Annotated in this window: 91 protein-coding genes, 2 pseudogenes and 1 riboswitch; of the genes and pseudogenes, 43 read left to right on the top strand and 50 right to left on the bottom strand. The window is 40.8% G+C overall.

Annotated features, from left to right (window positions below; genetic code table 11):
- Positions 1-251 precede the first annotated feature (251 nt).
- Positions 252-974, bottom strand: a complete 723-nt coding sequence (locus L2735_RS04270) for a Rossmann-fold NAD(P)-binding domain-containing protein (protein WP_248983521.1) — start codon at positions 972-974, stop codon at positions 252-254.
- A gap of 138 nt (positions 975-1112) precedes the next feature.
- Between L2735_RS04270 and L2735_RS04265 the strand changes: the two genes are divergently transcribed.
- The 4 genes from L2735_RS04265 (at position 1113) to L2735_RS04250 (ending at position 2879) form a co-directional block, all read left to right on the top strand.
- Positions 1113-1487, top strand: a complete 375-nt coding sequence (locus L2735_RS04265) for a PH domain-containing protein (RefSeq protein ID WP_248983520.1) — start codon at positions 1113-1115, stop codon at positions 1485-1487.
- 67 nt (positions 1488-1554) lie between these two features.
- Positions 1555-1725 (top strand): YbaM family protein, encoded by a 171-nt coding sequence (locus tag L2735_RS04260; protein WP_248983519.1) that lies wholly within the window; start codon positions 1555-1557, stop codon positions 1723-1725.
- Between the two features lie 51 nt (positions 1726-1776).
- Positions 1777-2448 (top strand): nitroreductase family protein, encoded by a 672-nt coding sequence (locus L2735_RS04255; RefSeq protein WP_248983518.1) that lies wholly within the window; start codon positions 1777-1779, stop codon positions 2446-2448.
- Positions 2449-2576: 128 nt separating this feature from the next.
- Positions 2577-2879: a DUF1330 domain-containing protein gene (locus L2735_RS04250; RefSeq protein ID WP_248983517.1), complete on the top strand. Its 303-nt coding sequence runs from the start codon at positions 2577-2579 to the stop codon at positions 2877-2879.
- Positions 2880-3070: 191 nt separating this feature from the next.
- Here the strand turns inward: L2735_RS04250 and L2735_RS04245 are convergent, their stop codons facing one another.
- The 4 genes from L2735_RS04245 to L2735_RS04230 form a co-directional block, all read right to left on the bottom strand.
- Positions 3071-3286, bottom strand: coding sequence for a TIGR02450 family Trp-rich protein (locus L2735_RS04245; RefSeq protein ID WP_248983516.1), 216 nt, complete (start codon positions 3284-3286; stop codon positions 3071-3073).
- A gap of 147 nt (positions 3287-3433) precedes the next feature.
- The gene (locus L2735_RS04240) at positions 3434-4036 is read right to left on the bottom strand and encodes an HAD family hydrolase (protein ID WP_248983515.1); all 603 of its coding nucleotides are present in this window, start codon (positions 4034-4036) and stop codon (positions 3434-3436) included.
- Between the two features lie 88 nt (positions 4037-4124).
- The gene (locus L2735_RS04235) at positions 4125-4748 is read right to left on the bottom strand and encodes a CIA30 family protein (RefSeq protein WP_248983514.1); all 624 of its coding nucleotides are present in this window, start codon (positions 4746-4748) and stop codon (positions 4125-4127) included.
- Positions 4749-4942: 194 nt separating this feature from the next.
- Positions 4943-6322, bottom strand: coding sequence for a DUF4397 domain-containing protein (locus L2735_RS04230; RefSeq protein WP_248983513.1), 1380 nt, complete (start codon positions 6320-6322; stop codon positions 4943-4945).
- A 239-nt stretch (positions 6323-6561) separates the two neighbouring features.
- Here L2735_RS04230 and L2735_RS04225 point away from each other — a divergent pair, with 239 nt between their 5' ends.
- Positions 6562-7734, top strand: coding sequence for an endonuclease/exonuclease/phosphatase family protein (locus tag L2735_RS04225; RefSeq protein ID WP_248983512.1), 1173 nt, complete (start codon positions 6562-6564; stop codon positions 7732-7734).
- A gap of 168 nt (positions 7735-7902) precedes the next feature.
- Here L2735_RS04225 and pepN read toward each other — a convergent pair whose 3' ends face one another.
- The 6 genes from pepN to L2735_RS04195 form a co-directional block, all read right to left on the bottom strand.
- The gene (gene pepN, locus L2735_RS04220; protein ID WP_248983511.1) at positions 7903-10539 is read right to left on the bottom strand and encodes an aminopeptidase N; all 2637 of its coding nucleotides are present in this window, start codon (positions 10537-10539) and stop codon (positions 7903-7905) included.
- A gap of 113 nt (positions 10540-10652) precedes the next feature.
- Positions 10653-11246 carry a penicillin-binding protein activator LpoB gene (gene lpoB / locus L2735_RS04215; RefSeq protein WP_198589569.1) on the bottom strand — a complete coding sequence of 198 codons (594 nt, stop codon included), beginning with the start codon at positions 11244-11246 and terminating at the stop codon, positions 10653-10655.
- A gap of 56 nt (positions 11247-11302) precedes the next feature.
- A complete protein-coding gene (locus tag L2735_RS04210; protein ID WP_248983510.1) occupies positions 11303-12670 on the bottom strand; it encodes a COG3014 family protein in 1368 nt (455 codons plus the stop codon).
- Positions 12663-13232 (bottom strand): peptide deformylase, encoded by a 570-nt coding sequence (gene def, locus L2735_RS04205; RefSeq protein WP_248983509.1) that lies wholly within the window; start codon positions 13230-13232, stop codon positions 12663-12665. Before def ends, L2735_RS04210 begins: the two co-directional genes overlap by 8 nt.
- Before the next feature lie 85 nt (positions 13233-13317).
- Positions 13318-13530, bottom strand: a complete 213-nt coding sequence (locus L2735_RS04200) for a SlyX family protein (protein WP_153915038.1) — start codon at positions 13528-13530, stop codon at positions 13318-13320.
- A 36-nt stretch (positions 13531-13566) separates the two neighbouring features.
- A complete protein-coding gene (locus L2735_RS04195) occupies positions 13567-14532 on the bottom strand; it encodes a WD40 repeat domain-containing protein (RefSeq protein WP_248983508.1) in 966 nt (321 codons plus the stop codon).
- A gap of 203 nt (positions 14533-14735) precedes the next feature.
- Between L2735_RS04195 and fkpA the strand changes: the two genes are divergently transcribed.
- Positions 14736-15494 carry an FKBP-type peptidyl-prolyl cis-trans isomerase gene (gene fkpA / locus L2735_RS04190; protein ID WP_248983507.1) on the top strand — a complete coding sequence of 253 codons (759 nt, stop codon included), beginning with the start codon at positions 14736-14738 and terminating at the stop codon, positions 15492-15494.
- 125 nt (positions 15495-15619) lie between these two features.
- Here the strand turns inward: fkpA and L2735_RS04185 are convergent, their stop codons facing one another.
- The gene (locus L2735_RS04185) at positions 15620-16588 is read right to left on the bottom strand and encodes a zinc transporter ZntB (protein ID WP_248983506.1); all 969 of its coding nucleotides are present in this window, start codon (positions 16586-16588) and stop codon (positions 15620-15622) included.
- A gap of 462 nt (positions 16589-17050) precedes the next feature.
- Between L2735_RS04185 and L2735_RS04180 the strand changes: the two genes are divergently transcribed.
- Positions 17051-17422 carry a YacL family protein gene (locus L2735_RS04180; RefSeq protein WP_248983505.1) on the top strand — a complete coding sequence of 124 codons (372 nt, stop codon included), beginning with the start codon at positions 17051-17053 and terminating at the stop codon, positions 17420-17422.
- 173 nt (positions 17423-17595) lie between these two features.
- Here L2735_RS04180 and L2735_RS04175 read toward each other — a convergent pair whose 3' ends face one another.
- Both L2735_RS04175 and narQ read right to left on the bottom strand, forming a co-directional pair.
- Positions 17596-18225 (bottom strand): response regulator, encoded by a 630-nt coding sequence (locus L2735_RS04175; protein ID WP_248983504.1) that lies wholly within the window; start codon positions 18223-18225, stop codon positions 17596-17598.
- Entirely contained in the window at positions 18218-19954 is a 1737-nt protein-coding gene (narQ, locus tag L2735_RS04170; protein ID WP_248983503.1) for a nitrate/nitrite two-component system sensor histidine kinase NarQ, read from the bottom strand. The genes L2735_RS04175 and narQ overlap by 8 nt, the downstream gene beginning before the upstream one ends.
- Positions 19955-20197: 243 nt before the next feature.
- Here narQ and nrfA point away from each other — a divergent pair, with 243 nt between their 5' ends.
- Positions 20198-21598 carry an ammonia-forming nitrite reductase cytochrome c552 subunit gene (gene nrfA / locus L2735_RS04165; RefSeq protein WP_428848289.1) on the top strand — a complete coding sequence of 467 codons (1401 nt, stop codon included), beginning with the start codon at positions 20198-20200 and terminating at the stop codon, positions 21596-21598.
- A 143-nt stretch (positions 21599-21741) separates the two neighbouring features.
- Positions 21742-22179: a GFA family protein gene (locus tag L2735_RS04160; RefSeq protein ID WP_248983501.1), complete on the top strand. Its 438-nt coding sequence runs from the start codon at positions 21742-21744 to the stop codon at positions 22177-22179.
- A 99-nt stretch (positions 22180-22278) separates the two neighbouring features.
- Here L2735_RS04160 and L2735_RS04155 read toward each other — a convergent pair whose 3' ends face one another.
- The 4 genes from L2735_RS04155 to L2735_RS04140 all read right to left on the bottom strand — a co-directional run bounded on the left by L2735_RS04155 (position 22279) and on the right by L2735_RS04140 (position 27758).
- Positions 22279-23829 (bottom strand): M16 family metallopeptidase, encoded by a 1551-nt coding sequence (locus tag L2735_RS04155; protein ID WP_248983500.1) that lies wholly within the window; start codon positions 23827-23829, stop codon positions 22279-22281.
- Positions 23830-23891: 62 nt separating this feature from the next.
- The gene (locus L2735_RS04150) at positions 23892-25367 is read right to left on the bottom strand and encodes a M16 family metallopeptidase (RefSeq protein WP_248983499.1); all 1476 of its coding nucleotides are present in this window, start codon (positions 25365-25367) and stop codon (positions 23892-23894) included.
- Between the two features lie 179 nt (positions 25368-25546).
- On the bottom strand, positions 25547-26512 hold the full coding sequence (locus L2735_RS04145; protein WP_248983498.1) for a L,D-transpeptidase family protein: 966 nt from the start codon (positions 26510-26512) through the stop codon (positions 25547-25549).
- Positions 26513-26831: 319 nt separating this feature from the next.
- Positions 26832-27758 carry an LpxL/LpxP family Kdo(2)-lipid IV(A) lauroyl/palmitoleoyl acyltransferase gene (locus L2735_RS04140; protein ID WP_248983497.1) on the bottom strand — a complete coding sequence of 309 codons (927 nt, stop codon included), beginning with the start codon at positions 27756-27758 and terminating at the stop codon, positions 26832-26834.
- Between the two features lie 104 nt (positions 27759-27862).
- Here L2735_RS04140 and hldE point away from each other — a divergent pair, with 104 nt between their 5' ends.
- Both hldE and L2735_RS04130 read left to right on the top strand, forming a co-directional pair.
- Positions 27863-29293: a bifunctional D-glycero-beta-D-manno-heptose-7-phosphate kinase/D-glycero-beta-D-manno-heptose 1-phosphate adenylyltransferase HldE gene (gene hldE / locus L2735_RS04135; RefSeq protein WP_248983496.1), complete on the top strand. Its 1431-nt coding sequence runs from the start codon at positions 27863-27865 to the stop codon at positions 29291-29293.
- A complete protein-coding gene (locus L2735_RS04130; protein ID WP_248983495.1) occupies positions 29293-30384 on the top strand; it encodes a hypothetical protein in 1092 nt (363 codons plus the stop codon). The genes hldE and L2735_RS04130 overlap by 1 nt, the downstream gene beginning before the upstream one ends.
- 94 nt (positions 30385-30478) lie before the next feature.
- Here the strand turns inward: L2735_RS04130 and L2735_RS04125 are convergent, their stop codons facing one another.
- From L2735_RS04125 to arcA, 3 genes are all read right to left on the bottom strand, one after another.
- Positions 30479-31837, bottom strand: a complete 1359-nt coding sequence (locus L2735_RS04125) for a MipA/OmpV family protein (protein WP_248983494.1) — start codon at positions 31835-31837, stop codon at positions 30479-30481.
- 340 nt (positions 31838-32177) lie between these two features.
- Positions 32178-33191, bottom strand: coding sequence for a sensor domain-containing diguanylate cyclase (locus L2735_RS04120; RefSeq protein ID WP_248983493.1), 1014 nt, complete (start codon positions 33189-33191; stop codon positions 32178-32180).
- A 258-nt stretch (positions 33192-33449) separates the two neighbouring features.
- Entirely contained in the window at positions 33450-34166 is a 717-nt protein-coding gene (arcA, locus tag L2735_RS04115; protein ID WP_248983492.1) for a two-component system response regulator ArcA, read from the bottom strand.
- A gap of 681 nt (positions 34167-34847) precedes the next feature.
- On the opposite strand from arcA, the gene L2735_RS04110 reads away from it, so the two are divergent.
- The 3 genes from L2735_RS04110 (at position 34848) to L2735_RS04100 (ending at position 38722) form a co-directional block, all read left to right on the top strand.
- Entirely contained in the window at positions 34848-35282 is a 435-nt protein-coding gene (locus L2735_RS04110; protein ID WP_248983491.1) for a DUF3293 domain-containing protein, read from the top strand.
- A 527-nt stretch (positions 35283-35809) separates the two neighbouring features.
- Positions 35810-35986: riboswitch (Lysine riboswitch) on the top strand.
- Positions 35987-36126: 140 nt separating this feature from the next.
- Positions 36127-37476, top strand: a complete 1350-nt coding sequence (gene lysC / locus L2735_RS04105) for a lysine-sensitive aspartokinase 3 (protein ID WP_248983490.1) — start codon at positions 36127-36129, stop codon at positions 37474-37476.
- 37 nt (positions 37477-37513) lie between these two features.
- Positions 37514-38722 (top strand): succinylglutamate desuccinylase/aspartoacylase family protein, encoded by a 1209-nt coding sequence (locus tag L2735_RS04100; RefSeq protein WP_248983489.1) that lies wholly within the window; start codon positions 37514-37516, stop codon positions 38720-38722.
- Positions 38723-38792: 70 nt separating this feature from the next.
- On the opposite strand, the gene L2735_RS04095 is transcribed toward L2735_RS04100, so the two are convergent.
- The 11 genes from L2735_RS04095 to L2735_RS04040 form a co-directional block, all read right to left on the bottom strand.
- Positions 38793-39923, bottom strand: coding sequence for a site-2 protease family protein (locus L2735_RS04095; RefSeq protein WP_248983488.1), 1131 nt, complete (start codon positions 39921-39923; stop codon positions 38793-38795).
- A gap of 102 nt (positions 39924-40025) precedes the next feature.
- A complete protein-coding gene (locus L2735_RS04090) occupies positions 40026-40499 on the bottom strand; it encodes a DUF4144 family protein (RefSeq protein ID WP_248983487.1) in 474 nt (157 codons plus the stop codon).
- A gap of 356 nt (positions 40500-40855) precedes the next feature.
- Positions 40856-42523 carry a flagellar assembly protein A gene (locus tag L2735_RS04080; protein WP_248983486.1) on the bottom strand — a complete coding sequence of 556 codons (1668 nt, stop codon included), beginning with the start codon at positions 42521-42523 and terminating at the stop codon, positions 40856-40858.
- A gap of 174 nt (positions 42524-42697) precedes the next feature.
- Positions 42698-43732 carry a methyltransferase gene (locus tag L2735_RS04075; RefSeq protein ID WP_248983629.1) on the bottom strand — a complete coding sequence of 345 codons (1035 nt, stop codon included), beginning with the start codon at positions 43730-43732 and terminating at the stop codon, positions 42698-42700.
- Positions 43733-43924: 192 nt separating this feature from the next.
- Positions 43925-45427, bottom strand: a complete 1503-nt coding sequence (locus L2735_RS04070) for an alkaline phosphatase (protein WP_248983485.1) — start codon at positions 45425-45427, stop codon at positions 43925-43927.
- Positions 45428-45502: 75 nt separating this feature from the next.
- Positions 45503-46456 (bottom strand): glutathione synthase, encoded by a 954-nt coding sequence (gene gshB, locus L2735_RS04065; protein WP_248983484.1) that lies wholly within the window; start codon positions 46454-46456, stop codon positions 45503-45505.
- Between the two features lie 37 nt (positions 46457-46493).
- Positions 46494-47228, bottom strand: coding sequence for a 16S rRNA (uracil(1498)-N(3))-methyltransferase (gene rsmE, locus L2735_RS04060; RefSeq protein WP_248983483.1), 735 nt, complete (start codon positions 47226-47228; stop codon positions 46494-46496).
- 9 nt (positions 47229-47237) lie between these two features.
- Entirely contained in the window at positions 47238-47951 is a 714-nt protein-coding gene (locus tag L2735_RS04055) for an endonuclease (RefSeq protein WP_346348122.1), read from the bottom strand.
- A gap of 165 nt (positions 47952-48116) precedes the next feature.
- A complete protein-coding gene (locus L2735_RS04050) occupies positions 48117-48713 on the bottom strand; it encodes a SprT family zinc-dependent metalloprotease (RefSeq protein WP_428848288.1) in 597 nt (198 codons plus the stop codon).
- 130 nt (positions 48714-48843) lie between these two features.
- Positions 48844-50016, bottom strand: a complete 1173-nt coding sequence (locus L2735_RS04045) for a pyroglutamyl-peptidase I family protein (RefSeq protein WP_248983482.1) — start codon at positions 50014-50016, stop codon at positions 48844-48846.
- Between the two features lie 54 nt (positions 50017-50070).
- Entirely contained in the window at positions 50071-50982 is a 912-nt protein-coding gene (locus L2735_RS04040; RefSeq protein ID WP_248983481.1) for a LysR family transcriptional regulator, read from the bottom strand.
- 125 nt (positions 50983-51107) lie between these two features.
- Between L2735_RS04040 and L2735_RS04035 the strand changes: the two genes are divergently transcribed.
- Entirely contained in the window at positions 51108-55664 is a 4557-nt protein-coding gene (locus L2735_RS04035; protein ID WP_248983480.1) for an ATP-binding protein, read from the top strand.
- A gap of 453 nt (positions 55665-56117) precedes the next feature.
- On the top strand, positions 56118-58202 hold the full coding sequence (gene fusA / locus L2735_RS04030) for an elongation factor G (protein WP_248983479.1): 2085 nt from the start codon (positions 56118-56120) through the stop codon (positions 58200-58202).
- 227 nt (positions 58203-58429) lie between these two features.
- Here the strand turns inward: fusA and katG are convergent, their stop codons facing one another.
- Positions 58430-60589, bottom strand: a complete 2160-nt coding sequence (katG, locus tag L2735_RS04025; protein ID WP_248983478.1) for a catalase/peroxidase HPI — start codon at positions 60587-60589, stop codon at positions 58430-58432.
- A 640-nt stretch (positions 60590-61229) separates the two neighbouring features.
- On the opposite strand from katG, the gene L2735_RS04020 reads away from it, so the two are divergent.
- Positions 61230-61697, top strand: coding sequence for a GNAT family N-acetyltransferase (locus L2735_RS04020; RefSeq protein ID WP_248983477.1), 468 nt, complete (start codon positions 61230-61232; stop codon positions 61695-61697).
- 76 nt (positions 61698-61773) lie between these two features.
- Here the strand turns inward: L2735_RS04020 and L2735_RS04015 are convergent, their stop codons facing one another.
- The 5 genes from L2735_RS04015 to L2735_RS03995 all read right to left on the bottom strand — a co-directional run bounded on the left by L2735_RS04015 (position 61774) and on the right by L2735_RS03995 (position 69730).
- The gene (locus L2735_RS04015) at positions 61774-62199 is read right to left on the bottom strand and encodes a nitrate reductase cytochrome c-type subunit (RefSeq protein WP_248983476.1); all 426 of its coding nucleotides are present in this window, start codon (positions 62197-62199) and stop codon (positions 61774-61776) included.
- 106 nt (positions 62200-62305) lie between these two features.
- Positions 62306-64789, bottom strand: a complete 2484-nt coding sequence (napA, locus tag L2735_RS04010; protein WP_248983475.1) for a nitrate reductase catalytic subunit NapA — start codon at positions 64787-64789, stop codon at positions 62306-62308.
- 429 nt (positions 64790-65218) lie between these two features.
- Positions 65219-66367 carry a lipocalin-like domain-containing protein gene (locus tag L2735_RS04005; protein ID WP_248983626.1) on the bottom strand — a complete coding sequence of 383 codons (1149 nt, stop codon included), beginning with the start codon at positions 66365-66367 and terminating at the stop codon, positions 65219-65221.
- A 56-nt stretch (positions 66368-66423) separates the two neighbouring features.
- Positions 66424-69057 (bottom strand): ABC transporter permease, encoded by a 2634-nt coding sequence (locus tag L2735_RS04000; protein WP_248983474.1) that lies wholly within the window; start codon positions 69055-69057, stop codon positions 66424-66426.
- Positions 69050-69730, bottom strand: coding sequence for an ABC transporter ATP-binding protein (locus L2735_RS03995; protein WP_248983473.1), 681 nt, complete (start codon positions 69728-69730; stop codon positions 69050-69052). The genes L2735_RS04000 and L2735_RS03995 overlap by 8 nt, the downstream gene beginning before the upstream one ends.
- Positions 69731-70140: 410 nt before the next feature.
- Here L2735_RS03995 and L2735_RS03990 point away from each other — a divergent pair, with 410 nt between their 5' ends.
- From L2735_RS03990 to L2735_RS03980, 3 genes and pseudogenes are all read left to right on the top strand, one after another.
- Positions 70141-75432 carry a PAS domain S-box protein gene (locus L2735_RS03990; protein WP_248983472.1) on the top strand — a complete coding sequence of 1764 codons (5292 nt, stop codon included), beginning with the start codon at positions 70141-70143 and terminating at the stop codon, positions 75430-75432.
- 26 nt (positions 75433-75458) lie between these two features.
- The gene (locus tag L2735_RS03985; protein WP_248983471.1) at positions 75459-76478 is read left to right on the top strand and encodes a response regulator; all 1020 of its coding nucleotides are present in this window, start codon (positions 75459-75461) and stop codon (positions 76476-76478) included.
- Between the two features lie 94 nt (positions 76479-76572).
- A pseudogene (locus L2735_RS03980) lies at positions 76573-76773 on the top strand (hypothetical protein).
- Positions 76774-76876: 103 nt separating this feature from the next.
- On the opposite strand, the gene ygfZ reads toward L2735_RS03980, so the two are convergent.
- Both ygfZ and serA read right to left on the bottom strand, forming a co-directional pair.
- Positions 76877-77836: a tRNA-modifying protein YgfZ gene (gene ygfZ, locus L2735_RS03975; RefSeq protein ID WP_248983470.1), complete on the bottom strand. Its 960-nt coding sequence runs from the start codon at positions 77834-77836 to the stop codon at positions 76877-76879.
- A 151-nt stretch (positions 77837-77987) separates the two neighbouring features.
- On the bottom strand, positions 77988-79217 hold the full coding sequence (gene serA / locus L2735_RS03970; protein ID WP_248983469.1) for a phosphoglycerate dehydrogenase: 1230 nt from the start codon (positions 79215-79217) through the stop codon (positions 77988-77990).
- A gap of 176 nt (positions 79218-79393) precedes the next feature.
- On the opposite strand from serA, the gene L2735_RS20235 reads away from it, so the two are divergent.
- The 3 genes and pseudogenes from L2735_RS20235 to L2735_RS03955 all read left to right on the top strand — a co-directional run bounded on the left by L2735_RS20235 (position 79394) and on the right by L2735_RS03955 (position 81132).
- Positions 79394-79618: a DUF2238 domain-containing protein gene (locus L2735_RS20235; RefSeq protein ID WP_487250617.1), complete on the top strand. Its 225-nt coding sequence runs from the start codon at positions 79394-79396 to the stop codon at positions 79616-79618.
- Between the two features lie 186 nt (positions 79619-79804).
- Positions 79805-80239, top strand: a pseudogene (locus L2735_RS03960) (DUF2238 domain-containing protein); the annotation flags it as partial.
- Between the two features lie 227 nt (positions 80240-80466).
- Positions 80467-81132 carry a helix-turn-helix transcriptional regulator gene (locus tag L2735_RS03955; protein WP_153912682.1) on the top strand — a complete coding sequence of 222 codons (666 nt, stop codon included), beginning with the start codon at positions 80467-80469 and terminating at the stop codon, positions 81130-81132.
- 75 nt (positions 81133-81207) lie between these two features.
- Here the strand turns inward: L2735_RS03955 and L2735_RS03950 are convergent, their stop codons facing one another.
- Entirely contained in the window at positions 81208-82746 is a 1539-nt protein-coding gene (locus tag L2735_RS03950; protein WP_248983468.1) for a curlin, read from the bottom strand.
- A gap of 659 nt (positions 82747-83405) precedes the next feature.
- On the opposite strand from L2735_RS03950, the gene L2735_RS03945 reads away from it, so the two are divergent.
- The 4 genes from L2735_RS03945 to katB all read left to right on the top strand — a co-directional run bounded on the left by L2735_RS03945 (position 83406) and on the right by katB (position 88866).
- Entirely contained in the window at positions 83406-85907 is a 2502-nt protein-coding gene (locus tag L2735_RS03945; protein WP_248983467.1) for a S8 family serine peptidase, read from the top strand.
- Positions 85908-86038: 131 nt separating this feature from the next.
- Complete coding sequence (locus tag L2735_RS03940; RefSeq protein WP_248983466.1) at positions 86039-86488, top strand: PaaI family thioesterase; 450 nt, start codon at positions 86039-86041, stop codon at positions 86486-86488.
- Between the two features lie 149 nt (positions 86489-86637).
- Positions 86638-86880 (top strand): YgjV family protein, encoded by a 243-nt coding sequence (locus L2735_RS03935; RefSeq protein ID WP_248983465.1) that lies wholly within the window; start codon positions 86638-86640, stop codon positions 86878-86880.
- 522 nt (positions 86881-87402) lie between these two features.
- Positions 87403-88866, top strand: a complete 1464-nt coding sequence (gene katB, locus L2735_RS03930) for a catalase KatB (protein WP_248983464.1) — start codon at positions 87403-87405, stop codon at positions 88864-88866.
- A gap of 161 nt (positions 88867-89027) precedes the next feature.
- Here katB and L2735_RS03925 read toward each other — a convergent pair whose 3' ends face one another.
- The 5 genes from L2735_RS03925 to yjjX all read right to left on the bottom strand — a co-directional run bounded on the left by L2735_RS03925 (position 89028) and on the right by yjjX (position 93908).
- Positions 89028-90218 (bottom strand): membrane dipeptidase, encoded by a 1191-nt coding sequence (locus tag L2735_RS03925; protein WP_248983463.1) that lies wholly within the window; start codon positions 90216-90218, stop codon positions 89028-89030.
- A 41-nt stretch (positions 90219-90259) separates the two neighbouring features.
- On the bottom strand, positions 90260-90727 hold the full coding sequence (locus tag L2735_RS03920; protein WP_428848291.1) for a SufE family protein: 468 nt from the start codon (positions 90725-90727) through the stop codon (positions 90260-90262).
- Positions 90728-90830: 103 nt separating this feature from the next.
- The gene (locus tag L2735_RS03915) at positions 90831-92054 is read right to left on the bottom strand and encodes a cysteine desulfurase (RefSeq protein ID WP_248983461.1); all 1224 of its coding nucleotides are present in this window, start codon (positions 92052-92054) and stop codon (positions 90831-90833) included.
- A 190-nt stretch (positions 92055-92244) separates the two neighbouring features.
- A complete protein-coding gene (locus tag L2735_RS03910; protein ID WP_248983460.1) occupies positions 92245-93285 on the bottom strand; it encodes an NADP(H)-dependent aldo-keto reductase in 1041 nt (346 codons plus the stop codon).
- A gap of 80 nt (positions 93286-93365) precedes the next feature.
- Positions 93366-93908 carry an inosine/xanthosine triphosphatase gene (gene yjjX, locus L2735_RS03905; RefSeq protein WP_428848290.1) on the bottom strand — a complete coding sequence of 181 codons (543 nt, stop codon included), beginning with the start codon at positions 93906-93908 and terminating at the stop codon, positions 93366-93368.
- Positions 93909-94027: 119 nt separating this feature from the next.
- Here yjjX and L2735_RS03900 point away from each other — a divergent pair, with 119 nt between their 5' ends.
- The 3 genes from L2735_RS03900 to L2735_RS03890 all read left to right on the top strand — a co-directional run bounded on the left by L2735_RS03900 (position 94028) and on the right by L2735_RS03890 (position 97900).
- Positions 94028-94813 (top strand): ribonuclease H family protein, encoded by a 786-nt coding sequence (locus L2735_RS03900; RefSeq protein ID WP_248983458.1) that lies wholly within the window; start codon positions 94028-94030, stop codon positions 94811-94813.
- Between the two features lie 319 nt (positions 94814-95132).
- Positions 95133-96425: a serine/threonine transporter gene (locus tag L2735_RS03895; RefSeq protein ID WP_248983457.1), complete on the top strand. Its 1293-nt coding sequence runs from the start codon at positions 95133-95135 to the stop codon at positions 96423-96425.
- 107 nt (positions 96426-96532) lie between these two features.
- Positions 96533-97900 (top strand): L-serine ammonia-lyase, encoded by a 1368-nt coding sequence (locus L2735_RS03890; RefSeq protein WP_248983456.1) that lies wholly within the window; start codon positions 96533-96535, stop codon positions 97898-97900.
- Between the two features lie 116 nt (positions 97901-98016).
- Here L2735_RS03890 and L2735_RS03885 read toward each other — a convergent pair whose 3' ends face one another.
- Complete coding sequence (locus L2735_RS03885) at positions 98017-98478, bottom strand: GNAT family N-acetyltransferase (RefSeq protein WP_248983455.1); 462 nt, start codon at positions 98476-98478, stop codon at positions 98017-98019.
- Positions 98479-98687: 209 nt separating this feature from the next.
- Here L2735_RS03885 and L2735_RS03880 point away from each other — a divergent pair, with 209 nt between their 5' ends.
- Both L2735_RS03880 and L2735_RS03875 read left to right on the top strand, forming a co-directional pair.
- Complete coding sequence (locus L2735_RS03880) at positions 98688-98951, top strand: hypothetical protein (RefSeq protein ID WP_248983625.1); 264 nt, start codon at positions 98688-98690, stop codon at positions 98949-98951.
- A gap of 169 nt (positions 98952-99120) precedes the next feature.
- Positions 99121-100461, top strand: coding sequence for a dicarboxylate/amino acid:cation symporter (locus L2735_RS03875; protein ID WP_248983454.1), 1341 nt, complete (start codon positions 99121-99123; stop codon positions 100459-100461).
- Positions 100462-100599: 138 nt separating this feature from the next.
- Here the strand turns inward: L2735_RS03875 and L2735_RS03870 are convergent, their stop codons facing one another.
- Positions 100600-101019 carry an META domain-containing protein gene (locus tag L2735_RS03870; protein WP_248983453.1) on the bottom strand — a complete coding sequence of 140 codons (420 nt, stop codon included), beginning with the start codon at positions 101017-101019 and terminating at the stop codon, positions 100600-100602.
- A gap of 448 nt (positions 101020-101467) precedes the next feature.
- Between L2735_RS03870 and L2735_RS03865 the strand changes: the two genes are divergently transcribed.
- The 3 genes from L2735_RS03865 to L2735_RS03855 all read left to right on the top strand — a co-directional run bounded on the left by L2735_RS03865 (position 101468) and on the right by L2735_RS03855 (position 102766).
- Positions 101468-101719, top strand: coding sequence for a hypothetical protein (locus L2735_RS03865; RefSeq protein ID WP_248983452.1), 252 nt, complete (start codon positions 101468-101470; stop codon positions 101717-101719).
- A complete protein-coding gene (locus tag L2735_RS03860; protein ID WP_248983451.1) occupies positions 101716-102270 on the top strand; it encodes a GNAT family N-acetyltransferase in 555 nt (184 codons plus the stop codon). Before L2735_RS03865 ends, L2735_RS03860 begins: the two co-directional genes overlap by 4 nt.
- Before the next feature lie 118 nt (positions 102271-102388).
- Complete coding sequence (locus tag L2735_RS03855; RefSeq protein WP_248983450.1) at positions 102389-102766, top strand: hypothetical protein; 378 nt, start codon at positions 102389-102391, stop codon at positions 102764-102766.
- Between the two features lie 34 nt (positions 102767-102800).
- Here the strand turns inward: L2735_RS03855 and L2735_RS03850 are convergent, their stop codons facing one another.
- A complete protein-coding gene (locus tag L2735_RS03850; protein ID WP_248983449.1) occupies positions 102801-103334 on the bottom strand; it encodes a GNAT family N-acetyltransferase in 534 nt (177 codons plus the stop codon).
- Between the two features lie 345 nt (positions 103335-103679).
- Here L2735_RS03850 and L2735_RS03845 point away from each other — a divergent pair, with 345 nt between their 5' ends.
- Positions 103680-104279 (top strand): flavin reductase family protein, encoded by a 600-nt coding sequence (locus tag L2735_RS03845; RefSeq protein ID WP_248983448.1) that lies wholly within the window; start codon positions 103680-103682, stop codon positions 104277-104279.
- Positions 104280-104394: 115 nt separating this feature from the next.
- Positions 104395-104958: an MAPEG family protein gene (locus tag L2735_RS03840; RefSeq protein WP_248983447.1), complete on the top strand. Its 564-nt coding sequence runs from the start codon at positions 104395-104397 to the stop codon at positions 104956-104958.
- Between the two features lie 76 nt (positions 104959-105034).
- On the opposite strand, the gene metK is transcribed toward L2735_RS03840, so the two are convergent.
- Positions 105035-106186 (bottom strand): methionine adenosyltransferase, encoded by a 1152-nt coding sequence (gene metK / locus L2735_RS03835; RefSeq protein ID WP_153916295.1) that lies wholly within the window; start codon positions 106184-106186, stop codon positions 105035-105037.
- Between the two features lie 576 nt (positions 106187-106762).
- Here metK and tkt point away from each other — a divergent pair.
- From tkt to L2735_RS03805, 6 genes are all read left to right on the top strand, one after another.
- Positions 106763-108757, top strand: a complete 1995-nt coding sequence (tkt, locus tag L2735_RS03830; RefSeq protein ID WP_248983446.1) for a transketolase — start codon at positions 106763-106765, stop codon at positions 108755-108757.
- Between the two features lie 131 nt (positions 108758-108888).
- Complete coding sequence (gene epd, locus L2735_RS03825) at positions 108889-109911, top strand: erythrose-4-phosphate dehydrogenase (RefSeq protein ID WP_248983445.1); 1023 nt, start codon at positions 108889-108891, stop codon at positions 109909-109911.
- Positions 109912-109998: 87 nt separating this feature from the next.
- Positions 109999-111174 carry a phosphoglycerate kinase gene (locus tag L2735_RS03820; RefSeq protein ID WP_248983444.1) on the top strand — a complete coding sequence of 392 codons (1176 nt, stop codon included), beginning with the start codon at positions 109999-110001 and terminating at the stop codon, positions 111172-111174.
- Between the two features lie 262 nt (positions 111175-111436).
- On the top strand, positions 111437-112504 hold the full coding sequence (gene fba, locus L2735_RS03815; RefSeq protein WP_248983443.1) for a class II fructose-bisphosphate aldolase: 1068 nt from the start codon (positions 111437-111439) through the stop codon (positions 112502-112504).
- Between the two features lie 270 nt (positions 112505-112774).
- Positions 112775-114118: an MATE family efflux transporter gene (locus L2735_RS03810; protein WP_248983442.1), complete on the top strand. Its 1344-nt coding sequence runs from the start codon at positions 112775-112777 to the stop codon at positions 114116-114118.
- A gap of 127 nt (positions 114119-114245) precedes the next feature.
- Positions 114246-114986, top strand: coding sequence for a DUF481 domain-containing protein (locus L2735_RS03805; protein WP_248983441.1), 741 nt, complete (start codon positions 114246-114248; stop codon positions 114984-114986).
- Positions 114987-115343: the final 357 nt, after the last annotated feature.

The raw sequence follows: 115343 nt of genomic DNA, 5'->3' as shown, positions 1-115343 counted from the left end.
TTTTTGCAGCTTGCCGAAGCGGACTCAAAATGAAGTTTAAAGCTGGATGATTCTCCGTTGGAAATTTTGCTTTTTAAATTTCGCCGGAGCTGCGGGGCGTAGCTCTTAGCAAAAAGTAAGAGGGAGTCGCAGTTCACTCCCTTTTAGTCTGGTGTGGGCGAAGCGCCACGACGTTAACTCTTTTCAAAATAGTAACGTCAAAATGGTAACTAAAACTTGAGGCAAAACTCAGCCTATTGAGCATAACGAGCTCAGTTAACCAGTCGATGCATCTGCTTATTATCAATAATCTTTACTGCTTTGGTCTCTAACGATGGATCACCTACCAACTCAGTATTTGCTTTAACAGCAACAGCCAACATATTGTCTGCCACAAGTTTCCCTGTAATGGGTTTGTATTTAGCTAAAGGCCCAATAAATATCCCTGAGGCAATACCAAAAAATTTCTGGCCTATATCTTCTAAGGTGCGCTGATGTGTACGCTGTCCTAATAACAAGCTTGGCTGAAATATGAAAAGTTTAGCCAAGGGAAGTTGGCTTAAATCCCGCTGCACTTGGCCTTTTACTCGATTGTAAAACACCGTTGATTTTTCATTGGCATCTAAGGCTGTAACCACAAATAAGTTAACTTGAGTTTGGCTTTGATGGGCAATCATCAGTTTGGCAAAGTCGATGACGGCGGTGTGGTCGACTTTGATAAAGTTTTCCTGGCTGCCCGCTTGTTTAATCGTGGTGCCAAGGCAGCAAAAAGCCTGGTCAATAGTCACAGGCAGGCTTAACTCGGTTAGCTGATTTAACTGAGTTTCGATAAAGGTAAGCTTTTCAATTCCTGCTGTTTCTGTTGTTGTTACTGTAGCAAGTTCAGGTGCTCTTCTACCTAGGGCTACCACGGTTTTATATCGAGCATCTGCCAATAAATTTAATAATAAATAATGGCCGATTAAGCCGGTGGCTCCAATGATAGCTGCGTTCATAATGCGCCTTGGTGATCTGGTTTACAGTGTCGGAAGAATACTTTAACAGCTTTTTGCTTGTTTATTATCGGCAGATACCGCAGTATTTTATTCACATTTTGACTCAAGAGTTATAAAGCCATATTTAAGGAGAAAATAATGGGACTTTTTGATGCGATTTTAGGTAATTCATCTGAAATGGATTTAGGTGAGTTACAACAAGAATTATCGCCAATTATGGCTGACAATGAGTCAGTGCAAATGGGCTATAAACTTATCCGCGATATGTTTGTGTTTACCGATAAACGCCTTATTTTGATTGATAAGCAAGGCATGACTGGAAAAAAGGTCAGCTACCATTCGATTGCCTACAAATCGATGACTCATTTTATCGTTGAAACTGCAGGCACATTTGATATGGATGCAGAGCTTAAAATCTATATCTCAGGTACTGAGCAACCTATCGTGAAAGAGTTAAAGAAAGGTACCGATGTGGTCGGTATTCAAAAAGCGATTGCAAACTTCTCGCTTTAATATCAACTATCAAAAGCTTGTATTAGATGCTTTATATTATAAAAAACATTATTGGATTACGTCGTAGATGAGCAAAGAAAACCAGCCTAAATCATTAACTGATGCACCTAAATCTGTCCAACTAGCGGTCGATTTAATCCAGCTGCTGGAAGAAAATAATATCGATACTGAAACCGCGATAGCTGCATTGCAAATCACCTTAGAAGATTTTAAGAGAAAGCAGCAAACAACGGACTAACAAAGCGCAATTGGATGACTAAAAAGCCAATGACAATAATAAGGAAAAGGCATGACTGAAGCACACTTACCATTAACTGATTTTATTGAATATCCTCAAGCTGAAATGCTTGAACGTGCCAAGCAAAATTATCAGGATGTGAAACGACGTCATTCTATCCGTAAGTTCTCAGATAGAGCGGTGCCGCAAGAAATTATCGAGCAATGTATTCTTGCAGCTGGTACGGCGCCAAACGGGGCTAATCATCAGCCTTGGCATTTCGTTGCGATAAGTGATGCTGATGTAAAAGCGCAAATACGGGAGCAAGCTGAAGCCATTGAACAAGCTTTTTATGCCGGTCGTGGTGGTGAAGAATGGCTAGATAATCTAAAACCACTGGGCACCAATGCCAGTAAACCCTATCTTGAAACTGCCCCATGGTTAATTGCTGTATTTACTAAAAAACGCAGTGAAGATAATGGCGAGCAAAAACAGAATTACTATGTGCATGAGTCGGTCGGGATTGCCACGGGATTTTTATTGCAAGCACTGCATAATGCAGGCCTTGGCACCTTAACTCATACGCCAAAACCTATGTCTTTTTTAAGTAAGGTTTGTGGCCGGGACAGTGATAATGAACGACCTTACATGTTGATTATTGCTGGTTACCCTGATGACAAAGCAACGGTTCCAGAACATGCGCTACAGAAAAAGTCATTAGCTGAAATCAGTGACTTTATCTAGCCAGATACTGATTGAGATACTGCAATAAACTGAATGTGATTTAGCAACAGACAGAAGGTGATATAGCATGAGTTTGAATGGGTTACTGAATAGAGCAGCCCGTTCATTACGATAACAAGGGAGTAATAATGGGCTTTCAACGAATAATGGCTTTGCATGTTCATGATGAAGCTGAGTATCAAGCTTATCGAGAAGCTATGCTGCCAATCTTGCATTTTTATGGTGGTGATTTTGGTTATGATTTTATGGTGTCGAAAGTATTAAAATCTAAAACTAACACGCAGATTAACCGAGTATTTACTATCGACTTTCCATCAGAAGAAGTAATGAATACCTTTTTCAATGATGAGGCATATTTATCGGTAAAGCAGTGTCATTTTACAGCTTCAGTCACCAGTGCAACAATCATTGGTTTACATGAAACCGAGTAATTTTTGCAAATTTATCGTACTGTTAAGCGGATTGGGAATACTAATTTTTGATTTTAAATAGATTTTAAATAGATTTTAAATAGATTTTAAATAGATTTTAAATAGATTTTTAAATAGATTTTAAATAGATTTTAAATAGATTTTAAATAGATTTTTAAATAGATTGTATGACTTAAAAAGAGTCTAGTGGGTTATTTCCAGCCCTGAAGCCACAATTGAGAATCCTTTAAATCTCGCCAATTAATATCAAACTCTTGTGCATTCATTTCTGCGCGAATAATGCATTCAATGACATTGCTGTCCTCATCATAAGTGACTTTTACCACCGAAAAGTGTTTCAATTTTTGGGTGATATTCACCTTAGTCCATTTACTGTGTAATAGCTTTTTTGGGTGTAATGGATTCATATCTCTCCAGTTTTTATCGCTAAATTTATACAAACCAGTACGGTGTGTTGAGCAAACTAGTTCATTAAAAGGTGGAGGAAATTTAAAGCATAGCGATGCTAGCTATATCTTATTTAAAGACTTATAGCGTTAATCAGCGTATCTGATTTATGTCTGCTGTTGGGTAGCTAATGCGATTTGTAGCTCTTTTAAGTCGCTGACAATAAAGTCAGCTTGATCTTGGTATTCAGTGTGTTGGTGATGATTAATGAACACCGACATCATACCTGCATTTTTAGCTGCTTGAATATCGTAGAGGTAATCACCCACATAGATAAGTTCAGCTGCTGGAATATTCCACTTATTTGCTATAGCCAGCAAGGCATCTGGTGCGGGTTTAGCGGGATAGCATTCTCGAGTTAACACCAGTTCCATGGCGATATTATTTTGAGATAGTTTAGTCGCAGTCGCCGCTTTGCTATTTCGAGTGACTATGGCTGTAGGTAATGAAAATTGCTGCAAGCTCGCCAATAACGCATGCATATGCGGTAACGCCTTGGCATTCATTGCATCTGATGTTTCGTGTTCAATGATGATTTGGTGGGCACGGTCTTGCTGCTCTTTTGAAGCCATATCTTCGATAAAATCGAGAACATCAGTTTCAAAAGGGCAGTTTAATTGCTGCTTTATTTCGCCGAAATTAAGCTGTGACTCAACTAATGTGCCATCTAGGTCGAATATGACGCCTTTAATATTGCTCAGCTTGTTCATTGTGTTCCCATTAGCTTTAGTGGCAGTGACGTTTATTATTATTATGTTTTAAAAGCATGACTATATTCAATCTGAATTCAATCCAAATTCAATCGATAAAAGTCATGCTGTCGAGCATTAATGAGAATTCTCCCGCTTGCTTATCAGCAATCAGTAACCCGACTCTATCGATATCTGCAAATGATAAATCAGGCGCATTGACTGAGCGTCCGCGAAACTGTGGCTTAAAATCATTGGGAGTAAATATGTGCTGGGTTTGCTGGCCTGCAATGGTTGTAAAGCTGGCGACATAAGCTTCACCAAAAGACAATTTAGGGGTTTTAAAGCGTAATTGGTATCGCTTCCCATCGCCCATGACGGTGAGCTTTACCGAGTTTGATGCAGGAATAGGCGTATTAATTCGATATTCCATTGAAGCAAAACCACCATTATTGGCTAATGACACATTACCGCTAAAAATAGGCTGGTCTTGCGCTGCATCATTTTCTATTTCACTGGATGAAATACCGCCCATGACAGTGTCATTGCTGATTTTGGCTGAGCTTAATTGCTGCTGGGAGCTGAATTGAATTTCCATAGCACTCACTGAAGTTTGAAATAATATAGTCGCTAACAAGCTGGTGGATAGAAACAGACCTTTTAATAGTACGCCGATTTCTGCTGAAGTATACCTGCGGCATAACTGTTTGATAAAAATAAGTATGTTTGTCATTTTTACCTCATTACTTGTTGGTATCTGTGCTGTATAAAAGACTTCTTCAATACATAAATGGGGTACAGCTCAAACTTAACCACACAGATGACAACAAAATAAAAAAGCGACTTATCTCGGGTGGAGGATAAGCCGCGAAAGGGTCGGACGGAGATAAATGTTAAAACTGTTTAGGTATCACTGGTGCTGGGTGGTTACTCTTCAGCGACAAAGTCATCCATTAAAATGACTGAGAACATCGATGTGTCATTTTCAGCATCGACTGCGGCTACGCTATAAATACCATTAGCGGCGAGTGATACGGCTAGTGGGCCAATGGCGACGGTTTTAGTGCCAGTAACTGTTACGCTAACGGTGTAATCACCTGGTGCGATACTTAAGCTGCCTGATGCCGCTTTAAATGGCACGTCTGTTAATGCAGGTGAAGCATCACTAATATCAGCGGTTGGAGTTAGGTACACATCAACATTGCCAGCTGAATATGAAGCATGGAATACGTTTAATCTGGCTTCAGTTGCAATGCGACGTGTGTGTTCAGCGAATGCCCAAGGTGAGATGTCACCGTCGCTCAATGAACCTACAGCAAGTATCGAGTAGCTATAACCTAGCATTAAGTCCACTTCTGCATCGGTAATGACTTCTACTGAATTGTCGGCATCTGCTGCAACAGTAATTGTGTGCATGCCTTCTGGAATATTGACGTATCCAGCGATTTCACCAAATGACAGCATATCGATGGCTGGAGTCATGCTTCCATCAAGGAAAATATCGACAGCTGGCGCGTCTGCTACTGCATGCACTGCACGAATATCGCTACCACTATTGATATCATTTAATAAAACTTGTCCATCTGGTAATGCCACCAGTAGTGCTACTGGAGAGCTGCCTGTCCATTCATTTGGAATGGCTGAGATTAAGTAATCCATACCATCTGCAAGATTAACAGTGCCAGAGTCAAAAACGACATCTTTGCTGCCTGATGCGGTAATTCTGATTTGGTAATCAGCAGTCGGAACTTCTAATTGATCGCTATTATCCATGTAATCTGCTGATAGAGTTGGTTCCATCATTGAGATGTCTGCCATAGGCTCAGTGACATAAATATCGACTAAACCAACCGCTGGAGTGGCATGTAAAACCTGTACTCGTGCATTACCGCTGGTGACTGCGCTTTCTTCGTTGGCAATCAGTTTAAGCATTAAGGTTTCATCCCTAACGTTACCTAATGCAATAGCGGTATATTCCATATATTCAGCTGTGGCGAGTTCAGCTTCAAGGACGGTGAGAGTACTGCCATCGGGCAGTATGGCATCCACATCAATATCATAAGTAGCAGTAGGGACTTCAAGTAAACCGCTAGACATAGCGTAGTCAACATCGGTGAGTAAGTTTGCGCCATTTGCAGTAACATTGACCATTGGTGCATCACTACCTGCATGTATGACACGAACGTCAGCGTAGGTTACTGCAGGTGCTTCGTCTTCTGCGATAGTGGATGTGTTGTCGTCGTCATCTGAACAAGCGGTTAAACCTATTACTGAAAAACACAGTGCAAGAGAGTAGATCCTTTTCATCGTTCTTTCCTCGAATTCATTTCGTTAAAATACGGATTTATCTATCCATTTGATATTGTGATTTCAGGCGCTGATTTCGTGAGGTAATACGGCAGTTGCTAATTTAGGATCATTTTTTGTCGCTGATTTATGACAAAAAAGATCTCTGCGATCATTTTTCAATAGAGTGTAATTAACATCGACAGCTGCTCCATTTGGATTTAATCTGTGGCTAGAATAGAGCTTTCAAGGCAGTTTCAGTGACTCAGACTAGCAGTAACAATGAGCAAAAAAAGCAACAGATTTTTAAAATCGTTTCGTTTAATTTATTTAATTTTATCGAACCGCCAGCGGCTTATTATGACTTCGAAAATATTTATTCTCGCCAGCAATGGCAAAAAAAATGTACTTGGTTAACTGAGTATCTGAATGAACACCAACCTGACATTATTGGCTTTCAAGAAGTGTTTAGCCCGGACGCATTACAAGCATTATTAGCCCCGTTGGGTTATGAGCATTTCGCCGCGTTAGATGAGCCAACACTGATCAGCGACTATGTTTATCAAAGCCCTGTGGTTGCTATCGCCTCTAAATTTCCTATCACAGAATCAGCACTCGTCACTGCTGATGAAAATTTGTTTCCACTTATGGGAATAGCAAATGATTTCAGCTTTAGCCGTCAGCCTTTACGAGTAAAAATTGCTTTGGCGGAATTTGGTGAATGCGAGTGTTATGTGGTGCATTTAAAGTCAAAACGCAGTGGCATGGGCGTGGAGACATTGGCTGATTCTGGCATGACAGGCGGCGCTGATATTATGGCAAGACAAGCCTTAGGTAGCTGGGCATCTAACATGCAGCGAGGCAGTGAAGCTGCGCTTTTGTTTAATGAAATTGCTAAACAACGAACCAAAACCCAATTGCCTGTGTTGTTAATGGGCGACTTTAACGACACTTTGCAAAGCACTGCACTAGAAGCGTTTCGTGCCAATGGTAAACGGGTTTTTAGAAACGATATTATCGACCCAAAACTTAAACTGATGAACGATAAAAGCTTAGCGGATGAATTTGCTCAGTTCAGTTTGTTTGATACTTACGAGTTGTATCAAACAGGGCAAAAGCTCAATGCGACATTGGCTCAAGATGAATATGAGTCAGGCTTGCATGATGAAGATTCTGATATTGCTGAAGATGTCCTTCCTCCTGTTGATCCACTTAAATATGCTCGTCAGTCGACTCATTATTTTGGCAATACCGGCTCGGTGTTAGATTATATTTTAGGGTCCTGCGAGTTCGATGCATCCCACCCAAGAAACTTAGCGGAAGTCAGTGATTACCAAACCCATGACAGGCACCTTGTGCGTCCTGAGTATGAGCGAGACAGTGATAGTACCGATCATGCGCCTGTAATGATGACGTTTACTTTACGCAGTTAAGCCCCAGACTACACAAAAAGTCCAAATAGAAAGCTCAAATAAAGAATCCAAATAAAAATGCCACCTATCAAGGTGGCATGGTGACTTTAGAGCTTAACTATCAACTTACTTTTCAATAAAACTGTTAGTCAATTCGCTCAGCTACCTTTACTTTGCATACCGTATTTTCTACTCATTAAGCATTTCGCTAATTTTCACGCAGCCTTGTTCTTTTTGGCGAGTCTCTAATAGTGCTCTACGTGTCATTTGCGATAAGCCGGTTTCAGTATTTAATACCTCATTGATAGCTTCAACACTGGCATTGGTACAAGCCGTGGGTATTAACCTGCGATTATAAGCGCGCATAAACACAGGACCTTTGGTGTCTGTCTCTGCAATATTGGCTAAGCGCTGTTCTGCTGTTGCGGCGTTTAGCAGCTTTTGCTCACTTGGGTATAAGTAATTCATCGCTACCCGCAGTTTTGAAAATGGCAGGTTAGTGTCGTGTTCAATAGTATGTAGCCATTGGCGTTTAAGCTGCGCTTGCGGGCGAATCACTTCAGCAGCAATCGCCGACTTTTGGCCACTGTCTGATGCATCGCGTTGTTTTTCAGTTGCGAGTAATTTAGCGCTATTAGGGTAATCATAACGGTTTAACTGAATGATGATTTTCCAGCGTAAGTCTTGATTGATGTTAAGCCCTCTAATGCTGCTAGTACCATTGAGAATATCGGCTAAATGATCCAGTGCATGTTTGCTGTTAGCCATCGTGATATAGGCATCAAACCAGCGGCGCTGAAAGTCTGCATTATCGTGATGCTGCATTGCCATACGTAAGCTCATTTGTGTGAGCGCCTTACTGACTTTACTAGCATAAGCTTGATGGTTAGGCGCCATGCTATTTAAATATTGCTGAGCTTGTTTAAGGTTCTGTATTACTTGACCTAAAATCGTATAGTCTTCTTCTAGTGGGGCATTGACTAAAGCGACATTAATATACTGTTTTAGCGAACTCTTTCCATCAGTGACACTGTCCCACATGCTTTGCCATAGCATTGAGCGCAATAACGGATCGTCGATTCTACTTAACTGCTGTTTTGCGGTTTCAAATGAGCGATCGTCTAGTTCGACTTTAACATAGCCCCAATCCTCAAAGTTTGGATAAACCAAGTTAGGGCAATGTCTTCCAACTAGCTCTGGTACTTCGGTTCTTTTGCCTTTGTAAGTGACTGCGACTTTAGGTCCAGCATGGATTGAATAGCGGGTGGCATCAAATAATGCTACCTGCACTCGTTGCTCTCTAAGCGTGGGTAAATCAGCACTTGGAGCGGTTTGTATCAGTGAAAATTCAGTGATTCTGTCATTGTCGCAACTGTACTCAGCTTTTAAGGTATTCACGCCAGCTTGATACAACCAGTCTTGCGTCCACTGGGATAAATCTCGATTGCTCGCTTGTGCGAGGCTGCCGATAAAATCATCTAGCTCAGCATTTTGATAGCTGTATTTAGTCAGGTATTGCTGCACGCCGAGTTGGAAGGTTTCTTCACCTAATAAGTGTCTGAGTTGTTTTAAGGTTGAAGCGCCTTTTGAGTAGGTAATCGCATCGATATTATCGAAGGCATTCATGCTGGTCGGCACTGGGACTTCAATTGGATGAGTGGTGACTAAGCTGTCTTGACGATAAGCGCTTTGTTTACCTGTGGCGTAAAATGTGCGCCATGCGTGGGTGAATTCAGTCGCTTCGCTGGTGGCTAAGGTTCCCATGAAAGAAGCAAAACTTTCGTTAAGCCATAAACCATTCCACCATTTCATTGTGACTAAATCACCAAACCATTGATGTGCCATTTCGTGCATGATGACGCTAGCTAAACGTTGTCTTTGAGCTGCTGTCATGGTGTCTTGGTACATAAAGCGATTTTCAGCAAAGGTCACCGCACCTGCGTTTTCCATCGCACCGTATAAAAAGTCAGGTACTAATAGCTGATCATACTTTTTAAATGGATAGTCGATTCCAAAGTACTCATCAAAAAAGGTTAACCCTTGTTTGGTAAAGGTAAACCAATCTTCAGCGGTCACTTGCTCAGCCACAGACTGGCGGGCAAATAAGCGCATAGGGTATTTGCCGCTATCGTCTTGCCACATATGGTAGGGACCAGCATGCATTGAAAAGTTATATGGGCTCAATTTAGGCGTAACGGGAAAGGTCCACACATTGGCTGTTGCTTGTTCATCAATGCTGGTTTCGCGCATGGTGCTGATAACAGTCCACTCTTTTGGCGCAGAAACCGTGATTTGATAAGTGGCTTTTAAATCGGGCTGGTCAAAAACAGCAAACATTTGCTGGGCTGCAGCGGGTTCAAAATGTGAATACAAATAGACTTTATCATCTACTGGGTCGACAAAGCGGTGCAACCCTTCGCCGTTGGTGCTGTGCTCACGACTGTATTCAATTTCGATGGTGTTTTTACCGCTGTTGAGTAACTGCGGGTTTACTGTGATGTAAGCATCGTTGTAATTGGGGTAAATGCTTTTGCCGTTAATGACAAATTGACTAATAAGAGCTTGGTTTAAATCAAGTGTTAGTGGCTCTGTGGTGCTGCTAAGATTAAATTCGACTTTAGTTGTGGCATTAAAGCGACTTTCGCCAGTGAGGTTAAAGCTGAGCTGGTAATTAACCTCTGAAACGACATTCGATCGCGCCATGGCTTGCTGCTCACTAATATTCGCACTGCCATCTCTTTGTGCGGGCGTGGAAATTGGCGTGCTGTTACAAGCAACTAAGCTTGCACAGGCGAGTACGACTAAAGACGACTTAAACAGGTTCACTATTTCTTCCCTAAAATGGTTGTAGTTATTGTTATTAAATGTTTATTTGATAGCGTTAAACCTAGCTATAAAAAAGCCGACTCGAAGTCGGCTAATTAAAGTTTATCAGAGGCTTATAGGCCTAAGAAAGACTTAGATTTAACTTTACGGATTTCTTTTTCATCAGACCATTCGATTAGGCCAGTTTCTAAATCCATAAGACGCATGGTCATTTTGTAGTATACATCTTTGGTGCTGCCATCTTGTTTTACGATGCTCGATAAGTTGCCGTAAAGCATGTACTGCGCGCCAACCTGGCGACCAAACTTGATTGCCGTTGATGGGTCAACCATACCAGCATTGTTTTGGTAATCCAGTTGTTTACGCACTGAATCGACTTTAGTCATATCGATAAAGCGGAACTTACCAGAACGTAATAATTTGTTGCTGATAGTGTCTGTGACTGACTCTGTATCAATATGCTCAGAGGTTTTGTTCTTGATTTTATCAACGAAGATAATAGGGCGATCGTTCTGTGTCATCACAATCACAGGTGGGAACGTCAACATGCTATCAACCATTTTAGCGGCAATGGCTTGTAAGTCAGTTGAACCAAAGTTTTCGTTAACGGTTTCTACTTCAGTTGCATCGCCATATTCAACCTTAGATTGACAAGCTGATAGCCCGATAACAGCGGCTAAAACAAAAATCAGTTTAAAATGTTTCATAGTAAGTTCCATGTTGGATATGACTTATAAATAGTCGAGTTTAATAAATAGTCGAGTTAAATAATTATTGAATAAAAACGGGTTTGATTTCCAGTCTCTATCACCCAAATTAATGTTGCACGGTTAGGTTTTACATCAATTTTGGCAGCAGGACTGTTGCCTAAACGGATTTGATACTCGCCCGGTTCGATATATTGGCGGGCAATTTGTGCCTGTCTTGGTAATGTCAGCCAGCTACGCCTGTCAGCTTGCTCAGTCACTACATTAAATATTTGCATTAAAATAGCTGCGGCATCAGCTTCGTTGTTTCGGCGCTTACTTCCGCTTTCTACACTGCGGGTCATTTCAGATTTAGTATAGACCCGAGCTGCTTGGCGTACCAAAGCGGCTGGCAAATCTTCTTTAAGTGCATTAATTGCTAAGGCGTCAATATTTGCAATGGGTTCCGCTTTTAATACTGTTCCTAACCCCTGAATCGTCGAAGGTTGAATAGCTTGTCTGTGGGGTTGGTAAGTCGCAAGCGATACGGTTTGCCAGTTACCATTAATAGTAAATGGGACGGTTAAACTTTGCTTTTCAGGCACAAAGCCTTTTTCAACCACCATGACCACTTGGCCTTGACCGTTTTTCGGTAATACTGCATCACCCCAGCGGCGTTTAAATTCATCGTATTGCGGCATGGATAATTGCTTGGCAAGTCTGACTAAGTCTTGCTGCAGATATTGATTGTTTGGGGTGATTTGCGCAGCTTTACGGTAATCGATGTAGGCATCATTGGGCTCGCCCAGCAGCTCATGCAATAAGCCTGTCGTGTAATAACTATAGGCATTTAAAAATGAGCTAGTGACGCTACCCGTTGCTTGATCAAGTTTATTCATTTCTGCATCAATCGTGCCGTTTGCCATGGCGCGCACTGATTTTTGAGATTTTTGATAGCGAGCTTGTTCACTTGCTTGCAGTTGATTACTGCGGCGTACTTCGACCAAAGCGCCTTGTGCGTCACCAGAAAATAGGTAATTAAATGCTTGGTATTGGTGCACCATAATGCGCTCGTAACCTGGGCCGCGATAAGGTATCGCATTGTCATTTAACACTAAGCTACTGGCGGTAGCGGTTAAATCTGATGCACTGATAGTGGCGCGATCGTCAAATGCTTTATAAGCTTTAATAGCCGCTTGGTAATAGGTTTTACTGGATTCAAAATCACCTGATACTTGAGCCACTCTGCCTGCTTCTTGGGCGTAGAGTAAACCGTCATTGGTATCAATTTCACCTGCCAGCTCTGTTAATTTGGCGCTGGGAGTCGGACTCGCGAGTTGCTGTTTAATTGGGGCAATTTGCGAGGGGTAATTGATTAACACGCTATTGTAAGCGCAGCCCGATAGGGTGAAGCAGATGAGACCAAGGCTGAGCAATTTAGTCATTGTTAGAAACCTGAGCGTCACGCTGCCAAAAACGCGGGAAATGACGTTGAGGTGCACTGGCTTTAAGCGGTACTTGATCGTCCATGTTTATCCTTTCAAGTAAGGTAATCCCTTGTAAATGATCATATTCATGCTGAAAAATTCGAGCTACAAAGTCGCTTAACTCTTTTTCAACGCTAGCACCACTGAGTGTTTGATAGCGTACGGTAATTTTTTTATGACGTAAAACCTGTACACGTTTACCTGCAATGGAAAGGCAGCCTTCTGTGGCTAATTCCATTTCGTCTGAGCGACTGACAATTTGTGGGTTGACAACAATTGTTGCTCCCATATCGGGTGCATCAGGATAGCGTTCATTCGGTCTTGAATGCATGATAAACATGGCTATGTCTCTGAACACTTGTGGAGCGGCTATTCCCACTCCATTCGCTGCAAACATGGTGGCCATCATATTATCAGCAAGCTGAACCAGAGCTTGATCAAAGTGAACTACTGCTTGTGTTCGACAAGTTAAAATAGCGTCGCCAGTTTGGGCTATTGTCAGTGTGTCACTTGTTGGCATATATGTCCTTAATGCGAATCAAGTTTCTTAGGTTGAAACTAATGGTTTTGTTATTGATTCTAGCAAACAATCATTCACCGAACATTTAATAATGTGGCGGTGGCGTTTCTTCTGATTGCGTTGCCATATTGCTTGGCTCAATCGCTTGTAGCTTATTCACTATTAATGACATTTGGTGTTGCTGAAAAGCCACTAAGTCATTTAATTTAATCACTTCTTGGTTAAGATCTTCAAGTGTACTTTCTTGAAAAGCCACTTTCATTTCTAAATCATCAATCTTTTGTTGCATGTCTTGCATTACTTCCTCTCACTGTCACGGGATGATTTATTACGTTTAAGGTAATCGGCCCCATGACTCAACTAAACCTTGATTACTGATACTCACAATCTGTTGTTGAGCATCACTTGCAATAGAGTATACAACGGCACCTCTATTTTGACTGTTTTTAGTTAACTGAATTTGTCTATTTGCCAGTTTTTTGCCTGTTTCGGTTTGCCATAAAATAATTTCTTTCGATGGTGAGCCAGTAATCAGGATTTTATCTTGTTGAATAAAGCGGGCACTACTAAATGTCATTTGACGGCGATTAATCGCTAGGGTCGATAATGTTTCACCTGTATCACTGTAATAGATGGCGCCGTTACCGGTAATGTCACTGGCAAAACTTAACTTGCCATTTTGACTTAGGTTAACTTTACTAATGCGCGACTCGAGTTGCCATTGATGCACTGGCTGGCCTGTTTGTGCTTGCCACAAAATCACTGAACCATCGTTTGAACCACTGAGCGCAAGTTGACCATCTGCCGATATCGACACACTGGAAACTCGTTCTTGATGACCGAGAAATTTGATTAAACTTTTTTTAGGTGCAAATGACATCACTGAACCATCCACTAACCCCACTAATGTTTGCGCGTTATTGGCGATAGCAACGGACTGTGCAGAAGCCGGTAGCGACCACCAACCAATTGATTTACCTGTATCGACATCCCAAATCGCCAAGGAGTCAGTGGTTAATGTTGCTGCGTATTGGGCATTTGCAGAAAGGGCGGTATCAAACACATTATTGTCAGTGGCATTTGAATCGCTGCCATGTTGCCAACGGTATTTCAGCGCTTCTTGGTTGAGATCCCATAAAAGAACCCCATTACTTGCTGTACTGACAATGGCGAGCTGGCCATCTTCAGATAAGCTCGCACTGTAGCTAGAATCATTGGTGACACTGAACACTTCTTTAGCCGCAGGCTGACAAGCTGCAAGGGAGCATAAGCACAATATCAGCATAATTATTCTTAACATGAACTTGCTCCTGTAAAAGTTGTCTGAGAGCCAGAGTTATTAAGTCCTGTTGAACATTTCGTTGAAAAAACAAGCTTGAAAGGTCAACAGGCCTTAATCAGGCCATTGCAAGCAGCACTTTAATTAGTATAAAGTGGCCAAATATATACAAATTTTTTACCTACAGGTTATTGTAACCGCTATAGGACGCTGAGGAAGCTTTAATGAAATCTATTTACAAACTATCGTTAGTTGCATTGGCTGTTGTTGGTCTATCTGCATGTAACCAAGAACAAGAAGTCGTGGCACAGAAAGTTGAAATAACAACTGACGCGCAAAAAGAAGCTTACAGTGTTGGTGGCTCTATCGGTCGTTACATGGCTGGTCATATTACTGAACAAGAAGACTTAGGTTTCGCTGTTGACCGCGCTTTAGTCATCCAAGGATTCAGCGATGGCTTAGCTGATACTTTAGAGTTAACCGAAGAAGAAATGCAAACTGTTCTTCAAGGTTTAGACGTTAAATTAAGTGAAAAACGTGCAGAGCAAGCTGAGTTATTAGCAAGCCAAGCTGTTGAAGAAGGTAAGAAATTCCTTGAAACCAACAAGGCTAAAGAAGGCGTGGTAACAACTGAGTCTGGTTTACAGTACGAAGTATTAGAAGCGGGTGAAGGTGATACTCCAGTTGCTGAAGACACTGTTGAAGTGCACTACAAAGGTACTCTAATTGACGGTACTGAGTTTGATAGCTCATACAGCCGTGGCGAGCCAGCTAAGTTCCCACTAAACCGTGTTATTCCAGGTTGGACTGAAGGTGTTCAATTAATGCCTATCGGCGCTAAGTATAAGTTCGTTATCCCGTCTGAATTAGCTTACGGCGAACGTGACACTGGTACTATCCCAGCTAATTCAACTTTAGTATTTGAAGTTGAATTACTGTCTATTGAGAAAGCACAAGTTGAAGAAGTACCTGCTGCTCAGTAATTTATAAGCTTCCCTTTTGCTAGGGAAACTGACTACAAAGGACGCAATATGCGTCCTTTTTTGTGCTCGAATGCTGAGTATTAATAAAAATTAATAAAAAATATAACCAGTGAGTTTATTGCTAACTAAAGCCATTTTAAGCGATAAAATAGCCACATTTGAATCGCCACTAATATAATTAATCCACCACTGAATATTGCAAACGCCCACGTATTATCTGTACCTGGAATACCGCCAATATTGACCCCAAGTAAACCGGTTAAAAAACCCAACGGCAAGAAAATAGCGGATATGAGTGATAAGAAATATAACCGCTTATTTAACTGCTCAGATTGCTGGGACTGAAGTTGCTCTTGGGTGACGCTAGCGCGATCTCTAACGGCATCCAAGTCCTCAATGACTCTCACTAAGGTTTCGTTTATTTCGCGGATCCGCAATTTATGTTCAGTATTAAATAATGCATGTCCATCATTGAGCAGCCGGGATAACGCATCCCGTTGTGGCGAAAAGTAGCGCCTTAACGTGACGGTTTGTTTTCTGAGTTCGGCAATATCCAAACGCAGTGAAGAACTGATTGGCGCGGTAATTTGATCGTCCAAATCATCTAACTGATCTTCTAGGTTGTGGATTAGCTCCATTTTTCTATGAGTAAGACGCTCGCATAATGACACTAAAAAGTCAGCACTTGAGTCAATGCTATTTGGCTTGGAGATGATTTGATCTGCAATGTCTTTAACCGACTGAAGTTGACGCTCGCAAGTTGAGATAATCCTATTTTGCTGAGCAAAAATACGCATGGACACCATGTCTTCTGGCGCCGAATTAGGGTTTAAGTTAATTCCACGTAATGTCATTAATACCCCGTCTTGCGAAGCTAATGTACGTGGACGAGTATGTTCAGCGAGTAAGGTATCTGTCTCCGTTTGTGGCAATTGTGCATTAATGACCCATTGTCTTGCTGCATTATCACTGTATCGCAAGTGAACCCATAACAGGCCATCTTCAGGGTGCCAATGTTCAAGCTCTGAGGGCGCAATACTTTTGCCTGCATTAGGTCCTGATAATAATAAGCAATATATAAAACCTGTATCCATATAAGTCCTGACTTGCGATTGATGTGTGATAAATACTGGTTCCAATATTCAGTATTAAATGCCAATGAATCTTATAACATTTGACTCAAACTATATTGAAACTATTTAACTTGAACTCGGGATAATAAGTTAGTTAAACTGTTGAATTAAAACATGTTTGCTTTCATTCTTATTCTAGAGAGATATTTTTTGCTCAGAACAAGGCAAATTTGTGCGTCAATAGCTGGCCTATTGCAAACAAATTTAACGCCGTTATCAGTAAAAATAACCTCTAGAAAGCAAGTTGTTATCCCGAACTCAGGTTATTTATTACCAGTTTAACGGTTATTCTCGACATAGTGTTGAAGATAAAATGACGTTTATTGTCTTCTTGTGCAACATTTTCATTATTTATACCCTGTAACTGCGCAGTTTTAGCCAACTTCGGTTAAAATAAGCTAAAGCCTAATGTTGAGTTTTATCATGGAATACGAGTTTCGCCGTAACAGCTTAGACGGCACCTTATTTGCTGAGTTCAGTATGGAACATGCTATTTTAGGTCGCTTTTTTGCTGAGCGACTGGGTAATGATATTGAGCAGTGCCATCATATTATTAAGCAAATTGAAGTCATTAGAGCTAACAAACAAAATGATTGGCTAATGCAAAGTCACGACTTGGCACTAGCGATTGATAGTGAACAAGTACGAGTATTCGCCATTGCTATCGATTTTGATGAAGATTTTGACTTAGAGGATTCGATGAATATGTACGACGCTGAGTCAGAAGCTTTTTGTGGCTTAGAGGATTTCGAAACAGCGCTTAAGAGTTGGATGGAGTTTATTACTAAGCGTTAAACTGAATCTTACTACTGATGATTTTGAGTAAACATTTTCAAATAATCCGCCCATAAAAATTAAAAAGGCGTCTCACAATGAGGCGCCTTTTTTAATGCTAGTTTGACTCGAGCTGCTTTACTTGTCAGTTGAACTTCTAGTTGTCAGTCGAACTGTTGCTCGTCGGCCGAGCTTTAATGGTTTAAGTACCTAACCGCCATTTCAGTACGAGATTTAGCGTTGGCTTTACGGAGTAAGTTTTTCACGTGAACTTTTACCGTTCCTTCACTAATATGGAGTTCTTCAGCAACAACGCGATTACTCTTACCTTCAGCTAACTCTTTTAAGATCTGCAACTCACGTGGCGTTAATGACGCAATCCAAGTTTCATCATTATCGGCATTTTTCAGCTCATAGATGTATTCTTCAACTTCATCACTGATCACCCGGTGGCCTAGCATGGCCTTTTTAAGTTGTTCTAGTAATAAATCTGGCTCAGTGTCTTTTAGCAAGTAACCATCAGCACCAGCACGTAATAAGCGAATTACGTCTTGTTTGGCATCAGATACGGTTAAAATAACGATACGAGCTGTGACACCTTCTTGGCGCATGGCATTCAAGGTGTCTAAACCAGACATTCCCTTCATGTTTAAATCAAGCAAGATAATATCTGGTTCATCTTCGCCAATGGCTGTTAGCGCATCTAAACCGGTTCCTGCTTCACCAAATAGTCTAAAATCGCCATCAGAGGTTATTAACTGACAAATACCACGACGAAGTAGCGGGTGGTCATCTACTACTAATACTGAATAAGGTTTACCCATTTAACGGCTCCTGCTGGGGTGGAAATACGAGGGAGACAGTTGTGCCTCCCTGCGGATTATTATCAAACTTGACGGTACCATTTAGTTTAGTTGCTCGCTCGTACATAATCCCGAGACCAAAATGCTGATCTCGTTCTTTTAAATGTGACACGCCAATACCATCGTCCTTGATATTGATATGTATCATATCAGAATCTGCCAAAAAACAATCTATTTCTATTCGTGAAGGTTTTGCATGTTTAATGGCATTGATGGTGGCCTCACGTGTTAACTGTAAAACATGGATATGCTGCTTAGCAGCGAGTAAGTGAGCTGAAAGTTGGTAGTTTAATTCAATGTTGATCCCTGATTGTTTACGTAGTTGCGTTAACATCACTTCAATTGCTTGGCCTAAGTTAGGGTCTTTAATGGTTAACCTAAAGGTGGAGAGTAGTTCACGTAACTGACCATAAGCGGTGCTCACGCCATCATTAATATCAATTAATTGAGTTTCTACATCTTGGGTCATGCAACTGGGTTCAATTTTCTTGCGTAATAAACTGACTTGGATTTTTAAATACGAGAGCAATTGGCCTAAAGAGTCATGCAACTCACGGGCTATTACTGCACGCTCTTCCATTAGTGCTAATTGTTGCCTTTCTTCCGTGGCGTTATGGATAACAATAGAGCGGGTCAGCATCATCGCAAAATTTACAAACAACATGTTGTTTAATGGCTTCAGTGATATGACCTCAAGATACCCCAAGTTTTTGTCTTCAAGCTGTAGGTTAAACTTAACGGGAGTCACTGCTGCTTGTTCATAGTTGGCTGCACTTGAATCGAACCAACCGTTATCGGCTTCAATACTATCTATGGTTTCATCGTCATGCTCGATGACCAAGCGAACATAATCTAAATCTTCAAATTGCTGAATTTGGGTTAATGCTGCGCTAAGGGCTTTATAGTCTAGAGTATCGGCATGTAATCGAATCAGGTTTTCATATAAAAAGCTCAACTCATTATTAGCACGAGTAAGTGCAATGGTTTTTTCATTCACTTGGCCTTCTAAATCTTGATATAACCTATCAAGCTCCGAAGCGGTTTTTTTGAAGGCTTCACCTAAAGCTTGTAGCTCAATAAATTCTGACTGTGGTACGTCAACTTTAAATTTTCCTTTTGAAATTGAGTTGGCGACATCCATTAATTGGAGAATAGGCTCAACCATTCTTTTACGGGTATAGCGGGTTGCTGCAGTTGCAACAATTAACATTAAGAACAAGCCGATGATTTGACCTATCACTAATGCTCTTAATTTTAGGGAAGCAAAACGCTCCATCTCAAGCACTAATATGTCGATGGTATCGACAAAATCTTTTAAAGAATCTGAATATGCTCGCCCCTGTTCTGTTTCTATGAAGGTTCGCATTTGTCCCCATTTTTCGATTACAAGGAGATATTGTTGAGTTAAATCTTGTGGGCTATACCAAGTTAACGAGCGCTTTAAAGCGTCAGAATGTAAGGTTGTTTCAAATTGGTTTATCTTTTCTTTAAGCAGTTGCTCATCACTATCTAAATACAGCTTTAACCGATAACTTTGCATGCGCAACGAGCCTGAAGCATTGATTGCTCTGGCATCCCCGATGCTAAATGTAAGGTTGATAATTGAATACACAGCTAAGCTGGAAGAAATGAAAATTAGGACTAACATTAGTCTAAGAATAGTGGAACTCAGGCTGCCTTTTTTAGTCATTGGGGGTCCAATTTTAGTCTGATTAAACTGATGATTTCAGCAATATTTTACATTAGTGAACCCTGTATTATGTTAACAGTTGTTCAAAAGTGTGATGTACAACATGTTAACATATTGATCTAGCGCAAGCTTATTGTGTAATACCCATAAATGGGTATTCTTAAATAAACCTTAAATGGATAAGTTTGTTCATGGAGATGTCGTGAATATTTAAAATAAAATGTAACACGGAGATGAACGGTGATGAAAATGAAAGCAAAGGTTGTTGCGCTTAGCGCGTTGATGGCAACGAGTTTTATGATGACTAGTGCGATGGCTAGTGATAAAACTGAGCCACGCAATGAAGTATATAAAGATAAGTATAAACTCCAATATGAAACTTGGCATGCGACATCAGAAAGCGACGAAATCGTTGATGTGTTAGCAGAAGATCCAAACCTAGTTGTGTTATGGGCAGGTTACGGTTTTGCTAAGGATTACAATAAAGCACGTGGTCACCACTATACAGTGACTGACTTACGTAACACTTTACGTACAGGTGCACCGACAGGTCCTGATGATGGCCCTATGCCAATGGCATGTTGGAGCTGTAAAAGCCCTGACGTACCTCGTATGATTGAAGAGCAAGGCGAAGACGGTTACTTTAAAGGTAAATGGTCTAAAGGCGGAGCTGAAATCGTGAACTCTTTAGGCTGTAGTGATTGTCATGAAAAAGGTTCACCAAAACTACGTATTTCTCGTCCATATGTTGACCGTGCTCTAGAAGCAATTGATAAGCCATTTGATAAAGCGTCTCGTAAAGACAAGCAGTCAATGGTTTGTGGTCAATGTCACGTTGAGTACTACTTCGAGAAAACTGAAGATCGTAAAGGCTACGTTAAATTCCCATGGGACAACGGTACAACTGTTGAAGAAATGGAAGTTTACTATGATGCGATTAACTTCTCAGATTGGACTCACGCAATTTCTAAAACTCCTATGCTAAAAGCACAGCACCCTGGTTATGAAACTTGGATGTTAGGTATGCACGGTAAAAACAACGTAAGTTGTACTGACTGTCATATGCCTCGCGTTGCTAAAGCAAATGGTAAAGGTAAGTTCACTGACCATAAAGTGGGTAACCCTTTCGATCGCTTCGACGAAACTTGTGCAACTTGTCATGAAGGCAAAACGAAAGAATTCATGATGGAAGTGACTCACGAGAATCAAAAGAATGTAACTGAAATCAAGCTTCGAGCTGAAACTCAACTTGTACATGCTCACTTCGAAGCTGGCGCAGCTTGGGAAGCAGGTGCAACTGAAGCTGAAATGAAGCCAATCCTATTAGATATCCGTCACAGTCAGTGGCGTTGGGATTACGCTACAGCATCTCACGGTGTTGCAGCACATGCTCCAGCTGAAGCATTACGTATCTTAGGTGGCGCAGTTGATAAAGCAGCTAATGCACGTATTCAACTTGCACAACTTCTTGCAGCTAAAGGCGTGAAAATGCCAATCGCTATCCCTGATATTTCTACTAAAGAGAAAGCACAGGAAGCATTAGGTATGGACATGGATAAGATGAATGCTGATAAGCAAAGATTCTTGAAAGAACTTGCTCCTAAATGGGATGCAGAAGCTGAAAAACGTGAAGCGACTTACTAAATAACCTTGTTAACTCAGTAAGTACACTCCATATAAAAGCCCTCAATTGAGGGTTTTTTTTTGCCTGTTTGTAGCTTCGTTTTGACATTAATTTCGACCGAGGTAATGATAGAAGAAAATAATTAGAGAATAAGGAGTCGCTGATGACAACCGATAACCATAAGGCGAGTAAACCCGCAGCTTTAATGCTTCAAGGTGGTTGCTTGTGTGGCGCAGTGAGGTATCAGGTATCTGCTAAACCATTTGATGCCGATTACTGTCATTGTAAGCAATGTCAGAAATCATCAGGTGCAGTCTTTCAAGCTTGGATGGATTTCAAAATTGAGCAAGTGACTTGGCTTAATGGTGAGGTCACTGAGTATTTCTCCTCAGAACATGTTCGTCGAGGCTTTTGCCAACAATGTGGCTGCAGTTTAAGTTTTCGTGATACCCGTTATCCTGATTATTTCACCCTTACCATCGGGTCTTTAGACGACCCCAGTACTGTAAAACCCAATTACCATATTTATACTGATAACCAAGTAAAGTGGTTAACGATTACTGACACCTGTAGCCGATATAAACAGGAAAGAACCAGCTAAAGACATTTGGGTTTTATCCCCCCCTGTTTAAACCTGTGATAGGTCAAGTCATATTCGCACTCACTACGCGACTATGATGAGACTATGACGAGACTTTGGTTAATTCGCTGAGATAGGTTTTATTTGCCAGTTAGGGAGTTTGTCTCGAATATCTTGAGTCATTTTGTCGGCATCACCGCGTAATACAATCGTAGGCTGGCTAGAAAATGTCTCGATAGAGAGTTGTAATAATTGTTCTGGTGTTAATTGACTAATCGCATTAATTTGCTCTTGTGCTTGCTTAGCTGTTTTACCGGCTAAAACATGACGAATGTAATCACTCTCATGGCCAAATGTGGTATCTAAGCTGAGTAAGCGTCGGCCAATTAAGTAGGTTGCTACCGAATCAATTTCAGCCTGACTCACTTTTTGCTCTGTAAGTAGCTTGGTATGATCTAATATCCCTTGTAAAAAAGCGCCTGAATTTTCTAACGCCGTACTGCCATAGAAAAATAAATACTGGCTTAAAGGTGCGTCAATGCAGCGGCCGTAAACCCCATAGGTCAGTCCACGAACTTCTCGTAAATCATAAAACAACCTTCCGGAGTAACCCCGACCGAGTAAGGGGGAAATTGTCTTACAGCCTATTGTGTTATTGTTTGTCACAAACCCGATACGCACTTGTGTTTGCACAGTATCGGGTGCGTCAATAATGTAGATAGTTGGTGTGGTTTCCACAGATGAGGCGGGATTGTTAGCAGCCGTTAAATCTTGATTAGGCTCACTAGAAACATTTGCTGAATCTTGTATTAACCAAAGAGGCCAGTCATTTTTATTTTCTGTAAAGCTATCATTGTTCTCCTTGGAGGTACGAGTAAACAAGTGCCATTGCAACTTGTCTCTTGTCGCTATATGAAGCTGTTGTAATCGATTGGTTTTTACGAGTTCATTGATTAGTTCTTGGTTATTGATATTCAGGTTGTAAGGGTGGTCAGCACCAAGCAATTGCTGACGAAATACCTGGTCAATTTCAGAGCCAGTAAATGCACCGATATGTTTATTGAGCTTTAGATTTCTTTGGACAGTTTCAAGATTGATATTGTTGAATGATTCATTCTGCCAAAAATCCATTATCACTTTCTGCATTTGGCTAAGGTTAGCTGAACATTGCATCGTGATAGCCATGCTATGTAAGCTGGCTCTAAATCTGATGCTGTCGTAGCAGGCTATAAGCTCAGCTGATTGCTGCTGGTTGGCAAGTTGAGCTCTTCGCTGAGAAAACGCTTCTATCAGTACGTCAGGGCTTTCAAGTGCAGAGTGTGGCGATACGCCAATAAAGTAAATGCTGTTTAGGCTTTGATCATTTGTTGTTTCTTGGTCTGTTTCCCTTTTGTTTACAGCTGATTGATTTACTGTCGATTTGTTTACTGTCGATTGATTAGTAGTCCAATGATGGCTTGTAAATCGACTACTGAGTCTAATGCTAGTGAGTTTTTGACTAGGTGTTTCGTTTACAGAGCTAGATAACGGCTGTAATACTGGCGCGTTGGCTAACTGAGTGAGTTTAGGCGTATTGGGTGGTTGGGATTCAGTAAAATTTATCGGAGAGTGTTGGCAGCCCATCAAAATTAGACTGAAAATACATATTGTACGCGTTAGATATTGTCTCATTTGTTTTCTTTTCTCATCAGACTTTAACCCCTTCATTTTCTAATCTCTAGCCTCTAGCCTTATCAGAGTGCCCATTGCTCTAATGTTTCAGCAAAGCCTTTTGGCAATACTTCTAACAGGTTTTTTCCCCAACGAATGTACCAAGGCGGTAGTAAGTCCACTCTCACCGATTTATCAATAAAGTATTGCTGGGTGACTCGCTGAATATCAGTGGAAGAAACTTGTTGGGTTCTCTGCCAAGGTTGGGTTATAGGAAAGTGTTTATCCCTAATTGAGGTGTTTGATAGGTATTTAGCCATGTTTGGGCTGCTAGCTAGCTTCTGCTGGAGATCGTTAAGCGCAACGGATTTTAAGCCGCACAAGTCATTCTCATCAATACCATTTTCGAGTATTTCGTTGAGCATTGAGTCAACCAATTGATGAAGTTCATCAAGCGAAGCATTGGCTCTTGGTACTAAAACGAGGTTAGTAACACCGTGATCTTCCATGGTTAATGGAATCGAGTAACTGAGCATTTGCGGCGGATTATCTAAAGTGTTTTCTGCGAGTACATTTTTAAGGTTTTGAAACAGGTGACTTTGTAACAAGGTAATGGCTTCGAAATCAGGGTGCTGCCTGCCAACGGTATGCCATGCCAATAGCAGTGCTGGCCATGGTCCGCGTTCATCGACAATTTCCGTTTTGACTGCTTTTGGATTAACCGTGATGGGGGCGAATTTATCATGGGGCTGATCAGGTGCTTGCCAAGCTGCAAAATAATGTTCAATCGTTTGCAGAGTATTAGTATCAAGTTTTCCCACTAAAGATAACTGCATGGCGTCGGGGCGATAGTAACGCTGATGAAACTGTATTAGCTCCTCTGCAGTCGCTCTGGTGACATCAGCTTTACTGCCTATGATGGCATGGGCGTACTGACTTCCTGCTACTTGAGAAAGTAAAAATTCCATAGCAGGGCGAAGGTAAGGTTGATTATCAATGGTGGTAGCCATTTCTTCTAACACTGCGCCTTGCTGATTTTTGACCGTGGTTGCAGATAATACGGGGCGGATAAATCTATCGGATTCAAGAAATAAACTGAGTGCTAAAGCTTGTGCAGGTAAGGTGACAAAGTAATTGGTGTAGTCAAAGTGAGTGCTGGCATTAAAGCGGGCACCAATAGCGCTCATTTGTTGAGGGTAGCTATCATCTGGTGCATTTTGACTGCCTTTAAACAGTAAGTGTTCGAATAAGTGTGCGTAGCCTGTTTGACCTGTAGGTTCGTTACGGGAGCCTACATTAAATTGGCTAGCAATAGACACAGTGGCTTGATGAGGGCGATTAACTTGCCTGACAATTAAACCGTTATCGAGTTCACTTAGACTGATTTGTTGTTCAAGGAAAGTAAGCTGTTTTACTTGCGGCGTTAGCTCACATTGAAATGCAGCCAGTTTAAATGGCAGCAGAACGAAGATTAATCCGCTGGTGATTATCAAAAATAATGTAAAAGATGATGATTTATATTTATCACTCGTTAATACGTGAGTGGGGGCTTTGTTCATAACCATTTGCAATCAATCACCACGAGTAAAGCAATAATGGTTTTAGACTACTGATTTAGCGAGCATTACTCAAGCTGGAAAGTAACAGGTATTTGAGGTGGTAATGGATAAAAAACATGCTAAGTCGAAAATTAATAGACTTAGCATGTTTGTAATCAAGCGTGTTTTTTGAAAATAAACTATTCAGATTCGGCTGGTGTCGCTTCTTCATCTAACTGCGCGTGTTGAATGCTATTGATGCGGGTTGGGATACCCGTTCGTTGCTCTAACAAACGTTTCAGCGTGAAAGAATCAGTTTCAGCGTGAGCGACAATCGAAGTGATATTTTTGTCTAAGCTCAAAGGGAGCTGCTCAGATGATTCAAACTGTTCAACTGTTTCAGATAAAGGCTGATGCACCTCTAAATAACGATTACCATCAGGTTCAACAGTGGCTTTAATTGGCTGGTTAATAAATTCAACCCTAGTACCTACAGGAACAGAATTGAATAAATGTTCGATATCTTCATCACGTAATCGAACGCAGCCTTGGCTTACTCGAAGGCCAATACCAAAAGATGCATTAGTACCATGAACGGCAAAATAATTACCTACATATAGTGCGAACAACCCCATAGGGTTATCAGGGCCTGCTGGCCATACATCAGGTAATTCAATGCCTTTAGCGGCATAAATTTTACGGGTGTTTTGTGTTGGCGTCCAAGTTGGGTTTGCACGTTTACGGTACACTTGAGTCACCCAGTTTTCCGGCGTATCTCGACCGACTTGGCCGATACCTATTGGTAACACTTCTACGGTATTTTTTCCCTTTGGATAGTAATACAGGCGCATTTCCGCGCTGTTAATCACAATACCTTTACGCGGGGTGTCAGGCAAAATGAGCTGGTGTGGAATCACTAGCGTGCTACCTGGTTTTGGTAAATATGGGTCAACACCAGGATTGGCTTCCATCATGTTGCTTAAACCTAATTGGAACTCAGCTGCGATAGCTTCTAAGGTGAGCTTCCCTTCAGGTACAACATAATATTGGTTTTCACCAATGAGTCGGCTGTCTTTAGCTGGCAAACGATATTCTACTGCTGCAGCATTTAAGCTGGCAAAAAGGGTAGAAACCGCAATCAATGTAGCGTAAAACGACTTTAACATAAGGGCGACATGTTCCTAATTATTGGCTGGCCTAGTTTACATTGTAAGCTGGGTTTAAAATAGGGTATTAGCAAAAGTGATTATATCATCGAGCTAAAACTACAGTGCTAGCATCTCTAAAATGTCAAATCTAATACTTAGTAATTAGCTTATTCACATTGAGCTTGGCATCGTTGATCATTTTTTATCTGATTTCAAGCTGAGAGATTAGTTTATTAGCGTTTTCTCAATTGAGTGTAAAAGGTCACCCTAAACAGTCACCTTTCGCTACAGCTCTCAACTATACTGAGAATGTAAAATGTTCATACTAAAATCAGTATCATTTATAAAGAGACGGAGTTTCCTTTGTGGGACGAGTTTTAAATCGTCTATGGAGCCACATATATTGGTTTCTATTCCTATCAATGATGTTTTCAATAATTTTATTACCGCGGATAGCATCTGCTAATTCATCCTCACCAGGGAAGTTATCCAGTGGTGGCATTATCTCCATATGGTAACCACTGTCTTTGCTATTACGTTCGACAAAGAAAGGTAACACTTTCGCTCGTCCTAGTTTCGCCAACGTTGTTGCGCCTGTAATCGTTGCGGCATCTGGTACGGCATACAGAGGAATAAATACCGCGCTAGAGCGACCAAAATCTTGATCTGCTGTATACCAAATAACATCCGGATTTCTAAGGCTTCTTACCATATTTCGGATATCACGTTTTGGCACTAAACCTTTATTAGAACGCAGGCGACCATTGACTTGTAGGTATTCCATGACAGGGTTATTGTGTGGACGATATACTCCTATCCCTGGTTGAAATTGGCCAAACATTCTCGCGCCCATTTCAAGTGGCAGACAGTGCACTGCAAATAAAATAACTCCATGACCACTATTTAGCGTATCAGTGACGTGTTGATCGCCTTTCATCGTCATGTGACGTTGCACTTTATCGTTTGACCACCACCAAGCGTTGATAGTATCGAATATCGCTTTGCCAGTTTCTTCAAAGTTACGCTTTAGCAGCGCTTCTCTTTCTTGAACAGGCATTTCAGGGAAGCATAACGCTAGATTTCGATTTGCTGTATGTTTTCGACTTTTAGCAAACTTAAGGACTAAACGTCCAAGCCCAGCCCCCATTATCATCTGCCAACGTAATGGTAATAATTGGGTAAGTCTCATCAAACCAACGCCTAGCCATAATGGCCAATGTTTTGGATGTAATAAATGAGAACTAAATTGCGCTTTTTCTACCACGTGTCACTCACCCTAAATTAAAAATTAGTTGCTATTCTAACTTAATTTTATAACAAAATTAGGTACAATCACGGTTTAATGTCAGCAAAAAGAAAAAGTTTACTATGAAGGTCTCTCTCCCTGCATTCGAAAAAGCTCGTGTCCTGGTTGTTGGCGATGTCATGCTTGACCGTTATTGGGTTGGCCCAACGGGTCGTATTTCGCCTGAAGCACCAGTGCCTGTAGTGAATATTAATGAAATAGAAGATCGCCCTGGTGGTGCGGCTAACGTTGCATTAAACATCGCAGCTTTAGGTGGTCAAGCCCAACTCGCAGGTATTGTAGGCGCTGATGAAACTGCACAGGCATTAACCCTAGGGGTTCAAGCCCAGAACGTTGAACCTTGTTGGTTAACCGTTAATGAAAAGCCAACGATTACTAAGTTACGGGTATTTTCCCGCAATCAGCAATTAATCCGTTTAGATTTTGAAGAGAAATACGAGAAAGTTGATAGTGAGAACCTTTTTACTATTAGTGAACCCTTATTAAATGATGTCGATGTATTGGTATTGTCTGATTATGCTAAAGGCGCTATTCATTCTCCAATTGAATTTATTACTAAAGCCCGTGCTAAAGGTGTGACGGTATTAGTTGATCCGAAAGGGACTGATTTTGCCAAGTACCGTGGTGCATCTTTATTGACGCCAAATATGAGTGAATTTGAAACAGTTGTGGGAACTGTGGCCGATGAAGCGGATCTAATCAAAAAAGCTAAGCTGCTTATTGAAGAACATGGTTTTGAAGCTATATTAGTCACTCGCTCAGAAAAGGGCATGACATTAATTAGCCGAGATGAAGAGCTACTTCATATTCCAACTATGGCTCGTGAGGTTTACGACGTAACGGGTGCAGGTGATACTGTGATTTCAGCAATTGCGACTTCAATTGCTGCGGGCAGCTCGATGGCACAAGCATGTTCAATCGCGAATATAGCAGCGGGAGTCGCAGTGGCTAAGTTAGGTACTGCAACGGTTAGCCGTATAGAATTAATTGAAGCATTAGCCTTGAATCAAGGAGAGTCTGGATTTGGCGTTGTGAGTGAAGATCAACTTGCTTACGCATTAGAGCAAGCTCGTTTACGCGGCGAGAAAGTGGTCATGACGAATGGCTGTTTCGATATTTTACATGCAGGCCATGTGAGCTATTTACAACAAGCTAAAGCCTTAGGCGACCGTTTAATTGTTGCTGTAAATGATGATGCCTCTGTAAAACGTTTGAAAGGTGAAGGTAGACCAGTAAATCAAGAAGACCGCCGTATGGCAGTTTTAGCGGGTCTAGCCTCTGTTGATTGGGTGATTCCTTTTAGCGAAGATACGCCGCAACGTGTGATTAGTCGCTTATTGCCTGACTCGCTTGTTAAAGGTGGCGATTATAAAGCTGAAGAAGTTGCAGGTGGCGCTGAAGTGATTGCTGCTGGTGGCACCGTAGAAATCCTTGGTTTCGAAGACGGTGTTTCAACCACGGCGATAATTGAAAATATTATGGCTAAAAAGTAGTGCAAATACTGGCACTGTTACTCTTTATCAGTGCCGTTAGCGTTAGCTCACTAGTCGTGGCTAACGCTGACCTTATTTCAATTGACTCTGCTAATACTAGCGATTCAGCTAACTTAAATTCTAAACGCTCAAATTCTAATCACTCAAACTCTAACAGCTTAAGTGCTAAAAACAGCCTCAATGAGGCATTAGCATCTCATTACTTACCAAGTGTAGCTTCCTCTATTGTAGACCCCTCTAGTTTAGTGCAGTCTTTAGAACCTTCAATAAGTGCATTTATTCTACAGCCAGTTGCGAGTAAAAGTGCGGTGATTTGCTCAATCAGTGACTATGAACAATGTCTATTGCACTTACCTAATGAAGTCGCAATTCAGCTCCCAAATTATGTATTAATTAATAGTGGTCTAGGTTTAAAAAGCGCAGTCGTTCTACCAGTTAAAGACGAATATATTGCGGGCATGATTATTGTGAATAATAGCTTGCCATTGACGCATCAAATCGTCGCTATTAATGGGCAAACTTATCAATTAGACCTCTCACAGCAATCAAATCTGACTTTATGGCATGAAATCGGTCATTTAGAAAACATCGCTCAACAAGGTATTGGCTTACCTAAAAATTTAAGTCCTTATGAGCATGAGTGGCTTGCTGATATCTATCTTGCTTGGCGATTAGCTCACCAACACAATGATTTAGTATTAGCTTGGCAGCAACTGCATCGGCGGAATATGGCGATAATAAATCATAATGACAATATCAGCCACTGGAGCTCGCCACAACTACTGTGGCTACTGACTCATTATCAAGTTGAGGATATGGTTGAATTTGAGCAATACAGTGACTTTGTCGTTGAAGTTTATCCGCAGATCCCATCGATATACGCTGAGGAAATGATGGAAATATCCAGCCTTATAAAGCGCACATTTAACCATAGCGCTATGCAACCTTTACCGCGTTATATGTTTTGGCGTCAGTCTCGTTTAATTGAAATATTACGGCCTACATTAACCATATTGATGGGAGAGGAGGTTGCTGAGCAATGGCTTACTCAGCAATTTTCAGAGGCGGTTACGAAGATTAATGCTGAATGACCGCTTTGTTTAGGGGGGTAATTTAAGAGCTTAAATTAGAGCGACTTAAATTATGACGGCCTATAAAATAGCTTAATAAGAGAAAGCAATATCGCTAAAAGTGCCATTGCACATAAACTGTATTGTAGTTACTGCCACCTTTAATACGTCCAAAAGCCGAACTTTTTTCAAAAATACCTGAACGATGATGAATACTGTATCCCAGCCATGCATTACTAAGTGGGGCATAATTAAATACATCGCCAATGTTCACATCAAATGAAAAGTCTAAATAGTTGAGTAACTTTGATGGGCGGTAATCTTTTTCATCTAATTCACTTCCTTCAATATAAGTGATATCGGAAACATAAGATAATCCTTCAGCGACACCAATTCGAAAACGCCAGCCAAGATCAAGTGTGTAAAAAGCTTTTACGCCAATGACGCCTTCAGCTAAATTATCCTGAACCTCAGAGTCATGGTGCCAAATACCACCGGCAGTAAAGTACAAATCAATAGGCAGTGTAAATAGGCTATCGGCTAATGGAATACCATAAAACAGTGAAGTGAGTTGATTGTTATAGCGATCCCCTTTGGCATTACCAGTTAAAATATCATTCAGATTTGAAGGGGTTGCCCAGCCATGAGCGACCCTTAAAAACTCACCACTTTCTTTCGGTATAGGGTTAGTGTTAGGACGCTTAGCATCTGGATAGAAGCCAAAACCAAAGAAAGATTCAAATTGGTATTGGTTTTCTATGGTGGGTAAATCGTAAATATCATCCTCAAGACGAGTTACGCCGAAGTTGGCTAATAGGTATAAGTTACTGGCTAGGTGGTAGCGGGTATTGAGTCCTGCAGAAAAGGCGAGCCCTGCCCCAGGATCGATTTGGTCTAACCCATAATAATGCTCATTAAAACCATCGCTTTTCCACTGAAATTCAGCAAAAGGGTTAAGTTGCCAATCGCCTGCAGTATAATGATATTGAGTTCGGGTATAACCGTAATAGCGTTTATTACCATCGCTCATAAAAGCGGCATCGGCTTCTAAACCATCTTTCTGAAATCGATATTGCACACCAAAATCAAATGCATCAGATTGAGTTTCATTTTGATATTCTTGTGGTATGTCCACAAATCGAAATCGACTGTAAATATTCACTTGGTGCTCATCATTTTTCCATAAATGAATACCACCTTCTAAACCATCTAAAAAGAAGTAATTATTTTCAAATTCAATCAATGGAATAACATCAGATACCACATCATCTTCTGTTGCATAGGGAATATCTGCACGTCGGGTGCCAATGCCGACTCCCCATTTAGTTGGGAAGTATTCAACTGTTTCGCTACTTTGTTGTTCAGCTTCTGGTTTGCTAACAGCCAAAGGTTCTACCTCGATATTTTCACTAGCGCTAACGGTTAACGGACTAAAGCACAAGAAAAAGGGAATGCAGCGTGAATATCGAGACATAGTATTAATGACCAGTAATGAATAGGGTTAATACCAATCGGGATAAATAAGTGATCAGATATTGCGTAGGAAAAATCGCTTAGAACAAGGCAGAAATTGTAGCTAGCTAGTTGCTCTACCTACAAAATTTCTAACGAAGTTATAAACGATTTTAACCAGTAAGAATGATCACATTCTTATGCTGATTGGTATAAATTAACAAATGTTTGTTAAGTTAAACCACAGAAGTTTAAGGGGGTATAATTGCTTTGAAGGGATTATAGCATGGCATTTTTTGATTGAAGTCAAAGCTGATGATTTTTAAAGCAGCTTGTTAACTTTTTATGCAAAAACAGAATACTTAACCAGTGATTTGAGAAATGGATTTAGGTTGTTGCCAGAAAGAGTAGTTATGTTTTCCTGCTTGTTTGATGGCATACATCGCATTATCTGCCTGCTCACATATTTTTAAGAAATGATCATGACGATTGAAGTTGCGGATCCCAATACTTAGTCCTATAGATACAATTTTGTCTTCGATAGTGTGTTGTTTTTTAAAGTGATCAACTAAGTTTTCTGCTAAAGCACAGATAACTTGGTTATCAGCGGAATTGGTTAATATAATAAATTCGTCCCCGCCAATTCTTGCGATGCTAACCTGTTGATTATTTAGTATGGCAGTAGAATATTTTTGTAATGTTTTGCTAATATCAATTAAAGCTAGATCACCAAAACGATGCCCATAGCGATCATTAATTAATTTAAAGTCATCAATATCGATAAATAGTAATGTGCCCGAACTGAAATCTGGGTCTTTAAGTAAATCTTCAAAAGCTAATTTGATTGCTTTTCGATTTAACAAATCGGTCAAGGGATCGCTATGAGCTAGTCGAGCTAAATCTAATTGGTAACGTTTCTCTTGGGTAATATCAATATGAGTCCCCATAATTCTTAATGGTGATCCATCTTCAGAATATTCTACAATCCTACCTCGATCAGATACCCAGCTAGTTGTGCCATCTTTATGGATCATTCTGTGTACGGCTTGATAAACTTCTTCTTTACCGTTGATGTGATCTTCAAATGCTTTAATCACCCAGTCTTTATCTTCTGGATGAAGGTTACCTTTCCAGCTTTCGATATTGGCGGCTAATTCTTCACGAGTATAGCCTAGTAGGGTTCCCCACTCTTGATTGTAAATTGTGAGATCTCCACTGGGGATATGTTGCTCCCATACACATAACCCTGTGCCATCTAAGGCTGCTGATAGTTGTTGTTGAACAAAAATATTTTTCTGTTTTAACGCTTCATTTTGTCTTTTTAGCTGCTCAACTTGGGCTGTGAGCGCTTCAATTTGTGAAGCGAAGGTATTCATGTTAGCTATTCATCCGTGGGTGAGGTGAATTAGTATTTGTACGGTTTTTAGACTAATTAGTCAATTGTCAAAACACTTAACTCTAATCGTATTAAGCTCAATATTTTATTTATTCTATAAAGCTAATGAAAACTTTCAAGTATCTTGATTATGCCGTTTGAGTTTATAAACTAACAAATTCTCAGCTTGTTATTGAATTACAAACAATAAAAAAGCCAAGTCATCGACTTGGCTTTTTTAATTTCCGCCTAGGTGAAATTAGTCTTCTAAGTTACCGCAAAAACGATAGCCTTCACCGTGAATAGTCGCGATGATTTCTGGCGTATCAGGTAAGCTTTCGAAATGCTTACGGATGCGACGAATCGTTACGTCAACAGTACGGTCATGTGGCTTAAGCTCACGACCCGTCATCTTCATTAACAAGTCTGCACGAGTTAAGATTTTACCTGGGTTTTCTACAAAGTGAAGCATTGCACGGAATTCACTACGTGGAAGCTTGTAAGACTCACCTTGTGGGCTTACTAAAGAACGGCTATTGATTTCTAAACTCCAACCGTTGAAACGGTAGAACTCTACAGAACCTTTTTCTTCAATTTCTGCACCAGTGCTGTTCACACGAGTTAACAGGTTACGAGCACGAATAGTTAATTCACGTGGATTGAATGGCTTAGTGATGTAGTCATCAGCACCAATTTCAAGGCCAAGAATTTTGTCAACTTCGTTATCACGACCAGTTAAGAAGATAAGGCCGATGTTGTTAATTTCGCGAAGCTCACGAGCTAACAGTAAACCGTTTTTACCAGGAAGATTGATATCCATAACAACAAGATTAATCTTATTATCCTGCATGGCTTTGTGCATTTCAGCGCCATCGTTTGCTTCAGTTACTACATACCCTTCTGCTTCAAAAATACTACGCAGCGTATTACGGGTTACAGCTTCATCTTCAACAATAAGAATGTGTGGGTTTTGCATGTTATTTACCTAAATTAAAAACAATTCGATTCTAGTCATGTTGCACTAGGGCTGTGGCGCTGTTTATTAATGAAACGCCGATAATTATATATTTCACGATAGGTGTTTATCTATGTCTGCCCTGAACAAAACACGCTTCATGACTAGCTACATTATATGCACTCAGCTTATTACATTACTAAATGAGATATTCGTGACATTAATGTGGTCATAAAAAATCAATCTTCTCATTGTATGTTGAGTATTAACTCATTAACAATCAGTCGAAAGATCTATTAAAACAAAGATTCATTACACTATGAGATTAAATTGCTCATAAAAGTTCCTTGGCAATTTAATATTGTTCTATATTTATATCATCTTAAATGTAGAACAAAATATTCAAGCTTGAATTATTAATGGCTCAAAATTGTACCGATTAATGTAGTAGCTTGTATCATAGCTTATAGTTATGTAGCAAAATCTAGCTAGTGTTGATTATTGTACTCGTTTTAGGCATTTGTTAACAAATGAAATGTTAACAAATTTACTTGCTAGAATTGTTACAAAATTGATTTGTGATGTAAGATGTTGATTTTGTTTGTTAATATAATTATTGTTCTTGTGACTTAAGTCACATGGGCTATTGTCGTTCCCAAGGGTTTGATAGACTTAACTGGGTTTTATAGAGAATATTAAAGAATGGATAATTTAATTGATAGCCTTTGGCACAAGTATCAAGGGACACAATTTTTACTGACGCAGCGGTTATCTAATGATATTCCTTTCGCCATTGTCACCGCACACAACCCTCTCGGGAATGTACTAACACCTTGTCAAAATCGATTGCTTGATCGAAGGTTACAGCGAAAAATCGAACAATATAACAGTCCTTATCGTTCTTTAATCGGTGCAGCTCCTGATTTATCCCATATGGAAAAAAGCTGGGCAATATTTATTGATAAGCAACAAGCACTAGAATTAGGACGTGAATTTAAACAGCATGCCATTTATTACGTCAATGAAGGTTTATTGTCTTTAGTCGCTTGTGGAGATGCGCCAGATCCTGAAGTGATGATTGGTGACTTTGTCGCGAGAACACAAGTGGTTAATGAGCTGCCAGACCTGCACGATTAACCCAAGGTTAATTCTTAGTTAGGATAAGTAAAAAGTATCGCTCAACCCTGCTGTTAGTTTACGAGTTTTAAAGAGTATTAGAGTTTTATTCTAATCTTAGACTTGCTGTTTATTCAAATACTGAATTGATATGAAACAGGCGGTAGGGAAGTGAGCTTTTATTCTGACTAGCTATCTGACTGGCATGTTATCTGATTAGACTGACTCTTGATATTGTTTGCCATTCAACCTTTCATTGAACGTTTACGTATAATGAGGTTTTCTTAAACGTAATCAGTATTACTGAGTGTTTTATATTTCTAATTTTGCATTACTCATGCACTTATTGCTTTAAAATTGTTTTTTACTCCTGCCTTTGTTACTGAAATTAATCAGTTTATTCTTAATTTTCGATTAAATATAAGCTTAAGTATCGATTACCTTTTAAGTGTCTTATTCTACACATTCTGTTATTTGGTAAATTTATTACACTTCTAAATTGACTTAGGTAGGTATTTATTGGTATTTTTCAATTTCTTCTCTAGGGAGGAAACAGAAGAGGAGCGTTAGCTAGGTAGTAAGTTTCAGGAAAACCAATTCCGTTGATGACTTATGAGGGAGATTAGCGCCGAGATATTCGAAGTGATTGGTTTTACTTCATATCGGTCGATTAGGCTGAATCCTAACGATTGTCACCTATTAATTGGTGGAGAGCTTCTGGTGAAAGATTGCTGTTTCCCTTCTTTAAGGGTGCGTTATCACTGCACCAGGCTCTTCGAACGAAGTAAGTTCGGAGTGTAATCATGTTTTTAAATCTTGTTATTCAATGTGTTTTTTCTGATCAGCCTGTCGTTGAGGTGTTGTCATGAGTTTAGTTGTAGCTAAATTTGGTGGTACATCTGTGGCTGACTTTGCGGCGATGAATCGCTGCGCAGATATCATTCTTGCTAATCCAAATACCCGTGTTGTTGTCGTGAGTGCTTCAAGTGGTGTGACTAACCTGTTAGTTGAACTGACTCAAGCTAATGTGAACGATCAACGTCGCATGGCTTTATTGACTCAAATTGCCCAAGTGCAATACGACATCGTAGATAAGCTCGAACGTCCGCAAGATGTCGCTGCCACAATCGATAAACTGTTAAGTCGCATGTCAGTATTAAGTGATGCGTTAGTTCTTGATAGAGGTAAAGCTATCATCGATGAGCTGTTATCCATGGGCGAGCAATGCTCTTCGTTATTATTCTCTGCAGTTATTCGTCAAAAAGGTACACCTTCAAGTGCATTTGATGTTAGACAAGTTCTAAGAACAGATAGCCACTTTGGTCGCGCAGAACCTCAAATTGAGCTAATTGCAACCTTGGGAGCCGAGCACTTAGCGCCATTGCTTAGTTCGCAAGTTATCGTGACTCAAGGTTTTATAGGTGCTGACAGTGAAGGCAATACTACAACCCTAGGACGTGGTGGTAGTGATTACTCTGCAGCGTTATTAGCTGAAGCATTAAAAGCGGATGCAGTTGAAATTTGGACAGATGTTGCTGGGATCTATACCACCGATCCGCGTTTAGCTCCTAACGCGAGACCTATCCCTGAAATTAGCTTTAATGAAGCGGCTGAAATGGCGACATTCGGCGCTAAAGTCTTGCACCCTGCAACCATTTTACCTGCTGTTCGTCAAAAAATTCAGGTGTTTGTTGGCTCTAGTAAAGCACCAGAGCAAGGTGGAACTTGGATCCGTCATCAAGTTGAACAAGTTCCGGTTTTTCGCGCCGTGGCACTAAGACGAGATCAAACCTTACTGAATTTACATAGTCTGCAGATGTTACATGCTCAAGGTTTTTTAGCTGAAACTTTCGCGACATTAGCTAAACACAAAATCTCAGTAGATTTAATCACCACTTCAGAAGTAAACGTATCGCTTACACTGGATAAAACGGGTTCAGACTCAAGCGGTCAGGGTTTATTAAGTGAATCACTATTACAAGAGTTATCCCAACACTGCCGTGTAAGAGTGGAAGATAAACTTGCCTTGGTTGCTATTATTGGTAATAAAATTGCCTCAACTGCAGGTATTTGTAGCCGCGTCTTTTCTGTATTGGAAAATCATAACGTACGTATGATTTGTCAGGGCGCGAGTCCACACAATTTATGTGTTTTGGTGGCAGAATCTGAAGCTGCTGATGTGGTAAATTCATTACATCAAAACCTGTTTGAATAAATTTAACCCAGTTGATTTAAAGCATTAAGGCTAATAAATGACAGCAGCAAGCCCTACTTCTAAAGCGTTAGTGTCAAGAGTAACCTTAGGTGAGTTAGCAACAGGTCAGGCATTAACTGCGCCTGTGTATACTTTTAAAGGGTGCGATGCTGATAATGGCACTGATAAAAAGGCTGGAAGTCATAGCGGGGCTAATCGTGGAGATAATTGCGGAAATAGTCGCGCAGCTGCCTCTGTTTATATTCAAGCCAATGTTCATGGAGCTGAAGTGCAGGGCAATGCTGTCATTTATCAGTTGATGACCTTATTAGAAGATTATACTGTGCTAGGTGATATTCACTGTGTTCCTTTAGCGAATCCATTAGGTATCAATCAGAAAAGTGGTGAGTTCACTTTAGGTCGATTTGATCCTATTACAGGGGTTAATTGGAACCGTGAATACTATGAACATGCTGCTATCGTGGCTGATATTCCCAAGTGGTTTGAATCTAATAAGCAGCTTTCTGATGCTGAGCTTTTTAGCGCCTTTCGACAACGGTTACTGACTAGTTGCCAAGAAAGATTGAATAATTCTTGGGGAATAAGCACTGGCCACCAGTTAGCAGTAACTCTTCAATCAATGGCTCATGAGGCTGACATTGTGTTGGACTTACACACAGGGCCAAAGTCAGCGAAACATCTTTACTGCCCAGAATATGATATTGAATCAGCTCGCTTCTTCTCAATACCATTTTCATTGATTATCCCAAATGAATTTGGCGGCGCGATGGATGAAGCAGCTTTTTATCCTTGGTGGCAACTGCAGCAATATTGTGCTGCGCAAGGTCGTGAATTCAGTGTGCCTGTTGCTGCATTTACATTGGAACTTGCTAGCCAAGAACGCATTGATATGGCGGATGCAAAAGAAGATGCGCTAGGAATTCTAGCGTATTTGAGTCACCGTGGAGTGATAAAAGAGAAAGTTCAACCTGCTGAAATGCCTCGTTGGGGCTGCTTTTTAGCCAATTACAAGAAGTTTCATGCGACCAAAGCTGGCTTAGTTGAATATTGCGCTGAAGTGGGTAAACCCTTGGCTGCAGGTGAGCCACTGGTTACGCTGTTAAGGCTTGATCAATATGGATCTAAACAAGCTTTGGAGCCGGTAAGCCTACCTTGTGACTGTGTGCCTGTTTTACACTTTGCATCAGCATCGGTACACCAGGGAACAGAGCTTTATAAAGTGATGACAGAAGTGTTTGAGCTTTAACAAATATAGAGCTTTATTTAATCAGTTAAAACTCAAAACACTAATATGGTCTTTCTTACTTAAGCATTAATTAGCTTTTAAGGATCTCTAGTGGCATGGCTAGCATGTCATCGCCAGAGCCTGCAAAGTACCAGATTATACCAATCAAAATAGCGACGGTTAAAAAGTACCAAATGGTTGAGAAAATCTGACCGTATCTATCTAAAGGTAATAGGTGGCTTTGATGACGAGTTTTCCACTCGAACACTATCTCAAGACTACCGATTAACAGTAAAAAGCCCAATAAAGCTAATCCCAAACTGTAACTGATAAATACTCCAACAGCAGCTCCTGCAATACAGGCAATAAGCCCGACCATGCTGTTCATTGAGAAAGTGATACTTTTAAGGATGTGTCCGCCATCTAAGGGGAGTATTGGGAGTAGGTTAAACAGGTTTAATAAGGCGTTAAAGCTGGCGAGACCTGCAAAAAAGATATTACCAGTTATCCAATACGCCACCATACAGCCAATGGACATAAACAATCCAAATGTTGGCCCCATGATGGAGATGACGACATTTTGCCAGCGGGTATTTATTCTTTCATCACTGACTGCTAATCCCCCCATAAAAGGTATGAGGTATATGCCTTTGGTTTTCATTCCAAAGTGTTTCATCGCTTTGATATGGCCATATTCATGAATAACCAAGCAAGCAATCAACGCCAATGCAAATTCTATAGAAAACAACCATGAATAGGCAGCAACACTGGCAGCAGCCAACATCGCTTTAATCACCTTGGCACTTTTAAGTAATTTAAAGCCCAATGAGGCTAGGCCTATCATGCTGAATTTTTGCGTTTTGACAGGGGCAACTTCAGGGACTTGTTGTTCGATATCTTTAGTATTTCGTTGCCCTTCAGCAACTGTCTCATTATCAACGAGTGCCACGTAATTGATTAAAAATGGTTGCCACTGAACATCGGCCTCTAAGCGCACTTTAATCACTTTCCTACTCGCTTCTGTTATAACCGCGTCAGTAGTTGAGGGCTCCAACGAGGCTGGTCGTGATAATTCAAATTCGTGGATATTAAAGGCTTGGTTATCCACAGAAGCAGACTTTTGTGAAACTAATTGGTTGTCCCAATATAGTTGCTGCCAACCCGCCATAGAGCCTTCTAATCGTAAACGTTTGCCAAGGCATTCTATATTCAGCAGTTCCATATATTTAGCTGTTCCATTGTTGGTTTTGGAGGATTAATTTTGCGATAGCAATCAGGTGGTAAAACATTTGGCATTTTGCCTGATAGCCAAAGGTGACTCAAGCTAATTAGACTCAAGATATTCGACTGTTTCGATCCCTTGCTTGATATTACTAAAGACTAATTTTGTACTGCAGCAATGTCCGTTCAACACGGCATGTTCTCGTACATAATGAATAAAGCTGACTAAGTCGATAGGTTGTAGACTTTCTTTAAGCTGAGGTAAGTCAGCTGTCGCTTGGTCCGATTGTGTTGAGGTTGATGGCGCTTGAGTTGACGGTACTTGTGTTGATTGAACAGAGGCTGATGGCTCAGAGGCTGATGGCTCAGAGGCTGGTTGCGATGACCGAACCGACAGGGGCTGCGGCTCGATAACAATATCAAATGTTGCCCCAGCGCTGTCTAATAATTTGTCGAGAGAGTTAGCAATGTGCGGCTGTAAGCAACAATACTCTAGCCAGTCTCTATCACTGGCTAAGTAAATCAGTTCTTCACTGTGTTGTTGCTTTATAATTACTGGCCAACAAATTGTCTGCATGGAAACCATCACTTCTAAATTTAATATACGAGTATCAAATCGCTTGAGTTAAGTCACTTGAATGTAAAACATCACCAGTTAACTTTTGCTGCTAGGGTCTGTTGATCTTTGCTGGTTAAGTTTTGTTCGAAATAAAAGCGTTTTAATTGAGGCGGATGGGTTGATGCCTAGTCATCTAAGCAAAATTCATCCAACAAAGAGTAAAATGCTTTTAGTCGAACCCTTTGGGCAGCGTTTGTTGGCCAGTTTTACTGCGTTATCGACTTTTTATGTAGAATAACTACACTACAAGGTCTCTGTCTTGTATAAATGGCCAACAATTCGCTGTAAAAACAACCTTGAAAGATCAACAGGCCCTAGTGACTACCGTAATCAAAACTGATTTCATTGTGAAGGTTTTTAATATGGCAGGGGCCATGTTCTCTTTGTGTGCGATTTTGAGCCGGGCCGATATGAATTTCAACATTGGCAAAAATATGCTTTTCAGCTTGGATAAAGTTCTTGATGTAATAACCTTCGGCTTCTTGTTGCAGTTGCTTACACTCGGACTCTGCTTTAGCGCGATTGTTAGCTACTTCTTTCTTCTCATCAAGCATCATTTTAACTTGTTCTATCATCCCTGCATCAGTTTGCCACTCTGTTTTAGGAGGCAGCTTTCTTAACCTTGCTTCGATGTCGAGACCTGCCACCACTAATTGTTTTGCTTTTGCATCACAAGTTTTCACTTCTGCTCTCAACTCTGCTTGGTGCATAGCACAATAGAGCTCAGTTTTAGTGCCTGCTGTTGCGCCAAAAGCGACAGCTTTGATGCCTTTTCTAGCCGTTGCTCGTCCTCCAACAAGATCGCCTCGTTTAGCATTGGGATCGCTGACAGTAATGACATTATCGGATTGAGAGTGACTATGGAGAAGCTGTTTGGTGACTAAAATATCACTATGGGCTGTTAGGTTTGAGTACTGTACAAACTGAGCACAAATTTGCCCTTTAGCAGTGATGTGATTACTGAGTTCATGCTCTTTTATTTGTCTGCCGATAATGCCTCTGCTGACAATGACATCACCTTCTGCTTCAAGGGTAGCTGATTCAACAAACCCCATGACGGTAATATCGCCACTGCTTTTAACTTGCATGCCTTCATGGACATCACCTGTGATTAAAATACTGCCCTCAAAATCAACATGACCATATTTAACATCAACATCTTTGATTTGTAAGACATCATCGACCTGCATGCCTTTGCTATTTTCGACTGGTTGGCCGGCAACTGTGGCGATGAGCTGATAAGGGTCGTCTGCAGAGAGTTCTGTGCCATTACCTGCCTGCATAGACAGATCTTTTCCTTCAACCTGCAAAATGGCATCGCCGTGAACATTATAACCGGCGGTACCAGAGGTTGCAGGAGTTTTAACCATCAGTACGTCGCCAGGTTTCACCATGATCATCGCGCCTAGGTTGCGCATATCTACAGAGCCATCTTCACGCTCTTGTGGTTGCAATAAGCGCTCGCGTGCAAGAGGCACTTTGCGGCTTAAGGTCGCATTAATACCGTTAATCGGCAATTTACCTATAGCGATGGGGCTTTGGCAGCTTTCACCAGGAGGTAACGTTGCTAATTGCTGAATCAAGGATTGGATTTTGGGTTTGCTTAAGCCCATTTTTACTTTATGGGATTTAAGGGCATTGAGGATCATGGGAAGTGAAGGATCTTTGCCACCCCAAGCAGATTCTAATGTCATGGAGGCTGACATTTTATCTTCACTTATTTCAACGGTGACTTTGCCGTCAGCTCGCTCAGCGATGATAAAATACAGCTCATGCTTACCATTATCTTGGCCACTGAGTGCGTTAATTTCTGCGACGGCTTTATGAATGTTGTGCTGTAAGGGGCGCAGCATTGCAAATTCGGGTTGTGTAAGCAGTTTGCTGACATCATCTTCCGATACCGGTCCATGAGTATTTGGAATAACACGAAACTCAACTTGAGTTTGATTTTCGTTAAAAACTGCTAAACCCCAATCCAACATAAAATCCCTTATTATCATGGCCATTATTTAGTTTGACCAATGCGCCTTATTGGCGATTCTTATTATTAACCAACAAAATGTAGCGGTTTTTTATGATAAAAACTAGTCAATTTTTGTTGTTTCAGATCTAATCGACTGATTGCGTGATGAAGCTCATCAAGTATTAATACTTTGTTAGTTATGGAAAAAGTATAACTTGTACTTATTGTTTTCAGCTGGAACGTTCACCTGACCAAATTCTGCGGCGATTGTGTCAGCATAAGGCAGGTTTCTATTGGCGACGATTTGCCATACCCCATTATTTGTCAGGCTGTTAGCACTAGATTTTACAAAGTCTTTGGCTATTTGAGTGGTGGTCGCTAAACCGTCATGAAATGGTGGATTTGAAATAATGCCATCAAATTTACCTGATATTTGTTTAAATCCATCAGAAGCATAAACGTTAGCTGCCATATTATTCGCGGCAAGAGTTAGCTCGCAGGCTTTTAATGCCATTGCATTTATATCAATACAATCAATATTCAAGCTTGGGTTAGCTTTAAGCATTGCTGCGCTGATAACACCCGCTCCACAACCAAAATCAAGCACTCTGCCAGTTAGCTCTGGTAGGTGGGATAGTAATAACTCAGTACCTTGATCAAGTTTCTTCTCGCTGAAAACACCGACAAGATTACAAATCGTAATATCACCTTGAGGTGTGCTTAACTGATACTGACTTACCCAGTCCTTAATGTTGAACTCAGGCGCGGTTTGAATTAATTCGGCAACAAAAAGCAAGCAATGACGGGCATTGTCACGCTTTAAAGCTGTTGAGTAATAGTTTGGTAATAATTTAGCTAATGACTTAACTCCACCTTTATTTTCACCAATAACGATTAAGGTGCCCCCAACAGATAAATGCTTTGCGGCAAGCTGAAACAGGTAAGGTGCTAGGGCTTTTGCTTTTGGGAAGTAAATTACAGCGGTGTCGAAAGCTTGCCTGTTAGCATCACTTGGCAAATCATGGCCAAAGTAGCTTTGCAGATTAGGCTTGGATTGTTTTGCTAATAACTGATGGTGATTCAAGTCTAGGGCTAATGCGGTCACAGATGATGCAGCATCTAACAGTTCAACGGCTAATGTATCTGCTTCATGGTTTAGAATCAGTACATGCTGGTTTTCGACAAATTGAATGTTACGTTGCAGAACTTGAGATGCATTGGTGAGCACAGAATCGACCTTAGAGAGTTTAGCTATTAGTATCGGCGGATTATAGCAAATAACTGCTGAGCAGTTCATCTTGTTGCTAAAACAATGGTACAGGCCAATAAAAAAGAGCAACTCAAATCAGCTTGAGTTGCTCTTTTGTTAGTATATTTTTTAAGTCTAGGTTCATACTCAGATAAACCTAATTGAGAATACTTAATTTAAAGCTTTAGGTAATAAGCTCATCATTTTAGTTGCGATTTCTGTATTGTCTTGATGACCACTGAATAAGCGTGACCCTGGACCTGCAGCAAATACTTGTACATCCGATGCCGTGTGTCCGACAGATGTCCAGCCGGTATTAGTGCGAATATCAATAATATGCAGAATAGATTTATAAAGCTGCTTTTGTCCCTGCATTCTGGCGGCATCTAAACTGGCAAGCTCTTCTGTAGTGGCTTCAAAGCCAATAAGCTGATTGAAGCGCTCTTGCCAATTATCCACAGCAACAAGCTCTTCTGAAATAGTTTGCGGTGATGCTTTGATGTTATGCAGCATCGTTGGGTTCCAGACATATTCGCCATGTGCACCAATAGATAGTCCGCCAGTGTTGTGATCGGCAGTCACTACCATCAGGGTATCGTTACGCTCGCGAACAAATTGCTCTACCACTTCAATCGCATTGGCAAACTCGTCCATTTCGCCCATCGCTGTGGCAATATCATTTGAATGGCCAGCCCAGTCAATAAGGCTACCTTCAACCATTAAAATAAAGCCTTGTTCATTTTGCGATAACAACTCAAGCGACTTTTTGGTTAGGGTACTGAGTTTATAGCCGTCTTGATCGTCTAATACCCAAGGAAGTTGAACGTCAGCAAATAAACCTAATACTTTAGGTTCGGTGATGCCGTCTAACTGCTCAAACTCGGTGATATGTTGATAGCCTTTGGCGGTAAACTCACTAAGAAGGGCATCAGAAAAGTATTTTTGTCCGCCGCCTAAAATCACGTCCGCATCAGACGCTAAATAACCTTCCGCAATTTGCACGTAATTTCTACGATGTTCATTATGTGCCAGAAATGCCGCAGGCGTTGCATGGTTAACTTGGCAACTCACAGCAACACCAGTAGCAAGACCTACTTTTTTAGCCAATTCCATAATGGTAGTTAACGGACGTTTATCTAAATCGACAGAAATAGCACCGTTATAGGACTTAAAACCTGTCGCGAGTGCAGTCGCTGACGCTGCTGAATCCGTGACATAACCACTTGCTGGAGCGGGATAAGTACTTGCCATGCCAACTAATAAACGGTCAAAAACAGTTTGTTCGATTTCTTCCGTGTCAGGGTTATCTTTAAAGTAACGATATGCGGTGGTATAAGCGGGGCCCATTCCATCACCAATCATGATAATCATGTTTTTGGGTTTGGATGGCGCAGAGGAAACCTTAACTTTCTTACTGGCAACATTCGTTATAGGCGCAACAATATTGGCTGGCAATCTTGCTGGGTCGTCCTCAATATTTGCAGACTTAGCTGCTTGGTTTGATGCTTCGATGATAGAAGTGTCTGAGACACTTGAGACATGTACTTGGATTTGTTGAGTCGTTTGATCTGCTTGTGGCGCTTCATTTCCTACCAATGCATTATTGGCAAAACTGCTATTCGAAAAGCACAGTGTTATCCCGAGTATTAGGCTCAGTGTTATTTTTATTTGCATGGTAAATCCTGAAAGTACAAAAGGGTCAAGGTTTAATCATTCAGCCTATCAAATCATGATAGGCTGAATTAAAGATTAAGCTTGTTTGTTAATTCTTACTTCAATGGCATCCATTAGCATGCCTGTAATATCCACATCGTACGCGGCTTCAATTTCTTTAATACAGGTTGGGCTAGTTACGTTAATTTCTGTGAGCTTGTCACCGATAACATCTAAACCGACAAAAATCAGTCCACGCTTTTTAAGCTCAGGGCCTAATGTACGGGCAATATGCATGTCACTTTCTGATAATGGCTGTGGAACTCCACTACCGCCAGCAGCCAAGTTACCGCGTGTTTCACCTTTCATTGGAATACGTGCCAATGAATAAGGAACGGGTTCACCATCAACTACTAAAATGCGTTTATCACCCTGTTTTATTTCAGGGATAAAGCCTTGCGCCATTGCGTAACGAGTACCGTGTTCGGTGAGAGTTTCTAAAATGACGCCAATATTTGGATCATCTTGTTTCACTCGGAAGATAGAGGCGCCGCCCATACCATCAAGTGGTTTAAGAATGATATCGCCCTTATCTGCTAAGAAAGTACGAATACGTTTAGCATCACGGGTCACAACTGCATCTGGAGTGAACTCTGGGAACCAGGCAGTAAAGAGTTTCTCGTTTGCATCACGTAAGCTTTGCGGCTTATTGACGATTAATACGCCTTCTTCTTCAGCTCGCTCAAGCATGTAAGTTGCATAAATAAATTCAGTATCAAATGGCGGATCTTTTCGCATTAATATCACATCTAAATCAGCGAGTGGGGTATCAATGCTTTCGCCTAACTCGAACCATTTACTCGCATTATCTTCAACGGTTAACGAGCGCATGTTTGCCATCGGCTTACCATTAACCATGGCAAGATCTTGCATTTCCATATAATACAGTTCATAACCGCGTGATTGAGCTGCCATTAACATTGCAAAGCTAGAGTCTTTTTTAATGTTAATGTCGCTGATTGGATCCATTACTATGCCGAGCTTGATCATACTTTTATCCTTATTTTCTCAATGCTTTTATCATTGATTAACCGATATCACCGAATCGCAATTGCAATGCCGTTATCGCGGTTAGTGAAGCTGTTTCTGTACGTAGTACTCGTGGCCCAAGTAATACGTCGGTGAAGAGATGCGTTTCTGTCATGGCTATCTCTTCTTCTGATAGACCGCCTTCGGGGCCAATTAATAACCGTACTTTGTTATTTTCTAGCGATAAGCCATTAATGCCGTGTGCAGCCCGAGGATGCAGGTTTAACTTTAACGCCTCTGTTTGCTCTGCGCACCACTGGCTTAAGTTCATTGCTGGCCTAACGGTTGGCACAAAACTTCGACCAGATTGCTCACAAGCACTGATGACAATTTTTTGCCATTGGCTAATTTTCTTTTCTAAACGTTCGCCACTGAGTTTAACGCCACAACGGTCAGAAAATAATGGAGTAATTGTTGTTACACCTAATTCGACTGACTTTTGAATGGTGAAATCCATTCTGTCACCACGTGAGATGACTTGGCCTAAATGCAAGTCTAGCGGTGATTCAGATAGCTTTTCTGTCTTTTCGATTATCTCAACCGAGACATTTTTTTTATTGGCACTGATGATTGATGCGAGATAATCAAAACCATCGCCGTTGAATAGGGTGATGTTTTCACCTTCATTCATACGTAAAACTCGGCCAATATGTGCCGCGCCGTCTTCATCTAATTTTACTTGCTGATTAACAGTAAGTTCATTGATTGGTTGGTAAATTCTTGGAACGCGCATTTTAGGTCCTTAATCAATGAGGCCGAGATTCTGACATTGTTTTAAGACAACATTATTATGGTTGCCTTGATTTTCGGAAATTAATTTATCTCTTAAACATTCATTCTTATCAACTGGATAGGTTTTATCCCATGCCTCAAATAAACGTCGTTGGCTAGAAGAAATAGATAATCCATATGTTTGCTGCATGTAAAAGTAGGTTCGAGCAATCGCCCCGCGACTTTGTTTCGGCGGCTGGGCTTTACGGCCTTTAAAGTCGACTACCATAGCACATTGACCATATTGAGTAGCCGTGCCATTCCATTCACTGAAACGATAGTTACTTCTGTCACCGTTAACTTCACCAACAGTAGGGGTGAGATTATGTAAGTCTGCTTCCATCTTTTTAAATTCTGGGCTGGTTCTGCCGCAATTTTTACGACCACCTTCTTGCCAACACTGCAATTGATGACCAAACTCCCAAGCGGGTACCACATGTTCCCACTCAATTCTGTTAGCGCGTGGGATTTGTTTGCGAACTTGATAACCGCAGCTTTCTAAATCTGGCTTCCATTGTTTACCAATGACATTGATATCACAACCGCAATAAAAGCTGCTCATGGGTAAGGAAGTACTATATATCTTTTGCGCTATCTTCTTCGCACTTCTAAAACTTGATGGATGCTGAGCTGCTTGAACACTCACAGCTGTCAATACAATCACTATTGCTAGTAAAAATAGCACAATGACATGATAACGATTGCTAACTTTTTGGCTCGACACTTTAAACCCTAACTTCATTCAATACGGCACAGACTATACGGGTTGGTATCGCCTGATATTTGTGAAGGATGGTAAGGGATTGAAACTAGGGATGCAATGGCAAGCTTACATCGAGAAAGCGATTTATTATGCTTTGACGGCTAGCACTTGAGCGCAGTTTTTACAGCGATACTGGGTTTGATTCCTCAATACCTTATTATGCCGACGAATCGATAGCATCACTGGACCACAATCACAGAAATATTCAAATTGCTTACCTGTTACTGACTGAGTATTAAGTTGATGTGTGGTATCTGCGGGCACATTGAAAACATCTTGCATAATACGTTGCCATTCAAGCCCATGTGGCTTCACTCGACCATATAATTGAAAGCTCAGTAAGTGACTAATTTCGTGCGGGACGACTTGATCAATAAATTCTGCGGCATTTTCTTCAAGCAGTATCGGGTTAAAACGAAGTTTATTCACTTGTAAGTGAGCTGTTCCCGCGCTCTTTCCTCGTAAGGTAAATTGCACAATAGGGCGAGAAAATTGACGTTTTAATAATACTTCAGCTTGTTGATAATCAGCTTCAATCTTTTGCAAAACTTGTTGTTGTGCTTCTGTTTTAGGCAAGCAGCTCGTAACAAGTTTGCCCATTTTTGATGGACGTGCAATAGAGCTCGGCTCAAAAGCAGCTTTAGCTTTTGGTTGATTTTGGCGACTGAAAAGAGATTTGAACATAGAAGGTGACTTGCACGTTTGTTAACTGACAATAATGGATGAGAACTCAAGTTTAGTAGATTGAAGTATAGCTTCGCGAATGGGGTTACCGCAATCAAGTTCAGTGATTGCGGCAAGTCTTTAAGAGGATTTATCTGTCAGCTGCTGCCAGTTTCACCATATCGACAATTTGCTCAACCATAGCCCATTCTGTATCGGCATCATAACCACTGACTCTTGGGGTATGGATATGACCCACAGGGATATCACGGTTGAATTGCTGTTTAAGCAAAATACTACGATAAGAAATCTCATTTGAGAGGTAGCCACCACCAGAACCCTCCACTGAGGTTTCATTGGCTAACTCATAAATTGATTTAGCATCAAATTGGCCTCGACTAACGGTCGTCACTTGATGGTTATCATTGACTTTCCATTGACCTTCTACTTTTTGCATAGCACTTACAGGAAGTGAGAACTCGACGAATTCTGGCCCATTTAAGGTGCCGCCATTAAATAACGGTGCTTTAGGCGCTGTTTTACTCGCGCCAGTGTAAACATTTAAGTTATCTGGTGCTGCGGCGCTTCGACCACGTGCAGGGAAACGTTCGATGTCAAAGTCATCACGGCCCATGCTGACAGTGAAAATCATATCGATGCTGTTATCTCGATACATTGGAGTGAGTAAAGATTCAATCATGCCGTCATCAAAGTCGGCAAATCGAACCGGGATCATCACAGTTTCGATTTGTGCTTGCTTGCCATTAACATCAAATGTCATTCCATCGAGTGCTAAAGCGGTTAATCCAGATGGGTTACTTTGGGTAATGTCTCTATCTAAAAAGAATGGGTCAAAACCTGTTAGCAAAATCTTGATTCGAGATTCTGGTTTGAAATGAATGTCACTTAATCCACGAGATGACTTTTCGAATGCTTTTACTAGGATGTCGCGTTGCCAAGGGACGATGTTATAGCCTGCATCAGCGGTTTTTAAGGTTTTACGCATTGCTAATCGACTCCAGTATAGAGCGCGATCATCATAGTTTCCTGCTTTTACATCGGCGACGGCTTGTTGCCAAAGCTTTGTTCCCTGAGATGCCACCATTTGAGTAATGGCGAGTTCGTCGGTTGATGCGCTCAGTTGACTGTCTAATTGACTATTGAGGTTATCGAAACGGTTAGCCACATCTGCCATGACATCCATCACTTGAGGTAAACGCAATTCTTCTACATCTAAATTATTAGATTCATTTTGCGCATAAGCAGAGCTGCTAACGAGTAATACTGCAGCAACTAAACTGCTGGTCATTAAGGGCTTGAACATGGCTATTCCTTTAGAATGTCTTTGTTATTGATTTAATTTACCACGGCTTTGATGCTAATTCATTATTGATTGCAGAGACTCTTGGCTGCTGTAGCGTTTCGCAAAGAAGTCGAGGAATGCACTGATATTATTAGCTAGCTGTTTACGGCTTGAATAGACCCCATAAACTTTAAATGACTCCATTGGCCATTCTTGTAATATTGGGACCAAACTGCCTGCGGCAAGTTCTTGTTTACAACTGTTATTAGATAACATCGCAATACCAAAATCATCTTGTGCTAGCCTTTTCACCATACTGGCGCTGTTAACCCTGACTTTACGCTTAAAGCTCGCCATGGTTTTACGACTTCCTTTACCGACTGGCCATATCGGCGCCGATAAACTGGTGCCTAATAAAATACCGCTATGGTCAGCTAATTCTTGGGGAGTAGCAGGAGTACCTGACTTTTTGAGATATCCTGGACTTGCGACTAAAATAGGTTGGCGCTCGAATAGCAGTTTGGCTACTAAGTCTGAAGATTCCAGTGGCCCATATTTAATCGCGATGTCATATCCTTCACCCACAAGGCCAACATTGCTGTCGGTAAATTGCACATCCAGTTCGATATTAGGATAAAGGCGCATGAAGCTGCTACATAAGTTAGCGATCACTTCTTGGGAGAATGAGACTGGTATGGCCACTCGTAGTGAACCTGAAATATCGCTATGGGTATTTTCAATAATGGCTTTGGCCGCATCGATTTCTTGACTGATAGAGTCACAATGCTGAAAGAATAACGAGCCAACTTGAGTCAGGCTTAAATTACGGGTGTCACGTTGCAGTAATCGCACGCCTAGCTGTTCTTCTAGCTGAGCAACCTTACGACTAATGGTTGATTTTGGTTGTCCGATGTCTCGGGCTGCTTGGGAAAAACCTTTTGCTCTAACTACTGCTGCAAACAGCATCATACCGTTTAAATCAGGCACCTTAGCCTCACTGTCTCAAAAATGGAACAAAGCGTCTCCGATAGTTTAATGGCAATTTGACAGGGAACAAAGTTATATTTACCGTCTAAAAAATTTTAGAGGCTATATAAGCAGAGGATCTTTTGATGACTAGCAAAAAGCAGCCCGTAAACAAGACAACAGCTCAAGCGGCTGATCCGCTATTTTTACAAGCGGAACATTTAGCTAAAGATTTTTCATTATTTCCTGCTCATAGCAAGCAATCTTTAGCTGAAGAAATTAAGGGATTGTTATCTGAAGATGCAATCCAATCAAACTTAAAAGAGTTAGCGACACTCGATGTCGATACCTACGTAAGCCAAGTCATTCAACCGACTCAAGACAAAAACCGCCCAAGTGCAAAACGAGTTATTGCTGATTTAAAAGGTAAGTTAATTGCCGAGAATCATCTAGGCTCGTTTTACAGTGCTGAAATCGAATTAAACTTTGGCTCTCGTACTCGCCGTGTTGGTTTTATTGCCCAAGAAAGAACGACAGGCAATGGCGCATGGATGCCTGAGCATCACTTAGCTGCATGCAAAGCTATCCGTCATTTCTCAGAACTATCAATGCCAATCGTTTACTTAATTGATACTCCTGGTGCCGATGCGGGTGAAGTGGCTAACAGCCAAAATCAAGCGCATACCATTTCTAAAGCGATTGCTGAAAGTGCCAATGTTGACGTACCGACTGTGGGTATCGTTATCGGTGCTGGTTACTCTGGCGGCGCGATTCCATTAGCTGCGGCGAACATTTTATTGTCACTGCGTGATGGTATTTTCAATACGATTCAGCCACAAGGTCTACAATCTATTGCACGTAAGTACAACTTATCTTGGCAGGAATGTGCTAAGTCAGTGGGTGTTTCTCCTGAAGAGTTACTGACTGCAGGTTGTATCGACGGTATCGTTGATTTCTCTCCATATGATAAAGATGAGCGTCAGCATAACTTACGCCGCGCAATCATTAGTAGTATCGAGGCAGTAGAAACAGCTGCAATTAACTTTGTACGTGAATCAAAGGATTTACGTGAGCATTACGACCGCAGTTTGACACGTTACTTAGACCCATCTAAGAACCTCGTTGCGCTTGAAAATAACCAAGGTTTGGCCGTTGCTAGCAGCCCAACCATGCACCACAACTTATTTGGTAGTGCATACCGTTATTTACGCTACCTAACGCTGCGTAGCCGTATTCATTCAATTTCGGTTGAGCAGTACGGCCGTTTATCTAAAGTGAGTGTGCCAGAAGGTGACTTACTTGAGCGTATCCAGCAAGAGCAAGACAGTGTCTTCCAAGCTTGGTTATCAACACCTGATAAACTCGTTTATGATGAAGAGCTGAATAAGCTTTGGGGCACGTTCGATAGCAAACGTAATGAGATCTCTACTGAGCGTAACGTGATTACACGTTTCATTTTAGGTGAGCCAAAAGAGAACTATAAGAAAGCCCGTAAGGCACTATTGTTCAACATTGGTTGGTCTTTATACCATCGCTGGAAGAGTAACGCTGCTAACAACTTCAAAGGCTTAATCAAGCACCTTGAATCACTGCCTGCATCTAAAACCCAAGCGCCTTGGCCTGAGTTAAACCAGCTAACTGTACTTGATATTGTGGTAAATGATGAGCTTCGTGAAGACTTCATTTGGCAATGTCACAACGTCCTTATCTTTAATGCGTTATACGACAATGTAGTACAGAACTTAGCATCGATTTCGAAAGAAGCGATGATGTCTAAGAGTCTGTCTCGTGAGTCAGTAGACAAGTTACTTCATACGTCTATCGACATCGCTTTATCGAAAAATGATGATGCTAACGATAAGAACAAGTTCTACAAATGGCTTAAGTTCTTCATGGACCAGTCTAACCGTGCTGAATTGCTAACACGTGTAGAGCAATGGAAGAGTGTAGGTAACCCGCAACTGAATGACAGCTTATTCGTTATCTTGACCTACTTCTTTGAGCGTTTATTGCCTGAATACTTCGACAGTGAAGAAGACCAAAGCAAATACACAGGTGCAATTAACCCTGTACGTATTGGTCGTCGTAAAGATTTCTGGAACCGTTTAACCATGGGTTACCAAGATTTGCTTATCCAAAAAGTACTTCGCGACGAAAAACGCCAAGGAAAAATGGGTTGGGAGAATGTGATTGGTAAGTTCTTCAGCGAATTTGAAGAGTTAAATGGCGACAAAATGTCAGCTAACTTACTTAACTTCCCTGGTTTCCGTTTATCAATTGAAGATGCATTAGATAAAGGTATTCGCCCTTGTGGTTTGATTACTGGTGTTGCTGATTTTGAACATGGTGACAGTAAGCATCGCGTTGGTGTTGCCGTATCTAACATCGCTTTCCAAGCAGGTGCGTTCGATATGGCAAGTGCTGAAAAATTCAGTGCGCTATTGATTGAATGTGCTAAACGTAAATTACCAGTGGTATGTTTCATCAGTTCTGGTGGTATGCAAACCAAAGAAGGTGCTGCAGCACTATTCTCAATGGCTGTGGTAAACGACCGTATTACGCGTTTTGTCCGTGATAACGAATTACCTGTATTGATGTTTGGTTTTGGTGACTGTACTGGTGGCGCACAAGCAAGCTTCGTGACGCATCCATTAGTGCAAACTTACTACCTATCTGGGACTAACATGCCGTTTGCTGGTCAAATGGTTGTTCCTGCATACTTACCATCAACTGCGACGCTATCGAACTACTTGTCGAAAGTTCCTGGTGCAATGACAGGCTTAGTACACAACCCGTTCAGCGATACATTAGATAGTCATTTATCAAGTATTGATCCATTAATGCCGCTACCAACGCTGCATGCTAATGAGATTATTGCTAAAGCATTATCAAGCCTAGTGCCTGAAGTTAAAGCGATAGAAGAGAAGATTGTTCAGGACGATCCTCGCGAGCTTATGAAGCCTATCGATAAAGTGTTAGTGCATGCTCGTGGTTGTACGGCAGTTAAGTTGATCCGTAAGGCTCACGATAACAAGATTAACGTTGTGTTAGTGGCATCTGATCCTGATATGACTTCTGTACCTGCAGACATGCTTAAGGTGAACGATAAGCTTGTTTGTATTGGTGGTAATACATCAGATGAAAGTTACTTGAATGCATACTCTGTACTGAAAGTTGCTGATTACGAAAACGTTGATGCGCTTCACCCAGGTATTGGTTTCTTATCTGAAAGCCCACAGTTTGCAGCATTATGTGTTAACAATGGCGTTAACTTTGTCGGCCCAAGCGTGCATTCAATGACGACTATGGGTAACAAGTCGAACGCGATTAAGACTTCACAAGATCAAAATGTACCGGTTGTGCCAGGTTCACATGGTATTTTGACTAACGCCGAACAAGCGGTGAATGTTGCACTTGAAATTGGTTACCCAGTATTGCTTAAAGCGGTACAAGGTGGTGGCGGTAAAGGTATTCAAGTTGTGACTAAGCCAGAAGATATGATTGGTTTATTCCAAAAAACATCTACTGAAGCGGCTGCAGCATTTGGTAATGGCGATTTATACTTAGAGAAGTATGTAACATCTCTACGTCACATCGAAGTACAGTTACTACGTGATAAATTTGGTAACACCAAAGTATTGGGTATTCGTGACTGTTCAGTGCAACGTAACAATCAGAAAGTGATTGAAGAGTCTGGTTCTACTATGTTGCCTGAAGAGCTTAAGCAACGTGTACTTGAATATACTCGTGCCTTAGGTGATGCGACTGACTACATGGGTGCTGGTACGGTTGAATTTATTTACAACCTCGATGCAAATGAAGTCTACTTCATGGAAATGAATACTCGTCTTCAAGTAGAGCATCCAGTTACTGAAGCAACTTCAGGTATTGATATTGTTAGCGCGCAGTTTGATATTGCTGCTGGTCGTTCAATTGAAGACCTAGAGCCAGTTGATCAAGGTTACGCGATGGAAGTTCGTGTGACTGCTGAAAAAGCGGCACTTGATAGTGACGGTATTCTTCAGTTATTACCAAACCCTGGAATGATCACTGAGTGCATCATGCCAGAAGGTGAAGGTATTGAAATCATCTCTATTGCCGAGACTGGTAAAGAAGTATCGCCTTACTACGATAGCTTGATTGCACAAATCATTATTCGCGGTGAATCACGTGAAGATGTTGTGACTAAGATGTCAGCTTACCTTGATAACGTAGTGATTAAAGGTATCGCAACTAACATTCCATTATTGAAGCTTATCCTCAAGGATGCGACGTTCAATGAAGGCGTTTACGATACTAACTACTTACCACGCTTAATGGCTGAGTTAGACGTGCCTGCGCTTGTTGCTGAAATGGAAGCCGCAGCTGAAACAGTAGGTTTAGACACTGAATCACTGCGTGTTGCTGAAAGTAATGAGCTTAAAGTATTGGCACAAGGTGCTGGTATCTTCTATACCTCACCAGCCCCAGGTGAGCCAGACTTCGTTAAAGAAGGTGACATTGTTACTGTGGATCAGAATTTAGCGCTTACAGAAGCGATGAAGATGTTCTCGCAAGTAACTCTAGCTGGATTTAACCGTCAAAACGCTGTGCTTTACCCTGAAAATCAGAAATACCGTATTGAACGTATTCTGAATGGTAATGGCCAACAGGTTTCTCAAGGCGATTTACTGTTTGTTATTTTACCTATTGATGGTGAGTAATAATCAATTAGCGTGATAGCAAGGCTATTATGCTAACTAAATTGCTTGAATAAATCCTCAGTTGAAAAACTGGGGATTTTTTATCGCTATGCAAGATTGAACTCGTCACAAATTAACGTAATTCAAATTGAATGAATTGATACAAATTCGCTTTTTTGTTGCCGATTGCAGAAAAAATGTCTTACTCAGCCTATTCGTCATAAAAAATACACGATTTGGGTCTGAAAAACTAAGTTGTTTGAAAAATAAACAATAACTTTTATTTTATTGTTTTATTTAGGAATAATGAAATTAAAGGCAATTTTTTTTTGCAAAATGTGATAAATTTTGCAAGTCCTATTTGCGCATTTGAAGGTTCCCACTTACAATATGCGCCTTAAATAACCAGATGTGCGGTGTGTTAAGCTTTTTTCATACTCCGTTTACCTCTTAACTAATCATTAAAGTTGAATCATGACCGAATTATCCAAATACAGAAACATTGGTATCTTCGCTCACGTTGACGCGGGTAAAACCACGACCACCGAGCGTATCCTTAAGCTAACCGGTAAGATCCACAAGATCGGTGAAGTACATGATGGTGAATCTACTACTGACTTCATGGAACAGGAAGCTGAGCGCGGTATTACTATTCAGTCGGCAGCAGTAAGCTGTTTCTGGAATGACCACCGTTTTAACGTTATCGACACTCCAGGCCACGTTGACTTCACTGTTGAAGTATATCGTTCGCTTAAAGTTCTTGATGGCGGTGTAGGTGTATTCTGTGGTTCTGGTGGTGTTGAGCCTCAGTCAGAAACTAACTGGCGTTATGCTAACGAATCAGAAGTTGCTCGTATCATCTTCGTAAACAAATTAGACCGTATGGGTGCTGATTTCTTACGCGTTGTTAAGCAAACTCAAGACGTTCTAGCTGCTAACCCATTGGTTATGGTTTTACCGATTGGTATCGAAGACGAATTCTCTGGTGTAGTTGATCTACTTACTCGTAAAGCATGGGTATGGGATGAAACTGGACAAGCAGAAAACTACAAGATCGAAGACGTTCCAGCTGATATGGTTGACATGGTAGAAGAATACCGTGAAATGCTAATCGAAACTGCTGTTGAGCAAGACGACGATCTAATGGAAGCTTACATGGAAGGCGAAGAGCCATCTATGGAAGACATTAAGCGTTGTATCCGTAAGGGTACTCGTACAATGGACTTCTTCCCTACATACTGTGGTTCTGCGTTTAAGAACAAAGGTATGCAGCTTCTTCTTGATGCTGTTGTTGACTACCTACCTGATCCAGTTGAAGTTGATCCTCAGCCTCTTACTGATGAAGAAGGTAACGAAACAGGCGAGCACGCTTTAGTTTCAGTTGATGAGCCATTCAAAGCTTTAGCATTCAAAATCATGGATGACCGCTTTGGTGCACTAACTTTCGTACGTATCTACTCAGGTAAGATCAAGAAAGGTGACACCATCCTTAACTCTGCTACAGGTAAAACTGAGCGTGTTGGTCGTATGGTTGAGATGCAAGCTGATGAGCGTAACGAATTAGATTCAGCTCAAGCTGGTGACATTATCGCTATCGTTGGTATGAAGAATGTTCAAACTGGTCACACTTTATGTGATGTTAAACATCCTTGTACTCTTGAAGCAATGGTATTCCCAGAGCCAGTTATCTCTATCGCTGTAGCACCTAAAGATAAAGGTGGTTCAGAGAAAATGGGTATCGCTATCGGTAAAATGATTGCAGAAGATCCATCTTTCCGCGTAGAAACTGACGAAGATTCAGGCGAAACCATCCTTAAAGGTATGGGTGAGCTTCACTTAGACATTAAAGTAGACATCCTTAAGCGTACTTACGGTGTAGACTTAATTGTTGGTGAGCCTCAAGTAGCTTACCGTGAAACTATCACTAAAGTTACTGAAGATAGCTACACGCATAAGAAACAGTCTGGTGGTTCTGGTCAGTTTGGTAAGATTGACTACATCATCAAGCCAGGTGAGCAAAACTCTGGTTTCACTTTCAGCTCTTCAGTTGTTGGTGGTAACGTACCTAAAGAATTCTGGCCTGCAGTTGAGAAAGGTTTCGCTAGCATGATGAACACCGGTACTGTTGCTGGTTTCCCTGTGTTAGACGTTGAACTAGAACTTACTGATGGTGCTTTCCACGCAGTTGATTCGTCAGCTATCGCGTTCGAAATCGCTGCTAAAGGCGCATTCCGTCAGTCTATGCCTAAAGCCGGTGCACAACTTCTTGAGCCTATCATGAACGTTGACGTATTCAGCCCAGAAGACAACGTAGGTGACGTAATTGGTGACCTTAACCGTCGTCGTGGTATGATCAAAGACCAAATGGCTGGTGTTACTGGTGTTCGTATTAAAGCTGACGTACCGTTATCAGAAATGTTCGGTTACATCGGTTCACTACGTACTATGACATCGGGTCGTGGCCAATTCTCTATGGAATTCGCTCACTACGCACCATGTCCAAACAGTGTTGCTGAAAAAGTAATTGCTGAAGTTAAAGAGCGTGAAGCTAAGAAGTAATTCTTAACTAAACCCTTTAATAAAAAACCGCTGCCTTTGCAGCGGTTTTTTTATGGTTATTTAGTCAGAAGGTGTGGTTGATTTTTGAATAAATAAAAAGCTATGAGCACCAAAGGTATTCATAGCTATTTTTAGCTTACATGATGATTAACCCGTATTCACAGTTCTTACTATGCAGGTACATCAGTACTATGCAGGTACATCAGTACTATGCAGGTACATCAGTACTATGCAGGCATATCTGCATTCATTACTTTGGCCCATGCAGTGATAAAGTCGTGTACAAACTTCTCTTTGCTGTCGTCTTGTGCATAAACTTCTGCGTAAGCACGTAGGATAGAGTTTGAACCAAAAACTAAATCAGCACGTGTCGCGGTCCATTTAATGTTACCCGTTGCACGTTCAACAATCTCGTAAGAGTTACAACCAGTGGGTTCCCAGCTGTAGTTCATGTCTGTTAAGTTTACAAAGAAATCGTTAGTTAGTGCACCTAGGTTGTCGGTAAACTGACCAAATGCTTCACCAGCATAGTTAGTGCCTAATACACGAAGACCACCAACTAATACTGTCATTTCACAAGCAGTTAAACCAAGTAATTGAGCACGATCTAACATCATCTCTTCAGGAGTTACTGTATAGTGTTGCTTCTGCCAGTTACGGAAACCATCTGCTAAAGGCTCAAGCACAGAGAATGAATCTTCATCTGTCATCTCAGCGGTTGCATCACCACGGCCGGTTATAAATGGAACGCTTGCTTCAACACCAGCGGCTTTTGCTGCTTGCTCGATACCCACATTACCCGCAAGTACTATAATGTCTGCTACACTCACACCCGCATCGGCTGCAATTGGCTCAAGCACAGATAATACTTTATTTAAACGAGTTGGCTCGTTACCTGCCCAGCTGTTTTGTGGCGCAAGTCGAATGCGTGCTCCATTTGCACCACCACGCTTGTCTGAACCACGGTAAGTACGCGCACTATCCCATGCAGTTGTTACCATTTCACTGATGGATAAGCCGCTGCCAGCAATACGTGCTTTAACTGCTTCAACATCGTAACCCACTGGACCTGCAGGGATTGGATCTTGCCAAATGAGGTCTTCTGCCGGTACGTCTGGGCCAAAGTAGCCTGCTTTAGGTCCCATATCTCGGTGAGTTAATTTGAACCATGCACGTGCGAACACTTCTTCAAAGTAAGCTGGATCTTGGTAGAACCGTTTAGAAATTTTACGGTACTCAGGATCGACTTTTAATGCCATATCAGCATCGGTCATCATTGGGTTATGACGAATGCGGTCATCTTCAACATCAACGGGCTTGTCTTCTTCAGCAATCTCAATGGGCTCCCATTGTGTTGCACCAGCTGGACTTTGCGTTAAAGTCCATTCGTGGTTTAACAGCATATCGAAGTAACCACCTTTTGCTGTATTCCATTTCATTGGGAAGGTTGTCCAAGCACCTTCAATACCACTTGTTACAGTATCACGACCGATACCACGAGATTTATGGTTGTTCCAACCTAAACCTTGTTCTTCGATTTCAGCACCTTCAGGTGCTTCACCTAGATTAGCTGCATCACCGTTACCGTGTGCTTTACCAACTGTGTGCCCGCCAGCTGTTAATGCTACTGTTTCTTCATCATTCATACTCATACGCGCAAAAGTCACGCGCATATCTTCAGCTGTTTTCTGAGGGTTAGAAACACCGTCTACACCTTCAGGGTTAACATAGATAAGCCCCATCATTACTGCTGCAAGTGGGTTTTCTAAATCACGCTCACCTGAGTAACGACTACCTTCACCACCACTTGGTGCTAACCATTCTTTCTCAGAACCCCAGTAAGTATCTTTCTCTGGCTGCCAGATATCTTTACGACCAAAACTAAAACCAAAAGTTTTAAAGCCCATTGATTCATAAGCCATGGTGCCCGCTAAAATCATTAAGTCAGCCCAGCTAACTTTATTGCCATATTTCTTTTTAAGCGGCCAAAGAAGACGACGTGCTTTATCTAAGTTACCGTTATCAGGCCATGAGTTTAGTGGTGCAAAACGCATGTTACCTGTACCTGCGCCCCCACGACCGTCAGCGTTACGGTAGCTACCAGCTGAGTGCCATGCCAAGCGAATCATTAAACCGCCATAGTGTCCCCAGTCTGCAGGCCACCAATCTTGGCTGTCGGTCAACAAAGCTTTCATGTCAGATTTTAGTGTTTCAACATCTAGGCTTTGTAGTGCTTCGCGATAATTAAACGAATCACCTAACGGGTTAGTCTTACTATCATGTTGGTGCAGAATATCGAGGTTAAGTGCTTTAGGCCACCATTCCATGTTAGACGTGCTGCTTTGTGTTGCTCCACCGTGCATGACTGGACATTTACCTGTAGACATCGATTGATCTCCTTTAAATTTAAAATTTCATTTGCTAATAATTAGTAAATTTTGCTTTAACAGTATTGAGTATGTAAGCTTATTTTTAAAATGGATTAAACCAATTACTATAATCGGTTTAATTGGTTTTTGCTTAATTAGGGTGTTATGAATTACTTTGTTGGCTTTTTGTTGGTTTTTGCTGGCGAGCATTTGGAGGTGGCCAACCTAAATGTTTGATATTTCTCCTTGGGTAGCTGAACGCTACATTAATATTTTTTGTTATTTTTATTTAAGTGAATTGTAAATTAGTGATTATTTAGTAAGGGTGACTTGGCACTCTTGTTAATTAGCTTTTTCTAATGTGAATATCATTTTTTGATATTACTTCACTTTTAAAGTTGGTCTTGCGAGATATATCTCACTTTTGTGCCTGATTTTATGAACAATTTTTTCGAGTTAAGGAGTGTAAATTTAATATCTTTTTGTTGAAATTACAGGTAGGGGAGTGAAGCCGATATGGTTTTAAAAGCAATAGATAGATTAAAATTCGCTATTCAATATGATACGCAGTTGATATTGCTGTTGCTCAACAATTAGTTTTAAATTGTTATCTTAAAATTTACAATTCACTTACTATAAAAACTGTGAGTTTACAGAGATGATTAACATCAGAAGGTTTAACACCGAAGATATAAAACCATTGTGGGAGCTTAAACAGCGAACTATCCATCAGGTGAACCGTAATGACTATTCGTTAGCAGAAGTTACCGCATGGGCGCCGTATGAATACAATGAATCGGCATGGATAGGACGAGTGACAAAAATTGAGCCATTTGTGGCTGAGGTTGATCATGTCATTGCTGGGTTTGCGGATGTTCAAGATGATGGTTATATTGATCATTTCTATTGCAGTGCTGACTTTCAGAGGCAAGGTGTAGGAAAAGCATTAATGCAAGCCATCCTTAATAAAGCTGTAGTTTTGAATCTAACGAGTCTATATGCTGAAGTCAGTATCACGGCAAAACCCTTTTTTAGTCATTATGGCTTTGTGGAAGAGCAAGCTCAAACTGTGCCGGTAAGAGGGCAGAAAATTAATAATTTTGTGATGCGTAAGTTACTTGGCTGAATGAACACGTAAAAAAAAATGCCACTGTCCTAGGACGGTGGCATTTTAATTTCTAAAAAAAGAAATTCAATAAAGCTTAGTTAGTGTGAGTATTACCGACAATTGCTTCTTTGTTGTCAGCTTGGGCAACGTGACACTGCACACAGAAGTAGTACTTATCGTCAAACTCACCGTTAGCGTCTACGTGAGACTTATCAATCGGTGTCGCTTTCATACGTGCCGCTTTTTCAGTGCTGTGACAGGTTAAGCAACCATTTTTCTTCATGGTAATACTGTAAGAGTCTTTGTGCGGAATGAGTGGTGGCATGTGCACAAATGTTCTTTCTAATGATGTGCCGCGGCTTGGGTAAGTCGCTTTAGCATCTGCAGGCATTGTAGCGGTAATCGCCACATCGCCAGCGAGTGATTTAACAGTTACTGGAGCTGCTTTTTCTGGTGTTTGTTGACCTGAGCATGCGCTAAGACTGAGCACTATCGCAGCAAGGCTGAGTATTTTCTTCATGGTTTACACTCCGTCATATCCACTATTTCTGTTTATAAATGGATAGAGAAAATTAGTGATTTAGTGATGCCTTTTTCTTTTGATAAGGCATCACATTTCAGTCAAATTAGGCTTTAACAATCTTCACTGGACACTTCTTGAAGTCCGTTTCTTTCGATAACGGATCCGTTGCATCAAGTAATAGTTTGTTTACCAACTGTCTAGCATCAAAGAATGGCATAAATACCACACCGACAGGTGGCTTGTTACGGCCTTTGGTTTCAACACGCGTTTTAACTTCACCGCGCGGAGAAATCACTTTCACTTCATCACCATTTTTAAGACCACGACTCGTCGCATCTTTAGGGTGCATGAATACTTGTGCATCAGGGTAAGACTTATGCAGTTCTGGTACTCGCGCTGTCATACTTGCTGTATGCCAATGCTCAAGTACGCGACCTGTTGACATCCATAGGTCAAACTCTTCATTTGGCTCTTCTGCTGCTGGCTCAAATGGCAATGCAAAAATCACAGCGCGTCCATCAGGCTTGCCGTAGAAGTTGAAGCCTTCACCAGCTTTTACATATGGGTCGCTACCTTCAACGAAGCGGCGAACAGTTTCTTTGCCGTTTACTACAGGCCAACGCTTACCGCGGTTTTCATGGTAGTTTTCAAATGCATCTAAATCGTGACCATGGCCACGACCAAACTGCGCATATTCTTCGAATAGACCTTTTTGCAGGTAGAATCCGAATGCATCGTTCTCGTCATTGTAGTCACCTTTACATTCAGAAGTAGGGAATTTATCCACAACACCGTTTGCAAACAAGATGTCATATAAGGTTTTTTCAGCGTATTCAGGCTTTTTAGCAATTAACTCTGCAGGCCATACTTCTGAAACTTTAAAGCGCTTCGAAAACTCAACAAGCTGCCATAAGTCAGACTTAGCGCCTTCAGGTGCTTTAACTTGCTGATGCCACATATGCGTACGACGTTCTGCGTTACCGTATGCACCTTCTTTCTCAACCCACATCGCAGTAGGAAGAATCAAGTCAGCAGCTGTTGCGGTTACTGTTGGGTATGGATCTGATACCACAATGAAGTTTTCTGGGTTACGGAAACCAGGGTAAATTTCATCGTTAATGTTTGGACCGGCTTGCATGTTATTGGTACACATAGTCCAGTAACAGTTTAGTTTGCCATCTTTAAGCATACGGCTTTGAATAACAGCATGGTAACCTGGTTTTGGCGGGATAGTGCCTTCAGGTAATTGCCATAAATCTTCAGTCATCGCACGATGCTTAGGATTAGCAACGACCATATCTGCTGGTAGACGGTGAGCGAATGTACCCACTTCACGAGCTGTACCACACGCTGACGGCTGACCCGTTAACGAGAATGGGCTGTTACCAGGAGTCGCAATTTTGCCAGTTAACAAGTGAATGTTATAAAGCATGTTGTTTGCCCAAACACCACGAGTATGTTGGTTAATCCCCATGGTCCATAAGCTCATGATCTTGATGTTAGGATCAGCATACGCTTTAGCCATTTCTTCAAGGTTCTCAACTGGCACACCACTCATTTCAGATGCGTATTCAACAGTATAAGTACTGACGAATTTGGCGTATTCTTCGAAACTGATTGGTTTAGCACCACCATTACCTGGGTTCTTTGCTTTCTGTTCAAGCGGATGCTCAGGGCGAAGACCGTAACCGATATCAGTGACACCTTCAGCAAAGTTAGTATGCTTGCTAACGAAGTCTTTGTTAACTGCATCGTTTTGAATGATGTAGTTAGCAATGTAGTTCAAGATAACTAAGTCAGATTGCGGCTTAAATACCATTGCGTTGTCAGCAAGCTCGAAACTGCGGTTTTCAAACGTCGATAAAACGTGAACCTTGCTGCCTTCGTGGCTTAAGCGACGGTCAGTTAAGCGTGACCATAGAATCGGATGCATTTCTGCCATGTTCGCGCCCCAAAGCACGAAGTGATCTGCAGCTTCAAAGTCATCATAGCTACCCATTGGCTCATCAATACCAAAGGTACGCATGAAACCACCCACCGCAGATGCCATACAATGACGAGCGTTAGGGTCGATGTTATTGGTGAGGAAACCTGCTTTATGCAATTTAGATGCTGCGTAACCTTCCCAAATAGTCCATTGACCAGAGCCAAACATACCTACAGAAGTCGGTCCTTTTTTAGCAATGCTTTCTTTCCACTTATCAGCCATAGTGTCTAGAGCAACATCCCAACTAACAGGAGTGAAGTCACCTTCTTTGTCATACTTGCCATCTTTCATTCTTAATAATGGCGAAGTTAGACGGTCTTTACCGTACATGATTTTAGACAGGAAGTAGCCTTTAACACAGTTAAGACCTTTGTTAACTGGACTTTCAGGATCACCTTGAGTCGCAACAACTTTACCGCCTTTTGTTCCGACTAAAACGCTACAACCTACACCACAGAAACGGCATGGGGCTTTGTCCCATTTAATTTCTGCAGACTTCTCTTCTGCTTGAACCATTTTGATTGGTAAGGCAAGCCCAACAGCCGACGCGGCTGCAGTAGCGGCATTGGCTTTTAGAAACTCGCGACGGCTTATGCTCATGGTGTTTCCTCACTCTTTGCTGTTAGTTGTTAGCCTTAAATAGGCTAATCATCGTTTTTTATGCCAAATAATGGCTTTCTTCATCTCTATGTAATCGAGTTTAAACCTCACATTTTTCGTGGGTATACCTCGCAATGAGTATACTGAGAGTTTATTGTCGTAGATCACATTTTATGATGTGATCCACGACACATTTTAGAAGTTAGTCAGTCACTTATTTAGCTGGTGTTAATTTAATCGATACATTGATTCTAGGCGAAGATGATAGAAATGTAGGTAAAATTAGAGGATAAAAACCAATTTTTTAATTGTTTTTATTTTGCGCAGCAATTGGTTTAAATATAATCACTGGTTCGCTATTTATCTGCTGGCACCAATTAATTGTAGAAATATAATCAACAAGCGTTATTACATAGTGAGTCGTTATTCCTAGTAGCCTGTTAACTCCATATATCCATCGCCGCTGTGACTACCTATAACGCTTATTGGTCCTTCCCAATAAGGAATAGATAATGGCATATTGCTGTTTGGGTTTAATGCAGAAATAGTGATATCAATTTGTTCACTGGCGATCGCTAATTGCCAGCTAGTAGGGTATTTACCATTATCAGTTTGTTGCCAACTGAGTGGTGTCATAGAAATATCATCAAGGGATTGTGCGCTGGTAATATTTCGCCCAGAACCAGCGGAAAACATTCTTCTTGCGCTATAAAACGCTGGCGTTTTCTCATCAGCACCGCGCAGCTGAAACACCATTAATGCAGAGTCATCATCTAACCTAATTGAAAACCAATCCCAGCCTTGTTGGGCTTTCGTGAGAAATTGCGAGCTCCACTCTCTATCTAGCCAAGCTTTACCTGTTACTGATTCCTGTATTCCATTTCTTGTAATAGTGCCGCTTAACTCAATAAAAGGCTGGCTGTAATAATAAGATGCGACTGCGGCATCAGCACTTTTAATACTAAACCCTTCGTCTCCCTGCAACTGCATAGGAGCATCGCTCGTTAAGGATAATTGGTAACTAAATTCGTCGGTAGCGACTGATAATTTAGCAGGGAAAAGTCCAGTGGTTTCGCTCACCCACTGCCAATCATCTAACTTAACAGTGAATGGCTCAGCGCTAACATCAGCAAGATTCGGATGGCCTCTAGACCATTTTTCTGCTGCTTGATGATGATTCTGTGAGGTTATGGCTGCATGGGACATGTACATTTGAGATGTTGCCCAATCTGTATTGTGTTCAGTATTTTTCTGAGCGTTATCGGCAGCCAATGCAATTCTAAATTGAGTCCATTGGATACCCAGTTTCTCGCCCGACTGCGTTTGCATATTGGCGGTTAAATACCACCACTCTTGGCGAAAGTTATCATGGCTTAAGTGATCATCAGGAAAAGAAAATTGGTAGCCCGAAGTGACGCTATCATAGTCATCCATTTGAGATGATGGCTCACCTAGTAGTCCGCCCATACTCAGAGAGGAGCTTGATTCAGGCTGCTGGCAAGCTGAAAGTGTTAAAAGAGCTAACAACACAAGCCATAGATGATTAACTGCTTGCTTAACTTTAAAAGACGGATCCATTTTAGAAGAATGCTTCACTTTCGGTGCAGCCAAAAACCAATGACGAAATTGTGGCTTCATATTGCCTCCTGCTGCAAACTTTTAATTAATGGTTTTCTGGTCTGCCAGTATAGTGGGATAGCGATTGCGATCGCACTGGTTGATAAAGCAATCACCACAACACGAATATAGGCAGGCCAATCCCATAACATGGCAATACTCCAACCAAATGCCTGTAAGGTCACTTTGTTGATCAAAAGATAGCCCAAGACGGCGCCAGTAGGTAAAGCCACTAAACAAGTCAGTAGTACTATCAATTGCATCTGCACAAATGTCATTAATCTTAACTGGCCTTTAGTTATACCTAATGCATAAAGCCTTGCTAGCGGCGCTTGTCTTGCTTGGGTAAGCATTAAACATGCACTAAATAACCCTATGGCAGCAACGATTAAGGTTAGGCTATTTAGTACCATGGTGATTGAAAATGTTTGTTTAAACATGGTGATAGCTTGCTGTTTTATCTTGGCCTGATTGTACATTTGCGCATTGGATATCAACTTACTGTCGACTAACATTTGCTCCAGCTCGCTTATATCACCTTGATAACTAGCAGCAATGCTTTTAGGCATTTCGGGTAAGCCGACTTGTTGCCATAACGTCTGGTCGATGACGACTTGCCCTTTGGGATTACCATAATCAAAAAATATACCGCCAATAGTTATTGGTGCTGAAGCTTGCTGTCCTTCGTTTACTGCTGATTTTTCAAAAGCTGCAATGCTAAAAGTATCTCCAATATTTAAGTTGTACTTAATGGCGATTGGTTCACTGATGAGAATTTGATTACCAGCTTGAAACTCAGACCATAAGTTGTTGGTTTGAGATTTTAATGAACTGGTGACTTGGGTTGAATATAGGTCTCTGGTGACTAGCTCAATTGGCATGTTTTGATATTTTGACTGCACCGTCCATTGAGTATATACGCCACTTACTTTGTCTTTATCATTCAAGAAATCTTGTATTTGAAGGATTTTATCACCCGATGGACGCATATATAAATCAGCGTGCAAACGGCTCTCAAGCCAGGTTTTTAGCGTTACTTCAAAACTCCCCACTAAAGTATTCATGGATATATTGGCCGTTAATGCTAGTAGCATAGCCATCATGGCTAATGACAAAGGGCCTATTAGCTCTTTGGTCTCAGCAATCATGTAATGCCATATTCCAGCTGGAAACAACCTAGCGAGCCATTGGCTTATTTTATAGATGGTCAAGGGCAGTAAAAGTGGAATAGCAATGATAACAATGCCCATCAGGCCTAAACTGACTTGATACTGCTTTGCAAACGGAAATGCCAACGCGCAGCCAATCAGGCAAATTACTGCAATAGTAAATTGAATGCGATGGATACGAATAAGTTGTCCCACTTGACTGACTTTAGTGCTTATTCTCGCTAGAGGTTGATTGGTGAGCTGCCTATATAAAGGCAAGCATGCAAGTAAACCTGCAAATAATGTTAGTCCCATCGCCTGAGTAAGCCACTGCCATTGCCATGAACCTGGCATGAGTCTGGCGCCATATAGCTGTTCTAATGTCATGGCAACCATAGGTTGTAACCACAAACTGAGTTGTAGCCCTAATATAAACCCTAGGATTGAACCGACGATAACCAGTAATGCTAACTCGCTGATTAATGACAGTATTAAGTGATTTTTTTGAATGCCAAGTTGCAGTAATTGAACCAATAACTTTTGGCGCTTCATTAAGCTATAGCGGACGCCGTTATAGGCAATAAATAGCCCTACTACAAAGGCCAGCATGCTCATGGCGTTAAGATTAAGATGAAAACTACGGGTTAACTCTTGCAGTGCTTGGCCTTGATCTTGTTCAGTAATGCCAGCTTGTTGCTGTAATAAGTCAGCGTGATTTATACGGCTAATTAATTGCTCAGGTTTATCAAATAGCGCGATATAAGAAAGTTGATTGGGCTGGTTCAATAATTTTTGCGCTAAGGAAATATCAGCGACAATGGCGTTACCAAGTCCAAAGTCATCATCTAGACCGATGACTTCAAGTTTGATGCCGGGTGCTTGTTCGTTACTGGGGTTTTGTAAAAAGAACTCGCCATTAGGTGCGACTTTATCAGCTAATGATTGGCTCATTAATAATATATTTTCAGCAGCCAGCAGTTTAGCAATCGGAATATTGGGATTGACCAAGTTGCCGTGGCTATTGCCACTATCAGCCTTATTATCACTGGAAGATGTTTGAGTGGTTTGTAGATTAATCGCTGCAAATAAATCACTACCCTGAATTTGCCAGCGCCTGCCTTGAGGGTCAACGACCAAGCCATTGACAATCGCTAGGGCATTGCTAATGCCTGATTGACGTAAGCGAAAATAAACCTCTTCATCAAGATGACGCTCTCCAGCGTTTGGAGTAATTAATAAGCTTGCTCGTTGGCTGAGTAATTCTGTGGCTTCACTGTAACTTCTAACTGCATTTTCGTTGGTTGATTTAACGCCTATTAGTAAAGTAACAGCTAATATTATACCTAATAAAATAGCGCCAGCTTGCAAAGGAGCGTGCCGGTAATGAGCGAAGAAAACGCGTAAGCTCAAACCCACTTCAGCTAATGTAGTTATCCTTGAGTGGTTATTGTAACTAAGAGCGTTATCAGTAGCGTCATTGGCTTGAGACGATTGGCTACTCATGAATCTTACCTTGCTCTAAATGCCAACGCCTTTGCATATAATTTGCGCAGGAGTCGCTATGGGTCACCATTAACACCGTGGTATTAGCGGCTTTGGCTAGCTCGCAAAGTAATTGCATAACTTGTTGGCCCGCTTTTTCATCGAGGTTACCAGTAGGCTCGTCTGCAAGCAGTAACGCGGGTTTATGGACCAGTGCTCTTGCAATGGCAACGCGTTGTTGTTGGCCGCCAGATAGAGTTTCTACAGGGCGAGTTAACACATCATTTAGTTCAAGCATATTAATCAGCTCGTCACACCATAAGGTCCATTTAAGCTTATTCAACTGCAGAGGGAAACGGATATTGTCGATGACATTGAGGGGCGTTAATAAGTTAAATTGCTGGAAAACAATGCCTAGTTGCTGACGACGAAAGTGGCTCCAATGACTGTCTTGCCATTCTTTGGCTGGCTGATTTAGAAGTCGCAGTTCACCAGAATCGATTTTTTCAAACCCAGCAATGATATTGAGTAAGGTGCTTTTACCTGTCCCACTTGGTCCTGTTAATGCAATGGTATCACCAGTATTTAATACTAAATCGACACAATCCAGTACTTGATGATATTGATCGCCATCGGTAAAGCCCTTTGAGACTTGTGATAATTGGCTAACAACATGGCGAACATCTGATTGCATAACAAGTTCCAGTAAGTCTATTAATTACATCATCATACGATAGTTTTTAACTTATAGATCGATCTAAAAATGTAATTATATTTTTATGGTTGGGGCTGATGATTAACTTCGAGGTTTAAATTGCAACTTTAGTTGTGACTGACTCGAACTCTGACTAGGCTTTAAAACAGTTGGAATTTAGGGTTAAGTCTATTGTTTAACTATATTTGTAATTGCAATCATAGGCTTAAGAGTTATAGTGGTGAGAGTGTTTTTTGAGCAGTTTAATCTTTCTTGTGATCTATTGGTCAATGTCAGTCAATAACCTTGCGTGAATATATGTATTAGTTAGCCAAGTTATGGATAACAGGCGAGGCAGCGAGGCAAATAGACATCAACCAATTTTTGACTTGTTAATGAGACTTGTATTTATGGACAAAAATAAGCAAACGTTACACAGCTTTAGAAGTCGAATTTTGGCTTATATAGCATTGCCACTTATCTTAATTATGGCATTGGTGTATGGATTTAATGGTTGGATTAATTACCAAGAACATGAAAAAGATGTATATCAACGGTTAGAACAGCAAGCTGTTCTTTCTGCTAATCATCTTAGTTTTGTTTTGGACTCTGTTCAAAATACTACCCGCGGTTTGTCTGATTATTTAACTTATGTCGATAGCGACAACTTATACGATGACATTGATAAAATTGAACATTTATTAATTAATCGTCTTGAACGTAATCCCAGTATTTTTGGAAGCGCAATTGCTTACCGTCCCAATTTTTTAACTCAAAAACTTCGTTATGCTCCTTACGCTTACCGTGAAGGTAATAACATCAATATCCTCGATATTGGTTCAGAAGCCTATGATTATACTGATGGTAGCTGGAGCTGGTGGACCGATGCGATAGCAAGTCCAACAGGCGTGTGGTCAGAACCTTATTTTGATGAAGGCGCGGGCAACATTCTGATGATGACGTACTCAAAAGCATTTGGTGATGTTGGCGAGCGTTACGGAGTGGTTACAGCTGATTTAGCATTAAACAAAATACCTCAGATGATGAAAATTCCTAGTAAAAACTTGGTTGTACTCAATCAAAATGACAAGGTGATATTTTATGACTCTGCAAATAGTCAATTAAAAGGCAGTAATGAAAAATGGCTGTCTGATAATCCATTAAATGATCAATTGAGATCGCTTTTGGAGAATAACTTAGCAGGCCAAACTGAGGCTGAAACAGTTTCAGGAGATCGATTCCTAGTCAGTGTTGCTAATGTCTCATCGTTAAATTGGCAAGTGGTGATCGCGACAAGTCATAACGAGCTTAATCAATATTTCTTATCTAACTTTTCAAGATTAGCTTTCATTCTCTTACTGTTATCTATTGCACTGCTATTAACCAGTATTCTGGCTTCGAAACGGTTAAGTCGACCATTAGAAAACCTAGAAATTGGTATTATGGATTTCGGAGAAGGAAAAATTGATCGATTAGATTCTGATAACACCAATATTTCAGAAGTGTCGACTTTAACCAATAAGTTTAATCAGTTTGCTGATTTACTCGCAGAAAGAGAGTTGGCATTAAAGGACTCTACTGGTAGTCGCTTTGCAAGCTTGATTGACGGTATGAGCGATAAGTCATTTTATTGCTCGTTAGATCCTCATGGCCAATTAGCCCAAGTCAGTGATGGCGTGTTAAAAGTACTTGGAGTGGATGCCGATACACTCAAGCGTAAATATCAGCGGATGTTCACTAGTGACCCCATTAATGAGCTGAATTGGAATTATATGGAGCAAGCACTTGAGGGGAGCACGGTCCCAGCTCATCAGGTTGAAATGCTTGCTGCCGATGGTGCCATTAGGCGACTTGACGTATTTATGCAGCCTTTGGTGACGAATTCTGGTGAATTAATTTCTGTCGAAATGTTATTTACTGATGTCACTGAGCAATTTTCAGCTGCGCTTTGGTCGAATGCAGTTATTGAATCATCACCTCAAGCCATGCTGATTGTGGATGAGCATGGTGGCATTATTTTTACCAATACCCGTTGCCAAGAGTTGGTTGGCTATCAAGCTGATGAGCTTTTAAAACTCAATGTTGACTCTCTCATTCCTGAGCGCTTTAGGAAAGTACATGATGAGGCTAGAGCAGTATTTTTAGAACAAGGATTAACACGATTTACAACACCTAAAGAAGGTTGGGTGTTATTAAAATCAGATGCGACTGAAATACTGGTGGAAATTAATTTCGCTTTATTACCTTTAGCCCATGATGGCAGAAAACAGATTGCAGCCAGCATTCGTGACTTAACAAACCAGATAGCAATTGAGCAAAAAATTAAAGATAGCGAAAGTCGCTTCAGAGGGTTAGTTGCCAATATTCCAGGTGCGATATATCGAACCCGAATTGCTGACCATTGGATTATGGAATATGTCAGTAACAATATTGCTGATATTACGGGTTATCCTGCAAGCGATTTGATTGAAAGCCAAAAACTGAGATTCAATACTATTATTCATCCTGACGACGATGCAGCATGCTTTAATGCTATTTCTGAAGCTATTAAAACCCAACAAAACTTTAATGTTGAATACCGAATCTTTCATCGTGATGGCAGCATAAAATGGATTCAAGAGAAGGGCAAAGCTAGCTATGACGAGCAAGGTACGCCTTTGTGGTTTGACGGTAGTATCAACGATGTCACTGAAAGTAAAAAAGCGTTAGAAGCGATTAAAAACTCTCAAAAACAGTTAGAAAGTATCACCGAATCAATCCCCAATTTAGTGTATCAAATGATATGGCGTTCAGAAACGGAGCGAGAGTTCAGCTTTTTATCTGAAGCCTGTATTAGCATCATTGGCTTTCCACGTGACATGTTGATGCAGGACTTTGACTTACTGATTGGCAGAATTATTGATTCAGAAAGGCAGACGATAATTGATGACTTATCTGGCAAAAGTAAACAAGGTTTACATTGGGTTACTGAGTTTAGGTATCAGCATCCCTCAGGTGAAATTATTTGGTTGCAAGCGGGTGCCAAAGGCAAAGCCCTAGCAAATGATGCGGTGCTCTGGAATGGGTACCTAATGGATATTACCGACCGTAAAAATGCCGAGAAACGATTAGCCGATAGAGAAAGGCATTTACGGACGCTGCTTAACACCGCAGAAATGGGTATTGTGAATATTGATAATCACGGGGTGATCATTAACTGTAATGAACACTTTGGGCGAAATATTGGCATAAATTCTAACGATTTAGAAGGAAAGCTTTTTTTCGAGTTTATGGTTGTAGACGATAGAGTGCTAGCCAGAGAGCAATTTGAATTACTGATTCATAGCGCATTTGAAAACTTTAATATAGAACCCAGAATGCAGAACCAAAATGGTGAGATGATCTGGATGGATATGACCTTCGCCGCCATTAAAAATGATCAAGGTGAAGTGACCTCTAGCGTAATTTCAATGGCAGATATTACTACATTAATGACGGTCTCGAATGAGCTTAAGCTAGCCAAAGATGAAGCGGATGCTGCAAGCAAAGCTAAAAGTGATTTCTTAGCGAATATGTCCCATGAAATCAGAACGCCAATGAATGCGATTATTGGTATGTCTCACCTTTGTTTACAAACCGACTTGAATAAAAAACAGCATAACTTTGTTGAAAAAATTGAGCGGGCATCTAAATCCTTACTCGGCATTATTAACGATATTTTAGATTTTTCAAAAATTGAAGCGGGCAAAATGGAAATTGAGATAGTGCCGTTTCAACTCGACACCATGCTGGAAGATCTAAGTGACATGTTTGCTGTGAAAGCTGCAGATAAACAACTCGAATTGCTGTTTTCTGTCGCCCCTAATATTCCTAGCCATTTATTGGGCGATCCCTTAAGACTGAGCCAAGTGCTGATTAATTTGATGAATAATGCCATTAAGTTTACTGAGCGTGGGGAAATTATTCTATCGATTGATTCTATTGCGCAGCAAGGCGATGAACTTGAACTTAAGTTTAGCGTACGAGACAGCGGTATTGGTTTGACACCTGAGCAATGTAATAAGCTGTTTAAATCATTTAGCCAAGCTGATAGCTCGACGACTCGAAAATATGGGGGCACAGGGTTAGGGTTAGCGATTTGTAAGCAGTTAGTAGAGCTAATGGGCGGTGATATTGGGGTCGAAAGTAAGCGTGGTATTGGTAGTACGTTTTATTTTACCACTAATGTGACTAAGGCTGATGACTTACAACTTAAAGTGACCCAAGAGCTAGAGGGAATGGAGATCTTAGTTGTCGATGATAACCAAACCGCACGAGATATTTTACAAACAATGCTGAAGAGCATGGGCTTTAATGTCGCATTAGCAAAAGATGGCACCGAAGCTATATCTATGTGCCATTCTCATGATTATCAACTAGCCTTAATAGACTGGAAAATGCCCGGATTAGATGGATTACAAACCGCAGATACCATTCTCAATCAAAGTTCAAATCCTCCTTTGACTATTATGGTATCAGCCCATGCAACGACCGAGTTTACTGACTCTATTAATGTAAAAGGAATTAATGGTTACATCACTAAACCGGTAAGCGCATCTCGTTTACTGGATGCCATTATGTCTGCATTAGGCAAACAAGGCCATATGCCCGTTAGAGCAAAAGCAAGTGAGCTTAATGAAGACTTGTTAACACAATTAAATGGTAAAAAAATCTTGTTAGTCGAAGACAATGACATGAACCAAGAAGTCGCGTCAGAATTTTTAGAACAAGTGGGTATCGAATTAACCATTGCTGATAATGGTCAAATAGCATTAGATAAACTCAGCCAACAAGATTTTGATTTAGTATTAATGGATTGTCAGATGCCCGTGATGGATGGCTACAAGGCAACTGAACAGATCCGCAAAAATAATGTTTATGAAACACTGCCCATTGTTGCGATGACCGCAAATGCGATGGCAGGTGATAAGGAAAAATGTTTGAGTGTAGGGATGAACGATCATGTTGCTAAGCCAATAGAAGTTTCTTTGTTATATCAAACCTTGCTTAAATACTTAGGTGAAAATAATACCAACATTGAATTACCGAGCGTTAAAAACTCAACGACCAATAAAGTAGAAGCTTGGCCGCAACACCCTGATATAGATGTCGATCGTGGTTTACAGCTAGTACAAAACTCAGCAAGACTATATCGGAAAATATTAACTCGTTTTGTTGAGGGGAAACGTAATATTACCGCTCAAATATCAGCGGCAGTGGATGCTAACAATCAAGAAGAAGCGATTCGTTATGCTCATACTCTTAAAGGTTTATCTGGGAATTTAGCCAGTGACAAACTCTCAGAACTCGCAAAAGAACTTGAAAAGAACTTGATTGACGATGTGGGATTTTCAGTTGAACTTAATGCCACAAGTGAATTGGTTCAGTCAATATGTGAAGCAATAGATTTATGGTTAAACAACAATCAACAGGTTATGAAAACCGAGAGACTTGAGCTGATAAGTAATACTGAGTTTCAGATATTGTTAGATAAGCTTTTAATGTTACTCGATGACGGTGATGCAAGTTCAACTGAAGTAATGGATGATATCCAGCAGCAAGTGAACCAACAAACTTGGGAACTGCTTAAGCCTGTAGGGCAAATGATTAAAGGCTATCAATTTGAAGAGGCTATCGCGTTTATTCAAAAAATGCGCAAAAAGTTTGAGTCATCGACAGATTAATATTAAACAGGAAATAGGTAATTAACATGGAAAAAGCAACCGTGCTGATAGTTGATGACACTCCTGAGAATATCGATATATTAGTGGGTATTCTCGGAGGTGACTATAAGGTTAAAGTGGCTATTGATGGACCTAAAGCGCTCGCATTAGCTCAAAAATCTTCACCTGATTTAATATTGCTTGATGTGATGATGCCTGGCATGAGCGGCCATGAAGTTTGCCAAAAATTAAAAAGTGAACCGCTTACCTGCCACATTCCAGTTATTTTTGTCACAGCACTTTCTGATACAGAAGATGAAACTCAAGGCTTTGCCCTCGGCGCTGTTGATTATATTACTAAGCCAGTAAGCCCTGCAGTGGTTAAAGCAAGAGTGAAAACCCATTTAAGCCTATATGATCAAAAGCGGTTGCTGGAGTCAGAGGTTGAACTGCGAACCAAAGAGCTTAAAGAAACACGATTTGAAATTATTAGAAGGCTAGGGAGAGCTGCCGAGTACAAGGATAATGAAACAGGGTTACATGTTATTCGTATGAGTCATTACGCGAGGTTACTGGCAAGTGCAGCCGGACACTCTTCTCGCTTTTGTGAGTTGTTATATAACGCAGCACCTATGCATGACATCGGAAAAATCGGTACACCAGATGCGATTTTAAAAAAACCAGGAAAGCTCGATGCTGATGAGTGGAAAGAGATGCAAGCGCATGCTGCCATTGGTGCTGCCATTATTGGTGAACACGATGATCCTCTATTGCAGATGGCAAAACGTATTGCGTTAAGTCATCATGAAAAATGGGATGGTAGCGGTTACCCTGATGGTCTTTCTGGAGATAAAATACCCATTGAAGGGCGAATAATCGCCATTGCTGATGTGTTTGATGCGTTAACTTCCGCAAGGCCTTATAAAAAAGCATGGACTGTAGAAGACGCCATAGGTCTTATTGAAAAAGAGTCAGGAAAACACTTTGATCCTGAGTTGGTAGAGAAGTTTAAATCTGTGTTAGATGATGTGAAATTAATTAAAGCAGAGCATGGAGAGACGTTTTAGTTATCACTAAATAAGCCAGTCTTTAGGGCCTGTTGATCTTTGTAGGTTAATTTTTGTTCGAAATAAAAGCGTTTTAATTGAGGCGGATGGATTGATGCCTAGTCATCTAAGCAAAATTCATCCAACAAAGAGTAAAACGCTTTTAGTCGAACCCTTTGGGCAGCGTTTGTTGGCGATTTTTACTGCGTTATCGACTTTTTATGTAGAATAACTACACTACAAAGTCTCTGCCTTGTATAAATGGCCAACAATTCGCTGCAAAAACAACCTTGAAAGATCAACAGGCCCTAATTAAAAAAGGATAAATACATAATGTATTTATCCTTTTTTTTAGCGTATCTGAGCTTAACTGACTTGAACTTAAATTATTAGAGACAATAACTGACTCAAATCATTGTCTAATCTTCTAAAGAATAGGGCAGTGGTATGACGCTAAGCTCACTGGCTTCATCTTCTTTAATGCGTAATTTGGCATCATTCTCAGTGTCGTTAGCAAGCACTGCAGTGAGTAAGACTTTACCTTCATGCTGTACTGACTCAATCACTTTACCCGCACGGCGAAAACCATCTTCATCAGCTATTTCAATTTGAGTTTCGCTAGTAACCGTTTCAGAAGTCGTGCCAGTAAGAATGTATAAAGCTCGCTTATTGCCGCCACGATATTTCATTCTTGCGATAGTTTCTTGGCCCATGTAGCAGCCTTTTTCAAAACTGATACCATTAACAGCTTGCAGGTTGCACATCTGTGGGACAAACTCCCCACTGTGGTTCGCATCAATATTGGCGTAACCAGATTTGATTTCAAGCGCTTGCCAAGTGCTAGCTACTTGTAATGATTTTGTTGAAGCGCTAACTAACTGAGTTGCTTTTTCAGTGTTGGTGATGACGATATAACGTGCACCATCTTTCAAAATAACCGTATCATCTAACGTGGTTAATTCAGCCGAAATTTCGCCAAATTGCTCGCCAAGAAATGTTGTGGCATTCGCGCCTGCAAACCCAAGAATAGCTTTATTGGCTGTAATATCAGTTAATTCAGCTTTACTGAATACGGCATACTTTTGCCATTGAGCCAAGCTCAGCGGCAGTACTGATGCAGGTAATAAGGCAAAAAGTTGTTCATCAATGGTAAAGGTTCTAAAGCTTGAGATCATTTTGCCTTTAGCATCACAGTGTGCGCCCCAGCGCCATTGGTCGTCTTTTAAAGACACAATGTCAGTGGTCACTTGGCCGTGTATAAAGGTTTTACCTTGTTCACCAGTAATTTCAATTAAGCCTAAATGAGTCAGATTGGCGACCAATAAGTCTGGGGAAGTGTTTAAGAAATCCCAATCAGGCTGAGCAGTTGCAAGTGTCATATACTAATTCCTAAGGTGACCAACAAAGATATCGCTTGAGTGTAACGGAATTCAGTAACGCTCAAAAGAAAAAGCTACCTTCAATTGAATGAAGGTAGCTTTATTTCACTGTTTCAGCGCACGGAAAAGTCCGCATTATCAGTGGTTAGGATTAAAATAAAACTCGTGTACGAATAGTACCTTCAATTGCTTTTAATTCGCCTAATGCTTGTTCCGCTTGGTTTGAATCAACCTCCATCACAACATAACCAATCTCTGCAGTTGTTTGCAGGTATTGTGCAGCAATGTTAATGCCTTTTTCTGAAAAGGCTTGGTTAATTTTAATCAGTACACCAGGGCGGTTATGGTGAATATGCAGTAAACGCGAAGTGCCTTTATGCTGCGGCAGTGTAACTTCAGGGAAGTTAACAGCAGACACAGTTGAGCCGTTATCTGAATATTTAGCGAGTTTCCCAGCAACTTCAATACCAATGTTTTCTTGGGCTTCAGCAGTACTACCACCAATATGCGGTGTAATAATGACATTATCTTGACCACGCAATGGGCTAATGAATTCATCATCATTTGACTTAGGCTCAACGGGGAATACATCAATCGCTGCACCAGCAAGATGACCTGATTTTAATGCGTTTGAAAGTGCATCAATATCGACAACCGTGCCACGAGAAGCATTGATGAAAATGCTTTTTTTACGCATTTGCGCAAACTCTTTCTCACCAAACATATCTTTGGTTTGAGGCGTTTCTGGGACATGTAAGCTAATCACGTCAGACTCACTCAATAAGGTTTCTAATGAATGAATTTGGCTAGCATTACCTAATGGAAGCTTGTCTTCGATGTCGTAAAACACCACTCGCATACCTAAGGTTTCAGCTAAAATACCTAGTTGAGTACCTATGTGCCCATAGCCAATAACGCCGAGAGTTTTGCCACGTACTTCATAACTACCACTTGCACTTTTTAACCAGCCGCCTCGATGAGCATGAGCATTACGTTGAGGGATCCCACGCATTAGCATGATGATCTCGCCTAAGACTAATTCAGCAACAGAACGTGTGTTAGAAAATGGGGCGTTAAATACAGGCACGCCAAGCTTTTCAGCTGCGGCAATATCGACTTGGTTGGTACCAATACAGAAACAACCGATAGCGACTAATTTCTCAGCATGATTTAACACGTCTGCAGTTAATTGAGTTCGGGAGCGTAAACCGACAAAGTGCGCATCCTTAATGGATTGCAGCAGCTCATCTTCTGGTAAAGATGCTTTATGGTATTCAATGTTTGTGTAACCTGCACGCTCTAGTACATCGACCGCAGTTTGGTGGACGCCCTCCAACAGCAGGATTTTAATCTTATCCTTGTCAAGCGAGTGTTTCGCCATGATATGGGTACCCTCTTATCAATAGTTATGCTTATGTTATGCTGACTTTAAACGCTCGACCAAAATAGCACTTTTTTAAACATTTGTAGAGGGCTAGATGGCTAAAGTTAATATTCTAATTCTAGAACAATATCATCTAAGAGGGATTTAGTTTGAATAAGTTAGTTATATGGGTTGTGATTTATTGTGCGGTAGTCGTGTGGTCAGTTATTTCACCGAAAGATATGTTCACTTGGTGGTTGGAGGCTTTACCTGCTTTATTGGCTATCCCTATATTACTTTTTACCCGCAAGCGCTTTCCGTTAACCCAGCTTTCCTATGTATTATACCCAAACAACCTGAATATGCTCGATTTCAGCAAGAATTTACACGCGTTTAGGCAAGGCATTGATTGCGGGTAATGGTTATTCCCTTTTCAAAATCAATAACGCAGCATAAACGCGTGTAAAACTTGCCCTCAGGGAGTTTCACCGTGTTCCCACTACGTTGTTGCGCTAATTTATAAGGTACCTACATTACCGCATTAACGCGCCTAGTATTGAAAACACGGTGAAGCTCTGAAACACGTATCTTCAAGTAGTTTGGGTATAATACTTATACATTGTTGTGTTTTACTCGTTGGCGCTAAATATACCTACGCAGAAGTCCCATTATTTGACTGGATTGCACAGTGGATGGGGAGTGATAGAAACAATTACGACAAAATAGGACATGTAGCTCAAGGTTTTATCCCTGCAATTTTAGCCCGTGAAGTCTTTTTGAGAAACCGAGTTTTACAACCTGGGTACTGGTGTCAGTTTTTATCTGTGTGTTTTGTATTGGCATTATCAGCTTTCTACGAATTAATAGAATGGTGGGTTGCGATTTGGACGGGTGAAGACGCCGAAGCTTTTCTAGGGACCCAAGGATATATCTGGGATACACAATCAGATATGTTTATGGCCTTATTAGGAGGTATTAGTGCATTAGTCGTGCTTACTCATTGGCATAATAAGCAGTTAGCATCACTTATTAAAAAATAATTAGTAGTGAATTATGCTAATTTAGCTAAGAAGATAAAGTTTATTTATGCTACTAATAGGTACTTTAGAAGGACTTAGATATTTATTTAATGCGTTAGTATGATAAAAATACCTTATGGACTAGTTAAAATATACTATCATTGAGTATTGTTATTACTTTGTTATCAAAATTCAGGAAGAAACTCGTTAAGTCGAGATGATAGGGATGCTTTTCAGGGAGAAAAGTGATGAGCTCAAATATTGATGAATTAGTTTTCTTACACCAAGTTGCGGCGCCATGTAATTTAGCCATTCTTGCGGAATCAATAGGTCTTAAAACAAGAATTGTTAAGCATGCAAGTGACTTGGAAGTCGACAAAAATACCAACAGTTTTTATTTAGTCGCACAAAAAGGTGCAGCTTTAGACAGTAAAGGGATACCTTTGCTCGTTTCTCGATTAGTTAACCATGTACCTGTAGCACTTTATCAAGTTGAGCGTGGCTCTTTAGATCAGGAGTCAGCTTTATTGCTTGGAGTGAGAGGGTTACTCTACTCAGATCAACGAATGGATTTAATGTTGACTGGACTACGTAAAATGGTTGCCGATGAATTGTGGTACGACAGGCCGTTAATCAGTAAGATTTTCCGTAGGTTAGTACAAAAACTCGATGCCAATACTGAAATTCCGCCAGATACTGTCGCTATGCTTCAAATGCTGACTAGTCGTGAAAGAACCATTATTCAGTTGGTTTCAAGTGGTGCGAGAAATAAAGAGATTGCGCATCGCTTATGTATTAGTGAACATACTGTAAAAGCGCATATATCTTCTATTTTTCGTAAAACGCAATCTAGAAATCGAGTCGAGTTATTACGCTGGGCACAGACTTATCAAGCTCATTTTGAATTTGCCTAGTTTAAAATGAATACTGAATTAAACAACAATAAAAAAGGGAGCCTGATGGCTCCCTTTTTAACTTATATTAAAGGATTAATTTTGGTAAACAGTCGCTGTATTAAAGTCACCTGTTTGAGAAACATTAATCATACCATTGTTGCCAATCTGCGAACCTATCACTAAGTTATCGTTACCCATTTGCGAGATGGTTAAGTTATTGCTGTAACCATCGACTAAGAAGTAACCGTCATCGCCACCAACCCAGTTTCCATCACCCTCTTGCGCAATATCAATGACATGCTCATCACCAAAAACCACCACGTCAGTGAGGTTAAACTCACCATCTTGTGCAATATCGATCACTTGGGCAGTCCCCCAATTCGTGAGCGAAGCTTCATTATCATCACCAACTTGCTCGACAGTGACTTCATTTTCAAACCCAAAGGTATCAACATAAGCAAAGTTAGTGTTACCCGATTGGTCAACAGTGACGGCATTTTCATCAAGTTCGACGAATACAGCCACTTCATTATTGATGCCCTCTGAACTAATGCTGACTTCATTATCAAAACCATATGTTCCAGAGGCAACATAATTAGTTTCACCATCTTGCATGACTGTAATCGTGTTTCCGTCACCTATGGTTTCAAATTCAGTTAAGTTAGCCGTACCAGATTGATCAATATCGATCATATTGTCGTTACCAGAGATGACAGCAACGTTATTATCACCGACTTGGTTACCTGTACCGTCTTGGAAAATAAACACCTCATTGTCATTGCCGTTAGCAAACTCAATAACGGCACCATTCAAATCACCGCTTTGATCAATTACTATGTCGTTGCTTGAACCTGTTAGGCTTGCTACGACACCAGTATTACTAAAACCTGATTGGTTAATTTCGAAACTATTATCATTGCCGTATACACCAATCACAGCACCAAAGTTTTCGTCACCTGACTGGTCAACAAATAAACTATTGCCATCACCTACATTAGGTGTTCCACCTGGAGCGACAAGTCCAGCTTGGTTATTGTTACCATCTTGAGTGATAGTGCCATCATTACCATTACCTTCAACACGGAATACTGCTAAGTTAGTCGCGCCATATTGTGTGGTTTGAGTCAGGTTATCGTCACCAATATGCTGAATAATACTATTATTCTGATCGCCACTTTGCAGGGTATCAGCGATATTATCGTTACCTACAGCAGTGGTTTCACTGGTATTCCAAAATCCTGACTGATCAACAGTCACTTGGTTGTCATTACCATTCACTCCCACATTTGCAATGTGCCAATCATCGACCTGATTTGTTGTAATAACGTTTCCGTCACCTTCAGAAGTGATATAAGACTCTTGCCAATCACCTGATTGAGTGACTTCGGCAATTTGGTCATTACCAATCTGAGCTATTTCAGATACATGTCGCGTGCCTGTTTGAGACACTTGTACGTCTTGTCCTTCACCAGTTTGATTAACCGTTGATTGATTATTTATCGCAGCAGCTACTGCCGCTGATTTTTGTGTTGAAGCAGTTTCAGAAATTGAAAACCCTGTAGCAGAAACGGGTAAAGCTAGACTGGCTGTGATGGCAAGTGAAATTAGCGATAGTTTTGTTTGCGACTTCATTTGACGCTCCCTGTTTGGATATTGAGTGACTTGGTAGCTTGTCATCTCTTCTCTTCAATGATGAAGCTCACTTTCTGCGTGGCTCATATTTCAGGCTGTAAATCTTTAGCCAATAAATAAAGACTGCTGAAAGCGAACAATAAGTAATCTTGCCACCAACGTTTTACTAATAAGAAATAGCTAGGGTTTCAATTATCAAGAATAAAATATTAAACAAACTTGTAGTGCTTAATATTATTTAAGTGGGCTAACGATATTCTTGAATTTTATTTAACCGCATCCTTTAGCTTATTTTGACAAGTTACAAACTTAACTTACGGATTGAGGTCTGATAGCTCAATCGGAAGAATGGCTACTTTTTAGGGGAATAAAAACAACAGAACTTTCGTATTACTTACATGTAAGGTTATGATTTTAAGTGCTTTAAATGTTTATTGAGGATGTGATGGTTAATTACCTACACTGATAGGATTAGTAGTTTATTACTATTTAAGTTCTAACCACTATTATTCTGCTTTTAATATGACAACAATCAAATGGCTACAACATATCCGGATTTCACTTCGTGGAAAACCAGTTCGCTTTCAGGCATATGGATAAGCTACCAGTGTTGAGGTACCGGTTCTGGGAATTAATAATGGAATATAGGAAGCCAGAAAATGATCAAGAAAATGTCTCCAATTGCTATTGCAATTGCCTCTGTAATGGCGATTAATGTCGCTCCTGCTATCGCTAAAGATAAAGTAGAGTATAAGCAAGATCAACTACTTGTCGTATATAAAGATAATGTTTCCAAGTTTGAAAGGCTCTCTGCTCAGCGTTTAGTGAGTGGTACCTTATCAGATAAAAATTTAGATGGTGTTGATGATAAATTTCAGCATCTAATGAATGGTCGATTAGCAAAATTACAACTTAAAAGCGGCAGTGATATTCAGGCTGCGATTAAGGTGATTAGCCAGCATCCTGCAGTTAAATATGCTGAGCCTAACTACACATATAAAGCGCTAGGAATGCCAGATGATCCAAGTTTTGTAGATTTATGGGGCTTACACAATACTGGACAAGCTTCAGGTACCGCGGGAGCTGATATTGATGCAGTTACTGCTTGGGATATTACAACGGGTAGTGACAATGTGGTGATTGGTGTTATTGATACAGGTGTTGATTACAATCATCCTGATCTTGTCGACAATATGTGGGTAAACCCAGGAGAAATCGCAGGTAACGGTATTGATGATGATAGCAATGGTGTCATTGATGATATTCATGGTTATAACCCAATAACCGGTACTGGTGATCCTATGGACGGTAATGGTCATGGTACGCATGTGGCTGGAACCATCGGTGCGACCGGCAACAATGGTGTCGGGGTTGTCGGTGTAAACTGGGATGTAACCATGATTGGTTGTAAGTTTTTATCGGACGGCGGCACTGGTAGTACAGAAGATGCTATTGCTTGTATTGATTACTTCACTAACTTAAAAATCAATCATGGCGTTGATGTTAAAGCGACTAATAACTCATGGGGCGGCGGTGGCTTTAGCCAAGCGTTAAAAGATTCAATTGAGTCTGCTGGAGATCAAGGCATATTGTTTGTGGCTGCTGCAGGTAATGACGCGATTGATAATGATATCAACCCACATTACCCATCAAGTTATGATTCTGATGTTGTGTTATCAATCGCGAGTACAGATAGAAATGACGCGATGTCAGACTTTTCTCAATGGGGTCTAACAAGTGTTGATATGGGCGCACCTGGTACTGCCATTTTATCAACGTTTCCAAATGATAGTTACGGTACTATTTCAGGCACTTCTATGGCTACGCCGCATGTTACTGGCGCAGCTGCATTAGTTTGGTCAGTGGCTCCAGATATTGGCGCTGTTGAAATGAAACAACTGCTAATGGATTCTGGTGAAGTCAATGCTGATTTAACTGGATTAACTGTTGCTGGCACCAGATTGAATGTAAAAAATGCCTTAGATGCTTCAGATCCAGATCCTTCGTTTACGCTGTCAGCAACACCTAGTGCCCAATCTGTGGAAGCGGGAAGTGCTGTCAGTTATGATTTTTCTGTGGGTAGTATTGCAAGCTGGAATGATCAGGTCAGCCTTTCTGTTGCTGTTTCACCAGCACTTGATGGAGTTACTCTTTCAACTGCTACTGCAATGGCGGGTGATAGCTTTACACTTGATGTCGCGACTTTAGATTCAGCGACGTGGGGAGACTATGTTATTACTGTTTCTGCTGACGATGGCATAACAGTGAAAGATAAAGCGGTTTTATTAAATGTGTATCCTGCTGGTTTAAATGACTTTAGTTACGGAAATGACACTCCAGTAGATATAACTGACAATGCTTCATTTACGAGTACTATTGAAGTATTTGATCCTGTGCAAATATTTGACCTATCTGTGAATGTTGATATTTCTCATACTTGGATTGGTGATTTAATTGTTAGCTTAATCTCACCAAGTGGCACTGGAGTGGTTCTTCATAATGGGGAAGGTGGTAGCACTGATGATATTGTGAAGACATGGGATCTTTCAGACTTTGATGGCGAAATTGCTGCAGGGTTATGGACACTTATAATTAGTGATAATGCAGCAGGTGATACTGGTACATTAAATAGCTGGGGCTTGACGATTTCTGCACTAGGGGAAGCTGCGCCAGCTGCACCTGTCGCTGATTTTGAATTTGCTGTTGACGGATTAACTGTTGATTTCACTAACACAAGTACAGACATTAATGATGACATCGTTAGTTATGCTTGGGACTTTGGTGATGGCAGTATGTCTAGTGACACAAACCCGACTTATGTCTATGCCATGGGCGGTGCGTATACTGTTTCACTGGTGACAACAGATAGTGAAGGACAGTCAGATACTCAGTCTATGACAGTAGAAGTTTTTGAATATAGCATAGATGCTGCTGTTACTCGTACGATGAAATCACGTCGTGGTAGTGCACTTGTTGATTTAACTTGGAGTGGGGCTGTTGGTGATAATGTAGCCATTTACCGTGATGATGTCATGGTGTCTTCTACAGCCAATGATGGTCGATATCGTGACCGTTTCACTAATGCACCTGCAGAAGTAACTTATAAAATTTGTGAAACAGAGTCGAGCTTATGTTCGGATCCGATTGTTGCAACTTTTTAAGGTTAAATAATAAAGCTATTTAATTAGCACCTAGAAGGGATGGTATAGCCATCCCTTTTTTTATGTAAAAGCTTTGATATTAAAAGGTCAATCAGTAGACTAAAGATAATTTTTAGTCTTGGATGGACATCATGAGTATTTGGTTTAGAGAAGTAACATTAGAAGATTGTGCCAAAATGGATATTGGTATGCATGGAAAAGGTACCCTAATGAGAACATTAGGAATAAAAGTGACTGAAATTGGTGACGATTATATGGTGGCAACAATGCCAGCGGATCCTTCAGTGCATAATCCTTTAGGCATTGTCCATGGTGGTGCTAATGTGGCATTGGCTGAAACGGTTGCTAGTTACGCAGCTAATTTTGTTGTCGATTTCGAGAACTTTTATTGTGTAGGCCAAGAAATCAACGCAAACCATTTAAAGGCATCTCGTAAAGGTGAGTTAATTGCCACTACAAAGCCGGTTCATATCGGTAAACGCAGCTCAGTATGGGAAGTGCTTATCACTAACAGTGCTGGCGAGTTATGTTGTATTTCAAGAATGACCGCGGCGGTTGTTGCTCGTAAAGCTACTTCATGATGATGATTTAACAATACGCTGCGTTATTTAAGTTAACTACATTCATATCAATAACTTTAGTATTAAGTACTGTTGTATTAAGTACTGTTTATTAAGTACTTTTGTTTTAACTATAATGATTATATGACGTATTGAAAAAGGAATGTTGAATGGAAGCTGCAACAATATGGGAATGGGTCGGCTATCTTGCTTCGGTTGTCGTGGCAATTTCATTGATGATGTCCAATATCAAAAAGTTACGCTGGTGGAATTTAATCGGCGCTGCGTTGTTTGTGGCGTATGGTCTTGCCATTGGCGCTATTCCTGTGGCTTTAGTTAACTTCTTCATTGTGCTTATCGATATTTACTACTTAGTGAAGCTATACCGCGAGCCAGAATCTCCTCCAACTTAATGATTTTCCATTTGAATCTATCGTTAAATATCTGCCTATAAACATGAACAATAGCTATCTTTATTATTAATGATAGCTATTTGGTGCTGTTTATCGTGCAATTAAATTTTAATCATTTGGATTGTAAAGGCGAGAGTCTATGACAAAAATCCTTATTGTCCTCAAAGTGGATATCGTTCAATCGCTGATTTAAACGCAATTTTCCTAGGTTTAGCAAAATAGCTTGTTAGTAATTATCGCTGACTTTCCCTATATTTTTACTTCGAAATTTATAAATCCCCCATTTTAAATGCAAACATCGCCTTACTAGACCAGATAAAACTTCTTACGTTTACATACCATGACTCCCTGGTTCTTAATCTTTTTTTTAGATTGTTATCATCTATTTTAATCGCTTTTGTTTGTTTCTATGTTTGCCTATTATTGTTTCAACGAAATATTTATAGGATCGGGAGAGAGCATTATGGCAACCGTCCACGATTTAATTGAAATGTGGTTACAGGATCACTAAAGGAATAAATTATGAATCAGTCTCAATACTTAACTAGCCAAAATGGCGCCCCGATTGCCGATGATCAAAATTCATTATCAGCAGGTGAAAGAGGCCCTTTACTACTTCAAGATTGGCATTTAATCGAAAAGCTTGCTCACTTCAACCGCGAGAGAATCCCTGAGCGTATTGTTCATGCTAAGGGGACAGGTGTTTACGGTAAGTTTACGTTAACTAAAGATCTAAGTGATTACACCATTGCAGAACATTTTAATGGAGTAGGAAAAGAAACCGAGACATTTATTCGTTTCTCTACTGTAGGTGGCGAAATGGGGTCTGCTGATGCTGAGCGTGATCCTCGCGGTTTTGGTCTACGTTTTTACACTAAACAGGGTAACCACGATATTGTAGGTAACAATACACCGACTTTCTTTTTAAGAGATGGTATTAAGTTCCCTGACTTTATTCATACTCAAAAGCGTAACCCGCAGACGAACTTAAAAGATCCACAAGCAATGTGGGATTTTTGGTCACTTAATCCAGAAGCTATGCATCAAGTGACGATTCTAATGTCAGATCGCGGAATTCCGGCTAACTATCGCCAAATGCATGGTTATGGTTCGCATACTTTTTCTTTCTGGAATGCAAAAGGTGAACGTTTTTGGGTTAAGTTCCACTTTAAATCTCAGCAAGGTGTTGTGAATTTAACTGCAGAGCAAGCTGATGTTTTGAAAGGGATTGATCCTGATTCATCACAGCGTGATATGGTTGCAGCTATTGCTGATAAAAACTTCCCTAAGTGGACTGTTAATGTGCAAATTATGCCTGAAGCAGAAGCTAATACGTATGCCATTAATCCATTTGATTTAACCAAAGTTTGGCCACATTCAGATTATCCATTGATTGAAATTGGTGAGCTTGAATTAAACCGTATGCCAGAAAACTACTTTGCTGAAGTTGAACAGGTTGCGTTGGCGCCAAGCAATTTTGTACCGGGTGTTGGGGCATCGCCAGACAAAATGCTGCAAGCACGTTTGTTCTCTTATGCAGATGCTCAGCGATACCGTATTGGGACAAATTACAATCAATTACCTGTGAATTGCCCGCATGCCGCGAAAGCTAATCATCATCAACGTGCTGGTGCTATGGCTGGGACTCAATGTCCTTACAATGGCAGTCAAACTGGGGGCGACTCAAGTGCAAATTATGGCCCTAATACGGTAGATGATGGTCTTAAAGATACTAGCCAGTTTGCTGAGCCACCGTTACGATTAGACGGAGAAGCTGATAGATATAGTCGTTACAATCAAGATGATTATACTCAAGCTGGTAACTTGTACCGTATCTTTAGCGAAGAAGAGAAACAACGTCTAGTTGAAACAATTGCGGGTACTTTGAGTCAAGTGACGGCTGACGTACAAGAAAAAATGCTTGCTCACTTTACTCAAGCTGATGCTGATTATGGTCAACGAGTTAAAGCGCTTTTAGAGGCTTAATTGTTCGACAAAAGCTAAACAAAAAGGAAGGCATATGCCTTCCTTTTTTGTGTTTGATAATCATCAAAACAGCAGTTGTTTAAATCGTTGTAGTTTAAAAAAACTATTAATTAAATTGATGAGATTTAACTTAATAATTTTATTTGTAAAACCTAAGCGATTTATACTAATACCTGATTAAGGACTCTTTGCCAGTTGCCACCCAAAAATCTATCTCGATCGCTAGATTTATAGCGCGCTTTAGCAAGTGCATCATCAATACGGCTTATTCTATCAATATGATTCAGTTCCGGAATAACCACATGTTGTGGCAGGTTCTCAAAGCCTAAAACATTCTTCTCAGCTAAGCTTTGCCACCAATCATGGTACTGTTTTACACCTTCGGCATTATTATTATCTAGCGCTAATAGGTTTTCTTGACCGCGCAGTGGGTAGTCATTCGCAATAGCGACGGCATTGACGCCGCCGATCCTAGCGACTCTATCCAGCTGACGTATATAATCATCAATGGTTGGAACAGGTTCATTAGTTAGCCAAAAACTCATCATGAAAACACCGAAAACCCCGCCAGTATCGGCAATGGCTCTGATCACTTCATCTGGTGAGCAGCGGGCATTATTTACAATAGAACGCACTGCGCCATGACTTTGCACAATTGGCATATTACTGGCTTTTGCAGTATCTAATGCCGTTTGTGGGCTTGAATGGCTAACATCAATGAGGATATTACGTTGATTGAGCGCTGTAATCAGTTGGTGGCCGTCAGCGGTAAGTGGTTTATCTAAACCTTGAGTGCCATCATTGTCTAATGCCCCGCCTGCAAAACGGTTACCATAATGATGAGTCAGCTGCAGTACTCTTAATCCATGCTGATGGAATTCATTGAGATGTTGCCAATGTTCACCTTCACCTTTTAAGCTATCACCTTCAAAAGTGTCATCTTCAACGCAGTCAGCTCCCTGAATTTGAAAGTAAACAGCAGTGCGCTGCTCTTCTTGGGCGACAGCTATGTCTCGTCCACTTAAGCCTTGCATTAGGATGCTAGGATTATCACTAACGATTTTTTGGGCATCTTTAATGCTGTCGATACAGGCTTTATAACTTCGCTTGTAATTGGTGGTGCCATCAGGCTGGGTAACTGCTTCAATATCGGAAATATCACAAATATAGGCATCGAGCTTTGAGGCTCGCACATCTGCTAAATTTTCAGGTAAGAAACTTAATCCATCAATATAAAGTCGAGATTTGGTTTTTGCCATGGCAGATGAGGCGTAAAGCGGGCAAAGAAGACTGGCAGCGGCAATGCCTTTTAATAAATTTCGGCGGCTTTGGTTACAAGCGCTAAGTGTCATATGGTTTCCTTTTTAGACGCTTGTAATCAAGTTTTACATGATTATGCTGCGGCAAATTGCTTAATAGCATTGGCTAGTGCGGTTAACCCATTGGTACGCGAGGGGCTGAGTTGACCACTTAGTCCTAACTGTTGAAAATATTGCTCTAAGTCGAACTCAGCAATTTCAGTAGTGGTTTTTCCATGGGTTGCATTTAGCAGTATAGCAATAAGACCCTTAACTATACGTGAATCACTGTCGGCACAAAAAAAATGTAAAGAATCAATTCGCTGGTGATATAACCATGCTTGGCTTTCGCAACCTTTTACCTGAGCTGTTTCTACTCTATAGGCTTCAGCTAATGGTGCAAGTGTTTTACCCACCAACATGATCTGACGATACTTATCTTGCCAGTTTCTAGCATGTTCAATGGCGCTAACAGCCTGCGATACTTTTTCATCTAATGGTGAAAAATAGCTAGCTTCTGGTTGATTAAATTCTGTATTAGTTGCGCTGTTTGAGTTCAAGATTCACCTCTAAAGCTGACTGCTTAGTGCAATCCTTTTGTTCTATTTATGAGTTCATTACTTAGCTTATTACTTAGTTTAGTCGTATTGAACCACATATATTCGATTATAAAAGCAGTTCTTTCACATTGTTGAGTGCACTAATAAATTGATCAATATCCTGCTTATTAGTGTAAACCCCAATTGAAGCGCGGCAACAACCTTTTAATGCCAAGTGTTGCATTAGTGGCATCGCGCAGTGATGACCGCATCGAACAGCGATCCCTTGTTGGTCGAGCAATATGCCCACATCTTGATGATGTTCGTTGGCTAAATTAAATGCCACAGCGCCGATATTATGCGAGCTTGCACCGTAAAGTGTGATTTCACCTAATTGCGCTAATTGTTGCTGTAAATAAATCAACAATGACTGTTCATGCTGCTGGGTGTGTTCTTTAGGTAAACTCTCGATGAAACTGATGGCAGCACCTAAGCCAATCACTGCCGAAATCGCAGGTGTACCCGCTTCTAATTTATTGGGAAGCGATCCAAATTCAGTGCCTGCAAAACTGACGGTTTTGATCATCTCGCCACCCGTTAGCATAGGCGCTAATTGATCTAGTTGAGCAAACCGACCATACAGAATACCAACACCTGTCGGTCCATACATTTTATGACCTGAAAATACATAAAAATCACAATCAATTTTTTGCACATCAACATCAAAGTGTGCAATGGCTTGAGCACCATCTACCAGTGTCAGTGCACCCGCTAATTTAGCTTTTTTTACTAAACTTTCGACCTGATTGATTGTGCCTAAGGCATTGGTGACATGGCTTATAGCGACAAGTTTTGGAGCTAATGTTAGTAACTCATCAAAAGCGTCAGTATCTATCGATAGCTGATCATTGAGTGGAATTGCTTTGATAATCGCGCCCGTGCGTTTGGCTAGTTGCTGCCACGGCACAATGTTGGCGTGATGGGCTGCTGTGTCGACTAAGATAATGTCATTGGCTTTGATTTGCTCGCTAATACCATAAGCCACCATATTGATAGATTCTGTGGTGCCGTGAGTAAAAATAACTTCTTCTATTCGTGCGCTATTAATAAAGCGTTTAACTTGTTCTCGCACCGCTTCATAACTGCGAGTTGCCCTAGCTGATAGCTGATACGCTGCACGATGAACGTTAGCATTATCAAACTGGTAGTAGTGACTCATCGCATCGATGACACTCTGAGGCTTTTGGCTGGTGGCGGCAGTATCTAAATAGCACAGTGGTTGCTCGTCCACTTGTTGGCTAAGTGTTGGAAACTGGGCTCTAATCGCATCATGTTCAAAAGCGTTGGTCATTACTGGCTCATTATCGACGAAGTGTCGGTTATTGATTATTGATTAAGTACTGTTTATTGATTAAGTATTAATTATCGGTGAAGAATCAATTGGGCTTAGCCCAGAAAAAGAAAACGCCACGATCTTCATAGAAAGTGGCGCTTAATGCAAGTTTTGTCTGTTAGTTAGCTTTAGCAGTGTAGTGGCCTAGTTAAGGGCAAGGCATTCGATATAACTCAGATAATGCATTGATGCGTAGCAGTAGTTCAGGCGACAAGGTGACATCAAGGCTGTCGATATTTTCTTTAAGCTGCTCTAAGTTCGTTGCGCCAATGATATTCGATGCGACAAAACCTCTGCTGTTTACAAATGCTAATGACATTTGCGTCGGGCTTAAATTAAATTCTCGGGCTAAATCTACATATGCTTGGGTCGCTTCAAGTGCCATTGGTGTCGTGTTATAGCGAGCAAAGCGTTTGAAAATCGTTAAACGAGCCTGTTCAGGCCATTGGTTATTCTCATATTTTCCAGTGAGTGCTCCAAAAGCTAATGGAGAATAGGCCAGTAATGGTAGCTCTTCACGATGACTGATTTCAGACATGCCCATTTCAAAGCTACGATTCAGCAGATTATAAGGGTTTTGAACACTAACAATGCGCGGCAAATCGTGCTTTTCGGCCAAACGAAGGTATTGCATCAGCCCCCATGGAGTTTCATTTGATACGCCGATATAGCGCACTTTTCCTTGGCGGATGACTTCAGCTAGGGCTTCTAATGTTTCTAAAATCGGTGTTTGGTGTTCATCATCAAGATGATCGTATAAAAACTTGCCGAAGTAATTACAGTTTCTGTCAGGCCAATGAATTTGATACAAGTCGATAGTATCAACCTGTAAGCGAGAGAGTGAATCATCAACGGCTTGGTGTATATTGACCCAATCTAACGCCATGTTGGGACGAATAAAATCGCTCTTAGGGCCAGCAGCAGAAACTTTAGTCGCAATAACAAGGTTATCCCTGTTATCACGTTGAGAAAGGTAATGACCAATAATCCGCTCTGTTTCGCCTTGCTTTTCAGCATTCGGCGGCACTGGGTACATTTCAGCTGTATCGATAAAATTAATACCGCGACCGATGGCGTAATCCATTTGCTCAAAAGCGTCACGTTGGGAGTTTTGTTCTCCCCAGGTCATTGTGCCTAAACAAATCTTGCTAACATCGAGGCTTGAATGTGGAATGCGTTGATATTCCATTTATATCTCCTATGGAATGCAGTTACTTCGACGTTAGCAATGTTTAGCGATAAAAAAAAGTGAGTAATTTACCTAGAGGGTTAATCGCTGAATATTTCAGCATTTATAAATGGCGCCATAGCTAGAATAATGGCTTGGGTGTAAATGCTTTCACGGGTAGCGAGTCCTTGGGTAAGAAGCCCAATTGCGCCGCCTTTTTGCTTAATGTTATCGGTATTAAATAGTCTGTCCATGACATGTCCTAATTCCTCACCTTGCTCAAGAGCTTGAAACACCTTTAAAGGCAATGGCAGTAACGCACTACGACCGACAGATAGCTGCTGATTATGGAGGATCGCCATATAAGCAAAAGTGGCTGGGCCGTGATCAAAGCGATCCACGCCGCCTTCCATTGCAATATAAAAGTCAGCCGCTTGTTGTGACTGGCAATATTCGGCGCGATTAATAGCGCCCAGCTTTGTTTCAGTTTCGGTCATTGGTTGATCTGCCACTAACGATGGGGCATGAATACCCTTACAAATGATATTGCAATCAGGAAAGTATTGGCTGAAAGCGTGTTTTGCTGCATTCACTTTTACAGGATTTTTTGAGCCGACAAGGATCGTTAATGGTTTCATGGTGATTTCTTTTTAGCTTGAGTAGGTTCAGACGTTGTTTTTGTCTCAGTGAGTTATTTTTAATAGCGCCATAGGCTACACTGATGCACATTGAATATATTACCCGATTTTTATAGAGAGTCATCATGGCAAAGAAGTTTTATGTGGTGTGGGCAGGGCGAGAGACTGGTATTTTTACCAGCTGGGATTACACCAAGAAGCTAGTGGATAAATTCCCGCAAGCAAAATATAAATCTTTCCCGACAGAAGCTGCTGCTAAAGCGGCGTTTGCTGGTTCGCCTGCTAAAAGTATCGGAAAAAGTGCCAGCCAGTCTTCAGCATCTGCCAGTAAAAAAACGGCGAGCAGTAAAACGTTTGAATCCATTAAAACTAAAAATGTCGATCTCAGCACTCACGACGTTATTGTGTTTACCGACGGCGGCTGCGAACCCAACCCAGGAAAGGCAGGTTCTGGAATGGCGGTTTATCATCAAGGCGAAATTAGTGAGCTTTGGTATGGGCTGTTTAATCCAAATGGTACCAATAATAGTGCGGAGTTAAATGCGTTATATCAAGCGCTGTTAGTGGCAGAAAAAGCCCTTAATTCTCAGCAAAGCGTCAAGATAATGAGCGATTCCCAGTACTCAATAAACTGTATCACTAACTGGGCTTATGGTTGGAAAACCAAAGGCTGGAAACGAAAAGTCGCTGGTGATATTGCTAACTTAGAGGTGATCCAACAGGCTCATGCACTCTATGATGCGATAAAAGATAAACTCGATATTGCCCATGTTGCGGCTCATATTGGTATTGAGGGTAATGAATTGGCTGATCGTATGTCTATTTATGCCATTGATCAAAAAGCGCCTCAGTTTGTCCGTTACGATAAACCAATCGATCTACAAGCTATTTTAGCCTTGCGTACTGGTTAATCTTCTTTCCTGTATAAATGTCCAAATACTGATTGTTATAAATAAAGTGCTAGTTGTATTAACACCTGATACTACCACCTCAAGCAGCACTCGCAGTGTTTAATAGGTTTATTAGGTGTTACTTTATTAGTGCTGTTGTAAACCATCTCCCTAAGCTTTGTTAATGAGTTGAATAACTCATCGTACCAGTTATGTGCGCCGATCTCATATTGCTTTGATTTTTGAAAAGTCGGAATTAAAAATGATCTAGATCATATTTCACTATTTAGAATTCTATATTCTTCGCGGTGAAATTAGTTACCTCATTAAGGTCATTTTTATGCAAAGAGATTCAATCAGTGCACAGGATGTTGCAGTTTCAGCTCAAGATGAGCAAACCCCAGTAAAAGGCTGGTCACGCCAAGATACCACTTGGATGCTTAGCTTATTTGGTACTGCAGTTGGTGCAGGTATTTTGTTCTTGCCGATTAATGCAGGTATGGGTGGATTTTGGCCATTAGTATTAATGGCGGCCATTATTGGTCCTATGACTTACCTGGCTCACCGTGGTTTATCTCGCTTTGTTTGTTCTTCAAAAAATCCTGGCAGTGATATTACCCAGGTAGTTGAAGAACATTTTGGTGTCAGTGCTGGTAAAGCGATCACTGTGCTGTACTTCTTTGCTATTTTTCCTATTGTACTTATCTATGGTGTTGGTATTACTAACACGGTAGATAGCTTTATTGTAAATCAACTTGGTTTTGCTTCTCCTCCACGTATTATTTTATCTGCAGTACTGATTATTGGCATGATGTCAGTGATGGTTGCAGGTGAAAAATTCATGCTGAAAGTGACTCAGTTCTTGGTTTATCCACTGGTAGCCATCCTTGCATTTATGTCTTTTTACTTAATCCCTGATTGGAAGTTAGACGCACTTCAAGTCGTTCCTTCAACGGGTGAGTTTTTAGGTACTGTTTGGTTAACGATTCCAGTGTTAGTGTTTGCGTTTAACCATTCACCAGCTATTTCACAGTTCTCTGTTTCACTTAAACGCGACCATGGCAATAACGCAGCTAAAAAAGCAGACGTGATTTTACGTAATACTTCAATGATGCTTGTGGGCTTCGTGATGTTATTCGTTTTCTCTTGTGTGTTATCGCTCAGTCCAGCTCAACTGGCTGAAGCTAAAAGCCAAAACTTAGCTATTTTGTCTTATCTAGCCAATGTTCACTCAAGCGGCTTTGTGAGCTACTTCGGTCCTATCATTGCATTTATTGCGATTATTTCTTCTTTCTTTGGTCACTACTTAGGTGCGACTGAAGGCCTAAAAGGGATGATCACTAAACAATTGCGCAGCAGCAATAAAGAAGTGTCTGATGCGAAATTGAACAAGTTCATTTTAGGCTTCATGTTCTTTAGCATCTGGATTGTTGCAGTGATTAACCCAAGTATCCTTGGGATGATTGAAGCGTTAGGTGGTCCAATTATCGCTGCGATTCTTTACCTTATGCCTATGTACGCAGTGCATAAAGTTCCAGCTTTAAAAGCTTATCGCGGTCGTATCAGCAACGTGTTTGTTGTGATTGCAGGTTTGTTAGCGATGACTGCAATTCTATTTGGCTTAATGAGCTAAGCCACTGATATCTAGATTAAGTGGTTATTTGAGGAGTGCATTCAGTGCTCCTCTGTTTCTTGTTTTACGCTTTGCTGTTTTAGCCAGTAGAGCATTGAGGTTTATTTATGTTTAGTGCATTTGAAATCTTTAAGATTGGTATTGGTCCTTCTAGTTCTCATACCGTTGGGCCGATGAAAGCGGCAAATTGTTTTATTAATGATTTAATTGAGCAAGGACAACTAACTCAAATCACTAAGTTTACCGTCGATGTTTATGGGTCACTGTCTTTAACGGGTAAAGGACACCATACTGATATTGCTATTATTATGGGGCTTGCAGGTAATGAGCCTGAAACCGTTGAAATCGATAGTATTGAGCCTTTTATTGCTCAGGTTGAAAAAACGCAGGAAATTATTATTGGTGATGCGATTCACCATGTTGATTTCCCCCATGGCGCCCTCATTTTTCACCCAGATACTTTGCCGCTTCATGAAAATGGCATGAAATTACATGCTTGGATTGGCGATAAATGCGTTTATAGCAACACTTATTATTCGATAGGTGGTGGCTTTATCGTAGAAGAAAGTCAGTTCAATCAAACTCAAAGTACCGGTGTGAAAGTGCCTTTTCATTTCAATCATGCAGATGAGTTAGTGGCTCATTGTAAAGATTCAGGTTTGAGCATCAGTGGCTTGATGAAACAAAATGAGTTGTGTTTTCGCAGTGAAGAATCTATGTATGCAGGTTTCAGTTTAGTGTGGAAAACGATGCAAAACGCCATTGAAAAAGGCTGTTTTACAGAGGGTGTGCTTGCTGGTCCTTTGAAGGTTTCTCGCCGTGCACCTGCATTACATCGTGAATTATTGCGCGGCGAACGTACCAGTACCGATCCGATGGAAATCATTGATTGGGTCAACCTGTTTGCTTTAGCGGTAAGTGAAGAGAATGCGGCTGGTGGTCGTGTGGTCACGTCGCCCACCAATGGTGCTGCGGGGATTATTCCTGCTGTATTAGCTTACTATGACAAGTTTATTCAAAAAGTGGGTCCGAAAGAATGTAGCCGTTATTTTCTGGCTGCTGCCGCTGTCGGTTCGCTATATAAACGCAATGCATCTATTTCTGGTGCCGAAGTGGGCTGCCAAGGTGAAGTGGGTGTTGCTTGTTCAATGGCTGCGGCTGGTTTAGCTGAGCTAATGGGCGGCTCGCCTGCTCAAGTGTGTATGGCAGCTGAAATTGGTATGGAGCATAACCTTGGTTTAACTTGCGATCCTGTTGCGGGTCAAGTCCAAGTGCCATGTATTGAGCGTAATGCGATTGCGTCAGTTAAAGCAATTAACGCTTCTCGCATGGCGCTGCGTCGTAACTCTGAGCCTAGGGTAAGCCTAGATAAAGTGATCGCGACTATGTACGAAACAGGTAAAGACATGCACTCAAAATACCGTGAAACCAGCCAAGGCGGTCTAGCAATAAAAGTCACTAATTTGTGCGCTTAGCTTATTAACTTAGCTTATTAACTTAGCTTATTAACTTAGATAGTATCGATTTAATAAAAAAGGCTTTCGAACGAAAGCCTTTTTACTGTCAGGTGTTTATAAGTTAACCGCTGATATTAAGCGTTAATTGCTTCGGAAATTTCTTCATACATAAGGTAATGACTTTGTTCCATGCCTAACGCTTCGTAAGTCTTTTGGGCACGTAAATTATCGTGCTCCACATATAATCTAAAACTTGCTGCTCCGCCAATCTCTTCTGCCATTGATTTGACTGTGTTATATAGCTTGGCATAGATGCCTTGGCGACGATTTTGTGGACGAATATATACACTTTGAATCCAACAATAGTTGGTTGCGCGCCAGTCACTCCATTCAAGTGTCACCATTAAAGATCCAACAATTTCTCCTTCGACTTCAGCAACCAGATAAAAGCCTTTTTCTGGGCTGTTAAGCATAGTGTTAACCCCCTTAGTGAGCAGTTCATTGTCTAATGACAAGTTTTCTGTCTCCATTGCCATGGCTTGATTAAATTCAACTAATGCTGATAAATCTGATAGTTGGCCTTTTCTTATTTTCATTCTGGCTCCTTGAGGGGAAAAATATGCTAATTCTTGGGACATTTTTATTCGACTAAAGTCTAAGCTGCTATGCTTAATACTTGTTTTGTATGGTTTGAGAGAATGCTATGGATAATTCAAAATATCAATTCAGAGTATATCGTTACTTTGCTCATCCTAGTCGTGCTAATTGCGCTGTTGGCGATTACATACAGGCTTCACATCCTCAAATGCCACATCCTACTATAGCCACCCAAGATCAGCAGCATGCAATTAATCATGTACTGCATTTTACTTTGACCCTATTTAGCTTTGGCTTATGGGCTATGGTGTGGTGGTGGTTGATATTAAAATCTCGCGGCGAGCAGAATAATCCCTTTGCTGGATTTGATGATGACTACTGGAGTTACTTAATCGAAAGGGAACGTCCTCCTGCAGCGCTTTACCCAACAAAAGTAGGAAAAGACAAGGAAGAATGTATTTTCGAGGCCTAATAACAATTAATAAGTATTAGACTTGCGTAAGATGATATAGATCATCTATTAGAACTTGATTGTCGTGCTAGTATGCCGCGCCGATTTTATTGATTATTGCCATACTCTAATGTAATAAGCCGCTCGGCAACGAAATTCTACTACTTACTTAATCAGCAAGGTTTACATCATGTCAAAACATGCTCCGTCACTTCCACGTCGAGTTTGGTCTCGTTGGATGTCAGTTCCGTTGTGGTTACAAATCCTTATCGGGATGGTGCTAGGTATTATCGCTGGTGTTAGCTTAGGTGAAGATGCAAGTTATCTTAAACCGATAGGCACCTTATTCGTTAATACCATTAAAATGTTAATCGTGCCGTTAGTCTTTTGCTCTTTAATCGTCGGTGTGACGTCGATGCAAGACACTGCAAAAATGGGCCGCATAGGTTTTAAATCATTTGCTTTCTATTTAGGGACAACCTCAATAGCAATTAGCATCGGTTTGTTGGTGGGTAATATCATGCAACCAGGTGCTGGCCTTGGATTGCAAAGTAGTGAAATTATTAATGAAGTGAAAGAAGTGCCGACTTTGATGGACACCTTGATTAATATTGTTCCTACCAACCCTGTAGCAGCATTAGCAAGTGGTCAAATTTTGCAGGTGATTGTATTTGCTGTCGCACTGGGCATTTCTTTGGTACTGATTGGCGATCATGGTAAGCCTGCCATTCGCGTATTTGAAAGCTTAGCAGAAGCCATGTATAAACTGACTGACTTGGTGATGAAGCTTGCACCATATGGTGTATTTGGTTTGATGGCGTGGGTAGCTGGTGAGTATGGCTTGGATATGCTACTGCCATTGATTAAAGTGATTGTCGCTGTTTATTTAGGCTGTGCTTTACATATTCTGGGCTTCTACAGTTTAGTGCTCAGTGTACTTGGTAAGCTTAATCCGGTTCAATTCTTTAAAGGCATTGGTAATGCGATGGCGGTTGCGTTTACCACGTCAAGTTCAGCTGGCACATTGCCTGCGAGTATGAAATGCGCCAGTGAGAATTTAGGTATTAATAAGAAGATATCTAGCTTTGTATTACCACTAGGCACTACCATCAATATGGATGGCACTGCGCTTTACCAAGGTGTCACTGCATTATTTGTCGCTCAAGCGTTTGGTATTGATTTAACTTGGGTTGATTACATCACCATTATATTAACGGCGACTTTGGCATCGATTGGCACAGCAGGTGTTCCTGGTGCAGGCCTTGTGATGTTGACGCTGGTATTAACGACTGTTGGTTTACCGCTAGAAGGCGTGGCGATCATTGCTGGTATTGACCGTATTTTAGACATGGCACGTACCGTGGTTAACGTATCGGGTGATTTAGTCGCAACGACGATTATTGCTAGTTCAGAAGACGAATTAGATGTGGAGCATTACAATGCTGACATGGAACAATCTGCGATAATTGCACAGCATGCAGAAGTCGATATGCAGCAAAAAGTTGAAGATAACATTAAAACGGGTAGCTAATCACGTTATTCGGTCTTTTGGGTTCAGTGATTAGCTAAGTTATTCGCTAATCACTAAATAAAAAAGAGTGAACTCGCTATATTAATAAAAGCGGTTCACTCTTTTTTGTATCAATATACAAATGATAACAAAGATGGATTAATCTTCTTTTTTGCTTAGTACCAGTAAGTTGGCACCTTCATCAGATTTAAGCTGTAACTTGCCTGATTTTGATGTTTTGATATTGGTGACTAATGGCATGGCTTTCATAACACGTTGTTCTTGTTTCATTAACACATCAACACAAGCCATCATGCTTGTACCTGCAGGTGAAAGTGTTAATTGATTTTCTTGTTGCTCATATTCACCAAAAAATTGATTGCAGCTATTATTACCTGATAGTTTTCCGTTTGCAGCGAAAGTGATTTGGGCAGGACTATGATTAATGACGGAAATAGATAACGCAGACTCCACATACCAGTTGCCAATTAAATTGATTTCTTCGGCTTGATGACTGTTGCTTTGACAAGCACTAAGGCCGAAAATAACCAGGCAAGCGGTGAAAATGGGTTTTATCATGTTGGGTGTATTCCAATGAGTACGCTAATAACCATAGTATATACTGTGTTTTAGCGTTATTTTCATCCTGAAGTAGAATTAATCTTAAATATGATTGCCGATTGGAGCATTTAAGTCCAAGTGTTTAAAACTTGGCTATATATACTCAAACAACCTGAATATGCTCGATTTCAGCAAGAATTTACACGCGTTTAGGCAAGGCATTGATTGCGGGTAATGGTTATTCCCTTTTCAAAATCAATAACGCAGCATAAACGCGTGTAAAACTTGCCCTCAGGGAGTTTCACCGTGTTCCCACTACGTTGTTGCGCTAATTTATAAGGTACCTACATTACCGCATTAACGCGCCTAGTATTGAAAACACGGTGAAGCTCTGAAACACGTATCTTCAAGTTGTTTGGGTATAAACGTTAACCATTCAACATATATCACCTAAAGAGTTGACCATATGAATAAAGTTTTTAAAGTCATGCACATGCTAGGTTTATTGTTTGTCGGTATTGGAGCTTGCTTGTATCTACTGACAGAAGTCAGTAATGAGATGAGTGGCATGATGCTAATTGCGAGTCTTATTGGTGTTGGTTTTTTAATCATGGCCCCATATCCAGTTTTATTAGTGTTTGAATGGGCGCAAAAGCAACAAAGTAATGGACATACAAAAAGGGATGACCATAGTAAAAGTGATGAAAAGACCAAATGAGTATTCATTATCGATTAGCGACTAATCTTGATGCAGCAGAGATTGCTCGGTTAGAGCAGCAATATATGAATGATGAGTTATCAGCATCTGCAGATACTATGTCTGGTCAATGTTTCTCTAAAGTGCAGCTTAATGAGTTGATTGAGCAAGGCTGGATAATGCTAGCAGAATCGAGAGTTGAAGTGGTTAGTTCCATTGTTGGCTATGTCATTGCTGGTCCGTGGTCTTGGTTTCAGGCTTGGGGTATCTATGCTCACGTATTGCGTAAACTTAATGATATCGAAGTTGGGTTTAGTAGAGTGACAGCGAAAAACAGTTGTCAATATGGCCCCATATGGATCCATCCTGATTATCGCGGCCAAGGTATTTTTGAACAGCTAGTGTTGCAACTAAAACGGAAAGTCGCGGCTAAATATAGCTTTATGGTGACTTTTATTGCTGAAGAGAACAGTACTTCTTTTGCTGCTCATACCAAAAAGTCAGCGATGGAAGTGGTGGACTTTTTTAGTTTTCAGGAGCGAGATTACTATTTATTAGTGATGAAGAATTAACAATAGTTTGTCCTTTCTCTGTTTATCGCTCGTTAAATTTAACCTGTTAATTTAGTTCGTTAATTTAGTCTGTTAATTTGGCCCGTAAAAAATGTAACTTACATAGTGAGATATTTGAATGACGCAAGCGCAGCAAGCAATACAGAAAAGTGAGCAAGCACAAATGCAGTTTGAGCAAGCCTTTCAACCTTACTTACATTTAAGGCTAGGCGCTTTTGAAAATATGAAAATCGTCGCAGGAGTATTGTCATCAATGGACAAAACCTATGCGACTTTTGAGGTTGTATTAGCGACTGAAAAGCCTATTTATATCGTTGATACTGAATTTGGTGTGATTAGTTGCGGTCGTACTAATGGTTATGAAGAAGCGATAAAGCTTTTAGTCGATGAGAAAAAGATTGATTTATCCGAAGCTAGAACAGTCAATGTGCCAGTGTTAAGTTTGCAGCAAATTTCATTTATGTGCGTAGAAACTTCGCATTTTGATCACTGCTAAATCAATCAATGATAGCTTTAAATACAGAGTATTTTTAAGCGGTAAGCTTCATTAATATTAGCGGCTTATCTTTCCCTGTTACTTTGTCTTTGTGTAGATATTTTAAAAACTGTTGTTGAATGTCATGATCAATATTCTGGTTTAGGGTAAACCCATGGCTTTGATAAAAGCTTTTAAGTTCTGGAATTGCAAACACATAACTTGGCTGTGTTAAAAGTGATGGCTTAATAAAATCCATCAACTGATGTGCAAGTCCACCTCCTCTAAAATGCTGGCTAACAACTAACCCTGTCACTAATTGACACTTTCCTATGGTTTTTATTCTAATTGCTGCTGCAATTTCTGCCTTTCTCTCAATTTTTTTGTCTATGCTAGCACTCGCAGCTAATGGGCTGGTTTCATTTCTGATAAGTGCAAGCTTGTCGTTTAGGTTAGGTTTTGAATAACTTAAATGCTGGCGATAAAACTGTTTGACTGCAGACCACTGCTTTTGAGCGTCAAGAAATTGATCATCCGATTTGTTATCTAAAGGTAATTTAGCAGGATAGAACCATTCAGCAGTTAGCATGGTGTTTCCTAAAAATGAAATCAAACTCGTTATTGTTGAGTGATTATATTAACAAATCATCTTTTTTAACGGCAGTTTATCTAATAAGAATTTTTGTATGACGCAGATTAAATGAAACATTCATAGTCGTGACTGGCAATGTCTGCCGAAGATTTATACAGGATTTAATCAAAATGACTGATAAATAATGTTAATAACTTGTTTCTTTGCTTGTTGGCTGTTTTAGGCTTGTTTGAAATTTTATTGGGTGATAGCTTAATAAGCAACTTACTTAGTTTATGATTTTCATTGGTTTACTCGCAAAGTAATAATGTGGGTCGATGTTTGAAACAGCCTGAGATTGTAATGGAATTTTTACCAAAATCATTAACATCACAACAGATTTATAAGTTACTCATTGGTGGAGTGAGTCCAAGACCGATAGCTTGGGTTTCAACAGTATCAAAAAATGGTGTGAATAATTTAGCGCCTTTTTCATTTTTTACGGTTGCCAGTGCTAACCCTCCGGTTTTGTGCTTTAACCCGATGAGTACAGATAAAGGTGTTGAAAAAGATACCTTGGCCAATATTCGTGAACAAAAAGAGTTCGTGATTAATAGTGTGAGTTATCAAGATTTAGCTGTGATGAATCAAACTTGCCATCAGTTACCAGCAGAAGAAGATGAATTTGAATATGCAGGTGTTGAAAAGCAGGCATCGACATTGGTAACGCCTTATAGAGTTAAGCAAGCTTTGGTGAGCTTTGAGTGTCGCCTGAATCAAATCGTTGACTTAGGTCATGAGCCAATGGCTGGGCATTTAGTATTAGGTGATGTTGTTGCCATTCATGTGCGTGATGATGCGGTAAATGATTTTAAAATTGATAGTGAAAAGCTAGATGCTATCGGCAGAATGGCTGGCAATGACTATAGTTTAACTAGAGAGAAGGTTCAGCTAAATCGATAGCCAAAGATTTAGCTATAGCCCAAAAGGGGTTAACCTTAGTGAGTGACCAAATCAATGAAGGATCATCTAGGTCATTATTTTTAAGTTAGTTGAGCATTAAGTACAGGGAGAGATAATGCCACTTTCAAGTCCAATTACAACCAAGTTATCCAGTAAGCAACGGGATGTGACTAAAGGCATAGTGTTGGGGATGCTGGTTTCATTTGCCGTAGTTATTTATGGCGCGTTAGCGAATCCGTTTGAATATAGTGAACCGCAAACTCTAATCGAAAGGTTGATCATTTATGCCTATGGCATGATTTTACCGACACTGAGCTTAATTATTGCTGTCGCCAGAGTGGCAAAACATCGCTTTTTTAATGCTGAAGATATTGATGGTCGTAGCTTTTACGAAGAGTCAGAGCGAGTAAGGCGCTTGCAAAGTGTGTTGCAAAATACCCTAGAGCAATTTTGTATTGTGATGAGTGTATATTTTTTATGGGCATTCATCATGCCTGCGGATTACATGTCTCTGATTGCGCTTATTTCAGTATTATTCTTTATTGGCAGAATCTTATTTATGCGCGGTTATGATAAAGGCGCTGGCGCAAGATCAATTGGCTTTAGTTTGACCTTTTATCCTTCAGTGTTAACTGTTGGGGCTATTATTATTTACCTTTTCTATCGCACATTCACTTAATCTGCATTTAAAGACATAAAAAAACCGTCAATTGACGGTTTTTTGTCTTACTAATTTAGCCAATAAGTTTTAAAGCTTATAGACCTGCATCAGCACGTAAGATTTCAGCTTTATCTGTCGCTTCCCAAGGGAATTCATTACGACCGAAGTGACCATAAGCAGCTGTGCTTTGGTAGATAGGGCGTGCAAGGTCTAACATTGCTGTTAAGCCATAAGGGCGAAGTTCAAAGTGCTGACGTACAAGCTTGATTAGAACGTCTTCAGACACTTTACCAGTACCAAAAGTTTCGATACTGATTGAGGTAGGCTCTGCAACACCAATTGCGTAAGAAACTTGAATCTCACAACGGTCAGCAAGGCCTGCAGCTACGATGTTTTTAGCAACGTAACGAGCAGCATATGCAGCACTACGGTCAACTTTAGATGGGTCTTTACCTGAGAAAGCACCACCACCGTGACGAGCCATACCACCGTAGGTATCTACGATAATTTTACGACCCGTTAAACCACAGTCACCTACAGGTCCGCCAATAACGAAACGGCCGGTTGGGTTAATAAAGTATTTAGTGTCTTTATTTAACCATTGTGAAGGTAAAACAGGCTTAATGATGGTTTCCATCACGCCTTCAATTAAATCTTCTTGGGTAACATCTTCACGGTGCTGGGTCGATAATACGATAGCATCGATACCCTTGATTTGACCGTTTTCATAAGCAAAAGTCACTTGGCTTTTTGCATCTGGACGTAACCAAGGTAACGTGCCGTCTTTACGTACTTCTGACTGACGCTTCACTAACTTGTGTGCGTAAGTAATAGGAGCAGGCATTAATACGTCGGTTTCGTTACTTGCATAACCAAACATTAAACCTTGGTCGCCAGCACCTTGCTCAGCAGGATCGCTACGATCAACACCTTGGTTAATATCTGGAGACTGTTTACCAATGGCATTTAAAATCGCACAAGAGTCAGCATCAAAACCCATATCTGAATGAGTGTAACCAATTTCACGTACTGTTTTACGTGTGATTTCTTCGATATCAACCCAAGCTGATGTAGTAACTTCACCGCCGACTAAAACCATACCGGTCTTAACGTAAGTTTCACAAGCAACACGAGCTTTTGGATCTTGCTCTAAAATTGCGTCTAGTACCGCATCAGAAATCTGATCGGCGATTTTATCTGGATGACCTTCTGAGACCGACTCAGAGGTGAACAAGTGGTTTGCCATAGTTGGTAAATCTCGTCTTTTGGAATTTGAACGTGTAGAAGCATCTACATCTAGACGTCTATAATAATTCAAATCTAGTTGGATAACACCCCTTAGAACTAATATAAGTTAAAAATTGTGCAATCATTCAAAGATTTATAAATATCTGAATTGACCTGTTTAGCATTCAAATAAATTAATCTTATGAATTTTATGCTAATTATTTACTTTTCAGCGTAAAGAGAAAGGCGTTTAAAGTTAAAAATAAAACAATTATTTTAGTCGATGTTTATTACTTTGCTGGTTTTTTTACTGCCATAATGGCAACAAATATTCACTTATAACAGCAGTGGTTAATTCATTAATCGAAACCAGTAATGATTGAAGTCGTAAATAACTCTGATAAATAGTTATGCAAATGTTACCGTTAACATGTTATAAAATGGCTAAAATATCATCGTGTTTAGTCTGCAAAGGATTGTTGTACGCAAAAAGTCTCTATTAGATCTAATAAAAATTTGCGTCATACCGCCTAGTAGGGGAAAATATGCCCCCACAATTGCCCGCTAGACCTCACACTTATAAGCAGGAGAGAGCATGTCATCTCGTAAAGAACTCGCTAACGCAATCCGTGCATTAACCATGGATGCTGTTCAAAAAGCCAATTCTGGCCACCCAGGTGCACCAATGGGAATGGCTGACATTGCTGAAGTGCTATGGAATGACTTCCTTAAGCACAACCCAAATAACCCTGAGTGGGTTGATCGTGACCGTTTTGTATTATCAAACGGCCATGGCTCAATGCTTATATACTCTTTACTGCATTTAACGGGTTATGCATTACCGATTGAAGAATTGAAGAACTTCCGTCAGCTTCATTCTAAAACGCCTGGTCACCCTGAATATGGTTATACACCTGGTGTTGAAACGACAACTGGCCCATTAGGCGCTGGTATCAGTAATGCTGTTGGTATGGCTATTGCTGAAAAAACCTTAGCTGCGCAATTTAACCAACCTGGTCACGATATTGTTGATCACTTCACTTACTGTTTCTTAGGTGATGGTTGTTTGATGGAAGGTATTTCACATGAAGCTTGTTCATTAGCTGGTACCTTAGGTCTAGGTAAGCTGGTGGCATTCTGGGATGACAACGGTATTTCTATCGATGGTCACGTTGAAGGCTGGTTCACTGACGACACGCCTAAGCGTTTTGAATCATACGGCTGGCATGTTATTGCTAACGTTGACGGTCATGACAGCGATGCGATTCGCGCTGCAATCGAAGAAGCTAAATCAGTGACTGATAAGCCGACTATGATTTGTTGTAAAACCACGATTGGTTTTGGTTCGCCAAACAAATCTGGTAGCCATGACTGTCATGGTGCACCACTAGGTAACGATGAAATCGCAGCTGCACGTGAGTTCCTTGGCTGGGATCACGCTGCATTCGAAATTCCTGAAACCGTTTATGAAGGTTGGGATGCTAAAGAAGCTGGTGCTTCAAATGAAACAAGCTGGAATGAGAAGTTTGCGGCTTATACCGCTGCTTTCCCTGAACTTGCTGCAGAGTACAAACGTCGTGTTATCACTGGCGAACTTCCTGCTGAGTTTGAAGAAAAAGCCAATGCATTTATTCAAGAGTGCCAAGATAAAGCTGAAGGTATTGCAAGTCGTAAAGCTTCGCAAAATGCCATTGGTTTCTTCGGCGAAATGTTACCAGAGTTATTAGGTGGCAGTGCCGATTTAGCCGGTTCTAACTTAACGCTTTGGTCTGGTTCAAAAGGTATTCAAGACGATCCTGCTGGTAACTACATCTTCTACGGTGTACGTGAATTCGGTATGAGCGGTATTATGAATGGTGCCTCTTTACACGGTGGTTTCATCAACTACGGTGCAACTTTCATGATGTTCATGGAATATGCACGTAATGCTGTACGTATGTCTGCATTAATGGGCATTCAAAACGTATTCGTTTATACCCATGATTCAATTGGTCAAGGTGAAGATGGTCCTACTCACCAACCAGTAGAGCAACTTGCTAACTTACGCATGACACCAAACATGACTGTATGGCGTCCATGTGATGCTGCTGAAACAGCCGTATCTTGGAAGTCTGCCATTGAAAATCGTAACGCACCGACTTCACTTATCTTTAGTCGTCAAGGTCTTAAAGCCCAAGCACGTAGTGCTGAGCAATTAGCTAACGTCGCCAAAGGTGGTTATGTACTGTCTGATTGTGAAGGTACTGCTGATGTGATTCTTATCGCAACGGGTTCAGAAGTTCAACTTGCACTTGATTCTGCTGCAGCATTGACTGAAAAAGGTCAAAAAGTTCGCGTAGTATCTATGCCTTCTACTAACGTATTTGATAAGCAATATGCTGCTTATAAAGAGTCAGTATTACCTGCTGCTGTTACTAAGCGTGTAGCGATTGAAGCTGCTCACGTAGATTACTGGTACAAATATGTTGGCTTTAACGGCGCTGTTGTTGGTATGTCTACCTTTGGTGAGTCAGCACCAGGCGGCGACTTATTGAAGCACTTTGGCTTTACCGTTGAAAATGTGGTTAACACAGTAAACTCACTGGTTTAACCAAAATACAGTTAAATAATAAGGGTAAACTTTTACCTTTTAAGTCTGTATAATGACGGCCTGCAAACACTTGCAGGCCGTTTTTTTATCTGCTTTTTACTGAGTACTGTTAAGAGGAAGCTTAACCCTCAATGATCCGAGTCGCTATTAATGGCTATGGCCGCATAGGCCGTTCTATCCTTCGTGCATTATACGAGTCGGGTAAACGTCAAGAAATCCAGATTGTGGCAATTAATGAACTTGCCAAACCTGCCGCAATCAGTCATCTCACCCAATATGACACGACTCATGGCCGTTTCCAAAATACAGTTAAGTTAAAAGACGACCAGCTCGTTATCGGCGATGATGTCATTCAGTTATTCCATCAACCTGATGCCAGTTTATTGCCTTGGTCTGAGCTCGATATTGATATCGTTTATGAATGTAGTGGTAGCTTAGGCGATCGGTCTGAATGTGAAGCGCATATTAAAGCTGGTGCTAAACAAGTCCTCATTAGTCATCCTTCTTCAGCAGATGTTGACGCCACTATTGTATTTGGTGTCAATGATGATTTACTTAAAGCTGACCATACAGTGGTATCAAATGCATCATGCACTACCAACTGTATTGTGCCTGTCATCGATGTGCTAGATAGTCATTTCGGTGTTAAAAGTGGTGCCATTACTACGATTCATTCGTCGATGAATGATCAACAAGTGATCGATGCATATCATGATGATTTACGTCGAACCCGCGCTGCTGGGCAGTCAATTATTCCAGTTGATACTAAGCTTGCTCGTGGTATCGAGCGAATTTTGCCGCACATGAAAGATAAATTTGAAGCTATTTCAGTCCGAGTTCCGACCATTAATGTTACCGCAATAGACTTATCGGTAACCTTAAATGAACGGGTTGATATTGCAAAAATTAATAACGTTTTAGAGCATGCCGCAAGCGGATTATTCAATGCAGTGTTAGGCTATACTGATGCACCATTAGTGTCGTGTGATTTTAACCACGACCCACGTTCCAGTATTGTGGATGGTACCCAGACTCGGGTGAGTGACGGCCATTTGGTCAAGTTATTACTTTGGTGTGATAACGAATGGGGCTTTGCAAATCGAATGCTTGATACCAGTCTAGCAATGATCCTGGCAAAGAATACTGAACACTAATTTTCTGCTATTGAGCGCTTTATCTAATTTAGGTAAAGCGCTCAATAGCAAAACCAGCTTTGTTTTTAAATTAAAAGGAAAGTCTCAATGGCTATTATCAATATGAGTGAGTTGGATTTAACCAATAAGCGTGTGCTTATTCGTGAAGATCTAAACGTGCCTGTAAGTGAAGGTGTTGTTACTAGTGATGCACGCCTTAGAGCGTCGTTGCCAACGATTAAGCTAGCGCTTGAAAAAGGTGCTGCAGTGATGGTGATGTCACATTTAGGTCGTCCTACTGAAGGCGAGTTTAATGCTGAGTTTTCAATGCAGCCAGTGGTTAACTACTTAAATGAAGCACTTGATTGCTCAGTAACCTTAGCATCTGATTATCTTGACGGTGTTGATGCGAAAGTCGGTGAAGTCGTTGTATTTGAAAACGTACGCTTTAACGTCGGCGAAAAGAAAAATGATGAAGTATTAGCTAAAAAATTAGCAGCGCTTTGTGATGTTTACGTGATGGACGCTTTTGGTACGGCGCATCGCGCGCAAGCATCAACTCATGGCGTTGGAATGCACGCACCTGTGGCATGTGCTGGTCCATTATTAGCTGGTGAACTATCTGCACTGGGTAAAGCGTTAGATAACCCAGCACGCCCAATGGTGGCGATTGTTGGTGGTTCAAAAGTATCAACTAAGCTCACTGTACTTGAAAGCTTATCAACTAAAGTTGATCAACTTGTTGTTGGCGGCGGAATTGCAAACACGTTTGTAGCCGCAGCGGGTCATCAAGTCGGTAAGTCATTATTCGAAGCTGATTTAGTGGATGAAGCTAAACGTTTAGTGGCGAACGCCCAAAGTCGTGGCGGTGATATTCCTGTACCAACAGATGTGGTTGTCGCTGGTGAATTTAGCCCAACAGCAGAAGCAACATTGAAGTCTGTTAGCGAAGTATCTGACACCGATATGATTTTTGATATTGGCCCTGATAGCGCTGAAGCGTTAGCTAAAATTATTGAAGCAGCTGGCACCGTTGTGTGGAACGGTCCTGTTGGCGTATTTGAATTTGATCAATTCGGTGAAGGTACTAAACGTATTGCTCAAGCGATTGCAGACTCAAATGCATTCTCAATTGCAGGTGGTGGCGATACGTTAGCGGCTGTAGATAAGTATGATATCGCTGAAAAGGTATCTTATATCTCCACAGGTGGTGGCGCTTTCCTTGAGTTTTTAGAAGGCAAAGAATTACCAGCTGTTGCGATGCTAGAGCAGCGCGGCGCGTAATTTAAGTAAGCCTTTTAAAGGTTAAGTTTGGGAATACATTGTGGCCGTTTACCGAAGAGTCAACGCCATGATGTAAAACTGACCTCAGTAGTAATGAGTTAAGAAAAATATAATTATTAGAAAAAAACCGCCCATGCCTTTTCATTTAATCGTTAGCTACCTTCTGGTAATTATCGAGAAGTTGATTAAGCACAGGGTATAAAAATCAATCCAAAGCGATAGCGACCTAGGTGAGAAATCACCCTATTTTTGGAGTTAAAAAATGGCCTTAATATCTCTACGTCAAATGTTAGACCATGCAGCTGAGCACAATTACGGTGTTCCTGCATTCAATGTAAACAACCTTGAGCAAATGCGTGCAATTATGCAAGCAGCTGAAGCAACAGATAGCCCTGTTATTGTTCAGGCATCAGCCGGTGCGCGTAAGTATGCTCGTCCTCAGTTCCTTAAATATCTGATGGCTGCTGCACTTGAGCAGTATCCTGATATTCCTGTATGTATTCACCAAGACCACGGTACCGACCCTGATATTTGTCAGCGTTCAATCCAGTTAGGTATGTCTTCAGTGATGATGGATGGTTCTTTGATGGCTGATGGTAAAACGCCAGCATCATATGATTACAACGTTGATGTTACTCGCCGCACGGTTGCTTTCGCTCATGCTTGTGGTGTGTCTGTTGAAGGTGAAATTGGTTGTTTAGGTAGCCTAGAAACCGGTGAAGCTGGCGAAGAAGACGGTATCGGCGCAGCAGGGATCCTAACGATGGATCAAATGCTAACCACACCAGAAGAAGCGGCGCGTTTTGTTTCTGACACTCATGTCGATGCACTTGCAATTGCAATTGGTACTAGCCATGGTGCATACAAATTTAGCCGTAAACCTACCGGTGATGTGCTACGTATTGACCGTATTAAAGAGATCCACGCGCGTATTCCTAATACTCACTTAGTGATGCATGGTTCGTCTTCTGTCCCGCAAGAGTGGTTAGAAGTGATTAACCAGTACGGCGGCGAAATCCCTGAAACTTACGGTGTACCGTTAGAAGAAATCGTTGAAGGCATCAAGCACGGCGTGCGTAAAGTAAACATCGATACCGATTTACGTTTAGCTTCAACAGGTGCAGTACGTAAGTTCCTTGCTGAAAATCCATCTGAATTTGATCCACGTAAATTCTTAAAAGCGTCAATGGAAGCAATGGCTGACATTTGTACTACGCGTTATGAAGCATTCGGTTGTGCTGGCATGGGTTCTAAAATCAAGCCTAAGTCTCTTCAAGCAATGTACAAAGCGTATCAGTCAGGTGAGCTTGACCCGCAAATCAACTCTTAATCGGGTTTTAGTTATGTGAAGTTTAGCGACTTTTTAAACGTAACTAGTTGATTAGTAGTGCATCAAAAAAACCAGCGATTATCGCTGGTTTTTTATGCCTATACTTGAATGAAACTACTTGTATCAAAGCAGTATTTAGCGCATTATCCCCGCCCTTAAAAATGGAACAAACCTCATAAATAACACTGTAAATGGCCAATGAACTGTCATTTTTAGTTGTTACTCTTGTAATGGAATATGCTCACCTTTAACCATTATTGAAGTATTAAAATGCATGTAAAACCTAATAAACCGCTATCGCTATTTGCTCTCACCTGGCCATTATTTTTTGACTTTGCGTTGCACTTTTTAACCGCAGCACTTAATACCTTAATGATCAGTCGTGTGTCATATCAGGGCGTCGCCGCGCTATCTGTGGGTAATATGGTATTTGAGCTATCCATTACCTTATTTAGCTTTGTCAGTATTGGCGCGAGTGTAGTGATTACCCAATACTTGGGGGCTAAAAATAGGGCGACAGCCAGCGATGTGGTTTATTCCTCTATTGGTTTTAATCTCATGGTGGGCGTTGCGGCCGCATTTGGCGTGTTTACTGGCGCAGGACTCATATTACACTTAATGAATCTGCCTGCAGATTTAATTCCTGATGCAAAATTATATCTACAAATTGTCGGTATTTGTTTAATCCCAGAAGCGATGGCAATGTGTTTAGCGGCTGGTATGCGGGCGCATGGTTTTACCCAGCAAGCTATGTGGGTAACGCTGTTGATGAATGTGATTACTTTCTTGGGTAATTTGTTATTGCTTTATGGATGGTTTGGACTCCCGCAAATGGGCGTGGCTGGCGTTGCTATTAGTACTGTTGTCGGTCGTTTGGTTGGTATGTCTCTCATGGCGTATTTGTTTGTCAAATACACCAAAATTCCATTAAAAATCCCCGAAATTATTAGACCTAAAAAACATTTGCTTGCCAAAGTTTTTCACATTGGTTTACCTGCAGCAGGGGAGAACATTTCTTGGATGCTGCAATTTATGGTCGTCACCGCTTTTGTTGGGCTAATGGGAGAAAAGGCACTTGCGGCTCAAGCTTTGTATTTTCAGATCTGTATGTTTATTTTACTTTTTGGCTTATCTATCGGTATCGGTAATGAAATCATGATTGGTCATATGATAGGTGCTAAGCAATATAAAGCTGCTGAAACGCAAATGTATCGAGCATTAAAAATAGGCTTGGTGTTAACAACCGTCGTTGCAGCCTTAGCTGCCTTATTTGGTGAAAATTTAGTGGCATTGTTCACCGATGACCACGAAATTCTAATAATGGTTGGTCAGCTATTCTTACTGACTTTATTTATGGAGCCTGGCAGAACGTTCAATTTAATTGTGATTAATGCATTAAGGGCGAGTGGCGATGCAAGGTTTCCTTTTTTAGCGGGTATCACTTCAATGTGGTGCATAGCGGTGCCTTTTGCCTATTTCTTCGGAATTTACCTTGATATGGGCTTAGTTGGAATTTGGTGTGCGTTAGCGATTGATGAGTGGACTCGTGGATTAATCATGTTGTGGCGTTGGCGCAGTGGGCGTTGGCAGTCAAAAAGCCTAGTCGTCGCGTAAATTCAGTGTTTGCCTTGTTTAAGTATTAAAAAAGCAGTAGTTTTTTCAATTTTGCTACCAAAGTGTTAGTATGCGGTTCAATTTCTGGGGTGAATTTGAATTATTTGTAAATAAAGGATTTGATGACATGAAAAAACTGCTACTTGCTGCAGCTGTAACGCTTGCCATGCCATTTGCCGCTAATGCTGGCGCTGACTTTGTCGAAGGTGACAAGACGTTTGCTGGTGAAGCCGAATTAGGTGCAACGTTAACAACAGGTAACACTGATACTTCTTCTCTAAAAGCACGTCTAGGTCTTAAACAAGAATTGGGTAATTGGGAAAATGCATACTTGCTGGAAGGCTTGTATAAAGAAGACTCAGGTGAAAATACTGCTAAGCGTTATTATGCAGGCATTCAAGGTGACTATAAGTTCGATGATAAGAACTATATGTACATCACAGGTAATTACGAAGTCGATCCATTCACGGGTTATGATTATAAAGCTATCGCTTCTGTTGGTTACGGTCATAAGTTCATTGATACAGGCCGCACTTTTTTAAGTGCTGAAATTGGTCCTGGTTATATTTACAAAAAACTTGATGATGAACAAACTCTTGAGCTTGGTTATGATACTGAAGACAGTGTGGTAGCTCATGGTGCATTAAACTTCTCGTACGAAATCACTGAAAGTTCTAAGTTCACTCAACTTTTTGTTGCTGACTATGGTGATAGCTTAGAAGGACGTTCTGAAACTGCGCTTACTGCAAATATTATCGGTGCTTTAGCAATGAAGTTCGCTGTTATTGTTCGTTATAACAGTGATCCGCTAGAAGATAAGAAGAGCACAGATACTGAAACCAATATGACATTGCTTTACGCCTTCTAATTTTCAGATGGCTAGGGCGTGTTGATCTTTGCTGGTTGAATTTTGTTCGAGATAAAAGTGTTTTAATTGAGGCGGATGGATTGATGCCTAGTCATCTAAGCGAAAATCATCCAACAAAGAGTAAAACACTTTTAGTCGAACCCTTTGGGCAGCGTTTGTTGGCCATTTTTACTGCGTTATCGACTTTTTATGTAGAATAACTACATCACAAAATCTCTGCCTTGTATAAATGGTCAACAATTCGCCGCAAAAACAACCTTGAAAGATCAACGATGGAATGGTCTCCTCCTCTTATCGGCATCACAATGTGCCAAACTTAGGTTGAAACGTTAAGTTAACAGAGCGAGGAGACCAATA

Source organism: Shewanella olleyana (genome assembly GCF_023283825.1).
Classification (GTDB): Bacteria; Pseudomonadota; Gammaproteobacteria; order Enterobacterales; family Shewanellaceae; genus Shewanella; species Shewanella olleyana.
This window is presented reverse-complemented; position numbering and strand designations above follow the sequence as displayed.

Excerpts from the sequence above, each read along its gene's own strand:
- L2735_RS03865 (WP_248983452.1), top strand. The coding sequence starts at position 101,468 with ATGAATAAAGTTTTTAAAGTCATGCACATGCTAGGTTTATTGTTTGTC.
- L2735_RS04245 (WP_248983516.1), bottom strand. The coding sequence starts at position 3,286 with ATGAATCCATTACACCCAAAAAAGCTATTACACAGTAAATGGACTAAG.
- L2735_RS03950 (WP_248983468.1), bottom strand. The coding sequence starts at position 82,746 with ATGAAGTCGCAAACAAAACTATCGCTAATTTCACTTGCCATCACAGCC.
- narQ (WP_248983503.1), bottom strand. The coding sequence starts at position 19,954 with ATGACTAAAAAAGGCAGCCTGAGTTCCACTATTCTTAGACTAATGTTA.
- L2735_RS03925 (WP_248983463.1), bottom strand. The coding sequence starts at position 90,218 with ATGACACTTAGCGCTTGTAACCAAAGCCGCCGAAATTTATTAAAAGGC.
- L2735_RS03985 (WP_248983471.1), top strand. The coding sequence starts at position 75,459 with ATGGAAAAAGCAACCGTGCTGATAGTTGATGACACTCCTGAGAATATC.
- arcA (WP_248983492.1), bottom strand. The coding sequence starts at position 34,166 with ATGCAAAACCCACACATTCTTATTGTTGAAGATGAAGCTGTAACCCGT.
- L2735_RS03915 (WP_248983461.1), bottom strand. The coding sequence starts at position 92,054 with ATGACCAACGCTTTTGAACATGATGCGATTAGAGCCCAGTTTCCAACA.
- L2735_RS04250 (WP_248983517.1), top strand. The coding sequence starts at position 2,577 with ATGGGCTTTCAACGAATAATGGCTTTGCATGTTCATGATGAAGCTGAG.
- L2735_RS04050 (WP_428848288.1), bottom strand. The coding sequence starts at position 48,713 with ATGTTCAAATCTCTTTTCAGTCGCCAAAATCAACCAAAAGCTAAAGCT.
- fba (WP_248983443.1), top strand. The coding sequence starts at position 111,437 with ATGGCCTTAATATCTCTACGTCAAATGTTAGACCATGCAGCTGAGCAC.
- epd (WP_248983445.1), top strand. The coding sequence starts at position 108,889 with ATGATCCGAGTCGCTATTAATGGCTATGGCCGCATAGGCCGTTCTATC.
- napA (WP_248983475.1), bottom strand. The coding sequence starts at position 64,789 with ATGAGCATAAGCCGTCGCGAGTTTCTAAAAGCCAATGCCGCTACTGCA.
- L2735_RS04090 (WP_248983487.1), bottom strand. The coding sequence starts at position 40,499 with ATGCAGACAATTTGTTGGCCAGTAATTATAAAGCAACAACACAGTGAA.
- L2735_RS04080 (WP_248983486.1), bottom strand. The coding sequence starts at position 42,523 with ATGTTGGATTGGGGTTTAGCAGTTTTTAACGAAAATCAAACTCAAGTT.
- L2735_RS04145 (WP_248983498.1), bottom strand. The coding sequence starts at position 26,512 with ATGTTAAAGTCGTTTTACGCTACATTGATTGCGGTTTCTACCCTTTTT.
- L2735_RS04045 (WP_248983482.1), bottom strand. The coding sequence starts at position 50,016 with ATGTTCAAGCCCTTAATGACCAGCAGTTTAGTTGCTGCAGTATTACTC.
- L2735_RS04100 (WP_248983489.1), top strand. The coding sequence starts at position 37,514 with ATGACAGCAGCAAGCCCTACTTCTAAAGCGTTAGTGTCAAGAGTAACC.
- rsmE (WP_248983483.1), bottom strand. The coding sequence starts at position 47,228 with ATGCGCGTTCCAAGAATTTACCAACCAATCAATGAACTTACTGTTAAT.
- L2735_RS03895 (WP_248983457.1), top strand. The coding sequence starts at position 95,133 with ATGCAAAGAGATTCAATCAGTGCACAGGATGTTGCAGTTTCAGCTCAA.
- L2735_RS04120 (WP_248983493.1), bottom strand. The coding sequence starts at position 33,191 with ATGAATACCTTCGCTTCACAAATTGAAGCGCTCACAGCCCAAGTTGAG.
- katG (WP_248983478.1), bottom strand. The coding sequence starts at position 60,589 with ATGTCTACAGGTAAATGTCCAGTCATGCACGGTGGAGCAACACAAAGC.
- tkt (WP_248983446.1), top strand. The coding sequence starts at position 106,763 with ATGTCATCTCGTAAAGAACTCGCTAACGCAATCCGTGCATTAACCATG.
- lysC (WP_248983490.1), top strand. The coding sequence starts at position 36,127 with ATGAGTTTAGTTGTAGCTAAATTTGGTGGTACATCTGTGGCTGACTTT.
- L2735_RS04270 (WP_248983521.1), bottom strand. The coding sequence starts at position 974 with ATGAACGCAGCTATCATTGGAGCCACCGGCTTAATCGGCCATTATTTA.
- def (WP_248983509.1), bottom strand. The coding sequence starts at position 13,232 with ATGCCAACAAGTGACACACTGACAATAGCCCAAACTGGCGACGCTATT.
- L2735_RS03860 (WP_248983451.1), top strand. The coding sequence starts at position 101,716 with ATGAGTATTCATTATCGATTAGCGACTAATCTTGATGCAGCAGAGATT.
- L2735_RS04150 (WP_248983499.1), bottom strand. The coding sequence starts at position 25,367 with ATGAACAAAGCCCCCACTCACGTATTAACGAGTGATAAATATAAATCA.
- lpoB (WP_198589569.1), bottom strand. The coding sequence starts at position 11,246 with ATGAAACATTTTAAACTGATTTTTGTTTTAGCCGCTGTTATCGGGCTA.
- L2735_RS04015 (WP_248983476.1), bottom strand. The coding sequence starts at position 62,199 with ATGAAGAAAATACTCAGCCTTGCTGCGATAGTGCTCAGTCTTAGCGCA.
- L2735_RS04200 (WP_153915038.1), bottom strand. The coding sequence starts at position 13,530 with ATGCAAGACATGCAACAAAAGATTGATGATTTAGAAATGAAAGTGGCT.
- L2735_RS03820 (WP_248983444.1), top strand. The coding sequence starts at position 109,999 with ATGGCTATTATCAATATGAGTGAGTTGGATTTAACCAATAAGCGTGTG.
- L2735_RS03940 (WP_248983466.1), top strand. The coding sequence starts at position 86,039 with ATGAGTATTTGGTTTAGAGAAGTAACATTAGAAGATTGTGCCAAAATG.
- L2735_RS04230 (WP_248983513.1), bottom strand. The coding sequence starts at position 6,322 with ATGAAAAGGATCTACTCTCTTGCACTGTGTTTTTCAGTAATAGGTTTA.
- L2735_RS04255 (WP_248983518.1), top strand. The coding sequence starts at position 1,777 with ATGACTGAAGCACACTTACCATTAACTGATTTTATTGAATATCCTCAA.
- L2735_RS04155 (WP_248983500.1), bottom strand. The coding sequence starts at position 23,829 with ATGAGACAATATCTAACGCGTACAATATGTATTTTCAGTCTAATTTTG.
- L2735_RS04185 (WP_248983506.1), bottom strand. The coding sequence starts at position 16,588 with ATGGATACAGGTTTTATATATTGCTTATTATTATCAGGACCTAATGCA.
- L2735_RS03880 (WP_248983625.1), top strand. The coding sequence starts at position 98,688 with ATGCCACATCCTACTATAGCCACCCAAGATCAGCAGCATGCAATTAAT.
- serA (WP_248983469.1), bottom strand. The coding sequence starts at position 79,217 with ATGGCGAAACACTCGCTTGACAAGGATAAGATTAAAATCCTGCTGTTG.
- L2735_RS04195 (WP_248983508.1), bottom strand. The coding sequence starts at position 14,532 with ATGTTAAGAATAATTATGCTGATATTGTGCTTATGCTCCCTTGCAGCT.
- L2735_RS03850 (WP_248983449.1), bottom strand. The coding sequence starts at position 103,334 with ATGCTAACTGCTGAATGGTTCTATCCTGCTAAATTACCTTTAGATAAC.
- L2735_RS04020 (WP_248983477.1), top strand. The coding sequence starts at position 61,230 with ATGATTAACATCAGAAGGTTTAACACCGAAGATATAAAACCATTGTGG.
- ygfZ (WP_248983470.1), bottom strand. The coding sequence starts at position 77,836 with ATGACACTTGCAACTGCTCAGCCTGATTGGGATTTCTTAAACACTTCC.
- fusA (WP_248983479.1), top strand. The coding sequence starts at position 56,118 with ATGACCGAATTATCCAAATACAGAAACATTGGTATCTTCGCTCACGTT.
- L2735_RS04210 (WP_248983510.1), bottom strand. The coding sequence starts at position 12,670 with ATGACTAAATTGCTCAGCCTTGGTCTCATCTGCTTCACCCTATCGGGC.
- L2735_RS04175 (WP_248983504.1), bottom strand. The coding sequence starts at position 18,225 with ATGGGTAAACCTTATTCAGTATTAGTAGTAGATGACCACCCGCTACTT.
- L2735_RS03955 (WP_153912682.1), top strand. The coding sequence starts at position 80,467 with ATGAGCTCAAATATTGATGAATTAGTTTTCTTACACCAAGTTGCGGCG.
- L2735_RS03935 (WP_248983465.1), top strand. The coding sequence starts at position 86,638 with ATGGAAGCTGCAACAATATGGGAATGGGTCGGCTATCTTGCTTCGGTT.
- fkpA (WP_248983507.1), top strand. The coding sequence starts at position 14,736 with ATGAAATCTATTTACAAACTATCGTTAGTTGCATTGGCTGTTGTTGGT.
- L2735_RS04240 (WP_248983515.1), bottom strand. The coding sequence starts at position 4,036 with ATGAACAAGCTGAGCAATATTAAAGGCGTCATATTCGACCTAGATGGC.
- nrfA (WP_428848289.1), top strand. The coding sequence starts at position 20,198 with ATGAAAATGAAAGCAAAGGTTGTTGCGCTTAGCGCGTTGATGGCAACG.
- L2735_RS04260 (WP_248983519.1), top strand. The coding sequence starts at position 1,555 with ATGAGCAAAGAAAACCAGCCTAAATCATTAACTGATGCACCTAAATCT.
- metK (WP_153916295.1), bottom strand. The coding sequence starts at position 106,186 with ATGGCAAACCACTTGTTCACCTCTGAGTCGGTCTCAGAAGGTCATCCA.
- hldE (WP_248983496.1), top strand. The coding sequence starts at position 27,863 with ATGAAGGTCTCTCTCCCTGCATTCGAAAAAGCTCGTGTCCTGGTTGTT.
- L2735_RS03805 (WP_248983441.1), top strand. The coding sequence starts at position 114,246 with ATGAAAAAACTGCTACTTGCTGCAGCTGTAACGCTTGCCATGCCATTT.
- L2735_RS03810 (WP_248983442.1), top strand. The coding sequence starts at position 112,775 with ATGCATGTAAAACCTAATAAACCGCTATCGCTATTTGCTCTCACCTGG.
- L2735_RS03890 (WP_248983456.1), top strand. The coding sequence starts at position 96,533 with ATGTTTAGTGCATTTGAAATCTTTAAGATTGGTATTGGTCCTTCTAGT.
- katB (WP_248983464.1), top strand. The coding sequence starts at position 87,403 with ATGAATCAGTCTCAATACTTAACTAGCCAAAATGGCGCCCCGATTGCC.
- gshB (WP_248983484.1), bottom strand. The coding sequence starts at position 46,456 with ATGATCAAGCTCGGCATAGTAATGGATCCAATCAGCGACATTAACATT.
- L2735_RS04035 (WP_248983480.1), top strand. The coding sequence starts at position 51,108 with ATGACTAGCAAAAAGCAGCCCGTAAACAAGACAACAGCTCAAGCGGCT.
- L2735_RS03910 (WP_248983460.1), bottom strand. The coding sequence starts at position 93,285 with ATGGAATATCAACGCATTCCACATTCAAGCCTCGATGTTAGCAAGATT.
- L2735_RS04180 (WP_248983505.1), top strand. The coding sequence starts at position 17,051 with ATGGAATACGAGTTTCGCCGTAACAGCTTAGACGGCACCTTATTTGCT.
- L2735_RS03990 (WP_248983472.1), top strand. The coding sequence starts at position 70,141 with ATGGACAAAAATAAGCAAACGTTACACAGCTTTAGAAGTCGAATTTTG.
- L2735_RS04110 (WP_248983491.1), top strand. The coding sequence starts at position 34,848 with ATGGATAATTTAATTGATAGCCTTTGGCACAAGTATCAAGGGACACAA.
- L2735_RS03945 (WP_248983467.1), top strand. The coding sequence starts at position 83,406 with ATGATCAAGAAAATGTCTCCAATTGCTATTGCAATTGCCTCTGTAATG.
- L2735_RS04005 (WP_248983626.1), bottom strand. The coding sequence starts at position 66,367 with ATGGATCCGTCTTTTAAAGTTAAGCAAGCAGTTAATCATCTATGGCTT.
- L2735_RS04235 (WP_248983514.1), bottom strand. The coding sequence starts at position 4,748 with ATGACAAACATACTTATTTTTATCAAACAGTTATGCCGCAGGTATACT.
- L2735_RS04160 (WP_248983501.1), top strand. The coding sequence starts at position 21,742 with ATGACAACCGATAACCATAAGGCGAGTAAACCCGCAGCTTTAATGCTT.
- L2735_RS04265 (WP_248983520.1), top strand. The coding sequence starts at position 1,113 with ATGGGACTTTTTGATGCGATTTTAGGTAATTCATCTGAAATGGATTTA.
- L2735_RS04000 (WP_248983474.1), bottom strand. The coding sequence starts at position 69,057 with ATGAGTAGCCAATCGTCTCAAGCCAATGACGCTACTGATAACGCTCTT.
- L2735_RS03900 (WP_248983458.1), top strand. The coding sequence starts at position 94,028 with ATGGCAAAGAAGTTTTATGTGGTGTGGGCAGGGCGAGAGACTGGTATT.
- L2735_RS03875 (WP_248983454.1), top strand. The coding sequence starts at position 99,121 with ATGTCAAAACATGCTCCGTCACTTCCACGTCGAGTTTGGTCTCGTTGG.
- L2735_RS04070 (WP_248983485.1), bottom strand. The coding sequence starts at position 45,427 with ATGCAAATAAAAATAACACTGAGCCTAATACTCGGGATAACACTGTGC.
- L2735_RS03870 (WP_248983453.1), bottom strand. The coding sequence starts at position 101,019 with ATGATAAAACCCATTTTCACCGCTTGCCTGGTTATTTTCGGCCTTAGT.
- L2735_RS03995 (WP_248983473.1), bottom strand. The coding sequence starts at position 69,730 with ATGCAATCAGATGTTCGCCATGTTGTTAGCCAATTATCACAAGTCTCA.
- L2735_RS04125 (WP_248983494.1), bottom strand. The coding sequence starts at position 31,837 with ATGTCTCGATATTCACGCTGCATTCCCTTTTTCTTGTGCTTTAGTCCG.
- L2735_RS03840 (WP_248983447.1), top strand. The coding sequence starts at position 104,395 with ATGCCACTTTCAAGTCCAATTACAACCAAGTTATCCAGTAAGCAACGG.
- L2735_RS04095 (WP_248983488.1), bottom strand. The coding sequence starts at position 39,923 with ATGGAACTGCTGAATATAGAATGCCTTGGCAAACGTTTACGATTAGAA.
- L2735_RS03885 (WP_248983455.1), bottom strand. The coding sequence starts at position 98,478 with ATGAAAATAAGAAAAGGCCAACTATCAGATTTATCAGCATTAGTTGAA.
- L2735_RS03845 (WP_248983448.1), top strand. The coding sequence starts at position 103,680 with ATGGAATTTTTACCAAAATCATTAACATCACAACAGATTTATAAGTTA.
- L2735_RS03855 (WP_248983450.1), top strand. The coding sequence starts at position 102,389 with ATGACGCAAGCGCAGCAAGCAATACAGAAAAGTGAGCAAGCACAAATG.